The 112436-nt window shown below is 72.2% G+C and carries 100 protein-coding genes (1 of these 100 running past the window's edge); 56 read left to right on the top strand and 44 right to left on the bottom strand.

What is annotated here, in order from left to right:
• The 3 genes from KAK03_RS24870 to KAK03_RS06295 form a co-directional block, all read right to left on the bottom strand.
• Positions 1 to 1664, bottom strand: partial view of an SEC-C metal-binding domain-containing protein gene (locus KAK03_RS24870; protein ID WP_247660967.1) — the 5' portion only. The gene continues 487 nt to the left of window position 1, outside the view; the window shows 1664 of its 2151 coding nt (coding positions 1–1664); it begins with the start codon at positions 1662 to 1664; its stop codon lies beyond the left edge, outside the window.
• A 197-nt stretch (positions 1665 to 1861) separates the two neighbouring features.
• A complete protein-coding gene (locus KAK03_RS25265; protein WP_256441060.1) occupies positions 1862 to 1993 on the bottom strand; it encodes a hypothetical protein in 132 nt (43 codons plus the stop codon).
• A gap of 189 nt (positions 1994 to 2182) precedes the next feature.
• Positions 2183 to 3070 carry a serine hydrolase domain-containing protein gene (locus tag KAK03_RS06295; RefSeq protein ID WP_210852503.1) on the bottom strand — a complete coding sequence of 296 codons (888 nt, stop codon included), beginning with the start codon at positions 3068 to 3070 and terminating at the stop codon, positions 2183 to 2185.
• A gap of 355 nt (positions 3071 to 3425) precedes the next feature.
• Between KAK03_RS06295 and KAK03_RS06290 the strand changes: the two genes are divergently transcribed.
• The 10 genes from KAK03_RS06290 to KAK03_RS06245 all read left to right on the top strand — a co-directional run bounded on the left by KAK03_RS06290 (position 3426) and on the right by KAK03_RS06245 (position 12729).
• Positions 3426 to 3749 carry a hypothetical protein gene (locus KAK03_RS06290; protein ID WP_210852501.1) on the top strand — a complete coding sequence of 108 codons (324 nt, stop codon included), beginning with the start codon at positions 3426 to 3428 and terminating at the stop codon, positions 3747 to 3749.
• On the top strand, positions 3746 to 4900 hold the full coding sequence (locus KAK03_RS06285) for a GGDEF domain-containing protein (protein WP_210852499.1): 1155 nt from the start codon (positions 3746 to 3748) through the stop codon (positions 4898 to 4900). The genes KAK03_RS06290 and KAK03_RS06285 overlap by 4 nt, the downstream gene beginning before the upstream one ends.
• 22 nt (positions 4901 to 4922) lie before the next feature.
• Complete coding sequence (locus tag KAK03_RS06280) at positions 4923 to 5897, top strand: ABC transporter permease (RefSeq protein WP_210852497.1); 975 nt, start codon at positions 4923 to 4925, stop codon at positions 5895 to 5897.
• Positions 5898 to 6797 carry an ABC transporter permease gene (locus tag KAK03_RS06275; protein ID WP_210852495.1) on the top strand — a complete coding sequence of 300 codons (900 nt, stop codon included), beginning with the start codon at positions 5898 to 5900 and terminating at the stop codon, positions 6795 to 6797.
• Positions 6797 to 7768, top strand: a complete 972-nt coding sequence (locus tag KAK03_RS06270) for an ABC transporter ATP-binding protein (protein WP_210852493.1) — start codon at positions 6797 to 6799, stop codon at positions 7766 to 7768. Before KAK03_RS06275 ends, KAK03_RS06270 begins: the two co-directional genes overlap by 1 nt.
• Positions 7765 to 8763, top strand: a complete 999-nt coding sequence (locus KAK03_RS06265; RefSeq protein ID WP_210852491.1) for an ABC transporter ATP-binding protein — start codon at positions 7765 to 7767, stop codon at positions 8761 to 8763. The genes KAK03_RS06270 and KAK03_RS06265 overlap by 4 nt, the downstream gene beginning before the upstream one ends.
• Positions 8760 to 9878 (top strand): septal ring lytic transglycosylase RlpA family protein, encoded by a 1119-nt coding sequence (locus KAK03_RS06260; protein WP_210852483.1) that lies wholly within the window; start codon positions 8760 to 8762, stop codon positions 9876 to 9878. Before KAK03_RS06265 ends, KAK03_RS06260 begins: the two co-directional genes overlap by 4 nt.
• Positions 9879 to 10010: 132 nt before the next feature.
• Entirely contained in the window at positions 10011 to 11456 is a 1446-nt protein-coding gene (locus KAK03_RS06255; RefSeq protein WP_210852480.1) for a sensor histidine kinase, read from the top strand.
• On the top strand, positions 11453 to 11899 hold the full coding sequence (locus tag KAK03_RS06250; RefSeq protein WP_210852478.1) for a hypothetical protein: 447 nt from the start codon (positions 11453 to 11455) through the stop codon (positions 11897 to 11899). Before KAK03_RS06255 ends, KAK03_RS06250 begins: the two co-directional genes overlap by 4 nt.
• Positions 11896 to 12729: a LytR/AlgR family response regulator transcription factor gene (locus tag KAK03_RS06245; protein WP_210852477.1), complete on the top strand. Its 834-nt coding sequence runs from the start codon at positions 11896 to 11898 to the stop codon at positions 12727 to 12729. The genes KAK03_RS06250 and KAK03_RS06245 overlap by 4 nt, the downstream gene beginning before the upstream one ends.
• Positions 12730 to 12753: 24 nt before the next feature.
• On the opposite strand, the gene KAK03_RS06240 is transcribed toward KAK03_RS06245, so the two are convergent.
• A complete protein-coding gene (locus tag KAK03_RS06240; protein WP_247660966.1) occupies positions 12754 to 14583 on the bottom strand; it encodes a S8 family peptidase in 1830 nt (609 codons plus the stop codon).
• Between the two features lie 143 nt (positions 14584 to 14726).
• Here KAK03_RS06240 and KAK03_RS06235 point away from each other — a divergent pair, with 143 nt between their 5' ends.
• The 10 genes from KAK03_RS06235 (at position 14727) to KAK03_RS06190 (ending at position 23297) form a co-directional block, all read left to right on the top strand.
• Positions 14727 to 15629, top strand: coding sequence for an SMP-30/gluconolactonase/LRE family protein (locus tag KAK03_RS06235; protein WP_210852475.1), 903 nt, complete (start codon positions 14727 to 14729; stop codon positions 15627 to 15629).
• A gap of 235 nt (positions 15630 to 15864) precedes the next feature.
• On the top strand, positions 15865 to 16353 hold the full coding sequence (locus KAK03_RS06230; protein ID WP_210852474.1) for an ATP synthase subunit I: 489 nt from the start codon (positions 15865 to 15867) through the stop codon (positions 16351 to 16353).
• Positions 16354 to 16373: 20 nt separating this feature from the next.
• On the top strand, positions 16374 to 17240 hold the full coding sequence (gene atpB, locus KAK03_RS06225) for a F0F1 ATP synthase subunit A (RefSeq protein ID WP_210852472.1): 867 nt from the start codon (positions 16374 to 16376) through the stop codon (positions 17238 to 17240).
• A gap of 68 nt (positions 17241 to 17308) precedes the next feature.
• On the top strand, positions 17309 to 17572 hold the full coding sequence (gene atpE, locus KAK03_RS06220) for a F0F1 ATP synthase subunit C (protein ID WP_022979952.1): 264 nt from the start codon (positions 17309 to 17311) through the stop codon (positions 17570 to 17572).
• 88 nt (positions 17573 to 17660) lie between these two features.
• On the top strand, positions 17661 to 18131 hold the full coding sequence (locus KAK03_RS06215; RefSeq protein ID WP_210852470.1) for a F0F1 ATP synthase subunit B: 471 nt from the start codon (positions 17661 to 17663) through the stop codon (positions 18129 to 18131).
• Between the two features lie 27 nt (positions 18132 to 18158).
• Positions 18159 to 18692 (top strand): F0F1 ATP synthase subunit delta, encoded by a 534-nt coding sequence (locus tag KAK03_RS06210; protein ID WP_210852468.1) that lies wholly within the window; start codon positions 18159 to 18161, stop codon positions 18690 to 18692.
• 82 nt (positions 18693 to 18774) lie between these two features.
• Positions 18775 to 20328, top strand: coding sequence for a F0F1 ATP synthase subunit alpha (gene atpA / locus KAK03_RS06205; protein WP_210852467.1), 1554 nt, complete (start codon positions 18775 to 18777; stop codon positions 20326 to 20328).
• A 79-nt stretch (positions 20329 to 20407) separates the two neighbouring features.
• On the top strand, positions 20408 to 21292 hold the full coding sequence (gene atpG, locus KAK03_RS06200; protein WP_210852465.1) for a F0F1 ATP synthase subunit gamma: 885 nt from the start codon (positions 20408 to 20410) through the stop codon (positions 21290 to 21292).
• Between the two features lie 53 nt (positions 21293 to 21345).
• Positions 21346 to 22752, top strand: a complete 1407-nt coding sequence (gene atpD / locus KAK03_RS06195) for a F0F1 ATP synthase subunit beta (protein WP_210852463.1) — start codon at positions 21346 to 21348, stop codon at positions 22750 to 22752.
• Positions 22753 to 22877: 125 nt separating this feature from the next.
• Positions 22878 to 23297 (top strand): F0F1 ATP synthase subunit epsilon, encoded by a 420-nt coding sequence (locus KAK03_RS06190; protein ID WP_210852461.1) that lies wholly within the window; start codon positions 22878 to 22880, stop codon positions 23295 to 23297.
• Positions 23298 to 23354: 57 nt separating this feature from the next.
• Here the strand turns inward: KAK03_RS06190 and KAK03_RS06185 are convergent, their stop codons facing one another.
• The 21 genes from KAK03_RS06185 to KAK03_RS06085 form a co-directional block, all read right to left on the bottom strand.
• Positions 23355 to 23774: a hypothetical protein gene (locus KAK03_RS06185; protein WP_210852459.1), complete on the bottom strand. Its 420-nt coding sequence runs from the start codon at positions 23772 to 23774 to the stop codon at positions 23355 to 23357.
• Positions 23771 to 26905: an eCIS core domain-containing protein gene (locus KAK03_RS06180; RefSeq protein ID WP_210852457.1), complete on the bottom strand. Its 3135-nt coding sequence runs from the start codon at positions 26903 to 26905 to the stop codon at positions 23771 to 23773. Before KAK03_RS06180 ends, KAK03_RS06185 begins: the two co-directional genes overlap by 4 nt.
• Positions 26902 to 28224 carry an ATP-binding protein gene (locus KAK03_RS06175; RefSeq protein ID WP_210852455.1) on the bottom strand — a complete coding sequence of 441 codons (1323 nt, stop codon included), beginning with the start codon at positions 28222 to 28224 and terminating at the stop codon, positions 26902 to 26904. The genes KAK03_RS06180 and KAK03_RS06175 overlap by 4 nt, the downstream gene beginning before the upstream one ends.
• On the bottom strand, positions 28221 to 29708 hold the full coding sequence (locus tag KAK03_RS06170) for a contractile injection system tape measure protein (protein ID WP_210852453.1): 1488 nt from the start codon (positions 29706 to 29708) through the stop codon (positions 28221 to 28223). Before KAK03_RS06170 ends, KAK03_RS06175 begins: the two co-directional genes overlap by 4 nt.
• A 6-nt stretch (positions 29709 to 29714) precedes the next feature.
• A complete protein-coding gene (locus KAK03_RS06165; RefSeq protein ID WP_210852451.1) occupies positions 29715 to 32438 on the bottom strand; it encodes a hypothetical protein in 2724 nt (907 codons plus the stop codon).
• Between the two features lie 11 nt (positions 32439 to 32449).
• On the bottom strand, positions 32450 to 35086 hold the full coding sequence (locus tag KAK03_RS06160) for a contractile injection system baseplate wedge protein (protein ID WP_210852449.1): 2637 nt from the start codon (positions 35084 to 35086) through the stop codon (positions 32450 to 32452).
• Positions 35079 to 38138, bottom strand: a complete 3060-nt coding sequence (locus KAK03_RS06155) for a baseplate J/gp47 family protein (RefSeq protein ID WP_210852447.1) — start codon at positions 38136 to 38138, stop codon at positions 35079 to 35081. The genes KAK03_RS06160 and KAK03_RS06155 overlap by 8 nt, the downstream gene beginning before the upstream one ends.
• A gap of 4 nt (positions 38139 to 38142) precedes the next feature.
• A complete protein-coding gene (locus KAK03_RS06150) occupies positions 38143 to 38583 on the bottom strand; it encodes a gp25 family contractile injection system sheath assembly initiator (RefSeq protein WP_210852440.1) in 441 nt (146 codons plus the stop codon).
• A 10-nt stretch (positions 38584 to 38593) separates the two neighbouring features.
• Entirely contained in the window at positions 38594 to 38872 is a 279-nt protein-coding gene (locus KAK03_RS06145; protein WP_210852438.1) for a PAAR domain-containing contractile injection system baseplate protein, read from the bottom strand.
• Between the two features lie 11 nt (positions 38873 to 38883).
• A complete protein-coding gene (vgrG, locus tag KAK03_RS06140) occupies positions 38884 to 40632 on the bottom strand; it encodes a type VI secretion system tip protein VgrG (protein ID WP_210852436.1) in 1749 nt (582 codons plus the stop codon).
• Positions 40633 to 40647: 15 nt separating this feature from the next.
• On the bottom strand, positions 40648 to 41316 hold the full coding sequence (locus tag KAK03_RS06135) for a CIS tube protein (protein WP_210852434.1): 669 nt from the start codon (positions 41314 to 41316) through the stop codon (positions 40648 to 40650).
• Between the two features lie 24 nt (positions 41317 to 41340).
• Entirely contained in the window at positions 41341 to 41505 is a 165-nt protein-coding gene (locus KAK03_RS06130) for a DUF5908 family protein (protein WP_210852432.1), read from the bottom strand.
• Positions 41506 to 41521: 16 nt separating this feature from the next.
• On the bottom strand, positions 41522 to 41959 hold the full coding sequence (locus KAK03_RS06125; protein ID WP_210852430.1) for a phage tail protein: 438 nt from the start codon (positions 41957 to 41959) through the stop codon (positions 41522 to 41524).
• Positions 41960 to 41966: 7 nt separating this feature from the next.
• Positions 41967 to 42401: a phage tail protein gene (locus tag KAK03_RS06120; RefSeq protein ID WP_210852428.1), complete on the bottom strand. Its 435-nt coding sequence runs from the start codon at positions 42399 to 42401 to the stop codon at positions 41967 to 41969.
• Positions 42402 to 42448: 47 nt separating this feature from the next.
• Positions 42449 to 44401, bottom strand: coding sequence for a phage tail sheath family protein (locus KAK03_RS06115; RefSeq protein ID WP_210852426.1), 1953 nt, complete (start codon positions 44399 to 44401; stop codon positions 42449 to 42451).
• 19 nt (positions 44402 to 44420) lie between these two features.
• Positions 44421 to 45470, bottom strand: a complete 1050-nt coding sequence (locus KAK03_RS06110; RefSeq protein ID WP_210852424.1) for a hypothetical protein — start codon at positions 45468 to 45470, stop codon at positions 44421 to 44423.
• Entirely contained in the window at positions 45467 to 46039 is a 573-nt protein-coding gene (locus KAK03_RS06105; protein ID WP_210852417.1) for a contractile injection system cap protein, read from the bottom strand. The genes KAK03_RS06110 and KAK03_RS06105 overlap by 4 nt, the downstream gene beginning before the upstream one ends.
• Before the next feature lie 74 nt (positions 46040 to 46113).
• Entirely contained in the window at positions 46114 to 46623 is a 510-nt protein-coding gene (locus KAK03_RS06100) for a TPM domain-containing protein (RefSeq protein WP_210852416.1), read from the bottom strand.
• Between the two features lie 13 nt (positions 46624 to 46636).
• Positions 46637 to 47503: a TPM domain-containing protein gene (locus tag KAK03_RS06095; protein WP_210852414.1), complete on the bottom strand. Its 867-nt coding sequence runs from the start codon at positions 47501 to 47503 to the stop codon at positions 46637 to 46639.
• Between the two features lie 3 nt (positions 47504 to 47506).
• The gene (locus KAK03_RS06090) at positions 47507 to 48139 is read right to left on the bottom strand and encodes a LemA family protein (protein ID WP_210852412.1); all 633 of its coding nucleotides are present in this window, start codon (positions 48137 to 48139) and stop codon (positions 47507 to 47509) included.
• Between the two features lie 49 nt (positions 48140 to 48188).
• Complete coding sequence (locus tag KAK03_RS06085; protein WP_210852410.1) at positions 48189 to 49985, bottom strand: DUF885 domain-containing protein; 1797 nt, start codon at positions 49983 to 49985, stop codon at positions 48189 to 48191.
• 31 nt (positions 49986 to 50016) lie between these two features.
• Here KAK03_RS06085 and hemE point away from each other — a divergent pair, with 31 nt between their 5' ends.
• Positions 50017 to 51102, top strand: a complete 1086-nt coding sequence (gene hemE, locus KAK03_RS06080; protein WP_210852408.1) for a uroporphyrinogen decarboxylase — start codon at positions 50017 to 50019, stop codon at positions 51100 to 51102.
• 355 nt (positions 51103 to 51457) lie between these two features.
• A complete protein-coding gene (gene priA, locus KAK03_RS06075; protein ID WP_375140969.1) occupies positions 51458 to 53578 on the top strand; it encodes a replication restart helicase PriA in 2121 nt (706 codons plus the stop codon).
• Positions 53579 to 53845: 267 nt separating this feature from the next.
• On the opposite strand, the gene KAK03_RS06070 is transcribed toward priA, so the two are convergent.
• On the bottom strand, positions 53846 to 54772 hold the full coding sequence (locus tag KAK03_RS06070; RefSeq protein ID WP_210852405.1) for a carbohydrate kinase family protein: 927 nt from the start codon (positions 54770 to 54772) through the stop codon (positions 53846 to 53848).
• A 200-nt stretch (positions 54773 to 54972) separates the two neighbouring features.
• Between KAK03_RS06070 and KAK03_RS06065 the strand changes: the two genes are divergently transcribed.
• From KAK03_RS06065 to KAK03_RS06045, 5 genes are all read left to right on the top strand, one after another.
• Positions 54973 to 55974: a sugar ABC transporter substrate-binding protein gene (locus tag KAK03_RS06065; RefSeq protein WP_210852403.1), complete on the top strand. Its 1002-nt coding sequence runs from the start codon at positions 54973 to 54975 to the stop codon at positions 55972 to 55974.
• An 83-nt stretch (positions 55975 to 56057) separates the two neighbouring features.
• Positions 56058 to 57017, top strand: coding sequence for an ABC transporter permease (locus KAK03_RS06060; RefSeq protein WP_210852401.1), 960 nt, complete (start codon positions 56058 to 56060; stop codon positions 57015 to 57017).
• Between the two features lies 1 nt (position 57018).
• The gene (locus tag KAK03_RS06055; protein ID WP_210852399.1) at positions 57019 to 57804 is read left to right on the top strand and encodes an ATP-binding cassette domain-containing protein; all 786 of its coding nucleotides are present in this window, start codon (positions 57019 to 57021) and stop codon (positions 57802 to 57804) included.
• A gap of 13 nt (positions 57805 to 57817) precedes the next feature.
• The gene (locus KAK03_RS06050; protein WP_210852397.1) at positions 57818 to 58273 is read left to right on the top strand and encodes an RbsD/FucU family protein; all 456 of its coding nucleotides are present in this window, start codon (positions 57818 to 57820) and stop codon (positions 58271 to 58273) included.
• Entirely contained in the window at positions 58263 to 59507 is a 1245-nt protein-coding gene (locus KAK03_RS06045) for an ROK family transcriptional regulator (protein WP_247660965.1), read from the top strand. Before KAK03_RS06050 ends, KAK03_RS06045 begins: the two co-directional genes overlap by 11 nt.
• Before the next feature lie 9 nt (positions 59508 to 59516).
• Here KAK03_RS06045 and KAK03_RS06040 read toward each other — a convergent pair whose 3' ends face one another.
• A complete protein-coding gene (locus KAK03_RS06040; protein ID WP_210852395.1) occupies positions 59517 to 60422 on the bottom strand; it encodes a hypothetical protein in 906 nt (301 codons plus the stop codon).
• Positions 60423 to 60901: 479 nt separating this feature from the next.
• On the opposite strand from KAK03_RS06040, the gene KAK03_RS25365 reads away from it, so the two are divergent.
• The 3 genes from KAK03_RS25365 to KAK03_RS06025 are packed head-to-tail and all read left to right on the top strand — an operon-like array spanning position 60902 to position 65714.
• On the top strand, positions 60902 to 62179 hold the full coding sequence (locus tag KAK03_RS25365; RefSeq protein WP_210852393.1) for an HlyD family secretion protein: 1278 nt from the start codon (positions 60902 to 60904) through the stop codon (positions 62177 to 62179).
• Positions 62176 to 64347, top strand: a complete 2172-nt coding sequence (locus KAK03_RS06030; protein WP_210852391.1) for a peptidase domain-containing ABC transporter — start codon at positions 62176 to 62178, stop codon at positions 64345 to 64347. Before KAK03_RS25365 ends, KAK03_RS06030 begins: the two co-directional genes overlap by 4 nt.
• The gene (locus KAK03_RS06025; RefSeq protein ID WP_210852390.1) at positions 64344 to 65714 is read left to right on the top strand and encodes a TolC family protein; all 1371 of its coding nucleotides are present in this window, start codon (positions 64344 to 64346) and stop codon (positions 65712 to 65714) included. Before KAK03_RS06030 ends, KAK03_RS06025 begins: the two co-directional genes overlap by 4 nt.
• A gap of 50 nt (positions 65715 to 65764) precedes the next feature.
• Here the strand turns inward: KAK03_RS06025 and KAK03_RS06020 are convergent, their stop codons facing one another.
• Both KAK03_RS06020 and KAK03_RS06015 read right to left on the bottom strand, forming a co-directional pair.
• Positions 65765 to 66733 carry an alkaline phosphatase D family protein gene (locus KAK03_RS06020; RefSeq protein ID WP_210852388.1) on the bottom strand — a complete coding sequence of 323 codons (969 nt, stop codon included), beginning with the start codon at positions 66731 to 66733 and terminating at the stop codon, positions 65765 to 65767.
• Positions 66734 to 66764: 31 nt separating this feature from the next.
• Positions 66765 to 67976, bottom strand: coding sequence for an FAD-dependent monooxygenase (locus KAK03_RS06015; RefSeq protein WP_210852386.1), 1212 nt, complete (start codon positions 67974 to 67976; stop codon positions 66765 to 66767).
• 61 nt (positions 67977 to 68037) lie between these two features.
• Between KAK03_RS06015 and KAK03_RS06010 the strand changes: the two genes are divergently transcribed.
• From KAK03_RS06010 to KAK03_RS05985, 6 genes are all read left to right on the top strand, one after another.
• Positions 68038 to 69075 carry an SPFH domain-containing protein gene (locus tag KAK03_RS06010; protein WP_210852384.1) on the top strand — a complete coding sequence of 346 codons (1038 nt, stop codon included), beginning with the start codon at positions 68038 to 68040 and terminating at the stop codon, positions 69073 to 69075.
• 103 nt (positions 69076 to 69178) lie between these two features.
• Positions 69179 to 70789 (top strand): DUF4178 domain-containing protein, encoded by a 1611-nt coding sequence (locus tag KAK03_RS06005; protein ID WP_210852382.1) that lies wholly within the window; start codon positions 69179 to 69181, stop codon positions 70787 to 70789.
• A gap of 12 nt (positions 70790 to 70801) precedes the next feature.
• A complete protein-coding gene (locus tag KAK03_RS06000; protein ID WP_210852380.1) occupies positions 70802 to 71023 on the top strand; it encodes a DUF350 domain-containing protein in 222 nt (73 codons plus the stop codon).
• Positions 71023 to 72582, top strand: coding sequence for a polyamine aminopropyltransferase (locus KAK03_RS05995; RefSeq protein WP_210852378.1), 1560 nt, complete (start codon positions 71023 to 71025; stop codon positions 72580 to 72582). The genes KAK03_RS06000 and KAK03_RS05995 overlap by 1 nt, the downstream gene beginning before the upstream one ends.
• Positions 72579 to 74180, top strand: coding sequence for a flavin monoamine oxidase family protein (locus KAK03_RS05990; protein WP_210852376.1), 1602 nt, complete (start codon positions 72579 to 72581; stop codon positions 74178 to 74180). The genes KAK03_RS05995 and KAK03_RS05990 overlap by 4 nt, the downstream gene beginning before the upstream one ends.
• A gap of 22 nt (positions 74181 to 74202) precedes the next feature.
• Positions 74203 to 74529: a hypothetical protein gene (locus KAK03_RS05985; protein WP_210852367.1), complete on the top strand. Its 327-nt coding sequence runs from the start codon at positions 74203 to 74205 to the stop codon at positions 74527 to 74529.
• On the opposite strand, the gene murU is transcribed toward KAK03_RS05985, so the two are convergent.
• Both murU and KAK03_RS05975 read right to left on the bottom strand, forming a co-directional pair.
• Complete coding sequence (gene murU, locus KAK03_RS05980; protein WP_210852365.1) at positions 74507 to 75232, bottom strand: N-acetylmuramate alpha-1-phosphate uridylyltransferase MurU; 726 nt, start codon at positions 75230 to 75232, stop codon at positions 74507 to 74509. The genes KAK03_RS05985 and murU overlap by 23 nt on opposite strands.
• Before the next feature lie 31 nt (positions 75233 to 75263).
• The gene (locus tag KAK03_RS05975) at positions 75264 to 76244 is read right to left on the bottom strand and encodes a lipase family protein (protein ID WP_210852363.1); all 981 of its coding nucleotides are present in this window, start codon (positions 76242 to 76244) and stop codon (positions 75264 to 75266) included.
• Between the two features lie 101 nt (positions 76245 to 76345).
• Between KAK03_RS05975 and KAK03_RS05970 the strand changes: the two genes are divergently transcribed.
• Positions 76346 to 76663, top strand: coding sequence for a DUF2322 family protein (locus KAK03_RS05970; RefSeq protein ID WP_210852361.1), 318 nt, complete (start codon positions 76346 to 76348; stop codon positions 76661 to 76663).
• On the opposite strand, the gene KAK03_RS05965 is transcribed toward KAK03_RS05970, so the two are convergent.
• On the bottom strand, positions 76664 to 77932 hold the full coding sequence (locus tag KAK03_RS05965; RefSeq protein WP_310738491.1) for a M16 family metallopeptidase: 1269 nt from the start codon (positions 77930 to 77932) through the stop codon (positions 76664 to 76666).
• A 166-nt stretch (positions 77933 to 78098) separates the two neighbouring features.
• Here KAK03_RS05965 and KAK03_RS05960 point away from each other — a divergent pair, with 166 nt between their 5' ends.
• The 6 genes from KAK03_RS05960 to KAK03_RS05935 all read left to right on the top strand — a co-directional run bounded on the left by KAK03_RS05960 (position 78099) and on the right by KAK03_RS05935 (position 86431).
• Entirely contained in the window at positions 78099 to 80402 is a 2304-nt protein-coding gene (locus KAK03_RS05960) for an NADP-dependent malic enzyme (protein WP_210852357.1), read from the top strand.
• An 88-nt stretch (positions 80403 to 80490) separates the two neighbouring features.
• Positions 80491 to 81591, top strand: coding sequence for a ComEC/Rec2 family competence protein (locus tag KAK03_RS05955; RefSeq protein WP_210852356.1), 1101 nt, complete (start codon positions 80491 to 80493; stop codon positions 81589 to 81591).
• Positions 81592 to 81679: 88 nt separating this feature from the next.
• The gene (gene pyk / locus KAK03_RS05950; protein ID WP_210852354.1) at positions 81680 to 83110 is read left to right on the top strand and encodes a pyruvate kinase; all 1431 of its coding nucleotides are present in this window, start codon (positions 81680 to 81682) and stop codon (positions 83108 to 83110) included.
• 122 nt (positions 83111 to 83232) lie between these two features.
• Positions 83233 to 84297, top strand: a complete 1065-nt coding sequence (gene fba / locus KAK03_RS05945) for a class II fructose-bisphosphate aldolase (protein WP_210852352.1) — start codon at positions 83233 to 83235, stop codon at positions 84295 to 84297.
• Positions 84298 to 84401: 104 nt separating this feature from the next.
• A complete protein-coding gene (locus KAK03_RS05940; RefSeq protein ID WP_210852350.1) occupies positions 84402 to 85298 on the top strand; it encodes a phosphoribosylaminoimidazolesuccinocarboxamide synthase in 897 nt (298 codons plus the stop codon).
• A gap of 32 nt (positions 85299 to 85330) precedes the next feature.
• Positions 85331 to 86431, top strand: coding sequence for a hypothetical protein (locus KAK03_RS05935; protein WP_210852348.1), 1101 nt, complete (start codon positions 85331 to 85333; stop codon positions 86429 to 86431).
• Between the two features lie 29 nt (positions 86432 to 86460).
• Here KAK03_RS05935 and KAK03_RS05930 read toward each other — a convergent pair whose 3' ends face one another.
• Positions 86461 to 87423, bottom strand: a complete 963-nt coding sequence (locus KAK03_RS05930) for a tetratricopeptide repeat protein (protein ID WP_210852346.1) — start codon at positions 87421 to 87423, stop codon at positions 86461 to 86463.
• Between the two features lie 139 nt (positions 87424 to 87562).
• On the opposite strand from KAK03_RS05930, the gene purE reads away from it, so the two are divergent.
• The 6 genes from purE (at position 87563) to KAK03_RS05900 (ending at position 93356) form a co-directional block, all read left to right on the top strand.
• On the top strand, positions 87563 to 88027 hold the full coding sequence (purE, locus tag KAK03_RS05925; protein ID WP_210852997.1) for a 5-(carboxyamino)imidazole ribonucleotide mutase: 465 nt from the start codon (positions 87563 to 87565) through the stop codon (positions 88025 to 88027).
• Positions 88028 to 88108: 81 nt separating this feature from the next.
• A complete protein-coding gene (locus tag KAK03_RS05920; protein ID WP_210852344.1) occupies positions 88109 to 89281 on the top strand; it encodes a 5-(carboxyamino)imidazole ribonucleotide synthase in 1173 nt (390 codons plus the stop codon).
• Between the two features lie 5 nt (positions 89282 to 89286).
• The gene (locus KAK03_RS05915; RefSeq protein ID WP_210852342.1) at positions 89287 to 90279 is read left to right on the top strand and encodes an L-threonylcarbamoyladenylate synthase; all 993 of its coding nucleotides are present in this window, start codon (positions 89287 to 89289) and stop codon (positions 90277 to 90279) included.
• A gap of 30 nt (positions 90280 to 90309) precedes the next feature.
• The gene (locus KAK03_RS05910; RefSeq protein WP_210852328.1) at positions 90310 to 91281 is read left to right on the top strand and encodes an SGNH/GDSL hydrolase family protein; all 972 of its coding nucleotides are present in this window, start codon (positions 90310 to 90312) and stop codon (positions 91279 to 91281) included.
• Between the two features lie 225 nt (positions 91282 to 91506).
• Complete coding sequence (locus KAK03_RS05905; protein WP_210852325.1) at positions 91507 to 92658, top strand: SGNH/GDSL hydrolase family protein; 1152 nt, start codon at positions 91507 to 91509, stop codon at positions 92656 to 92658.
• A 26-nt stretch (positions 92659 to 92684) separates the two neighbouring features.
• Positions 92685 to 93356 carry an OmpW/AlkL family protein gene (locus KAK03_RS05900; RefSeq protein WP_210852323.1) on the top strand — a complete coding sequence of 224 codons (672 nt, stop codon included), beginning with the start codon at positions 92685 to 92687 and terminating at the stop codon, positions 93354 to 93356.
• A gap of 73 nt (positions 93357 to 93429) precedes the next feature.
• Here KAK03_RS05900 and dacB read toward each other — a convergent pair whose 3' ends face one another.
• Positions 93430 to 94860, bottom strand: a complete 1431-nt coding sequence (gene dacB / locus KAK03_RS05895) for a D-alanyl-D-alanine carboxypeptidase/D-alanyl-D-alanine endopeptidase (RefSeq protein WP_210852321.1) — start codon at positions 94858 to 94860, stop codon at positions 93430 to 93432.
• A 61-nt stretch (positions 94861 to 94921) separates the two neighbouring features.
• Here dacB and tsaB point away from each other — a divergent pair, with 61 nt between their 5' ends.
• Genes tsaB through KAK03_RS05880 form a run of 3 tightly spaced genes read left to right on the top strand, consistent with a single transcriptional unit; the run spans position 94922 to position 97001 of the window.
• Positions 94922 to 95635, top strand: coding sequence for a tRNA (adenosine(37)-N6)-threonylcarbamoyltransferase complex dimerization subunit type 1 TsaB (tsaB, locus tag KAK03_RS05890; protein ID WP_210852319.1), 714 nt, complete (start codon positions 94922 to 94924; stop codon positions 95633 to 95635).
• Positions 95632 to 96099, top strand: coding sequence for a ribosomal protein S18-alanine N-acetyltransferase (rimI, locus tag KAK03_RS05885; protein ID WP_210852317.1), 468 nt, complete (start codon positions 95632 to 95634; stop codon positions 96097 to 96099). The genes tsaB and rimI overlap by 4 nt, the downstream gene beginning before the upstream one ends.
• On the top strand, positions 96099 to 97001 hold the full coding sequence (locus KAK03_RS05880) for a uracil-DNA glycosylase (RefSeq protein ID WP_210852315.1): 903 nt from the start codon (positions 96099 to 96101) through the stop codon (positions 96999 to 97001). The genes rimI and KAK03_RS05880 overlap by 1 nt, the downstream gene beginning before the upstream one ends.
• On the opposite strand, the gene glmU is transcribed toward KAK03_RS05880, so the two are convergent.
• A complete protein-coding gene (glmU, locus tag KAK03_RS05875) occupies positions 96982 to 98358 on the bottom strand; it encodes a bifunctional UDP-N-acetylglucosamine diphosphorylase/glucosamine-1-phosphate N-acetyltransferase GlmU (protein WP_210852313.1) in 1377 nt (458 codons plus the stop codon). The two genes, KAK03_RS05880 and glmU, sit on opposite strands and share 20 nt — an antisense overlap.
• On the opposite strand from glmU, the gene KAK03_RS05870 reads away from it, so the two are divergent.
• Positions 98336 to 99253, top strand: a complete 918-nt coding sequence (locus tag KAK03_RS05870; RefSeq protein ID WP_210852311.1) for a DUF6279 family lipoprotein — start codon at positions 98336 to 98338, stop codon at positions 99251 to 99253. The genes glmU and KAK03_RS05870 overlap by 23 nt on opposite strands.
• Before the next feature lie 52 nt (positions 99254 to 99305).
• Here KAK03_RS05870 and KAK03_RS05865 read toward each other — a convergent pair whose 3' ends face one another.
• From KAK03_RS05865 to KAK03_RS05850, 4 genes are read right to left on the bottom strand one after another with little or no spacing between them, the layout of a single operon-like run.
• Positions 99306 to 99920, bottom strand: a complete 615-nt coding sequence (locus tag KAK03_RS05865; RefSeq protein ID WP_210852309.1) for a DUF4136 domain-containing protein — start codon at positions 99918 to 99920, stop codon at positions 99306 to 99308.
• Between the two features lie 22 nt (positions 99921 to 99942).
• Positions 99943 to 100881 (bottom strand): tRNA 2-thiocytidine(32) synthetase TtcA, encoded by a 939-nt coding sequence (gene ttcA, locus KAK03_RS05860; protein ID WP_210852307.1) that lies wholly within the window; start codon positions 100879 to 100881, stop codon positions 99943 to 99945.
• A 4-nt stretch (positions 100882 to 100885) separates the two neighbouring features.
• Positions 100886 to 101278, bottom strand: a complete 393-nt coding sequence (locus tag KAK03_RS05855) for a dihydroneopterin aldolase (RefSeq protein ID WP_210852306.1) — start codon at positions 101276 to 101278, stop codon at positions 100886 to 100888.
• A complete protein-coding gene (locus KAK03_RS05850; RefSeq protein WP_210852304.1) occupies positions 101275 to 102069 on the bottom strand; it encodes an SDR family oxidoreductase in 795 nt (264 codons plus the stop codon). The genes KAK03_RS05855 and KAK03_RS05850 overlap by 4 nt, the downstream gene beginning before the upstream one ends.
• Positions 102070 to 102089: 20 nt before the next feature.
• Between KAK03_RS05850 and KAK03_RS05845 the strand changes: the two genes are divergently transcribed.
• Both KAK03_RS05845 and KAK03_RS05840 read left to right on the top strand, forming a co-directional pair.
• A complete protein-coding gene (locus KAK03_RS05845) occupies positions 102090 to 103196 on the top strand; it encodes a class I SAM-dependent methyltransferase (RefSeq protein WP_210852302.1) in 1107 nt (368 codons plus the stop codon).
• Positions 103197 to 103261: 65 nt separating this feature from the next.
• Complete coding sequence (locus tag KAK03_RS05840) at positions 103262 to 103639, top strand: hypothetical protein (RefSeq protein ID WP_210852300.1); 378 nt, start codon at positions 103262 to 103264, stop codon at positions 103637 to 103639.
• Here KAK03_RS05840 and KAK03_RS05835 read toward each other — a convergent pair whose 3' ends face one another.
• The 4 genes from KAK03_RS05835 to KAK03_RS05820 form a co-directional block, all read right to left on the bottom strand.
• Positions 103640 to 105205 carry a methyl-accepting chemotaxis protein gene (locus tag KAK03_RS05835; protein WP_210852298.1) on the bottom strand — a complete coding sequence of 522 codons (1566 nt, stop codon included), beginning with the start codon at positions 105203 to 105205 and terminating at the stop codon, positions 103640 to 103642.
• A 156-nt stretch (positions 105206 to 105361) separates the two neighbouring features.
• Positions 105362 to 106582, bottom strand: coding sequence for a multifunctional CCA addition/repair protein (locus KAK03_RS05830; RefSeq protein ID WP_210852296.1), 1221 nt, complete (start codon positions 106580 to 106582; stop codon positions 105362 to 105364).
• Positions 106579 to 107541: a complex I NDUFA9 subunit family protein gene (locus tag KAK03_RS05825; protein ID WP_210852294.1), complete on the bottom strand. Its 963-nt coding sequence runs from the start codon at positions 107539 to 107541 to the stop codon at positions 106579 to 106581. Before KAK03_RS05825 ends, KAK03_RS05830 begins: the two co-directional genes overlap by 4 nt.
• Entirely contained in the window at positions 107541 to 109568 is a 2028-nt protein-coding gene (locus KAK03_RS05820; RefSeq protein WP_210852292.1) for a lytic transglycosylase domain-containing protein, read from the bottom strand. The genes KAK03_RS05825 and KAK03_RS05820 overlap by 1 nt, the downstream gene beginning before the upstream one ends.
• A gap of 142 nt (positions 109569 to 109710) precedes the next feature.
• Here KAK03_RS05820 and KAK03_RS05815 point away from each other — a divergent pair, with 142 nt between their 5' ends.
• A complete protein-coding gene (locus KAK03_RS05815) occupies positions 109711 to 111489 on the top strand; it encodes a S8 family peptidase (protein WP_210852290.1) in 1779 nt (592 codons plus the stop codon).
• Positions 111490 to 111499: 10 nt separating this feature from the next.
• Here the strand turns inward: KAK03_RS05815 and KAK03_RS05810 are convergent, their stop codons facing one another.
• Complete coding sequence (locus KAK03_RS05810; protein ID WP_210852288.1) at positions 111500 to 112180, bottom strand: glutathione S-transferase family protein; 681 nt, start codon at positions 112178 to 112180, stop codon at positions 111500 to 111502.
• Positions 112181 to 112436 lie beyond the last annotated feature (256 nt).

Below are 112436 nucleotides of genomic sequence, written 5' to 3'. Positions count from 1 at the left end.
GCCCGAGCTTCAATCTGGCTGATGAGGCCCTCATAGAGGGTTCCGCGCATCTGCGTAAGGATACCGGTCGGGGTGTCGAAGCCCGGCTGGTTGTCCCGTCGAACCATCATTGCTGCGTCCAAATCACGAGCAATCGAGTCATCGAGCATAACGAGGTCGTGCTCCTCATCGAGCCATAGGTTCTGCTGCAGGTGGTAGCCAAGTACGGTCAACTCGTGCCCACTCATCAGCTTGTCGGTGACGTCGACGCGCAACTTGATATAGCTAAGCAATCTCAGCGGGCTCGCCAACATCTCCGTCAGCGTGTCCAGTAGGAACACATCCATCACAAAGGGTGGTCGGATGACATCGGTAGTCGCGAACTTCAGCGACTGCTTGACCTGAAACGCCAACGCTGGGTAATGGTCCGACACGAGGCTAACCAGGAATACCTCCTTGACGCTCTCCGGCAATGCGACCTCATTTCCTCCGTCATTGACCAACCGACATCCGCCCGACAGCATCTCGTTCGCGCACAACCATCCCTGGTCGTACGAGTCTTGGATAGCCGCGGCGAAGTCGGCTTTTAGTTGCTTATCGTTCCCCTTGCGGGCGGCGACCGTGAGCTTCTTCGCTTTCGCCTGCACGATGATGAGCCGGTCTCCATAGATGACCAGAACATCCGCCTCTCCCACGACATCCTTGCCACGAAACAGATTTACATTCGTGTGGACATGATGGCGCCCAAAGACTCCAGACAAACGTCGCGCCGCGAACTGCTCAGTAAAGGCCCCACGATGCTTAGCGGCTATCGATCGGTAGGCCTTGTCTTCCCACATCCAGAAGAACGGGGATTCATACAGAGCTTCTAGTACGGCGTAGTGCGAGAACAAGAGCACAGTTCCGCGACCGGTTGGAAGCAGCGGCCAAGCGGCAACCTCATTGAAGTCACCGGCCTCTTTGAACCCGGCGTTGTCCCCTGAGTAAGTGAACGCGCGGAAGAAGGCATCCACCACCTCCTTGGCGACGCCACTATGGAAAGTCACTTCTTCTTGGGAGAACTCAAACGCGGGTAGCCACGTTGCTGGGGGTACCTTGGCTGCCCGTGACTCCACGAGCAGCCTTGTCAACTTCAGGTCCATCAGGATGCAAAAGGTCTTTGCGACGGTTCGGGCCTGACCGCTGGTAAAGCCCTTGTTCTTTAGCATCCATTCGTCATCGGCACCGTACTTTTCAGGCACCAAGTCGCGGTATTGAAACGCGTAGGCCGATTCGGTGCCATAGAAGATGGGTTCACGCATTCCGGGGCCGAGCCAAGGGTTCGGCATGGCATCGCCAGACGTGGCTGCATCAAACAGCGCCGAGAACGTGGGGTACGACATGGCGTTATGCAGCTCTTTCATCAAGGCATCGGTGCGCTTGACGTAGCCCTGTATCACCTCGGGCCGCTGTAGAGCGACGTCAAGTGGCTTCTTTGCCATCAAACCGATGACCGTCGACAGCTCCGTGCGAATGAGGCGCTCTCTGCTGAAGAGCAAATCCATGTCCGACGGCTTCAGCTCTCCCTGGATGTGAATGACGTTGTCACGGAAACAGAGTTTTGCGACCGCGTGAGCAAATCCTGGTGATGCAGCTAACGCTTCAAGTTCTTCAAGAATCTGGATCTCTTCCCTAGGCTTATTCATGACTTCCTCTGGTTTGGTCCGCTGAAGTTCTCAAGGCCCATCACGGTGAGCTTCTATTGTCTGCTCCACGGCTGCACAAACTTGCGGTTTGAATTACCGCTCTAGGACAAAGCGGTCAATCGATGGAGCCACGGCGAGGGCCAGCAACCAGTCTGAAGCCGCCAACCAAAAGCAATTGATCACCCCCCCCCCGGCCCTCACCGCCCCGCCGCCCAGAACACCATCTCCCCATACTCCCACGCCCACGGCAACCCGGTGTCGCCCAGGACGGCCTGGACGAGCGCCGGAAACGCCGGTTCGGCCCGCACGTCGTTGGCCAGGATGACCACACAGCGCCGGCCCGTCTCCAGACACACCCAGATGTTGGCGGTGCTGTCGTTGTGCCCGCCCTTGAAGAAGCCGGGCCCCTGCGGGCCGTTGAAGGTGATGACGCCCAGGCCGGCGGCCAGGTGGCGGAATGGGGGTGGATCCAGTGTGGGTTGCAGTGACGGAAACTGGCTGCGGGTGGTGATGGGCAGTTATGGCCGGACCAGTTCGGCACGCGCTGCCGGGCTCAGGCCGTCGCCGCGGATGTAGCTGGCGACCAGACGCCCCATGTCGGCGATGCTGGTGTCCATCGAGCCTGAGGCGCGCACGCGGCTGCGTTCGTCGTGGGCTTGGGACTGGCCGTCCTGCGTGAACCCGTCGGCCAGGTTGGGTCGGAAGTCGGGGCGCCAGGTCATGCTGGTGCGGGTCAGGCCGTGGGGTGCGAACAGGCGGCGCTGCATCTCGGCGCCCACGTCCAGCCCCAGGCCGCGCTCCAGCACGAACTGCAGCAGGATCAGCCCGTCGCCCGAGTAGGCGTAGCGGCTGCCGGGGTCGAAGTGGATGCGCAGTTGCTGGTCGGGCTCCAGAAAATAGAAGTTGGCAAAGCCGCCGCTGTGGGTGAGCAGCATGCGGGCGGTGAGCCGGCGCCAGCGCTCGTCCTGGGCCAGCCCGGCGAACGCGGAGTAGCGCCGCACCACGTCGGGCGAGGCATAGCTGGGCAAGGGCTGGGGCAGGTAGCGCGCCAGCGGCACGTCCAGGTCCAGCCGGCCTTCGTCGACCAGCTGCATCACCAGGTGGCCGAAGACGGCCTTGGTCAGCGACGCGCCGTACATCACCGTGTCGGTCTGCAGCGGCGCGCCGTGGGCGTTGCGCACGCCATAGGCCTGGGTGAACACCACCTGGCCGCGGTCCACCACCGCCAGCGCCAGGCCGCGGGCGCCGGTGGCGGCCATGGCCTGGCGCACTGTGTCGTCGATGTGCCGCAGGTCCACTTCTGCCGTGGGCGGCGTGGGGGGCCGGTGGCCGCAGCCCAGCAGGGCGCTGCCCAGCAGCAGGGCGGCCGCCCGGCGCATCCAGGTCCATCGGGTCGGGGCGGTCATGGCGTGGGCAGGCCCGGTGTGGCACTGGCAGAGGCGACACGCTTGATCGTAGCCCGCGTTGGCGTCTGGCGGGGGCGGTCGTCGCGGTGGGCTGTGGCCGGGGGAACCCTGGGGTGGCCGGCGCGGAGCGGGCGGCCGGACTGTGAACTCCTGCGCACTCCGCGTGCCCCCGCCGCATCACCCCAGTGCAGCTTCCCCGTCGGTCCCGGTAACATCATGTTTCATCCATGGAGGGGTTGGCATGTCCTGGGAGTCGTTGTCCGGCCCAGGTGCCGGCGACGCAGAGGGACACCCCGCAGGGCCGGGCCGCTATACGCGTGCCTTGCGCCGGGCGGGCTGGGACCCGGGGCCGGGCTTGTCCGAACGAGAGGCACTGCTGGATGCGCTGTTGAAAGACGTCGCGCAGGCCTTCGATCGCCTGCAGGAACGCCACGCCCAGGATGCCCACCACATTGAAGGCCTGCTGATCGGCGACGAGGACAGCCCGGTGCCCGGCCAGCTGGCCGACCTGGCCGGGGCCACGCGGCGCATTGCGCAGCTGCTGCGCACCCAGGCGCGCGAGACGGCGCAGCTGCTGGTCACGCTGCGCCGCGGGGCCGGCGCGGCCGATGAGCTGGCGGCGCTGGCCGAAGGCCTGCGGGCCGGTCACGGCGCGCTGCCGGAGGCGGGGCGCGAATGAGCGGCGCCCAGGTCGTGTGGCTGGTCACGGCGCTGCAGCTGCTGCTGTTCGCGGCGGTGTGGCAGGTGGCCGCGGGCAATGCCACGGGCCGGCGCCTGGCGCTGCGTGAGCTGGCCCGTTTCGACGCCGTGCTGGCGCTGGCGTTGCTGCTGATCGCCGGGCGCGGGCCACTGCCCTACTGGCTGACCCACGCGCTGGCCGACATGCTGGTGCTGGGGGCGATGCTGCTGCTGTGGCGCGGCACCCAGCAGGCGCTGCGCCTGCCACCGATGGCCTCGCCGCTGCCGCTGGTGGCCATGGCGCTGGGCGCCATCGCGGTGCTGGGGCTGGACGCCGAGTCCGCCCCCTGGCGCGGCGCGGTGCTGCTGCTGGTGATGGCCTGGATGGTGGGGCGCTTGTCGCTGGCCTGCCTGCGGCCGGTGTCGACCAGCCTGGGCCCGGCGGCCGGCCGGGCCATCTGGGCCCTGGCCAGCGGTCTGGCGGCCCTGATGCTGGCGCGGGCGGTGGGCGGCCTGTGGCTGGACTGGCCGATGGAGGCCCACCTGGGCGACGCGTCCACGCTGGCGCTGGGCCTGCTGAGCACGGCGGTGCTGACGCTGCTGAACGCGCTGCTGGCCTCGCTGCTGCTGCGGGGCACGCTGGGCCGGCTGCGCAGCCAGGCGCAGATCGACGGCCTGACCGGCCTGGTCAACGACCAGGGCCTGGCGCGCGCGCTGGCCCAGGCCTGGAGCCGCTGGTCGCGTGAGCACCGGCGCTTTGCGGTGCTGACGCTGGTGATCGAGCCGCTGCCGGCGCTGCGCGCGCAAAGCGGCCCCGCGGTGGCCGACGATGTGCTGCGCCGCGCCGCCGCGGTGGTCTCCCATGAGTTGCGCCAGACCGATGTGCTGGCGCGTGGCGCCGATGGGGCGCTGGTGGCGGTGCTGGACGGCCAGCTCAGCACGACCGATCTGGACGTGGTGGTGCGGCGGCTGCAGGAATCGGTGGAAGCCATGCGCCTGCTGCCGCTGCTGCCGGCGCTGCGCCTGCACCTGCGGGTGGGCAGTGCCCTGGTGGCGCCGGGCGACAGCCAGGCCCAGACCGTCACCGAGCGGGCACTCGAGGCCCTGCGCGGCAGCCCGGCCGGGGCTGTGGTTCAATCGGTCGCATGTTGATCGCCACTGCCATCGCCTGCTGATGCTGGCCTTCCTGCTGCGCCGCCTGGGGCAGTCGGTCGCGGTGCTGCTCACCGTGGCCGCCTTGGCCTTTGCGCTGTTCCAGTACGTGGGCGACCCGGTGGCCTTTCTGGTGGGCCAGGACGCCAGCCCCGAGAAGGTGGCCCAGGTGCGCGCCGAGCTGGGCCTGGACCAGCCGATGCCGGTGCAGTTCCAGCGCTTCGTGGCCAATGCGGTGCAGGGCGAGTTCGGCATGAGCCTGCGCCTGGGGCGCCAGGTCAAGGACGTCATCGCCCAGGCCTTTCCGGCCACGATGGAGCTGGCCGTGCTGGCCGCGCTGATCGCGCTGGTGGTGGGCATTCCGCTGGGCGTGTACACCGCGCTGCGGCGCGACGGCTGGCTGTCGCAGGGGCTGATGGCGGTGTCGCTGGTGGGTGTGTCGCTGCCCAACTTCCTGATCGGCATCGTGCTGATCCTGGTGTTCGCGGTGCTGCTGGGCTGGCTGCCCAGCTTCGGCCGCGGCGACGTGGTGATGATCGGCCGCTGGTCCACCGGCCTGGCCACGGCCGATGGCTGGCGCCACATCCTGCTGCCCGCCATCACCCTGGCCACCTACCCGCTGACCCTGGTGATGCGCCTGGTGCGCGCCGAGATGCTGGAAGTGCTGCGCGCCGACTACATCCGCTTCGCCCGCGCCCGCGGCCTGACCGACCGCGCCATCCACTTCGGCCACGCGCTGAAGAACACGCTGGTGCCGGTGATCACCGTGGTGGGCCTGCAGCTGGGCAGCCTGATCGCCTTTGCGGTGATCACCGAAACCGTGTTCCAGTGGCCCGGCATGGGCCTGATGTTCCTGGACGCGGTGAACTTTGCCGACATCCCGGTGATGGCCGCCTACCTGTGCCTGGTGGCGCTGATCTTCGTGGTCATCAACCTGGTGGTCGACTTGCTGTACGTGGTGGTCGATCCGCGCCTGCGCGTGGGCCGGGAGCACTGAATGTTGGCCTGGTGGCAGTCTGACCTGATGCTGAGCCTGCGCCGCTCGCCGGTGGCGCTGGTGTCGGCGCTGGTGGCGCTGGCCTGCCTGGTGATGGCGGTGTTTGCCGAGTGGCTGGCGCCGACCAACCCGTTCGACCTGAACGCGCTGGAGCTGGCCAATGCGCGGCTGCCGCCATCCTGGTCCGAGGGCGGGCAGCCCGGCTTCCTGCTGGGCACCGATGAACAAGGGCGCGACATCCTCTCGGCGCTGATGTACGGCGCGCGCATCTCGCTGGTGGTGGCGGGCGTGTCGGTGCTGGCGTCGGCGCTGATCGGCATCGCGCTGGGCCTGCTGGCGGGCTACCGCGGCGGCTGGGTGGATGCGCTGCTGATGCGCCTGTGCGACGTGATGCTGAGCTTCCCGGCCTTCCTGCTGGCGCTGATGCTGGCGGGTGTGGCGCATGCGCTGTTCCCGCAGGCCTCGCTGCTGGTGACCTTTGGCGTGCTGATCGTGTCGATCACGCTGGCCGGCTGGGTGCCGTATGCACGCACGGTGCGCGGCCAGGCCATGGTCGAGCGCCACAAGGAATACGTGCTGGCCGCGCGCGTCACCGGCGTGCCGGGCCACCGCATCATGTGGCGGCATGTGCTGCCCAACGTGATGCAGCCGGTCTTCGTGCTGGCCACGCTGCAGGTGGCGCAGGCCATCATCATCGAGGCCACGCTGTCCTTCCTGGGCGTGGGCGTGCCGCCCACCTCGCCCTCGCTGGGCACGCTGGTGCGCATCGGCAACAACTACCTGCTGTCGGGCGAGTGGTGGATCACGCTGTTCCCGGGCCTGATGCTGGTGGCGATCTCGCTGAGCATCAACCTGCTGGGCGACTGGCTGCGCGACGCGCTGAACCCGAGGCTGCACTGATGGCGCTGCTCGAGGTTCATGATCTGGTGGTGGAGTTCCCGCAGCGGCGCGGCGGCGTGCTGCGCGCGCTCGATGGTGTGAGCTTCCACATCGACCCCGGCGAGGTGCTGGGCGTGGTGGGCGAATCGGGCGCTGGCAAGTCGCTCACCGGCGCGGCCATCATCGGCCTGCTGGAGCCGCCGGGGCGCATCGCCAGCGGCGAGATCCGGCTGGGCGGCGAGCGCATCGACACCCTGCGCGGCGAGGCCCAGCGCCGCCTGCGCGGCCGCCACATCGGCGCGATCTTCCAGGACCCGCTGACCTCGCTGAACCCGCTCTACACCGTGGGCCGGCAGCTGACCGAGACCATCCGCACCCACCTGCCACTCGACGCCGCGGCGGCGCGCGAGCGCGCCATCCAGCTGCTGCGCGACACCGGCATCCCGGCGCCCGAGCAGCGCATTGACCATTACCCGCACCAGTTCAGTGGCGGCATGCGCCAGCGGGTGGTGATCGCGCTGGCGCTGGCGGCCGAGCCGCGGCTGATCGTGGCCGACGAGCCCACCACCGCGCTGGATGTGTCGATCCAGGCGCAGATCATCGGCCTGCTCAAGCGCGTCTGCCGCGAGCATGGCGCGGCGGTGATGCTGGTCACCCACGACATGGGCGTGATCGCCGAGACCTGCGACCGTGTGGCCGTGATGTACGCCGGCCGCGTGGCCGAGATCGGCCCGGTGGCCGACGTGATCCACCGCGGCGCGCACCCGTACACGCAGGGCCTGGTGGCGTCGATCCCGGCCCTGGACGGCGAGCGCGAGCGCCTGGCGCAGATCGACGGCAGCATGCCGCGGCTGGGCGCCATTCCCAGCGGTTGCGCCTTCCACCCGCGCTGCCCGCGCGCGGTGGACCGCTGCCGCGCCGAGCGGCCGGGGCTGATGCCGGCCGGCGCCACGCAGGCCGCCTGCTGGCTGGCGGTGGAGGGCCGGACATGAGCGACGCGCTGGTGCAGGTGCAGGATCTGTCGCGGCGCTTTGATGTCTCGGCGCCCTGGCTGACGCGCGTGATCGAGCGCCGGCCGCGCCAGTGGCTGCAGGCGGTGGACGGCGTCAGCTTCGAGATCGAACGCGGCCGCACGCTGGCCCTGGTGGGCGAGTCGGGCTGTGGCAAGAGCACCGTGGCGCGGGTGCTGGTGGGCCTGTACGAACCCAGCGGCGGACAGGTGCTGTTCGACGGCCGCGATGCCCATGCGGTGTACGCCTCGGCCGACGCGCTGGCGCTGCGCCGGCGCGTGCAGATGATCTTCCAGGACCCGTACGCCAGCCTGAACCCGCGCTGGCGCGTGGGCGACATCGTCGGCGAGCCGCTGCGCGAGCATGGCCTGGCGCCCGATGCCGCAGCGCGCGAGGGCCGGGTGGCCGAGCTGCTGCAGTCGGTGGGCCTGTCGGCGGCCGATGGCGCCAAGTTCCCGCACCAGTTCTCGGGCGGGCAGCGCCAGCGGGTGTCGATCGCGCGGGCGCTGGCCACCGCGCCCGAGTTCCTGGTCTGCGACGAGCCCACCTCGGCGCTGGATGTGAGCGTGCAGGCCCAGGTGCTGAACCTGATGAAGGACCTGCAGCGCGAGCGCGGCCTGACCTACCTGTTCATCTCGCACAACCTGGCGGTGGTGCGCCACGTCAGCGACGAGGTGGGCGTGATGTACCTGGGCCGGCTGGTCGAGCGCGCGCCCACGCGGCGGCTGTTTGCCATGCCACGCCACCCGTACACGCGCATGCTGCTCGATGCGATCCCCTCGCTGGCGGCGCCGGGTCGCGCGCGCACGCCGGTGCAGGGCGATGTGCCCAACCCGCTGCAACCGCCCACCGGCTGCGGTTTCCACCCGCGCTGTCCGCTGGCCAATGCCCGCTGCCGCGCCGAGCGGCCGGCGCTGCGCGCGCTGGACGAGGGCGGCGTGGTGGCCTGCCACGCGGTCGAGGAGGGCCGCGCGTGAGCCGCACCGCCGGCCTGCGCCAGGTGGCCTGGCCGCTGGCCCTGGCGGTGCTGGCGGGCTGCTCGTCGCCGCCCAAGTCGCCCTCGGGCGGCGCCGCGCCGCCGCGGCCGGTGCCCCAGGGACCGCCCGGCCGCGATGGGCCGCCGCCGCCGGGCTCGCCCGACCCGATGGCCCTGCCGGATGCCGAGCCGCGCGTCGAGCCGATCCGCCAGGGCGGCCCGAACAAGCCCTACGAGGTGGCCGGCACCACCTACGTGCCGCAGACCGGCGACGCGCCGATGGTGGAAACCGGCCTGGCCAGCTGGTACGGCCGCGCCTTCCATGGCCGACGCACCGCCAGCGGCGAGACCTACAACATGCACGCGATGACCGCGGCGCACAAGACCATGCCCATCCCCAGCTATGCCCGGGTGCGCAACCCGGCCAATGGCCGGGAGGTGATCGTGCGCATCAACGACCGCGGGCCCTTTGCCAAGGGCCGCATCATCGACCTGTCCTGGGCCGCGGCGGTCAAGCTGGACGTGCAGCACGGCGTGCGGCCGGTCGAGGTGGAGCGCATCACCTTCGAGGAGATCCGCGCCGGCCTGGTGCGTCCGCGCGGCGCACCTGCCGAGACCGCGCTGGCCGCGGCGCCGCCGCCGCCCCCGCCGCCCCCGCGGCCGGCCCCCCCGCCCTCGGCCACGCCGGCGCCCAAGCCCCCGCTGGTGGCGGTGGCCAGCGCCACCGCCGCGGTGCCGGCCGTGGCCACGCCGGTCGTCACGGCCCCGGTGGTGGCCACGCCGGTGGCGGCCGCGCCGGCGGCCCCGGCCCCCGCCGACCCGGTCACCGACCTGGCCGCCGAGAAGCCGCCGGAATCGGCCCGCGCCTTCACCACCGCCGGTGTCGGCTGGTGGCTGCAACTGGGCGCCTTCAGCCGGCCCGACGGTGCCCAGGCCTTCCAGCAGAAAGTGGCCGAGCAGGCCGACTGGCTGGCGCCGCTGCTGGCGGTGTTCCGTGAGGGCACGCTGCACCGCCTGCAGGCCGGCCCCTACCCCAGCCGCGAGGACGCCCGCAGCGCCGCCGAGCGGGTGCGCGAGGCGCTGCAGCTGGTGCCGGTGCTGGTCGAGCGGCGCTGAGCCGCCCCGGCCCGGTCCGGCCCGTCGCCATCGCCTGCAGTTCATCCCGGCCAGCCCACGGCCTGTCACACGCCTGTCGCACCAGACTGGGGCTGCCCCTACAGTGAGCGTGCCGAAAGAGCCCACACGACCATGAACGCCACCACCCACCCCGACCTGCGGCCCTTCCCGCGCCGCTTTGCCGACGGCGCCGTGCGCGCCTTCCACACCTACGGCACCTGGCTGGCCAGCATCAGCTGGGGCCGCTTCTTCGTGCTGGCGCTGGCGCTGCTGGTGGGCATGGCCATTCTCAAGAGCCTGCCGCCCTTCAGCTGGCACTACACCGAGACGGTCGAGATCGATGCCCCCGACACGCCGCGCGCCCCCACCCCGCCCAAGCCGCCCAAGCCGTCCAAGCCGCTGATCCACATCGAGAAGGGCGCCACCGGCCCCGGCAGCGAGGACCGCGGCGTGGACATCGAGATCGGCGCCGGCGGCATCCGCATCCGCGCGGCCAAGCCGGCGGCCTCGGCGGCGTCCGGGGCGGCGTCGGCCGTGCCGGGCGCGGCGTCGGGCGCGGCCTCGGCCGCCGCGGTGACACCGGACGAGGTGCACATCACCGCCGGCGAGCGCGGCGTCAGCATCAAGCTGCCCCCGGGCGCCGATGCCGAGGACGTGCGCGACGCGGTGGAGGAAGCCCGCCAGGCCATCCTGGATGCGGTCGAGGCCGAGAAGGATGCGCGCCAGGCCGCCGAGGATGCCCGCCAGGCGGCGGTCGAGATGAGCGGCCAGCCGCGCATCGAGCGCCGCACCGTCAGCTACGGCGAATCGCTGCCCGAGCTGGCGCTGCTGTGGATCCTGGCCTCGGCGGTGCTGAAGATCACCTACAAGGGCCGGCTGCAGGCCGAGGTCAAGGCCGCCCAGGCCACTGAAACCGCCGAGGCCGAGTCGCTCAAGCGCCAGGTCGTGGAAGCCCGCATGGCGGCGATGCAGGCCCAGGTCGAGCCGCATTTCCTGTTCAACACGCTGGCGTCGATCGACCACCTGATCGAGACCGACCCGCCCCGCGCCAGCCAGATGCAGAAGAACCTGATCGCGCTGCTGCGCGCCAGCATGCCCACGATGCGCGAGACCGGCGACGGCGCCGCCCGCGACCTGGGCCGCGAGCTGGCGGTGGTGCGGCCCTACGTCGAGATCCTGAAGGTGCGCATGGAAGAGCGCCTGGACGCCCAGATCGACGTGCCCGACGGCCTGCTGTCGGCCGAGTTCCCGGCGATGATGATCCAGACCCTGGTCGAGAACGCGATCCGCCACGGCCTGGAGCCCAAGCCCGAGGGCGGCCAGCTGCGCGTCAAGGCCGAGATCGTCCATGGCCAGCTGGCGGTCAGTGTCAGCGACACCGGCGTGGGCTTCGGCAACGCCGCCACCGCCGGCACCGGCGTGGGGCTGGACAACATCCGCGAGCGGCTGAAGCTGCTGCACGGCCACAAGGCCTCGCTCACCGTGGCGGCCAACCCGGTGGGCGGCACCATCGTCACCATCACCGTGCCCTACCGCAGCGTTGGCCACGCGGCCCAGGGCGAAGGAGCCAAGGCATGAACACCGTCGAGTCTTCCCGGCGCACGCAGCGTGGTGCGGTGCGCATCGGCTGGTGGCTGCTGGCGCTGATGATGCTGGCGGTGGTGGGCATCTTCGCCGCCGCCTGGGTGACGATGCTGGAGGGGCCGCAGTCGCTGATCCAGGTGGTGGTCAACGGCGAGGAACTGCACTTCAAGCCCACCGGCCCGCTGCCGCCGGCGCACCAGGTGGTGCTGGCCGGCATCGGCGGCCTGCTGGCGCTGGGCACGGTGGCGGTGGTGCTGGTGGCGCTGCCGCTGGCCCTGCTGGCCGCCGCCGCGGTGCTGGTGGTGGTGCTGCTGGCCGGCGTGGGTCTGCCGCTGGCGGCGGTGGCGGTGGTGCTGGGCCTGCTGCTGTCGCCGCTGTGGCTGCTGGGTTGGGCCCTGTGGCGCGCGCTGCGGCCGCCACGTAGCATCGCGGCATGAACTCCTCGCAAGCCCCGACGGCCGTGCTGGCCGACGACGAACGCCTGATGCGCGACCAGCTGCGCGCCCGCCTGGCCGAGGCCTGGCCCGCGCTGCAGCTGGTGGCCGAAGCCAAGAACGGCGCCGAGGCGGTGGAGCTGGTGGCCCAGCACCGCCCTGACGTGGTCTTCCTGGACATCCGCATGCCGGGCATGACGGGGGTCGAGGCGGCCCGGCAGATCGCCCAGATGGAGATCGACGACGACGAGCTGCTGCCCGAGATCGTCTTTATCACCGCCTACGACCAGTACGCGGTCGAGGCCTTCGAGCAGGGCGCCGCCGACTACGTGCTCAAACCCGCCGAGCGCGAGCGCCTGAAGGTCACGGTGGAGCGTCTGCAACGCCGCCTGGCCGCCCGCGAGAGCGACGCCGACGCCGGCACCGACACCCCCGCCCAGCCGCTGCAGCAACTGCTGCACCGCCTCAGCGCCCAGGGCGCCGGTGGCCTGCCGGCCAAGCCGCCCGCCTACCTCAAGTGGATCCAGGCCAGCGTCGGCCAGGCGATCCAGATGATCCCGGTCGACGAGGTGCTGTTCTTCATCAGCGACGAGAAGTACACCCGGGTCCAGACCGCCTCGGTGGAGGCGCTGATCCGCAAGCCGATCAAGGAGCTGATCGACGAGCTCGACCCCGAGCGCTTCTGGCAGATCCACCGCTCCACGCTGGTGGCGGTTTCGGCGATCGCCTCGGTCACGCGGGACTTCCGCGGCCGCCAGATCGTGGCCGTCAAGGGCCACACGCAAAAGCTCGAGGTCAGCCGCAGCTACACCCACCTGTTCAAGGGGATGTAGCCGCGGGCCGCGGCCGCCGGCCGCTCACTGCACGTCGACTTCCAGCGTGTAGGTGCCGTTGACGCCGGTGCTGCCGCTGACACGCAGCACCCGCAGGTAGAAGTTGGTGGTGGTGGCGTTGAGATTGCGCCAGGTGAACTGGTCGGGCAGGCCCACGCCGCGCGTGCTGTTGAGCCGCACCACCCCCGCCGGATTGCGCAGCGCCAGGTCGTAGTTCGACGAGGCGTTCGGGATCAGGCGGGCGGTCAGCGTGGCGCCGGGGGCCATGGCCACGCGGTAGTGGTCGACGTCGGTGGTGCTGCCCACCGTGCCCAGTACCCTGGCCGGGAAACTGCTGATCGCCTGGGCCGTGGCCAGCGTCTGGTTGGGTTCCACCTCGACGACGTCACTGGCCTGGGCGGCGCCAACGAAGACCGCCTTCACGGCGCGCTCGGCGTTGACGATGCCGGTGCCGCAGCCGCTGCAGGCCTGCGGGAAGCCGCGCGCGGTGCCCTTGATCAGGGCCTCCACCTCGTCCGGTGTCAGGCTGGCATTGCGCGACAGCATCAGCGCCGCCACGCCCGCCACGTGCGGCGTGGCCATCGAGGTGCCCTGGTAGGACTGGTAGATGTCGTTGCCGGGCGTGGCGCCGCCGTCGTTGAGCGTCGACAGGATGCCCGCCGCCGCGCCGCGGGCGAGATTGCCGCCCGGCGCGGCCACGTCCACCACGCCGCCATAGTTGGAGTAGGGCGCCTTGGCGCCGCCCGGGCCGGTGGCGGCCACGGTGATCGTGCCGCGGCAGTTGGCCGGGTTGAAGCCCCCGGCCGGCGCGTTGGAGTTGCCAGCGGCCACCACCACCACGCTGCCGCGGCTGCGGGCGCCATCGATCGCGCTTTGCAGCGTGGTCGAGCAGGCGCCGGAGCCGCCCAGCGACAGGTTCAGCACCCGCGCCGGCGTGGTGTTGTCAGGCACGCCCGAGACGCTGCCGCCCGAGGCCCAGGCGATGGCGTCGGCGATGTCCGAGTTGTAGCCGCCGCCGCAGCCCAGCGCGCGCACCGGCAGGATCTTGGCGCCATAGGCCACCCCGGCCACGCCCACGCCGTTGTTGGTCAGCGCGGCGATGGTGCCCGCCACATGCGTGCCGTGCCAGCTGCTGTGGCCGCTGCTGCAGCCGTCACCCGGGTCCAGCGCGTCGGCGTCGCGGCCGTCGCCGTCGTGGCCCATGCTGGCGCTGGTGACGAAGTCGTAGCCGGACAGCAGGTTGTCGGCCAGGTCGGCGTGCGGGCGCACGCCGGTGTCGATCACCGCCACCACCACCCCGGCCCCCGTGGCCAGGTCCCAGGCCGCCGGCAGGCGGATGCCGCCGACCGTGTCGAAGTAGTGCCACTGCTGGCTGTACATCGGGTCGTCGGGGGTCATGGCGACGAAGACCCGGCGGTCGGGCTCGGCGTAGAGGACGCTGGGGTCGTCGGCCATCAGCCGCTGGGCGACGGCGCGCAGCTCGCTGACCGGGCGCAGGCCGTCGAGCGTCATCACCTGGGCGCCCAGGCCGCCGCGGTGCACCCGGCGCACCGTCAGGCCCTGGCGGTGCAGCGCGTCATGGGTGGGCTGCGAGGCGCTGAGCACGCTGCGCCGGTTGCCGGGGCTGCCGTTGCGGTAGCGCACGATCAGGCGGTCGGTGAACTGGCCCGCGTCGGGGTCGACCACGCCATCGGCCGCCTCGGCCAGGTCCTGCTGGCGGCTGGACAGGTCCTCGCGCACCGGCCCCCGGGTGTCGGCGCGGGCGCTCTCGTGGACCAGGGCACCCAGCAGGATCAGGCCGGCCAGCGCGGTGATCAGCGCGGGGCGGGGCAGGGGGGCGGTGCGTGAAGGCATGGTGGGGCTCGCTGCAAAACGCGGATCTGGGCCGCTCAAGGCCTGTTCATCGGCCGATCCTGCGCCCCAGTTGAGCCGAGCCCCCCCGCCGTTCCGCGCACTTTGACGCACCCAGGTAACCCGCTGCGCCGACAATCCAGCCCATGAACCCGCCGAGCTTCCAGCCGCTGCCCGTGCCGCCTGCGCGTCTGGGCGAGTCGCCGCTGTGGCACCCGCAGGAGCACGCCCTGTATTGGTGCGACATCCCGGGCCGGGCGCTGCACCGCTGGCAACCGGCGCTGGCGCAGCACCAACGCTGGGACCTGCCCACCGAGCCCGGCTGCTGCGCCCCGATCGACGGCGGCGGCCTGCTGCTGGCGATGCGCGACGGCCTGTGGCGCTTCGACACCGCCACCGGCCAGCGCCAGTGGCTGGCCGATCCGCCCTACGACCCGGCCACCGAGCGCTTCAACGACGGCAAGGCCGCGCCGGACGGCAGCTTCTGGGTGGGCACGATCTACGAGCCGCGCGACCCGCCGCTGGCCGCGCTGTACCGCTGGGCCCACGGGCGGCTGCAGCGCATGGCCGACGGCATCACCACCAGCAACGGCCTGGCCTGGAGCCCCGACGGCGACACGATGTACTGGACCGACACCAAGGCCCACTGCATCCGCGCCTTCGATGGCGTGCGGGGCGCCGAGCAACTGCCCCCGCCGCGGGTGCTGGCGCAGTTCACGCCGCGCCAGCCCGGCCAGGCGCTGGACAGCTACGGGGGCCGCCCGGACGGCGCCGCGGTGGATGTGGAAGGCGCCTACTGGTGCGCGATGTACGAGGGCCAGCGACTGCTGCGCCTGGCACCCGACGGCCGGGTGCTGGCCGACTGGCCGCTGCCGGTGCGCTGCGCCACCATGCCCTGCCTGGGCGGCGAGGACGGCCGCACGCTGTTCGTCACCACCGCCCGCGAGGGGCGGCCGGCCGAGGAGCTCGCTGTCCAGCCCTGGGCGGGTCAGGTGCTGTGCGCGCGGGTCGAGGTGCCGGGCCTGCCGGCCAACCTGGTGCGGCTCTGATCCCGTCCACCGCGGCAAGATTTCATGATGCGGAATTGACCGGGGTTCAGTGCCCAGTTCTGACGCCGGGACTGCGGCTTTGGCGCCACACCTGAGCCCCCCGACAGGCTGCCCGCCGGGGCACGCCCCAGGCGGGGGATATCCGAGCGCACCGTCCGGGGGATCTGGGCCGCATGAGGGTTTGCCCATATAATCCCGAGGCTTTGCCGCCCGGATCCCAGGAATTTTTGACCCAATGTCGACTCGGCGTGATGAACGCCCCGACCCGTGGGCAGACCCTGAAGATGAGGACGCGAAGCGGCCGTTCAAGCCACTGACCCGTGAAGAGGCTCAGGCGCTTGCAGCGGCCGACCCGTCCGTTTCGCCGTGGCGGGTGATCGTGGTGCAAGCCGCGGTCGGGCTGGTGATGGGCGCGCTCGCGTGGCTCATCTTCGGCCAGCAGGGGATTGTGTGGTCGGTGCTGTATGGCGCGGCCACGGTGGTGGTGCCGGGGGCCTTGATGGCGCGCGGCATGACCAGTCGGCTCAGCAGCCTGGCGCCCGGCGTTTCCGCCGTCAGCTTCATGTTGTGGGAGTTCGGCAAGATCGCGGTCTCGCTCGCCATGCTCGCGCTGGCGCCGAGACTGGTACCCGGTCTGAGCTGGCCAGCGCTGCTGGTGGCCCTGATCGTGTGCATCAAGGTGTACTGGGTCGCGCTGTCATGGCGAGGCCGTCGGAAAAATTGACTGAACTACAACGCACGCCAATGTCTGCAGAAGCCCACGACGCCGCAGCGCAAGCGCCCACCGCTGGCGAGTACATCAACCACCACCTGACTTTCTGGGCCAACAAGCACAGTACGTCGCCGTTCGATCTGAGCGTGTTCCACTGGGACACCATCATCTTCGCGGTCACGCTGGGGGTGCTGGGCTGCTTCATCCTGTGGCGCGCCGCCAGGTCGGCCACCTCGGGGGTGCCGGGCCGCTTCCAGGCCGCGGTCGAGCTGCTGGTCGAGATGGTCGACAGCCAGGCCAAGGGCATCGTCCACAACGCCAACAGCCGCAAGCTGGTGTCGCCGCTGGCCCTGACCGTGTTCGTCTGGATCTTCCTGATGAACGCGATGGACCTGCTGCCGGTGGATCTGCTGCCGCTGCTGTGGCAGCTGATCTCGGGTGACCACCACGCCTACCTGCGCGTCGTGCCCACCGCCGACCTGTCGGCCACGATGGGCCTGTCGCTGGGCGTGCTGATCGTCTGCCTGGTCTACAACGTCAAGATCAAGGGCGTCGGCGGCTGGGCCCACGAGCTGATCTCGGCCCCGTTCGGCGACCACCCGGTGCTGTACCCGTTCAACTTCGCGATGCAGATCATCGAGTTCGTCGCCAAGACCGTCTCGCACGGCATGCGACTGTTCGGCAACATGTACGCCGGCGAGCTGATCTTCCTGCTGATCGCCTTGATGGGCGGCGCCTTCGCCTCGGTCGGCCTGGGCACCGGCATCGGCCTGGCCATCGGTCACATCATCGCCGGCTCGGCCTGGGCGATCTTCCACATCCTGATCATCACGCTGCAGGCCTTCGTGTTCATGATGCTGACGCTGGTGTACATCGGCCAGGCCCACGACGCGCACTGATCGGCGCACCGATCCGGATTCTTCCCTTTCCCTTCCTTTCCAACCCAACCTCTCAACTAGGAGTCATCATGGAAGTCATCAGCTTTGTTGCCCTCGCCGCCGGCCTGATCATCGGTCTGGGCGCTGTCGGTGCCTGTATCGGTATCGGCATCATGGGCAGCAAGTACCTCGAGTCCGCCGCCCGCCAGCCCGAACTGATGGGCGAGCTGCAGACCAAGATGTTCCTGCTGGCCGGCCTGATCGACGCGGCCTTCATCATCGGTACCGGTATCGCCCTGTGGTTTGCCACGGCCAACCCGTTCCTGGGCCAGCTCGCCGCCATCGCCAAGTAATTCGGCGTCTGTCGAGTTGAGAGGCCAAGGGCGCGCTGTTCGCGGCGCGCCCTTCGCTGAAGTCCCCGTCACCGTTTGAGGCAAACAAGTGAGCATCACCGGTACCCTCATCGTCCAGATGATCGTGTTCCTGATCCTGGTCTGGTTCACGATGAAATTCGTCTGGCCGCCGATCACCGCTGCCCTCGACGAGCGCGCGAAGAAGATCGCCGAAGGCCTGTCGGCCGCCGACAAGGCGAAGGTCGCGCTGGCTGACTCCGAGAAGAAGGTCGCCGCCGCGCTGACGTCCGCCAAGGACGACGCCGCCAAGCGCCTGGCCGACGCCGAGCGTCTGGCCCAGCAGCTGGTCGAAGAAGCCAAGGCCCGTGCCAACGAGGAAGGCGCCAAGATCGTCGCCGCCGCCAAGGCCGAAGCCGAACAGGAATCCATCAAGGCCCGCGAAGCCCTGCGCGAGCAGGTCGCCGTGCTGGCCGTCAAGGGCGCCGAAGCCATCCTGAAGCGCGAAGTCAACGCCGGCGTCCACGCCGAGCTGCTGACCCGCCTGAAGACCGAGCTCTGATCCGGCACCCCCACCCGAGCTGAAAAAATGGCCGAAGTAGCAACCATCGCACGTCCCTACGCCGAGGCCCTGTTCAAGGCCGCGGCCGGCAGCGACGCCCGCGCCCTGGCTGAACAGGTCGAGGCGATCGGCGCGGTCGCCAGCGACGCGCAACTGCGCCAGTTCGCCGACAACCCGAAGGTCACCGACACCCAGGTGATCGAGCTCGTCTCCGGCGTTGCCGGCGTCGCGCTCGACCCCAAGGTGCGCAACCTGCTGGCGGTCGCCCTGGAAAACGGCAAGCTGCCGGCGCTGCCGGAAATTGCCGCGCAGTTCCGCGCGCTGGTCAACGCCAGCACCGGCGTGTCGGATGCCCTGATCCAGAGCGCCTTCCCGCTCGACGCCAACCAGCTGGGCGACACCGTCGCCACGCTGGAGAAGCGCTTCGGCCGCAAGCTCAATGCCACCGTGCAGGTCGATGAGTCGCTCATCGGCGGCATCCGCGTGGTCGTGGGCGACGAGGTGCTCGACACCTCGGTCAAGGCCCGCCTCGAGCAGATGAAGGTCGCGCTGACCAGCTGAAGGCCTGTCGCCGCCCACCACCCACCGCATATCCACCGGCAGATGAAGCCCCGCTGAGGCTGCCGCGCTTTCGGAGAAGGCAATGCAACTCAATCCTGCAGAAATTTCGGAACTGATCAAGAGCCGCATCGAGGGCCTCGCCGCCCAGGCGGACATCCGCAACCAGGGCACCGTCGTCTCGGTGACCGACGGCATCGTCCGCGTCCACGGCCTGTCCGATGCGATGCAGGGCGAAATGCTGGAATTCCCCGCCGGCAAGGACGGCCAGCCCTCGTTCGGCCTGGCGCTGAACCTCGAGCGTGACTCGGTGGGCGCGGTGATCCTGGGCGAGTACGAGCACATCTCCGAAGGCGACACCGTCAAGTGCACGGGCCGCATCCTGGAAGTGCCGGTCGGCCCCGAGCTGATCGGCCGCGTGGTCAACGCGCTGGGTCAGCCGATCGACGGCAAGGGCCCGATCAACGCCAAGATGACCGACGTCATCGAAAAGGTCGCCCCGGGCGTGATCGCCCGCAAGTCGGTTGACCAGCCGGTGCAGTCGGGCCTGAAGTGCATCGACTCGATGGTGCCCGTCGGCCGTGGCCAGCGCGAGCTGATCATCGGCGACCGCCAGACCGGCAAGACCGCGGTGGCGATCGACGCGATCATCAACCAGAAGGGTCAGAACATGACCTGCATCTACGTCGCGATCGGTCAGAAGGCTTCGTCGATCAAGAACGTGGTGCGCTCGCTGGAGCAGGCCGGTGCGATGGACTACACCATCGTCGTGGCCGCCTCGGCCTCTGAATCGGCGGCGATGCAGTACGTGTCGGCCTACTCCGGCTGCACGATGGGCGAGTACTTCCGCGACCGCGGCCAGGACGCCCTGATCATCTATGACGACCTGTCCAAGCAGGCCGTTGCCTACCGCCAGGTTTCGCTGCTGCTGCGCCGCCCGCCGGGCCGCGAAGCCTTCCCTGGCGACGTGTTCTATCTCCACAGCCGCCTGCTCGAGCGCGCCGCCCGCGTGAACGCCGACTACGTCGAAGCCTTCACCAAGGGCGAGGTCAAGGGCAAGACCGGTTCGCTGACCGCGCTGCCGATCATCGAGACGCAAGCCGGTGACGTGTCCGCCTTCGTGCCGACCAACGTGATCTCGATCACCGACGGCCAGATCTTCCTGGAAACCAACCTGTTCAACGCCGGTGTCCGTCCCGCGATCAACGCCGGTATCTCGGTGTCGCGCGTCGGTGGCGCTGCCCAGACCAAGCTGATCAAGAGCCTGTCCGGCGGTATCCGTACCGACCTGGCCCAGTACCGTGAGCTGGCCGCGTTCGCGCAGTTCGCCTCGGACCTGGACGCCTCGACCAAGAAGCAGCTGGACCGCGGTGCCCGCGTGACCGAGCTGCTCAAGCAGGCCCAGTACCAGCCGCTGTCGATCTCGCTGATGGCCGCCTCGCTGTATGCCGTCAACAAGGGCTACCTGGACGACATCGAGGTCAAGAAGGTGCTGTCGTTTGAAAGCGGCCTGCACCAGTTCCTGAAGTCCAGCCACGCGGCCCTGCTGGCCAAGATGGAAGCCGACAAGGCCATGGACAAGGCGGCCGAGGAAGAGCTGAACGGCGCGATTGCCGCCTTCAAGAAGTCCTTCGCCTGAAGCCACTGACTGACGGGACAGCCCGCCACCGCCTCAACACCGTGCGCGAGCCGTCCCTCACCCACTAGGAGAAACAGTCATGGCAGTCGGAAAGGAAATCCGCGGCAAGATCAAATCGGTGGAGAACACCAAGAAGATCACCAAGGCCATGGAAATGGTCGCCGCGTCGAAGATGCGCAAGGCGCAGGAACGCATGCGTTCCGCGCGCCCCTACAGCGACAAGATCCGCAACATCACCGCCAACCTGTCGCAGGCCAACCCGGAATACCACTCGGCGTACATGCGCCAGGGCGGCCAATCGGGCGTCAGCGGTTTCGTCGTCGTCACCACCGACAAGGGTCTGTGCGGCGGCCTGAACACCAACATCCTGCGCGCCGTCACGGCCAAGATGAAGGACGTTCAGGGCGCTGGCGCCAAGGTCGAGGCGGTGGCGATCGGCTCCAAGGGCTACGGCTTCCTGAACCGCATCGGCGCCAAGGTGGTCTCGCAGGTCACCGGCCTGGGCGACGCCCCTCAGATCGAGAAGCTGATTGGCCCGGTCAAGGTCATGCTCGATGCCTTCGTTGAGGGCAAGGTGGACGCCGTCTACCTGTGCTACACGAAGTTCATCAACACGATGAAGCAGGAGCCGGTCGTCGAGCAGCTGCTGCCGCTGTCGGCCGACGCGCTGGCCCAGACCGAAGCCGAGAAGTCGGCCCACAGCTGGGACTACCTGTACGAGCCGGACGCGGCCACCGTCATCGACGAGCTGCTGACCCGCTACATCGAGGCGCTGGTCTACCAGGCCGTGGCCGAGAACATGGCCTCCGAGCAGTCGGCACGCATGGTGGCGATGAAGGCCGCGACCGACAACGCCGGCACGCTGATCGGTGAGCTCAAGCTCATCTACAACAAGACCCGCCAGGCGGCGATCACGAAGGAACTCTCCGAGATCGTCAGCGGCGCGGCCGCGATCAGCGGTTGACGGCACACGCTCGACCCAGCGTTCGAAACGAATCAAGATTGAAGGAACTGGAAATGACTCAAGCCCAAGGCAAGATCGTTCAGTGCATCGGCGCCGTCGTGGACGTGGAATTCCCGCGCGACCAGATGCCCCGCGTCTATGACGCCCTGAAGATGGAAGGCTCCGCGCTGACCCTCGAAGTCCAGCAGCAGCTGGGTGACGGCATCGTCCGCACCATCGCGCTGGGCTCGTCCGACGGCCTGCGCCGCGGCGTCACCGTGACCAACACCGGCAACCCCATCACCGTCCCGGTTGGCAAGGCCACCCTGGGCCGCATCATGGACGTGCTGGGCAACCCGATCGATGAGCGCGGCGATGTCTCGCAAGAGCTGACCGCCTCGATCCACCGCAAGGCCCCGTCCTACGACGAGCTGAGCCCCTCGCAGGAACTGCTGGAAACCGGCATCAAGGTGATCGACCTGATCTGCCCGTTCGCCAAGGGCGGCAAGGTGGGTCTGTTCGGTGGCGCCGGCGTGGGCAAGACCGTGAACATGATGGAGCTGATCAACAACATCGCCAAGGCCCACTCGGGTCTGTCGGTGTTCGCCGGTGTGGGTGAGCGCACCCGCGAGGGCAACGACTTCTATCACGAGATGGCCGACTCCGGCGTCGTGAACCTGGAGAACCTGGGCGAGTCCAAGGTGTCCATGGTCTACGGCCAGATGAACGAGCCCCCGGGCAACCGTCTGCGCGTGGCCCTGACCGGCCTGACCATCGCCGAGTCGTTCCGCGACGAAGGCCGTGACGTGCTGTTCTTCGTGGACAACATCTACCGCTACACCCTGGCCGGTACCGAAGTGTCCGCGCTGCTGGGCCGCATGCCGTCCGCCGTGGGCTACCAGCCGACGCTGGCCGAGGAAATGGGCCGCCTGCAGGAGCGCATCACCTCCACCAAGGTCGGCTCGATCACCTCGATCCAGGCCGTGTACGTGCCGGCGGATGACCTGACCGACCCGTCGCCCGCCACCACCTTCGCCCACCTGGACGCCACCGTGGTGCTGTCGCGTGACATCGCCTCGCTGGGTATCTACCCGGCCGTGGACCCGCTGGACTCGACCAGCCGCCAGATCGACCCGAACGTCATCGGCGAAGAGCACTACAGCACCACCCGTGCCGTGCAGGCCACGCTGCAGCGCTACAAGGAACTGCGCGACATCATCGCGATCCTGGGCATGGACGAGCTGTCGCCGGAAGACAAGCTGGCCGTGGCCCGCGCCCGCAAGATCCAGCGCTTCCTGTCGCAGCCCTTCCACGTGGCTGAAGTGTTCACCGGCTCGCCGGGCAAGTACGTGCCGCTGAAGGAAACCATCCGCGGCTTCAAGATGATCGTCGCCGGCGAGTGCGATCACCTGCCGGAGCAGGCCTTCTACATGGTCGGCACCATCGACGAAGCCTTCGAGAAAGCGAAGAAGATCCAGTAAGACTTCGCATACGGGCGCCTGGCGTCGTTGGCCTCCTCGCCGTACGGGTGTACGGCTCCGGGGGCCGCCTAGCCAGACACCCGTCTGCTCGCTTACTGAACCTTCTTCAACGCTAGGAAACCAACATGGCAACGATTCACGTCGACGTCGTCTCCGCCGAAGAGAACATCTTCTCGGGCGAGGCGAAATTCGTCGCGCTGCCGGGCGAGAACGGCGAGCTGGGCATCCTGCCCCGCCACACGCCGCTGATCACCCGCATCAAGCCGGGCGCGGTGCGCATCGAGCGCGCCGACAACGGCGAGGAAGAGTTCGTCTTCGTCGCCGGTGGCATCCTGGAAGTGCAGCCGCACTGCGTGACCGTGCTGGCCGACACCGCGATCCGCGGCCATGACCTCGACGAGGCCAAGGCGGCCGAGGCGAAGAAGGCCGCCGAGGAAGCGATGAAGAACGCCAAGAGCGACATCGACTTCGCCAGCGCGCAAAGCGAGTTCGCCACCATGGCCGCCCAGCTGGCCGCGATCCAGAAGCTGCGCAAGAGCCGCTGAGTTCTCAGCCGCCAGCAGCCCAGAAGCCCGCCCGGCAGCGATGCCCGGCGGGTTTTTTCATGCCGCCAGTGGCGCCAGCGCGGCGGCGGCGGCCTCCACGGCCGCCATGCCCTCGGCCAGGGCGCGGCGCAGGCGCGCGGCGGCCGGGCCGTCGTCGCCCGCCACCCAGCCACAGCGCACCTGCACCAGGCCGTGGGCCTCGTCCAGGTCCAGCGCCACCCAGGGGCTGAAGCCGGCCTGCACGCGGTGCAGCGCCAGGCTGGCCGCGGGGCACTGCGACGGCGTCAGGCGCCGCGCCAGCAGGAAGCGCAGCGACCAGCGCAGCCCGGGCTCGTCCTCGCACAGCAGCAGGCCCGCGACCGGCGCCTCGCCCGCGGCAAAGCCCACGTGCCAGCGCCCCGGGCCATCGGGCTCGGCCTGCCAGTCGCACTCGCGCAGCAGCGCGTCCACCAGCGGGTGCAGGGCAGAGCGGGTCATGTGGTGATCGCCACGCTGCCCTTGAGCGCCCAGCGGTTGTTGACGTCGCGCAGGTGCGCCTTGATCTGCGCATCGGTGAAGCCCGAGCCGGCGATCGGCTTGCCGTCGGCGCCCAGCTCCTGACCGCGGTCCAGCCGCCGGCCCAGCGAGCGGTTGATGCTGGCGCCGCCCAGGAACAGGTTCTTCAGGTCGTTGAAGAAGCGCAGATGTCGGGCGCGCGCCGCGGCCTCGATCGCCGCATTGGACAGCGGCTTGGCCACCGTTTCACCGCGCGCCAGCAGCAGCGCCTTGGCCTTGGCCCAGCGCGACTCGCCCTTCAGCGTGGTCTCGTAGTGCTGGGCCATGTCCTTGGACGAGACGATGTGCCGGCGATCCAGCTTGGCCGCCACCAGGTCCTGGCCGGTGGGGTTCATCGCGGTGGCGGTCTCCACGGTGAAGCTGGGCCGGGTGATCTTGATGTCGGCCACCGCGCCGTCCACCTCGCCGGCGCCCACCAGCGCGGCCAGTGCATCGGCCAGCTGGGTGAAGGCCTGGTCGAGCTGGCCGTCCAGCGTGGTCAGCCGCGCCTCGTCCTGCGGCGACGCGGCCTCGGCCGCCACCAGGTCGGCCTGCACCTTGGCGATGTTGGCGCACAGGCCGGTGATCGTGGCGCGCTGCTGGGCGGTGCCGGGCCCCAGGTCGAAGCGGGCGACGAAGGCCTCGGGCGTCATCGGCGTCGAGCGCACCTGCAGCCGCGCGGCGCGGCCCTGGCCGCTGAACAGCAGCGTGTGCGACTCGCTGCCGCCGCCGAAGCTGCGCTTCTTCTTCCACCAGTTCAGCACCCGCTTCGCACCGGCCTTGAGCGCGCCCATCAGCCGCTTGGCCAGGCCGACGATCCAGGCCACCAGACGGTCCAGCGCGGCGTCGATCGGCGCGCGCACGCGCTGGATGATCTGCATCACCCGGTCGGCCACCTTGCCCAGCCCGGCGAAGCCGGCCAGGAAGCTGATCGCCAGGCTCAGCAGCCCGGCCAGCACCGACTCGACCCGGTTGGCCGCGGCGCCGATCGCGCCCGAGGCGATCGCCGCGATCGAGTTCAGGAAGCCGGTGACCACCTGGATGATGCGCGAGAGCCGGTTGATGAACACCATGATGGTGTCGTAGATCGCCACGATCGCGCTGATGAAGCCGGCGCCGGGAATGAACATCGCCACCAGCTTGGGAATCGCCTTCTGGGTGATCAGGCCCACCACCATGTCGATGATGCCGTCGACCACCATCTGCTTGAGGTTGCCCAGCGAGGTCTTGAGCTGGTCCCAGGCGGCCACCGGGCCCTCGGTGACCAGGGTCTTGACCACCGCCACGCCCATCTCGATGGCCTTCACCGCCGGCTCGCCCACCGCGCGTACCAGCTTGCCGCGCAGGTGGGCGTAGCTCAGGCCCAGCACGCTCAGCGCCAGCTTCAGGATCTCGGGCAGCGCGAAGCTGCGCGGGATGTAGACCCCCGGCAGCGAGCCGGTGAGCCAGTCGATCAGCCCGGCCTTCAGGTGCGCGCCGAAGCGGCCGGCAAACTGCAGGAAGCCGGCCTTGGCCGCACGCACCAGGTTGCCGACGAAGCCGATCGGGTTGCGGAAGATGCTGGCCAGCGCGCCGGCCGCGCGGCGGATATAGGGCATGGCCCCGGGCGCCACCACCGAGAACAGGATCTCCAGCAGACTCAGGACCGTGCCGCCAGCCCAGGACATGAAGCGGCCAAAGAAGCTGCCGAACACCCGCGCCAGCTTGGCGAAGGCGCGCGGCACCAGCACGATGTCCACCAGCTCCAGCGAGGTGAACGCGGCCACGAAGGTGGACGGGATCTCGCGCACGAAGCCCATCAGCCCGCCCAGCGCGCCCTGGAACCAGGCCCAGGCGCGCGCCACTGCGTTGCCCTTCTTCAGGTTCTGCCAGACCTCATCCTGGCCAATCAGCTTCATGAAGCCGCCGATCAACGTATCGGCGGTGCGCGGCACGGCGTCGCCGGTGACCGGATCGAAGCCCAGCACCGCCTTCAGCAGGTCGTAGCCCGCGGTGCCCTCGGCCAGGCGGCCCAGCGGCCGCAGGATGGCCTCCTTGATGAAGCCGATGATGCCGCCGATCAGGCTGGCGCCGAAGTCGATCAGCTGGTTGATCGGTTCGGTGACGATGCGCTTGGCGCGGTCCCACAGCCCGCCCAGGTCGAAGATGTCGGTCCAGCTCAGCGAGTCCAGGAACTCGTCGATCGAGGCACGCACCGACGCGCCGATGCCGGCCAGCGCATTGAACTGCTGCGACATCCAGGCCGCCACGCGGTCGACGATGCCGTGGTTGTCCAGCGCCTGCGTGACCAGCGCGCCGCCGGGGACCAGCTCGATCACCGCGCGCAGCAGGTTGGCCGGGCTGCGCTCGACCGTGCTCATGTTGACCGGGTTGACACCGATCACCAGCGTGAACATCCGGAAGCCCGGGATGTAGTGCGCCTTCTCGGCGAAGTAGTCCAGCGCGTCCGAGATGCCCAGCCGCTGCACCTGCGGCGCGGTGCGCTGCTGCACCGGCGGCGCGCTGGCCGCCAGGCGCGGCAAGGCCACCGGGCGGGGCGCCGCCAGCGCCGCCCGCCGTGGCGCCGGCCCCTGGCGCACCGCGCCTTGCTGGATGGTGTGGGTCAGCTCGTGCGCCACCAGCGCGCGCCCCGCCGCGCTGTCGGGCTGGAAGGCGCCGCGGCCCATGAAGATGTCGGCGCCCAGCGTGAAGGCGCGCGCCTGCTGGCCGCGCGCCAGGCGTGCCGAGCGCTCGCTGTCGTGCAGGCGCACGGCGTCCAGACGCGCATCCAGGCGCGCCTCCATGAAGTGCTTCAGCGCCGCCGGCAACGGCTGGCCGCCGCCGCCACCCAGCGCGCGACCGGCCTGCAGGGCTGCAGCCGAGGGCGGCGCACCGGCGGGTCCGCTGCGCCGCGGCGCACCCGCGGGCAGGGCCATCACCTGGGCCGCGACGCGGTCGGCCTCGCGCTCGGCGGCCGAGTGGCGGCTGTCACGCGCCGAGCGCAGCGGCGCAGCCGCGGGCCGCGCCTGGCGCGCCGGCACCGGCGGCGTGCGCTGCTCGACGCGGGCCACGAAGCGCGGCGCGGTGGTGCTCACAGGCTGCGCCCTTCCTTGACCAGCTCGCGGCGCACGCCCTCGTCCAGGTCCGCCGCGCGCAGCAGGCCGTCAGCGCGCTGGGCGGCGCGCAGGCAGGCCACGCGCACCGCGTTCATGATCGTGCCGCCGGCGATCTCGTGGCGCTGGGCCAGCGCCGGCAGGTCCACGTCGGGCGCCGGTGTCAGCGCCGCCGGCAGCGCCTCGCGCCACAGGCGCAGGCGCTCGGCCGGGCGCGGCAGCGCGAAGGCCACCACGCTCTGGAAGCGGCGCTGGAAGGCGTCGTCGATGTTGCCCTTGAGGTTGCTGGCCAGCAGCACCACGCCGGGAAACTCCTCGACGCGCTGCAGCAGGTAGCTGATCTCCTGGTTGGCATAGCGGTCGTGGGCGTCGCTGACCTGGCTGCGCTTGCCGAACAGCGCGTCGGCCTCGTCGAAGAACAGGATCCAGTCCTGCCGCTCGGCCTCGTCGAACAGCTGCGCCAGGTTCTTCTCGGTCTCGCCGATGTACTTGGACACCAGCGCCGCCAGGTCCACCCGCATCACCGGCCGTGCGCAGCGCTGGCCCAGCAGCGCCGCCGACAGCGTCTTGCCCGTGCCCGGCGGGCCGTGGAACAGCGCCGCGTAGCCGGGCTTCAGGCGCCGCCCCAGGCCCCAGTCGACCAGCAGCTGCTGGCGGTGGGTGCGCCACAGCACGATCTCCTCCAGCTGCGCCAGGGTCATCGGCGGCAGCACCAGGTCGGACCAGCCCAGGCCGGTGCGCAGCGGGTGCGCCAGGCTGGCGCTGGGCGCGGCCTGCACCGGCTCGGCCAGCGGACCCAGCAGCTGCCGCAGCAACTGCGGCCCCGGCCGCCAGGCGCCGCACAGCGCGGCCTGGCCCTCGGGCGCTGCGCCCAGCTGCAGCCAGGCCCCCTGGTCCAGCGCGGTCAGCGTGTGCAGCAGCCGCCAGGCCTGCAGCCGCTGTTCGCCCTCCATGCCGCCCAGCAGGAAGCAGGCGGTCTCGCCGGTGGGCGCGAAGGCGCCGTGCTCGCCGTGCGCCAGGCCGCCGAACTCGGTGAAGCCGCGGCCGGTGTCGCTGCGCCGCGCGAACAGCATGTCCAGCAAGGCCGGCTGCAGCCACGGCGCCATCGCCAGCCACAGCAGCGCACGGGCGTCGCGGCCGTGCAGCGGCGCGGGCAGTGCGGCCAGCAGCGCCGGCAGGGGCTCGGGCGGCGGCGCGTCGGTGGGCTCGGCCGACGGGGCGGCTTCGAAGTGCTCGGCCAGCCGCCATTGCCACAGGCGGCCCAGCCAGGCCAGCTCGCGGTCGATCTGGTCGCTGCTCATGGCGCGCTCCAGTCCACCTGCAGCGGCTGGGCCATCCAGGGCAGGCGGATCCATGCCAGGCCCCAGGGCAGGCGCGACAGCAGCAGGTCGAAGGCCTCGGGCAGCGGCCGCAGCAGCCAGCCCTCGCCCTGGCGCGAGAGCAGGCCGGGCCGCTGCAGAAAGCTGGTGCGCAGGCTGTCGACGCCGGTGCGGCCCAGCGCGCCCCAGTGGTCGATCGCCGCCGCCAGCAGCGCCTGCACCTCGGCCTGCTCCTGCGGGGTGGGTGGGCACAGCGGCAGCGGCCAGCCCAGATCGGGCGGGCAGCCCAGCAACAGCTTGACCACCGGCAACGCCCACTCGCCGTCCTCGGCCGGTGCCTCCGGGGCCTGGGCCAGCGCGCGCAGCAGGCCGCCGGCCCGCGCCAACGCCAGTGGGTCCCAGGCCTGGTCCGGGCGCGCCGGTGTGGGCACGTCACAGGCCCGCAACAGCGCCGGCACCCACGGGTGCAGCAGCACCAGGCCGGCCAGCGGCACCATCCAGCCCGGCTCGGCGCGGGGCTGCACGGCGCGGGCCAGCGGCCGGGCGGTGGGGGCGGTGTCGACCCCGGGCGGCGGGGCGGCGGGTGGGGGTGCGTTGCGGGGACGGTCCGGTGGGGTCGGCGTGCCGGCGAAGCCCTCCGGCCACAGGGCCTGGGCCAGCGCCGCGATGGACGGCGTCGTCGGGGCCACTGCGGACGGCCCTGCCGCGACGCCGCCGCCCGGCCCGGCGCTGTGCCAGGCCAGCCACAGCGCCTGCAGCGGGCCGCGCCGCGCCTGCGGCACCGAGGGCTGGGCCAGCCAACGGGCCAGGGCCGCGGGGGAGGGCGTCGATCCTTCGTGCACCGCGGCCGTGGCGGCGGTGACCGCCTGCTGGGCCTGCCACCAGGCCTCGCGCGCGGGCCCGGGCCACAGCGCCCACCAGCGCTGCCACCAGCCCAGCAGCAGGGTGGGATCGGTGGGCGGCGGCGCTGCGCGCCAGACGAGGCCGTCCTGCGCCAGCGCCTCGGCGGCGGCCTGCAGGCGCGGGCGCAGCGCCTCGGGCGCCAGGCCGCCCAGGGCCCAGGGCAGGTGGCCGGTGGCCAGGTAGTCCAGCAGCGCCCGGGCCGGCAACAGGGCGACGGTGTCGGCGGCCGCCTCGCCTGCGGGCGCAGCGCCACCCGGCCCGGCGGCCGCGGCGCTGCGCCGCAGGCCGTGCAGCTGCGGCGCCAGCTGGGCGCGCAGATGCTGCACCAGCGCGTCGGCCGGCGCCTCCAGCCAGGACGGATCCAGTTGCAGCTCGACCCTGGCCAGTTGCAGCCAGCCACCGTCGTCCAGGCCGTCCAGCGCCTCACCCAGCGCCTGCTGCAGCCGCTCCTGACCGCTGACCAGGCGCTGGCGCAGCGCCAGCGCCTCGGCCGCGCCGGCCGCGCGGGCCTGCCAGCGCAGGCGGCGCACGCGGTGCGGCAGGGGCGCGAGCGGCGGGCTCACCGGTGATCAGCGCTGCAGGCCCAGCGAGAACTGCTGCAGGCGCTGCACCATGCCGCCCTTGGTGTCCGTGCCGCCCTGCAGCTTGCCCAGTCGGCCCTGCAGCTCCTTGCCGACCGTGCCGCCACCGACCTGGGCGATCGCCCCGGTGAGCAGCGTCGGCACGGCGGCACCGCGGCCGCCGACACCCACATCCACCTCGGTCACCAGCAGCTGCTGGGTGGTCTGCACCACCGCCTCGGCCAGCTGGCCGCGCAGGTCCTGCAGCAGGGTGTCGGCGCGCTCGCGCTCGGCGCTCGACAGCTGGCTCGACGCGGCCAGCGTCTGCGCCTTGCGCACGTCTTCCTGCAGCCGGCCGACGCGCTCGGCCATCATGTCGACCAGGCCGTTGCCGGTGTCGAAGGTGAAGCCCTCGAGCTTGCCCGGCAGCAGGGTGTACTTGAAGACGCCGTCGAGGTAGCTCTTCTGTGCATCGAACTGCGCCAGCCAGTCCTTCTGTACCTCGGCGCGCACCACGCTGACGCGGTCGTTCAGCACCATATCCAGCGGGCGGATGATGCGCACCGCGCGTTCGCGCAGCAGGTCGGGCCGCCACGGCAGCACCTGCAGCGGCGGCAGGTCGGGCTCGTCCTCGTCCTCTTCGGGCTCCCAGTGGTCCAGCGCCAGGTCGGTGATGACGCGGCCCTGGTCGTCGTAGACCAGCACCAGGGTGCCGCCGCGCGGCACGCCGCCGGCATGCACGGCGCCCGGGTTCTCGGCCAGGAAGTTGGGCATCAGCAGGCGGTCGTCCTGCTGCGCGTCGCGGTGGTCGATCAGCTGGTCCAGCCACTGCAGCCAGTGCGGCCGGTTGCTCAGCAGCAGGCCGTCGTGCGCGGCGCTGAAATCGGTGCGCGCCACCGTGCCCAGATCGGAGCGCGTCTGCGCCACCTGGCCCAGCGTCTGGCCCCACTGGAAGATCCAGTTCGGTGAGGTGCCGCCGCCGCCCAGCGCGCGGTAGTCACCGTAGCGGCGCGCCTGCAGCACCGGGGCGCTGTCCTTCTGCAGCGTGCCCAGCCGGTTGGTGGTGTTGGTGGCTGCATCGATGACCGACACGCCTTCGCCCACGGTGCGCGGCACCGTGGTGTCATCGACCGCCTGGCGCAGCTGCTCGCTCTGCCGCTGGTGCAGCGCCAGGCCGTCGGCCAGCTGCACCTGCAGGTCCTGGCGCAGCAGGTGGTGGAAGCGGTGCAGGTCGGTCACCCGCACCGATGGCCGCAGCACCAGGCGGGCGCGGTCGGTGTGCAGCAGCACCGCGCGCACCGTGAAGGGCAGCTGGAACTGGCGGATCTGGGCGCGCAGCGCGTCGCGCACGCTGCGCACCGGCTGGCCGAGGTGGCCCTCGACACGGAAGAAGTCGTGGCCCAGCAGCACGCGAGACAGCGGCGGCGGCACGCCGCGCCGGTCGGCCGGCACGCGGTAGCCCAGGTTGCTCTGCTGCTGGCCGCGCGCCGCGCGCAGGTAGTGCCAGCCGGTCTGCAAGGGGAACTCGCCGCTCAGCGTGTAGTACCAGGGGATGGCGCGCTCCTCCAGCGGCGCGGTGGCGGTGCGCGAGGGGGTCACCCGCAGCGTGGTGTCCTGCGGCCAGACGAAGGCGCCGACCAGCAGGTGCAGCTTCCAGATCAGGAAGCTGGCGTGCGCCGCGGCCTCGCGGGTGCCGGCGCTCGAGGGCGCCGGGTACAGACCGCTGCGGAACTGGCGCGGTGCGCCCAACTGGCCCAGCAGCAGGTGCTTCGGGAAGGCGCCCAGCTCGGGCAGCAGCACGCTGTCGTCCAGGAACAGCTGCTCGCGCAGCGCGCCCCAGGTGTCGACCAGGTCGCCCAGGTGCTCCAGCCACAGCGGGCCGCCACCGCTGCGCGACGCCGCCTCGGTGCGCCGCTGGCGCAGCCGGGCCACCCAGTCCAGCGGCGCGCTGGCGTTGCCGCACAGCGCGGCCACGCGCTCGCCGAAGGTCGAGGCCAGGGCGCTGAACGCGGTGGCCAGGGCCTCCAGCGTGGCGTCGCCGGCCGTCAGGCAGGCCTGGGCCAGACCCTGGGTGCTGTTCAGGCCCTGCAGCCGCGGGGCGGTGGCCTGCACCTCGGGCAGCGCGCGGGCGCGCTCGCAGGCGGGCAGCAGCGCCTGCTCGCCCTGCTGCAGCGCGGCGGCGTCCTCGGCCGAGCACAGCAGCCAGCGCAGGCGGTGCAGCGCGTCGCGGCCGAGGTTGTCGCAGTCGGTGCCGTTGCACAGGTCGGGGTCGTTCTCGACGCTCTCCATCAGCGCCACCACCACGCGCCCCGGCAGCGCGCCGGGCAGCTCCATCAGCGGCCGCGTGCGCGTGTCCTCGTCGCCCGGGGCCACCAGCTCGACCAGCTCGCGCATGGTCTCGGGGCCGGTGTAGAAGGGCTCGTAGCGCGGGGCCTCGCGGTCGTAGGGGCGCCAGGACGAGAACTGGGTGGTCTCGGCCAGCTCGATCAGGTCGCCGTCGGTGCTCAGGCCCAGGCCGCGGGTGATGCGCACGCCGGCATCGGTCAGGGCCACCTGCAGGCCATCGACCAGGCCCACGCCGATCAGGCGCACGCGGGTCAGCCGGCCCTGGTCATCGAACCAGTCGGACAGGCGGTTGAGCTGGCCATGGGTGAGCACCTGGTCGGGCTCGAACACCGGGCTGCCGTGCGACAGCGTGGCGAGGCTTCTCAGGACGGCGGATGTGGTGGCCATGGTGGCACTCCTCAGGCCAGGGGGGGCGGGGGTTCGGTGCCCAGCGCGCTGCGGCCGAGCACGAAGGCGGGCCGAGGCAGTTCGGCCACGCAGTCGGTCAGGCGCTGCGCCGGGTGGGTGTTGCGCACCTCGGTGACGGCGCGCAGGAAGCGCGTCAGCACCTGCGCGCGCGGCGGCGCCGCCGCGCCGGCGTGCAGTGCCAGCCAGTCGCGGTAGGCGCCCTCGAACTCGGCCATCGCCAGCGGGCTGGCCCAGCAGATGCGCGGCAGCAGGTGGGCGGGCACCTCGCGGCGGATCTGCTGTTCGGCGTGGGCGCGGAAGGCCGGGTGGGCGAAGCGGCCGGCGTAGGACGGCAGCACGATCAGCAGGCGCCAGGAATAGGGGTCGTCGCCGTCGCAGTCGCCGCAGCCCTCGTCCAGGCAGGGCTGCAGCAGCGGGTCGCCCGGCTGTTCAGGACGCAGCAGCGGCAGCTCGATCAGGTACAGGCCCTCGCCGCTGTAGTGCTCGCGCAGGTAGCGCTGCAGGTGGCTGATGGCCTGCTCCATCGCCTCGGGGCCGGCGAAGTACTCGATGCGCCGGGCGATCACCTCGCCGCCAGCGTCGACGATGTTGAAGTAGTGCCGCCCGTCCAGTGTCTGGCGGCGCTGGTAGCCGTCGGCGCCCTGGGCGCGTTCGACCGCGGCCATCATCTCGGCCTGCGCGGCCTCGGGGCTGGCGTAGTGGGTGCTGGACGACAGCAGGATCTTGCCGCTGACCGCGTCGCGCACGCGGAAGCGGAACTCGTCGCCGGGCGTGGCGTCGACCTCGGCATAGGTGTCGTGCGCCACCACCGACAGGCTGCGCCGCTGCGGGTTGGCAATGCCCAGCAGACGCGCCAGCCGGCGCTCCAGGCCGCTGATGTTGTCGCTGTTCCAGAGCATCTCGGGCTCGCGCCGGTGCTGCTGGTAGGCCAGGCCGCGCTCGGCGCCCAGGCGCGGCAGCTCGGCCAGGAAGCGCGCCCGCTCGATCAGCGCATCCAGCCCGCCGCCGCTGCCGAAGGCCTGCTGCAGCGCCTCGACCTGGGCGCCCATGTCCTCGCCGGCGCGGGCCAGCAGGTGGTCGAGCAGCGCGGCCTGGCGCGGCCGGGGGTCGGGCTCGAGCAGGCGGGTCAGGCCGGCGTCGTCCAGCGGCTGCTCGGGCGTGTCCCGGTACAGCGCCTCGTGGCCGGGCAGCTCGCTCAGGCGGCGCGCCAGCAGCGTGGGCGGCGTGGCGCCTCCCATCCAGGCCTCGGTCAGCGCCTGCATCCGGGTGGGCGCCACCGAGTACAGCTGGGCCAGCTGCGCGGCCTGCGCCAGCTGGTTGGTCATCCACTGGTCGATGAACAGCAGGTAGCCCTGGAACTGGCGCACCCGCGCGTCCTGGTCCGGGCGCGCCAGGCCGTACAGCTCCGGGAAATCGTGCTGCAGCGGCCGGTGCGCGCTCAGGGGCCGCACGCGGCCGGCGGGTTGCGGCAGCTGCGGCTGGCGCAGCGTGTCGGTGATGGCATGGTCGGCGTCGAGCAGCGCCTGCAGCGCGCTGCGCACCTCCTCGGGCATCTCGGCGACATGCCAGCCGGCCACCACCAGGCCGCGCTGGCTCAGCACCAGCCGGCCGCTGTCCCAGGCCAGACGCGGGGCATGGCCGGGCCGCACCGGCAGCCGCCAGGGGTCGTCGGTGGGCAGCGCGAAGCCGTCCTCGCCCAGCGGCTGCAGGCGGATGTCACGCAGGCCCTCGACGCCGGGCACGTCCATCAGCGCATTGATCAGGTCCGACAGGCGCAGCATCGCGGGCAGCTCGCTGGCGTCGAGCTCGCCGTCGTCGAGGAAACCGTGGCTCAGCCACGGGCCTTCGAAGACCTCGTCGACACGGCGTGGCTGCCCGTCCGGGCCGGGCCGCGCCAGTGCCTCGTCCAGCGTCAGCGGGCGCAGCAGCGGCGCCAGCGTGCGGTGCGCGGTGTGCAGCAGCCGCGCCGCGGTGGTGCGGGCGTCGGCGCCGTCGGCCAGCGCCACCTCGGCGCACAGCGCGAAGCGCTGCACCGGCACGGTCTCGGGCGGCAGGAAGTCCAGGCACAGCGGCCGCCGCACCTGCAGCGCCGCCGCCGCCTCGGCCTGGCGCTCGGCGCGCTGTTCGGCGTTCAGACGCTCGTCGTACTCCAGCAGCGGCTGCCAGCGGCCCTGCAGGCTGACCGGGCGCTCGCCGGGCTCGCCCGAGGGCGTCTGCGCCAGCTCGCCAGTGCGCGGGTTCAGCCACAGCACCGGGCCGGGCACCTCGTGCAGCCAGGCGTTGCGGATGCCGTCGATGTCGATCAGGCATTTGCGCAGGTCGCGCAGCGTCCAGGGGGATTGCGGCAGCACGTCCTGCGCCTGCCAGAAGGTGGCGGCTGCGTCGCCCTGCGGCGCGCTGCTGGCCAGCCAGTCGGCCAGCGGCAGGCCGCCGCGGTAGGCCAGGTCGGCCAGCGCATGGCTGGCCAGCTCCAGCGTGGTGATGCCGGGGTCGTGCAGGTGGTGGTCGGTCCAGCGCGCACCGCACAGCGCGCGCAGCTGCGCCAGGCCGTCGGCGAACAGCGCGCGCCAGTCCAGCGCCGGTTCGGCGGCCAGGTCGGCACGGCGCAGCGGCACGGGCTCAGACATCGCCGGTCTCCTCGTCGATCAGGTGGCCGGGGGCCGAGACCAGGATGCTGTCGGGCGTGTCGGCCACCGCCTCGGCCAGGTCCTCGCCGCCATCCATGTGCAGCGAGAAGCGGCTGAGGTAGTCCACGCCGGGCAGCTCCTCGACCAGATCGAGCAGGGCCGAGCGCCACACCGCGCCGCCGAAGCCGGGCTGGCGCGCGGCATCGGCCAGCCAGGGCGACAGCGCGCGCTGCAGCGCCGCGTCGATCTGCGGCCGGTACAGGCTGAACACCACGCCGGGCCGCAGCTTCACGCGGCAGCGCACCTGCAGCACGCGGCAGCGCGGATTGACCACATGGGTCCGGGTGCCCGGTGCGCTGCGCGCCTCCAGGAAGGCCTGCACCGACTGCAGCGTGTCCAGGTCGGCGCGCGGCTGCAGCGGGTCGGCGGTGTGGCGCTGGCGCAGGTCGGGCACCACCACCACCAGGCGGTGGCCCGGCGCCTGCCAGTGGCCGCCGGGGCGCGCGTGCGGGATGCACTGCACCCGGTGCAGCCCGGGAAAGGCCTGCAGCACCAGGCGCTCGACGTCCCACGGCGTGATCGCCCGGCCACGGTGGCGCAGGCGCTCGGCCGCACGGCGGCGCAACGCCGCCGGGGTTTCGGGCGCCTGGCCGCCAAAGCTCTCGAAGGGCTGGGCCACGCCCTGGACCGCGGCCATCGGCGTCACCAGCTTGCCGATGCTGCCGGCGGGCAGGGGCAGCGCAAAGCGCGCCGGATCGTGGGGGGCGGCATCGGCGCGCACCTCGACGCCGTTGCTGGCCACCAGGCGCAGCCGGGCCGCGCTGCCGGCCGGGGTCAGCCAGCACGCGCGCAGCCAGACCAGGCCGCTGGCCTGGCGGGTGTGCTCGCGGCTGGTCTCGGGCGGCAGCGTGAGCTGCACCAGGCCGCTGCGGCGCAGGTGGGCCGTGGTGTCCAGCGCCAGCTCGGCCGCGCCCAGCGGCCGCCACTGGGTGTCGCACAGCACCGACCAGGCGATGCGCGGCGACGGGGCCTCGGGGTCGGCACTGCCGTCCTCGACCTGGCACAGCAGCGACACCGCATCGCCCGGCGCCAGCGCGTCCAGGCCGATGCACAGCTCCAGCGCATGCGGGTGAGCCGGCAGCAGGCCCGGCGCGCCTTGCGGCGCCCAGGGCAGGGTGGCACGCAGCCAGGCGTGCTCGCGCACCGGGCCGAAGGCATCCACCTGGTAGAAGGCCAGATCGGCGCCGCTGAGGCTGGCCTCGTCGGCCTGGTCCAGCGCGCAGCGCGCGCTGGCCGCGGTGTAGTCCAGCGACAGACCGCGCAGCTGCGGTGTGTAGGGCTCATTCAGCGGTTGCACCGGCGGCGCGTCGGGGTCGCGGATCTGGCTCAGCAGGTGCGCCACCGCCTGCTGACGGTGGGCGGTGTGCAGGAAGTCCTCGCCGTCCAGCTCCAGCGCGATCTGCCCGGCCGGCACCGCCGGCGACTGGCCGCGCAGGTGCAGCTGCAGACGGCGCACCGGTTGCGCCTGCATCGCCCGCTCGGCCTGCAGCCGGGCCTGCCCGCTGCCCGACTGCAGCAGGCGCTGCAGCGGCCAGTCCAGGCGCAGCGGGAACACCGGCACCGGCGGTTCGTTGTGCAGCACGCTGGGCAGCAGCGGGCTGGGGCGCAGGGTCACCGGGGCGTCGGTGGAATGGCCACGGCCGTCGGTGTAGCGCAGCCGCGCCGCCACACCGTCGGCGATGCGCGAGCGCTCCTGGTAGCCGGCGTACCAGCTCGACAGGCTGGCCGGCGCGCCATGCCAGTCCAGCGTCAGCGACAGCGACTGCAGCGGCTTGGCCAGTGCCTCCGGGCAGCCGATGCGCAGCCGCGAGCCCGGCACCGGCTGGGCACCGAAGGGCATGAAGACCTTCTTCGGGTCGAGTGCGCCGTGGTCGTTCTCCAGCGCCAGGCCGCGCAGGCCCTGCACCTCGACCTGCAGCGTGGCCGCCTGCAGGCGCAGGCCTTCCAGCGCGGCCCAGGGGGACAGGCCAGGGCGCAGCTCGACCCCCGGGGCCAGCAGCAGCTGCAGCACCGGCGTGCCATCGGGGAAGGCCGACAGGTGCAGCGCCTGCTGGTGCGCCACCACCGCCGGCTGGTCCGGCGACAGCACCAGCACCAGGCGCCAGCCGCTGCCGTGGGCCGAGACCTGCGGCTGCAGCGGCCCGATCCAGCCCTTCGGCCCGCTGAGCCAGGCCTGCAGGCCGGCCGCGACCTCGGCCGGCGTGGCGGCGCTGCTGCCGATCAGTTCCAGGTCCAGCCGGATCTCGCGCCGGCCCTCGGCCAGCGCCAGCAGCGGCGAGGTGATCGCGAAGCCGACCGGGGCCTCCGGCGCCGCCGGCCCGCCGCCCGGGGCCCAGCCGGGTGCGCCTGCGGCCAGTGGCGCGCCCAGGCCATCGGCCGAGTCGGCCCGCGGCGCGAAGCGCAGCCGGCCACCGTCGCGCTGCAGGCCCTGCAGCGAGCGCACCTGGGCCGGACCGATCGGCGTGTCGCGCAGCGGGCGGTAGAGGCGCTCCACGCCCTGCGCGTCGGGCCCGGCACTGAAGACGCGGGTGGTGTCGCACAGCTGCGCCAGCGCGCCCTTCTTCAGCGTCAGGCGCAGGTGGGCGTGGTCGGGATGGGCCGGCTCGGGAGCGAAGCCCAGCGCGGTGCGCAGCTGCCAGTCGAGGTGGGCGGCGCCCAGCGCGTTGAAGCGCTCGCGCGAGGCCTGCTGCAGCCGCGCCAGGGCCAGCCACAGCGCCAGGTGCGGCGGCACCTGGCCGTCGCGCGCGTCGGCCAGCTGCTGCCAGGCGGCGCGGTCGAGGTCGGGGAACAGCGCCGACCAGCGGCCCTCGTCGCCGCCATCGAGCGCCGGCAGCGCGATGTGCGCGGCCAGCGTGCGGGCCTGCTGCATCAGCGTGGCGGCGTCGCGCGGGTCCAGCGGCGCGTGGGCCGGGTCGGCCGCCGGCCGGTCGCGGTCGGCCTGGCTCTGGCCGCCCTGGGCGGCACTGCGGCGCAGCAGGTCGTCGAGGGCCATGGCGTCAGCCCCGGTCCACCGGCCCCAGCACCGGGCGGTGCTCGCTGGCGTCGAGGTCGTAGAAGGGATAGACCAGGTTGAAGCGCGAGTTGGTGCTGCGCACCCGGTAGTCGAGCTGCACCTGCAGGCGGCCGGGCTCGGTCTCGCGCACGTCCAGCGCCAGCAGCTCGATGCGCGGCTCGTGCACCAGCAGCTGCACCTTGATCTGCTCGGCCAGCTCGGTGCGGCGTGTGGTGTCCAGCGGCTCGAAGAGCATCGGCCGCAGGCTCAGGCCCCAGCCGGGGCGCAGGAAGCGCTCGCCGGCCACGGTGCCGAACAGGATGCGCAGCGCCTCGTGGATGTCGTCCTCGCCCTCGCGCATCTGCACGCCGCCGGCGCCGAAGGCCGGCGGGAAGCTCCAGCCGCGGCCGAGGAAGGCCAGATCGTCGTCGCCCGGTGTGCTCATCGCCAGGTCCTCAGCCGATGATGACCGTGGGCGCGCCCACCACCACCGCGGCGCCGCAGACGCAGGTGTCGCCCACGCGCAGGGCCGGCTTGCCGCCGATGAACACCGTGGCGCTGCCGGCCACGAAGGGGCTGACGGTGGGCTGGTGGCTGTTGGGCGGCAGGCTGCAGACATGCTGGTCGCCCAGCACGGCCGCCGGCATGCCGCCGATCAGCACGGTGGGCACGCCGGGGCCGACCACGGTGCCGCCGTGGCTGCTGAGATCGGCGATGCGGGCGGCGGGGGGCATGATCGGGCCTTTCAGTTGAGCTGCAGCAGGCTGCCGGCCAGCACGGTGAGGGCGCTGCTGCGCAGCTCGGCGCCCGCCGTGCCTTCCAGCTTGAGCTGGCCGCTGACCTTCAGCGTGAAGTCGCCGTTGACCTGCTGGGTCAGCGAGGTGGTGGTCTCCAGCGTGGTGGCCGCGGCGCTCTTGAGGGTGATGCCGTCATCGTCCAGGCGCAGCTCGTTGCCGGCCTGGTCCTTCAGGCTGATCGCGCCCTCGTCGTCGCTCAGCACCAGCTGGCGGCCACCGGGTGTGGACAGCGTGATCGCCTGGTGCTCGTCGTCGAAGCGCATCTCCAGCCCCTCTCGGCTGCGGTAGACACGCGCCGGGTTGGCGTCGGCGGCGGGCTCGGGGGCGGCGCGCTGGCTGCTGTGCAGCGCCCCCAGCAGCACCGGGTGGCGCGGGTCGTTGTCGAGAAAGCCCAGCACCACCTCGTCGTCCAGTTCGGGGCGGAAGACGAAGCCGCGCTGCGGGCCGGCCTCGGGGCGCGCCACGCGGGCCCAGACGCCCTCGCCGTCGGGTTCGATCAGCGGCAGGCGCACGCGCACCCGGTCTTCGCCCAGCGGGTCCTCCAGCGAGGTGACCACGCCCAGCTGCAGGCCCTGCACCGGCGCCAGCAGGGCCGGCCGCGGCGGGGTCTGCAGGCGCTGGTCCAGCGCCTGGTCCTCGCCCAGGCCGCCGAACTGCAGGTGGGTGCGCCAGCCGCTGGTGCTGTCCATGTCGTGGCGCACGCCGCTGACCTGCAGCCGCCCGCCAAAGCGCGCGCCGGTGCCGCTGAGCGTGACCACGTCGCCCGGGTGCACCTGGCCCAGGCCTTCGCACAGCGCGCGGCCGCAGAGCTTGTCGGCGCGCGCCCGCGCCCACAGGCCGTCGCCCAGCGCCTGCGCCTCGTCCGCCGACAGCGTGCTGTGCGGCAGCGGCCGCGCCGGGTTGCCGTGCACGCGCGCCAGCGACGCCGGGTCATGGCTGCCGCCGCCGGTCTCGGTGGGGGCCTGCGCGGCGGCGGTCTGCAGCGCCTGGTCCGGCGCCGACCAGTGCGGCACCGCGATGCCCGCGGGCTGCACTCGCGCGTCGACCTCCAGGTCCAGCTCCAGCAGCGTGGCGCCGTACTGCAGCTGCAGCACCGGCTCACCCTGGGTGCCGGGCCGCGCCAGCTTCAGCGCCCCCGGACGCGGCAGCACCACCAGGCCGTTGGCACGGGCACGCGCCAGGGCGAAATCCCAGTCGCTGCAGCCGGTCTGCACCAGCTGTTCATGGCGGGCGGCGGTGTCCTCGACCTCGACCGTGTCGCCGCAGGCGCCCAGCAGGCTGCGCAGCAGCTCGGCATCGGTCTGGTCGCGCCAGACCGCCTGGCGGGCCTGCTGCGCCAGCGTCATCGGCGCGGCGCGGCATTCGACGATCAGCTGCGCCGGGCTGTCGCCGCGCACGCGGATCTGCTGGCGCACCACCACGCCCTTGAAGAGCAGCTGGCGGTCATCCTGCGCGCCGGCCGAGACCTCGATCGCCTGGCCGGGGGCGAAGCGGTCGCCGTCGGTCAGCGCGAACTGGCCGGCCGAGGCCGAGCCGTCCAGCCACACCAGCCGCGCCCAGGCGATGTGGTTGGCCTGCAGTGTGATGCTGCAGGCCATCAGCTGCTCGGTGCGCGGCAGATCCTGGCCGCCGGCGCGCACCGTGAACTCGCGGTGGCCGCTGCTGATCGGCAGGCTGCGCTCGGTGGTCTCGGGCATGGCGGGGTGTCCGTGTCAGCGCTGCAGCGGCGGGAAGCGCAGACGCTGGCCCGGGCTGAGCAGGCGCGGGCTGTCCAGGTCGTTGGCGCGCGCCACCAGCGGCGCCAGCGCCGGGTCGCCGTAGATCTGCTGGCACAGCGCCGGCAGCGTGTCGCCGGCGCGCACGGTGCGCAGGTGGGTCAGGTCGGGCGACTCGTCCTGGGCAATGGCCACGCGGGTCTGGTCGTCGCTGGCGTCGGCGAAGCTGGCGGTGACCACCGCGCGCAGCGGCACGCCATCGGGCTTGAAGAGCTTGTAGGCGATCGAGGCGCTCTTGAGCACGCAGCGCCGCACCGCCAGCGTGCCCCAGGTGAGCTTCAGATGGTTGGGGCGGTGGATGTGGCCGTTGTAGCCGGTGACGGTCTGGAACAGCGCCACCTGCTCCTGCACGTCCACCTTGTGGCCGTTGGCGCCGGTGCCGTCGATGAAGAAGGCCAGCGACAGATCGCCCGGCTTGCTCTTCTTGAAGTTCATCCGGCTGCCGGTGGTGCCCGCGCCCTGCGCGGCGTCCCACTCGAACTCATAGCCCAGCGTGATCTCGGCCGGGTTGACGTAGGCGGTGAACACCGCCACCGGCTCGCCCGCGCAATCCGGCGCCTCGAAGGCCTTGATCAGCAGCTTCTCGAGTTGTCCGCTGTCGCTCACCAGTGTCTCCCCGGGGGTGGCCGCTCAGGGTTCCTGGCGCTGGCGCAGCACCTCGAGCACGCGCTCGACGCACTCGGCCACCAGCGACTGGCGCTGGGCGCCGCTGTCGCCCGCGGCCGGGCTGCCGCCTTCGGCCGATGGGGACGTGGCCTCCACCGCGATCACCACCTCGTCGATCATGATCGGCATCGCTGCTCTCCCGGGTTCAGGCTTCCAGGCGGAAGCGCTGGTAATACAACTGCATCGACTCGACAGCCACGGTGTTGCTGCTGGCGTTGAGGTCGGCCACCGACCAGCGGGTGGGGTAGGCCTGGACCAGGTGCCAGGTCATCAGCGCCTGGTGCTCGGGGCCCAGCAGCTGCACCTGCACGTCCATCGGCTCGACATCGAGGTCCTCGATCGCCCGCCGCGCCCAGTTCCAGATCGCCGAGCGCAGCAGCAGGCCGCGCTTGAGCGTCAGCTCGGGGTACTTGCTGCGGCCGGGATACTTCTGCACGAAGCGGTTCTCGCCGCCTTCGGGCACCTCCTCGGTCGACAGCTCCACGGCCAGCCCGCCCACCTCGGTGAAGCGCACCTCGTCGGCCGGTCCCTGCAGCGCAGGCACCTCGACGCGGAAGTGGAAGCCGACCGGCGGCGTGTACATCGGCGCCTCAGGCGTTCTCGACGTCCAGGCCCTCGTGGGCCAGCTCGATGGTCTCGATCGCCACCTCGTTGCCGGCGGCCTTGAGCTGCGGCCCCTCGACCTTGACCGGGAAGGCGTTGTGCAGCTTCCAGGTCATCACCGGCTCGTGGTTCTCGTTGAGCAGGCTGATCACCACGTCGCGGCGCTCGGCGGTGTTGAGCTTGATCGTCTGCAGCCACTTGAAGAAGTCGTTGTCGCTCTTGATCACGCCGCGCTTGAGCGTGACGTTGCTGAACTTGCGCAGACCGGGCATCTTGATCGACGAGTACTCGGGGAACGAGCCGTCGCGGTACTCGATGGCCTGGTTCTCCTGGGTCAGGCCGGTGACCTCGGAGAAGCCGATCCGCGTGCCGCCCCACTGGACGGTGAAGTGGAAGACCGGCAAGGGGTACTGTGCGGGCATGGCGTGCTCTCCTGATGGGGATGAGGGGTGTCAGGGCGCGGAGGGGCTCAGGACGTCTGCAGCTTGTGCGAGAAGCGCAGGATGATGAATTCGGCGGGCCGCACCACGGCCATGCCGATCTCGACGATCATCCGGCCCTCCAGCACGTCCTGCGCGTTCATCGTCTGGCCCAGGCCGCAGCGCACGAAGAAGGCGTCCCTGGTGGTGGCACCGGCCAGCGCGCCCTCGCGCCACTTCTGCGTCAGGTAGTTGTCGATCATGCCGCGCACCTTGACCCAGGTGTTGGCGTCGTTGGGCTCGAAGACCGCCCAGTAGGTGCTCTTCTTGACCGACTCTTCCACCATGTTGAAGAAGCGCCGGACCGACACGTAGCGCCACTCGTTGTCGTTGCCCGCCAGCGTGCGCGCGCCCCAGACCAGCGTGCCCTTGCCGACGAAGGCGCGGATCGCGTTGACCGACTTGCCGGCCACCGCGTCGACGTTGAGGCGGTCGGTGTCGTCGCTGTCCAGCGCGTAGGCCGGCGCCACCACGCCGTTGAGGCTGACGTTGGCGGGCGCCTTCCAGACGCCGCGCTGGTTGTCGACCAGGGCGCAGATGCCGGCGATCGCGCCCGAGGGCGGGCAGGGCGTCAGCGAGGCCGACACGGCGCGCACCAGATCGCGGTAGGCGGCGAAGTTGTCGAGCAGCTGGCGCTCGGTGTTGGCGCGCAGCGCCGGCACGGCGGCATCCAGCGCGTCCAGCGCCGTCAGCAGGCTGCTCATCGGTGCCTGCAGCAGGGCCAGCAGCGCGGCGCGACGGCCGTCGGCCGCCGCGGCGGTCAGCGCGGTGTTGCTGGCCGGCGTGGCCAGGGCGGCGTCGAAGGCGGCTTCGGTCGGGTTGGGCACCGCTGCGTTGGCCGGGTCATAGACGACGCCGGGCAGCGCGTCGAACTCCTTGTCCAGCGCCACCAGGGTGCTCAGGGCCGGCGCGATGGTCGCGGCCACCGCGGCCTGTACCTGGGTGCGCAGCGCGGCGTGGGTGAAGGCGTTGCCGCCGTTGAGCATCGCGTCGACCATGCTGAGGCAGCGCAGCAGCGCGGCGAAGACCGGCGCCGGGCTGCCGTCGGCCGGGCCGCCCTGGTAGGCGGTCAGCGCGGTGGTGACGGCGTCGCGCACCGCCAGACCGGGCGCGCCGGCGCCGATCGCGTGCAGCGCCGCCAGCCGGCCCTGGTCGACCAGCAGCGCATCCATCGCCGCGACCAGCGCCACCACCGCCGGGTCGCCGGTCAGCGAGGACAGCGCCACCGCCACCGGCGGCGCGCCGCGGCGCAGCTTGCCGACGATGTCGCTGTAGCCCACCGGTTTGGCATAGGCCAGCTTCAGCCAGGGCGAGTAGGCGGCGCCGTACTTCAGGTGGTTGATGCCGATGCCGTCGCGCAGCGCCTGCACCGCCGTGTCGTGCCTCGCCTTGGTGGTGGCCAGGGCGGTGTCGAGCAGCGCGATGCGGTCGCCCAGGCGACCGCACTGCGCCAGCGCAGCGATCTGCACCTGGGCCCGCTGGTCGTCGGCCAGACTGGCAGCGTCGGGCGTCAGCAGCAACGTGGGCTCGTCCACCGCGGCGATGGCGGCCAGACCGGCGATCAGGTCGGCCGCCGCCAAGGTCTCGCCATGCCGGCCGACCGAGACGATCCAGGCCGGCCCGCCGCCGTTGTCGAAGAACAGGCGCAGCGCGTCGTACAGGTAGCGGGTGTTGTTGGCGCCCAGCGTGACCGACTGGAAACGCCCGCCGGCATCGATCTGGATGGTCTGCACGTCCAGCGCCGGGGCGCCGCCGAAGAGCGACTCGTACTCGAGCAGCGAGGTGACCCGGGTCGGCACGCCGTCCAGGTCGTTGTCGATCATGCGCCTGGCATGCGCGGTGTAGCCGATGAAGGCGGGAATCGCGGTCTCGACCTCTGCCACCGAAGGCGGAAAGACCGAGATCTCCTCGACATAGACGTCCGGCGTGCGGTAGGTGGCCATGGTGCGTGCCTTTCGGGGTTCAAGGGGCGAGGTGGACGACGAACTGGGCGTCGCTGCGCGCGGCGCCGGGCTGGGGCAGGTGTTCGATCAGCAGGCGCTGGTCGCTCTGCAGTTGCAGGCGGTGCTCGGGACGCGAGCGGCGGGTCTGGCGGCGCTGGGCCTCGAAGAGGACGACCTGGGCGCCGTTCGGGGCGCTGCCCAGCAGCATCGCCGCCGGCAGCCGGGCGCTGTCGGGCGGCTCGCCGCTCCAGTCGTCGATGCGGTCGAAGGACAGGCGTTCCGCTGGTTTCAGGCCGGGCGTGGCATCGCTGACCTGCAGGCTGGCCATCTCGGGCGCGGCCCAGCCGCGGCCGACCACGTAGTAGCGCAGCACATCCTCGCGCGGCTGCAGCGTCAGCTGCCAGTGCGCCGACTGCTGGGCGAAGGCGTCGTCCAGGCGCAGCGCCACCAGGCCCCAGGGCGCGGCGGCGGCCAGCGCGGGCTCGACGCACAGCCAGCGCTCGGCCAGCAGCGCGGCGCTGGCCGGGTGGCGCTCCTGCCAGCGCAGCAGGCCGATCGGCAGGTCGGCGCTGAACACGGGCGCGGCCTGCGTGGCCGACAGCTGGCCGCTGAGCAGCGGCTGGCCGGCCGCATCCAGCAGACGCCAGTCCAGCGGCCGTTGCGCGCTCACCGGCTGCAGCCGCGGGCGGCGGGCACACAGCTCGACGGCCAGTGGCGCCGCGTCTAGGGCCGCCGGATCGAGGCTGTTGCGCCAGCAGGGACGCAGCACCGGGCTGCCGGCGGGCGCCGCGGGCAGCGGCGGGCGGGTGTAGCGGTCCAGGCCGGGGTCCAGCGGCTGCAGGCCCAGCAGCAGCGTGCGGCCGTGCAGCGGGCCGGGCGGCGGGTCGTCGTCGTGCTGCTCGGCCAGCAGCGCCCACAGGCCGCGCAGCTCGCGCGACAGCGCCTGGCCGCCGCGCAACAGGGCCGCGCCGCTGGGCGGCAGCACAAAGCGCATCAGCCCGCCCGGCGGCTCGGCGAAGAAGGCGTGGCCCACGTCCAGCGTGCCCAGCACATGCAGCGACTGTTTCATCGGCCCTCCACCCGCGTCTCGATGTGCAGGATCGGGCTGCCGCTGCCGATCGGGTCGTCCTCGCGCAGCTCCAGCAGCCGCACGCGGTACACCGCCGAGGGCAGCTGCCGGGTGCCGATGCAGGACCACAGCTGGTTCATCTGCTCCAGGCTCAGCGGCATCATCTCGATCGTCAGCCGCTCCAGCCCCGGCGGCAGCCCCGGCGAATCGGCCGGCGTGTGGATCGGCTTGGCGTGGAAGCAGCGCACCGCCAGCGCCAGCCGCGCCAGCGCCACGTCGTAGGCCAGGATGCGTGCGGCCACCACCACCACCAGGTTCAGGCGCAGCGGCGGGGGGCGCTGCAGTTCGCGGCCCTGCACCACCACGCGCTCGGGCAGCGGCTCGCGCAGCGCACGCTCTTCCTCGACCTGGAACAGGCTGATTGCCAGGTTGCCGTCGGCGATGACCGGGTTGCCGGTGTCGCTGACCAGGCGCGACGGCACCATGCGCACCAACTCGCCGTCGCCGGTGCGGCGCAGCATGAAGGTGTTGACTTCGTCAGCGAGGAAACGCAGGACGGCATCGAACATGCCGCGGTTGTAGGCCGGTCCGGCCCCGGCCGCCCTCCCCTGCCTGTGGGGGGCGGTGTGGCCGACAGCTTGCGTCAGCGCAGCAGCGGCGCGTCGGGCAGCTCGTTCGGGTTGGCCTGTTCAGCGCGCAGCGGGAAGTGCTCGCGCAGCAGCGCGTCCAGCGCGTCAATGATGGCCAGCAGGCCGGCCTCGCGCCGGCCCTCGCGCAGCGCGCTGCCCAGGCTGTCGACCAGGGCCTGCCACTGCGCCGGTGGCACGCGCCGGGTGATGCCGCGGTCGGCCACCAGCTCGATCGCCTGCTCGGCCAGCAGCAGGTAGACCAGCACGCCGCAGCGCTCGGCGGTGTCCCACACGCCCAGCTCGCCAAAGCAGGCCTGTGCCCGTGCGCGGGCGCTCACCCCCTGGCGCAGCGCCGCGGCCGGCAGGGCGCGTTCGATGCAGACGCGGATCTCGCCGCCGTGGCCGGCCTCGCTGGCGGCGATGCGCTCGGCAATGCGCTGTCGCGCGGCGCGGTCCAGCCAGCGGCCATCGCTGCCCAGCGCATGCCAGGCATGGCGTCCCCAGCGCATCAACGGGCTGCCCATCGCCATCTCCTGCTCACCAGCGCCCGGAGGCGCCACCGCCGCCGAACGAGCCCCCGCCGCCGGACGAGAAGCCGCCGCCACCGCCACCGCCGCCCCCGAAGCCGCCGCGCGCCGCGCCGCTGAGCACCAGGCGCAGCGCCTCGCCCACGCCCAGCGCGGTGACCAGCGCCAGCACCAGACCGGCCACCAGGCCCACGCCCAGGCCGGCCAGCCACCAGCCGCCGGCCACGCCGGCGCCGCCCATCAGCAGTGCGCCGGCCCCAGGGCCGAACATCGCCCGCACCGCCGAGATCGCCACCGGCACCGCCAGCAGCGCCCACCAGAGCCAGGACGGCAGCGCCGGCAGGCCAGTCAGGCCCTGCACACGCGGCGCGGCCGAAGGCGCGGGCAGGCCCTCGCCCGAGATCCGGCCGATCAGCTGGTCCACCGCCAGGTTCAGGCCGCCGGCGTAGTCGCCCTGGCGGAAGGCCGGCACCATCGCGCGGTCGATGACCTGCCGTGCGGCCAGGTCGGGCACCGCACCCTCCAGCGCGCGGGCCACCTCGATGCGCGCCACCCGGTCGTCCTTGGCCACCAGCACCAGCAGGCCGTCACCGATGCCGCGGCGGCCGATCTTCCACTGGTCGGCCACGCGGAAGGCATAGGCGGCGATGTCCTCGGGGGCGGTGCTGCGCACCATCAGGATGACGATCTGCGGCCCCGACTGCGCCTCGAAGGCGGCCAGCTTGGCCTCCAGCGCCTGCTGCTGGGCGGGGCTGAGCGTGGCGGTCTGGTCGATCACCCGCGCGCTCAGCGCCGGCACCGGCTGCGGCGCCTGGGCGAAGGCGCCGCTGACCAGCAGCCAGCCGGCCAGCAGCAGCCAGCGCAGCAGCGGGGCCATCGATTACTTTGCCGAGGCCGGCTTGTCGAAGCTGACCGCCGGTGGCTGGCTGATCGCCGCCTCGTTCTCGACCGTGAAGCTGGGCTTGGGCTGGTAGCTGAAGACCATGGCCGTGAGGTTGCTGGGGAAGCTGCGCGCCAGCACGTTGTAGGTCTTCACCGAATCGATGTAGCGGTTGCGCGCCACGGTGATGCGGTTCTCAGTGCCTTCCAGCTGCACGCGCAGGTCCTGGAAGCCCTGGTTCGCTTTCAGGTTGGGGTAGTTCTCGCTGACCACCATCAGGCGCGACAGCGCGCTGCTGAGCTGACCCTGCGCGGCCTGGAACTGCTGGAAGGCCTGCGGGTTGTTGATCAGCTCGGGCGTGGCCTGGATGCTGGTGGCGCGCGAGCGCGCCTCGACCACCTTGGTCAGCGTGTCTTGCTCGAAGCTGGCCTCGCCCTTGACGGTGGCGACGATGTTGGGGATCAGGTCGGCACGGCGCTGGTACTGGTTCAGCACCTCGGACCAGTCGGCCTTGACCTGCTCGTCCAGGCGCTGGAAATCGTTGTAGCCGCAGCCGCCCAGGCCCAGCGTGGCGACCACCAGCGTGGCGCTGGCCAGCAGGCGCCGGGAGGAGCGGGAGGGGATGGAGCTCATGGGTGTCCTTTCAGGCAACGGCCGATAGTTGAGGGTACCGCGGTGCGGATCAAGGGCGCTGGCTGCGGATCCAGTCGGCGACGATGCGCTCGAGCACCGGCAGCGGCACCGAGCCATGGTCCAGCACCGCCTGGTGGAAGCGGCGGATGTCGAAGCGCTCGCCCAGCGCCTGGCGGGCCTGCTCGCGCAGCGCCAGGATGCGCATCTGGCCCAGCTTGTAGCCCAGCGCCTGGGCTGGCCAGGCGATGTAGCGGTCGACCTCGGCCGCCATCTCCTCGCGCCCCATGCCGCAGCAGCCACTGATGTAGTCGATCGCCTGCTCGCGGCTCCAGCCCAGCGCGTGGATGCCGGTGTCGACCACCAGGCGGGCGGCGCGCCAGGCCTCGTAGCTCAGGCGGCCGAAGCGGCTGTAGGGGTCCTGGTACAGGCCCAGCGATTCGCCCAGGCCTTCGGCGTACAGCGCCCAGCCTTCGCCGTAGGCCACATGCCAGGCATGGCGGCGCCATTCGGGCAGCTGCGTCAGCTCCTGGGCGCGGGCGCCTTGCAGGTGGTGGCCGGGCACGGTCTCGTGCAGGAACAGCGCCTCCATCTGCCAGATCGGCCGCTGGTCCAGCGCCACGACATTGGTGTTGAACCATCCAGGCCGGCTGTTGTCGGGGCTGCCGCCGCTGTAGTTGTCGGCCATGCCGGCGCCCTGGTCGGGTGGGATCGCGCGGATGCCATAGGGCTGGCGCGGCAGCGTGGCGAACAAGCGCGGCAGCGCTGGATCGACCCGCTTGGCCAGGCTCCGGTAGCCGTCCAGCAGCGCCTCGGCGCTGCGGTGGAAGAAGCGCGGGTCGGTGTAGAGAAAGCGCACGAAGGCGTCGAAGTCGCCGGCGAAGCCGGTGCTGGCGCGCAGCGCGTCCATCTCGGCACGCAGGCGCTGGACCTCGCCCAGGCCGATCGCGTGGATCTGCGTGGGGTTCAGGTCGGTGGTGGTCTGCTCGCGCACCAGCAGGCGGTAGACCTCGGCGCCGCCGGGGCGCAACGACAGGCTGCCGTTGGCCGGCGCGGCCGGCAGCAGCTCCTCGGCCACCGCGCGGCGCAGGGTGCGCAGCGCGGGCGCGATGCGTTGCACGATCAGCGCCTCGGCCTCGGCCGCCAGGGCTTCGCGGCGCGCGGGCGTCACCATCACCTCGGGGCCGGCGGCCAGCAGGCGCGCCATCGGCTCGAAGGCCGGCTGCTGCCGCGGCGGCAGCGCCAGCTGGCCGTCGAGCTGGTCCAGCAGGCGCTGCAGCGAGGCCCGGTGGCTGACCCACCCCCGCTTCAGCCCGTCGCGCGCCAGCGCCAGGTCCTGGTCCACGCGCGCCGGCCAGGCCGCCAGTCGGGCCAGCACGCGGCGGGCGTCGGCCTCGCTGGTCATCGGCATGTCCTGCAGCACGCCCGACAGCGCCAGGTGCGGCCCCGCCACCCCGGACAGCACCAGGGTGCGCAGCACCGGGTGGCGCTGTTGCTCGATGGCCAGTGCCAGGTCGTGGTGGAAGATCTCCCAGGACAGGCGCTCCTCACCACGCAACTGCTGGGGCTTGATGCGCTGCAGGCGCTGCATCAGCTGGCGCTCGTGGGCGTCGGCCGCGTCCAGCGCGGCGGGGGAATGGTCGTCCCAGCGCTCGCCGGCCTCGACCACGCCCAGCGACGAGGCCCACTCGGGCTGGTGGCGCATCTGCCAGCGCCAGTGCTCGTCGAACAGGCGCTGCAGCTCGCGCGAGGCGCTGGCGGCCTGGGCCAGCGTGGCGGCCAGTCCCAGCAGGGCGGCGCACAGCCAGCCGCGCCAGTGCAGGCGGTGGGGGCGGGTGATCATCAGCATCGGCCAAGTATCGCCCGGCGATAATCGCCCCATGTTTGCCCCCCTCGTCAACGACTGCTTCCTGCGCGCCTGCCTGCGCCAACCCACGCCGCACACCCCGATGTGGCTGATGCGTCAGGCCGGCCGCTACCTGCCCGAGTACTGCGCCACGCGCGCCAAGGCGGGCAGCTTCATGGGCCTGGCCACCAACGTGGACTACGCCACCGAGGTGACGCTGCAGCCGCTGGAGCGCTACCCGCTGGACGCCGCCATCCTGTTCTCGGACATCCTGACCGTGCCCGACGCGATGGGCCTGGGCCTGAGCTTCCAGCAGGGCGAGGGCCCGAAGTTCGCCAGGATCGTGCGCGACGAGGCGGCCGTGGCCGAACTGGCCGTGCCCGACATGGCCAAGCTGCGCTATGTGTTTGATGCGGTCACCTCGATCCGCAGGGCCCTGAACGGCCGGGTGCCGCTGATCGGCTTCTCCGGCAGCCCCTGGACGCTGGCCTGCTACATGGTGGAGGGCGGCGGCTCGGACGACTACCGCCAGGTCAAGAGCCTGATGTACAGCCGGCCCGACCTGATGCACCGCATCCTCGAGATCAACGCCGATGCGGTGGCCGCCTACCTGAACGCCCAGATCGATGCGGGCGCCCAGGCGGTGATGGTCTTCGACAGCTGGGGCGGGGTGCTGGCCGATGGCGCCTTCCAGACCTTCTCGCTGGCCTACACGCGCCGCGTGGTGGCGCAATTGCAGCGCGAGAAGGACGGCCAGCGCATCCCGGTGATCGTCTTCACCAAGGGCGGCGGGCTGTGGCTGCAAGAGATCGCCGACTGTGGCGCCGACGTGGTGGGCCTGGACTGGACCGTCAACCTGGGCCGCGCCCGCGCCGCGGTGGGCGACCGGGTGGCGCTGCAGGGCAACCTCGACCCCAACGTGCTGTTCGCCCCGCCGGCCGCGGTGCAGGCCGAGGCCATCCAGGTGCTCGACAGCTTCGGCCGCCCGCAGCGCGCCGATGGCGGCTGGGACGGCCACATCTTCAACCTGGGCCACGGCATCAGCCAGTTCACCCCGCCCGACCATGTGGCGGCGCTGGTGGAGGCGGTGCACCGGCACTCGCGCACGCTGCGGGCCTGACCCACATCACGGGCCTCTGCGCTGACGCAAGGCGCAGCGCATGCGGCGACGCGAAGGAGGGGGTAAGTGAGTGCTCAGGGCTTGACTTATCCCCAAAGCTGCGGCAGCGAGCGTGACCAGACCCTGGGGCTGTCACGGATCCGTCAAACGCTAGGCGTTTCGTGGTAAGTGGTTGATTTGCAATGGTTAATTCGCCGTGCTGCGAAACGGGGCAATCCAGGCCGGACCACGGTGGATCAAGCACTTGCCGGGGTCCGGGACAGCTTTCCCACAAAGTTATCCACAGAAAAAGTGGGCAACTTGGAAAACGCTTCACAATCAGAGACTTAGACGCATCAGCTGATGTGGATTTCAGGTGTCGCCGCCAAGTCGAGGCTGTGCGGTGATACGCGTGTCTGTGGCGGTCGAGACACCGCAATACGCCGGATTGGCGCCCTGCCTGGATTACCTGAGTGAGCAACCACTGTCACCAGGAACCCTGGTGCGCGTGCCCTTGGGTCAGCGCGAGGTGCCCGGGCTGGTCTGGGACGCCGACCCGGAGGCGCCGCCGTGCGACGACCACCTGCTCAAACCCGTGGCCCAGGTGCTGCAGGCCCTGCCGCCGCTGGGGCCGGCCTGGCGACAGCTGGTGGACTTCAGCGCCCGCTACTACCAGCGCGCGGTCGGCGAGATCGCGCTGGCGGTGCTGCCGCCCGAACTGCGCCGGCTGGAATCCGACGGCCTGGACCGCCGCCTGGCCAAGCTCGCCCGCCGTGCGCCGCCGGATGCGCAGGCCCCCACGCCCGAGCGCCCGGCACTGAGCCCGGGCCAGCAGGCGGTGCTGACCACGCTGCTGCCCGCCTGCCGCGGCGAGGCCCCGCCCGCCACCCACCTGCTGCACGGCGTCACCGGCAGCGGCAAAACCGAGGTCTACCTGCGCTGCGCCGAGGCGGCGCTGGACGCCGGCCGCCAGGCCCTGGTGCTGGTGCCCGAGATCAACCTGACGCCGCAGCTGGAAGCCCGCTTCGCCCAGCGCTTCCCGGGCCGCCGCCTGGTCACGCTGCACAGCGGGCTGACGCCGGCGCAGCGACTGCAGCACTGGCTGATGGCCCACCTGGGCCAGGCCGACCTGGTGCTGGGCACCCGCCTGGCGGTGTTCTGCCCGCTGCCGCGCCTGGGCCTGGTGGTGGTCGACGAGGAACACGACCCCAGCTACAAGCAGCAGGACGGCGCGCGCTACTCGGCGCGCGACCTGGCCGTCTACCGCGGCCACGCCGAGCGGGTGCCGGTGCTGCTGGGCTCGGCCACCCCTTCGCTGGAGAGCTGGCTGCATGCGCAGAGCGGCCGCTACACGCTGCTGTCGCTGCCCGAGCGCATCGGCCAGGGCGAACTGCCCCGCGTCACCCTGCTGGACATGACCCAGCAGCCCAAGCCGCCGGCCGGCCGCGAAGCGCCGCCGCTGGCCGCGCCGCTGCTGCAGGCGATGCGCCAGCGCGTCGAGCGCGGCGAGCAGACGCTGCTGTTCCTGAACCGCCGTGGCTTTGCGCCGGTGCTGGGCTGCAGCGCCTGCGGCTGGAAAAGCGGCTGTCCGCACTGCAGCGCCTGGCGCGTGTTCCACAAGCGCGACCGCAGCCTGCGCTGCCACCACTGCGGCTTTGCCGACCGCGTGCCGCGCGCCTGCCCGGACTGCGGCAACCTCGACATCGAGCCGATCGGCCGCGGCACCGAGCGGCTCGAGGAGCAGGTGGCCGAGCTGCTGCACGACATCGAGCGCCCGGGCGGCGGCGCGGTGCGGGTGGCCCGCATCGACGCCGACAGCACGCGTCTCAAGGGCAGCCTGGAGGCGCAGCTGGCGGCGGTGCATGCCGGCGAGGTGGACGTGCTGGTCGGCACCCAGATGGTGACCAAGGGCCACGACTTCCGCCGCGTCACGCTGGTGGCCGCGGTCAACCCGGACGGGGCGCTGTTCACCTCGGATTTCCGCGCCCCCGAGCGCCTGTTCGCCACGCTGATGCAGGCCGCCGGCCGCGCCGGCCGCGACGCCGAGGCCGCCTCGCGCAGCGAGATGTGGATCCAGACCTGGAACCCCGGCCACGCGCTGTTCGCAGCGCTGCGCGCGCACGACTTTGCCGCCTTCGCCAGCAGCCAGCTGGCCGAGCGCGAGATGGCCGGTCTGCCGCCCTACAGCCACCTGGCGCTGCTGCGCTGCGAGGCGCGCGACCCGGCGGTGGCCGAGGCCTTCCTGCGCGCCGCGCGCGACGCCGCCCGCGCGCTGATGCCGCCCGAGCTGGCCGATGAGCTGGTGGTGTATTCGCCGGTGGCGCCGCATGTGGCCAAGGTGGCCGGTTTCGAGCGGCGGCAGATGCTGCTCGAGGCGCGTTCGCGCGCCCGGCTGCAGTGGCTGCTGGCGCAGTGGTCGCCACAGCTGGGGCCGTTGCGCGCGGCGCACAAGGGTCTGGCGCGCTGGGCAGTCGACGTCGACCCCCTCGACATATGAGGCCCCCAGGCTAGGCGCTGCGCGCCGTCGCCACCCCCCAAGGGGGCTCCGCGGGCCTTGGGGCGGCCCGGCGGCCCGCGGTGTCGGCCCCCAGGCCAGGCGCTGCGCGCCGTCGCGCCTGCCGGCCGCGCCCGGCCAGAGGCCGGGCTGTTCGCCAGGCTGGGGCCGTCCTCAGGACGGCCCCTGTCCGGGCTCACCCCCCCCAAGGGGGCTCCGCGGGCCTTGGGGCGGCCCGGCGGCCCGCGGTGTCGGCCCCCGGGCTGCGGCTCAGCCGAGTTCGGCGCGGCGCGGCAGGTCGGCGCCGCGGCGGCTGCAGGTGATGGCGGCGGCGCGCGCGGCGAAGTCCAGCGTGGCCTGCCAGCCGCTGGTATCCAGGCTGCGCAGGCCCTCGGGGCTCAGCACGCCGCGTTCGGCCAGTGCGGTGAGCATGGCGGCCTGGAAGGTGTCGCCGGCGCCCACGGTGTCGACCACGGCCACCCGCACCGGGGCGGCCTGCAGCTCGCCCGCGCCGGTCCAGGCCAGCGCGCCTTCGCCGCCGCGCGTGACCACCACCGCCGCGGCGCCGCTGGCGCGCCAGCGCTGGGCCAGCTCGGCCAGCGGCACGCCGGGGTAGAGCAGGCCCAGGTCCTCGTCGCTGACCTTCAGCAGGTGGGTGCGTGCGGCCATCCAGTCCAACGTGGTGCGCCAGACCTCCAGCGCAGGTTCCACGTTCAGCCGCACGTTCGGGTCGTAGGCGATGACGCGCCGGGTGTGCTCGCGCTCGACCAGCGCACGCTGGGTCTCGGCGGTCTCGCCCACCACCATCGCGTAGGAGCCGAAGTGGATCGCGCGGGTCTCGGCGGGCAGGGTGTCAAGCACGCTGGCGGGCAGGCGCCGGTCGGCGCAGCGATCGCCATAGAAGCTGTACGAGGGCACGCCGCGCGCGTCCACGCCCACCAGGCTCAGCGTGGTGGGCGCGTCCAGCCGGGCCAGGCAGCGCTCGTCCACGCCTTCATCGCGGAAGGCGCGCAGCAGCCGCTCGCCCAGGAAGCCGGTGGACAGGCCGCCCATGAAGGCGGTGGGCTGGCCCAGGCGCACCAGGCCCACGGCCACGTTGAACGGCGAGCCGCCAATGCGGGCGTCCAGGCCCAGGCCGGTGGGGGTGTCGCCGGTGGCGAACACGTCGAACAGCGCTTCGCCGCAGACCACGAACATCGTTTTCTCCTTGTGCTGAGGGTCGGCAGACGGTTGCAACCCGCCCGGCATGGTGCCGCCCGGCCTGGCGGCCAGCATCGGGGTTTTCCATTAATCAATCTACTTGATTTATTTAAACAAGGCGCCCACACTTCGCTCCGCGTTCCCCGCTGCGGCCCCGACCGGCGCCGCCCACACCGAACCTGACCGGAGACACCACCATGACCCAGACCCTGAAGATGCTGACCGTGGCCGCCGCCCTGAGCCTGGGCGGCGCCGCCTTCGCGCAATCGCAGCCGGTGATCGGCCTGATCACCAAGACCGAGACCAACCCCTTCTTCGTGAAGATGAAGGAAGGCGCCGCGGAAGAGGCCAAGAAGCTGGGCGCCAAGCTGCTGACCGGCGCCGGCAAGACCGACGGCGACAACGCCGGCCAGGTCACCGCGATGGAGAACATGATCGCCGCCGGCGCCAAGACCATCCTGATCACGCCCAGCGACTCCAAGGCCATCATCCCCGCCATCAAGAAGGCGCGCGACAAGGGCGTGCTGGTGATCGCGCTGGACAGCCCGACCGACCCGGTGGACGGCACCGACGCGCTGTTCGCCACCGACAACTACAAGGCCGGCGTGCTGATCGGCCAGTACGCCAAGGCCTCGCTGGCGGGCAAGCCGGCGAAGATCGTCACGCTGGACCTGTTCCCCGGCCACCCGGTGGGCGCGCAGCGCCACAACGGCTTCCTGCAGGGCCTGGGCCTGCAGAGCTTCGACGCCAAGAACAACGAACTCGCCAAGCCCGCCGAAGTGGCCTGCATGGCCGACAGCTTCGGCGACCAGGCCAAGGGCCAGACCGCGATGGAGAACTGCCTGCAGAAGGCGCCCGACGTCAACGTGGTCTACACGATCAACGAGCCCGCCGCGGCCGGCGCCTACAACGCGCTGAAGAAGGCGGGCAAGGACAAGAACGTGCTGATCGTCAGCGTCGACGGCGGCTGCCAGGGCATCAAGGACGTGGGCGCCGGCAAGATCGCCGCGACCAGCCAGCAGTACCCGCTGAAGATGGCCTCGATGGGCGTGGCCGCGGGCGTGGAGTACGCCAAGAGCGGCAAGAAGCCCAGCGGCTACACCGACACCGGCGTCACCCTGATCGCCGCCAAGGCGGTGGCCGGCGTCGACAGCAAGGACGTCAAGACCGGCACCGACCTCTGCTGGGGCAACAAGTAAAAGCCTGAGACCAGAACCCGCCTCGGGGCCCGCAGAAGGCCCCCGGCGGGGCTGCCGCATCCCTCGTCGCATCGGAATCCGCCATGGACACCCTGAAGAGCAAACTGCCGCCGATCGGCCAGCTCGGGCCCTTCATCGCCCTGCTGTTCGCCTGCGTCTTCTTCGCCAGCACCACCGACAACTTCCTCAGCGGCCAGAACCTGTCGCTGATCCTGCAGCAGGTGATGGTGGTGGGCGTGATCGCCATCGGCCAGACGCTGATCATCCTGACCGCTGGCATCGACCTGTCCTGCGGCATGGTGATGGCGCTGGGCTCGATCGTCATGACCAAGTTCGCGGTGGATCTGGGCTGGCCCTGGCCGCTGGCGATCGCCGCCGGCGTGGCCGCGACCGCGCTGTTCGGTCTGGTCAACGGCCTGCTGGTCACGCGCATCAAGCTGCCGCCCTTCATCGTCACCCTGGGCACCTTCAACATCGCCTTCGCGATCACCCAGCTGTACTCGAAGAGCCAGACCGTCACCGGCCTGCCCGACGAGATGACTGCGCTGGGCAATACCTTCGCACTGGGCGGCGCCCAGGTGGCCTGGGGCTCGCTGCTGATGGTGCTGCTGTACCTGGGCTTCTGGTGGTGGCTGCGTGACACCGGCGCGGGGCGCCACGTCTACGCGGTGGGCAACAGCCCCGAGGCCACGCGCCTGGTGGGCATCCCCACCGAGAAGGTGCTGCTGCAGGTCTACGTGATTGCCGGCGTGCTGTATGGCGTGGCCGCGCTGCTGGCCGTCAGCCGCACCGGCGTGGGCGACCCCAACGCCGGCAAGACCGAAAACCTGGACGCGATCACCGCGGTGGTGCTGGGCGGCACCAGCCTGTTCGGCGGCCGCGGCCTGATCCTGGGTTCGCTGGTCGGGGCCATCGTCATCGGCGTGCTGAACAACGGCCTGACGCTGATGGGCGTGGACTCGGTCTACCAGGTGCTGATCACCGGCATCCTGGTGATCCTGGCCGTGACCGTGGACCAACTGTCTCGCAAGGGAGGGCGTTGAAATGAGCCAGCCACTCGTTCTGCAGGCCAAGGGCCTGGTCAAGCGCTACGGTCAGGTCACCGCGCTGGACGGCGCCGACTTCGAACTGCGCGCCGGTGAGATCCTGGCGGTGATCGGCGACAACGGCGCCGGCAAGTCCAGCCTGATCAAGGCACTCTCCGGCGCCACCATCCCCGACGAGGGCGAGATCCTGCTGGATGGCCAGCCGGTGCGCTTTCGCAACCCGATGGACGCCCGCCGCGAAGGCATCGAATGCTGCTACCAGGACCTGGCGGTGGCGCCGGCGATGACGATTGCCGAGAACCTGTTCCTGGGCCGCGAGCTGCGCCGCGAAGGCTTCCTGGGCAATGTGCTGCGCATGCTCGACAAGAAGAAGATGCTGGAGACGGCGGTGGAGCGCATGGCCGACCTGAAGGTGGGCATCCGCTCGATGACGCAGGCGGTGGAGACGCTCTCGGGCGGCCAGCGCCAGTGCGTGGCGGTGGCCCGCGCCGCGGCCTTTGCGCGGCATGTGGTGATCCTCGATGAGCCCACCGCCGCGCTGGGCGTGAAGGAGGGCAACATGGTGCTGGAGCTGATCCGCCGGGTGCGCGACAAGGGCCTGCCGGTGATCCTGATCTCGCACAACATGCCGCATGTCTTCGAGATCGCCGACCGCATCCACGTCGCCCGGCTGGGCAAGCGGGCGGCGGTGCTGAACCCGAAGAAGATCAGCATGAGCGACACCGTGGCGGTGATGACCGGCGCGATGAAGCCCGAGGACATCCCTGCCGACTGCCTGGCCTGAACAAGAGGCCAACATGCTCAAAGGCATCGACCCGCTGCTCACCCCCGAGCTGCTGAAGACGCTGGCCGAGATGGGCCACGGCGACGAGATCGTCATCGCCGATGCCAACTTCACCGCGGTCACGCTGGCCCAGGGCAAGCCGGTGATCCGGCTGCCGGGCGCCGACGTGGAGCGTGCCGCCCGCGCCGTGCTGAGCCTGCTGCCGCTGGACGCGATGGTGGACCAGCCGGTGGCCTACATGCAGGTGGGCGGCACCGAGCCGCCCTACCGCAGCGCCCAGCAGCGCCGGGTGATCGGCATGCTGGCCGACCAGGGCCATGCGCAGCCGGAACAGTGTCAGCCGACCGAACGCTTCGCGTTCTACGATCGGGTCCGCCACGCCCATGCCATCGTGCTGACCGGGGACCTGCAGCCCTGGGGCAATTTCCTGTTCAAGAAGGGCGTGCTCGGAGAAGAACTTGTCCCCTGACGCCCGCACCGCCGCCAAGGAAGGCGCCGAGGTCCGCCGCCTGCGGCCCCGCGGCTCCAGCCAGGGCGGCCTGCGCCAGTACAACGAGCGCGTGGTGCTGCAGGCCATCCGCCTGCACGGCGCGCTGCCCGGCGCCGAGATCGCCCGCGTCACCCATCTGACCGCGCAGACGGTGTCGCTGATCACCAAGCGCCTGCTGGAGGACGGCCTGCTGCTCAAGGGCACGCCGCAGCGCGGCAAGGTGGGCCAGCCCTCGGTGCCGCTGGCGCTGGACCCCGATGGCGCGTTTGCCGTGGGCGTGAAGATCGGCCGGCGCAGCATCGACGTGCTGCTGGTCGATTTCGTCGGCACCGTGCGCCAGCGCTGGTCGCGCTCCTACCGGTACCCCGAGGCCGGCGCGCTGCTGGCCTTCATCGACGAATGCCTGGCCGAGCTGCGTAGCACGTTGCCCGAGGCCTGGTTGCCGCGGGTGCAGGGCCTGGGCATCGCCATCCCGTTCTCGCTGGGTGGCTGGCGCACCCTGCTGGACATGCCGCCCGAGGTGGGCGAGGCCTGGCAGGCGATCGACTTTGCCGCCGAGGTGCAGCGCCTGAGCGACTGGCCGGTGACGCTGATGAAGGACACCGCGGCCGCCTGCGTGGCCGAGCTGGTGGCCGGCCGCGGCCGCAGCATCAGCAGCTTCCTGTACGTGTTCCTGGCTACCTTCGTGGGCGGCGGGCTGGTGCTGGACAGCCACCTGCGCAGCGGCCTGCATGGCAACGCCGGGGCGATCGGCTCGATGCCGCTGGGCCTGCCGGCGGCCGGCCAGGCCTCGCCCGCCCAGTTGCTCAGCGAGGCCTCGCTGCTGCAGCTGGAACAGCGCTTCGCCCAGGCCGGGCTGGCGCTGGAAGCGGCCGGCGACGAGCGCGCGCTGCAGGCTCCCTGGTGGCCGATCACCAGCGCCTGGCTGGCGTCCACCGGCGCGGCCATTGCGCTGGCGATCAACAGCGCGGCCTGCCTGCTGGACATCGAGAACGTCATCATCGACGGCTCGATCCCCGCCGCGCTGCGCGACGCGCTGCGCCAGGCCACCGAGCAGGCGCTGGACCGCTACGACTGGCAGGGCGTGACCCGGCCGCAACTGCTGCCGGGCACGATCGGCTCCGACGCGCGCGCGCTGGGTGGCGCGCTGCTGCCGCTGCACGCCAACTTCGCACCCGACCGGGCGCTGTTCCTCAAGGCGGAAGGCGGCTGAGCGCGGCGCTCAGATCGCCACCATCTTGCTTTCCCACTCGAAGGTGACCTTCAGTTCGCGCCGCATCGGCGGCGTGCGCACGGCCAGCGTCAGCGCGGGGTCGGCAAAGTCCGCCAGCAGCGGCGGGCGGGGCGACTCGAAGTAGGGGTGGTAGGCGTCGCGCGCGGCGCGCGGCGCGACCTCGTCGAATTCCTCGCGGCTGCCACAGACCTGGATCAGCGCCGGCACATGGCTCACGCCCGCCGCCAGCAGCGCATGCAGCCGGTGGTGGCCGTTGTTGACCAGCAGGCGCCGGCGGTGCAGCAGCACGTTCACCAGGTTGGTGCTCTGGCCCAGGAACAGGCCCACCATCGCCTCGGGGTGGCCGCGCACCGGCAGCTCGGGCCGCTCAGCGCCCATGAAGCAGCGGGTGTCCAGCATCCGGGTGTCGTGGGTGTCGCTGACGAAGACCATCTCGCGCGGACCACGGTGCACCAGGCGCAGGCCGGCGTCGGCGTCACCACCTTGCAGCGGCAGGCACAGCGCCGCCAGCGCCGCGGGGTCGGGTGGCGCGCCGGCGCTCAGCGCGTCCACCGTGGCGCCGGTGAGCGAGTACTGCGAGGCCATCAGCTGCGCCAGCGGCACCATGCCGAAGGCCACCGGCACCGCGTCGAAGGTGCGCTGCACCGCTGGCGTGGCGATCACCGCCTCCACATGCGCCTGCACTTCGGGGGGCAGGGGGCGGACCACGGGCTCGTCGGCGCGGCCGGCCTCCTCCCGCGACAGCCGCTCCCAGCGCGGGCCGGCGGCGCGCCAGGCGTCGGCCAGGTCCATCGGGCGCAGGTGCGGGCTGGCCGGCAGCTGCTCCATCCAGCGCAGCAGCCGCGAGAGCTGGCCAGGCGCCAGCAGGCACAAGGTGCTGTGGCGCGCATCCATCGGTTCAGGGCAAACAGCGGTAACGTTCATGTGTGCAGAATGTCACAATGACAGCGCAGTAACACAATTGGGGATTGTCAACGAGTAACACCCTCGTGATGATCCGCACCTCGATAACCCTCCCACGAAAGGAAGCTCTGATGCGCGTCCTGACTCTTGAAGAGATGGAAAAGGTCTCCGGCGGCTGGGGCTGCTGGGGCGGTTGGGGTGGCTGGAACCGCGGTCACGGCGGTTGCAGCCACGGTGGCAGCAGCCATCACGGCTGCAGCGGTCATGGCAGCAGCAGCAGCAACCACTGCACGCCGCCGTCGCCGCCGCCTCCTCCGCCGGCTCCCCCGCCGGTGCCCTGAGGTCCCGCGACCTGATCCGCGGCGGACCGGCCGGGTGCCGTCCGCTGTCCAAGGGCCCTCTGGGGCCCTTTTTCATGGGCTGCCCCGGCGCTTGCCCCCACAATCGGGCGCCGTGCCAGACCTCGAACCATGTCCTCGACCCCGCCTGATTCCTCCCTGTTCCGTGCCGAGGCCGTGGCCGCCCGCGCGCCGCGTCAGGTCGGCGACGTGGTGCTGTGGCCCGGCGCTTCGTCGCGCTGGCTGGCGCTGCTGGCCTGGGCCCTGCTGCTGAGCCTGGCGGCGCTGCTGGTCTTCGGCCAGTACGCGCGGCGCTCCACCGTCAACGGGGTGCTGCTGCCCGCCGCCGGCCTGATCCGCCTGGCCGCGCCGCAGGCGGGCACCGTCATCGAGTCGCAGGTGCGCGAGGGGCAGGTGGTGCAGGCCGGCCAGCTGCTGTTCGTGCTGTCCGATGACCGCGGCGGGCCGGGCGACGAGGCCTGGCAGCGCCAGGTGGCCGAGCGCATCGCCACCCGCAAGGCCTCGCTGGAAGCCGACCTGCGCCGGGTGGAGCTGGCCGAGCGCCTGGAATCCGGCCAGCTGGCGCGCCGCATCGACACGCTCAAGGCCGAACAGGCCCAGGCCCAGCGCCAGCTGATGCTGCTGCGCCAGCGTGCCCAGGGCGCCGATGAGGCCACCCAGCGCTACCAGTCGCTGTTCCGCCAGGGCTTTGTCTCGCGCGACGAACTGCTGGCCCGCGAGACCCAGCAGTCCGAGCTGCAGGGCCAGGTCCAGGCGCTGCAGCGCGACCTGCTGGCGCTGGAGCGCCAGCTGCTCGAGGCCCGGCGCGAGGCCGACACGCAGAAGACCCGCAGCGCGATCCAGCGCGGCGAGCTCGACCGCGAGGCCCAGCAGGCCGGCCGCGAATACACCGAGATCGAGGCGCGCCGGCGCGTGCAGGTCAGCGCCCCGGCGGCGGGCCGCATCTCGCAGCTGCGCGCCGAGGTGGGCCAGAGCGTCGAGGCCGGCCGCCAGCTCGCCCAGCTGGTGCCCGGCGACAGCGCGCTGGTGGCGCGCTTGTATGTGCCCAGCAGTGCCGCCGGTTTCGTGCGGCCCGGCATGCCGGTGCTGCTGCGCTACGACGCCTTCCCGTACCAGAAGTACGGCCAGCACCGCGGCGAGGTGCTGTCGGTGTCCGGCGCCGCCGCCACACCGGCCGAGCTGGGCGAGGCCGCCTGGCGTCCCGAGTGGGCTGCCGAGCCGCTGTTCGCGGTCACCGTGAAGCTGCCGGCCCAGACCGTGGAAGGCGCGGCGCTGCCGCTGCAGGCCGGCATGCGCGTCGAGGCCGATCTGCTGCACGAGTCGCGCCGCCTGTACGAATGGATGCTCGAGCCGCTGCTGGGCGTCAAGGAACGCATGCGCACCGAATGAACGCCGCCCCCACCACCCCGCCGTCCTGGCTCGACCGCCTGCAGATGGGCTGGACGCAGCGCCTGGTGCCGGTGCTGCAGACCGAGGCCGCCGAGTGCGGTCTGGCCTGCGTGGCCATGCTGCTGGGCCACCATGGCACGCTGACCGACCTGGCCACGCTGCGCAGCCGCCACGGCGCGTCACCGCAGGGCATGACGCTGGCTGATCTGTCGCGCGTCGCCCAGGCCGAGCACCTGGCCACCCGTGCGGTGCGGCTGGAGACCGACGAGTTGTCGCAGCTGCGCCTGCCCTGCGTGCTGCACTGGGACCTGGCGCATTTCGTGGTGCTGGTGGCGGTCGAGGGCACGCGCTGCCGCATCGTCGACCCGGCCAGCGGCGAGCGGCGGATCGGCATGGACGAGCTGTCGCGCCGCTTCACCGGCGTCGCGCTGGAAGCCTGGCCCGACAGCAGCTTCGTGCCGCGCGAGGAGGCGCAGCCGGTCTCGGTGCGCCGCCTGATCGGCCGCGTCGAGGGGCTGACGGCCACGCTGTGGCGCGTCTTCAGCGTGTCGCTGCTGCTGGAGGCGCTGGCGCTGGCCAGCCCGCTGTTCATGCAGTGGGTGGTCGACCACGTGGTGGTCTCGCGCGACACCAGCCTGCTGGGCACGCTGGCCATCGGTTTCGTGCTGCTGCTGCTGGTGCAGCAGGTCTTCACCGTGGCCCGCGCCTGGCTGGTGCTGCGCGTGGGCACGCAGCTGCGCGTGCAGTGGCGCAGCAATGTGCTGCAGCACCTGCTGAAGCTGCCGCTGGACTGGTTCGCGCGGCGCCACCTGGGCGACGTGATGTCGCGCTTCGGCTCGGTGTCCAACATCCAGCAGGTGCTGACCACCACCTTCGTCGAGACCGCGCTGGACGGCCTGATGGTGCTGTTCACGCTGGGCCTGATGCTGCTCTACAGCCCCTGGCTGACGCTGTTCGCGGCCCTGGCCGTGCTGGCCTATGCGCTGCTGCGCGCGCTGCGCTACCGGCCGCTGCGCGAGGCCAGCGCCGAGCGCCTGGTGCGCGGTGCGCTGGAGTCCAGCCACCTGCTGGAGACCGTGCGCGGCATCCGCACGCTGCGCCTGTTTGACCGCACGCCCGAGCGCATGGCGGCCTGGCAGACGCTGATGGTGGCCGAGGTCAACGCCGGCCTGAAGGTGCAGCGCCTGGACATCGTCTACCGCACCGCGCGCCGCCTGCTGACCGGCCTGGCCGGCCTGGGCCTGCTGTGGCTGGGCGCCCGCGAGGTGATGGCCGGCACGCTCAGCGTGGGCATGCTGCTGGCCTTCCTGGCCTACCGCAGCCAGTTCGACAGTCGCTTCGGCGAGCTCATCAACAAGTACTTCGACCTGCGCATGCTGCAGCTCGATGCGCAGCGCCTGTCCGACATCGTGCTCACCGCGCCCGAGGCCGAGGGCCCGGCGGTGGCGGCGCCGACGTCCGCACAGCCGCCGGCGATCGAGATCGACGGCCTGGCCTTCCGCTACGCCGAGGGCACGCCCGAGGTGCTGCGCGGCCTGTCGCTGCGCATCGCGCCGGGCGAGTCGGTGGCGATCACCGGGCCATCGGGCTGCGGCAAGACCACGCTGCTGAACCTGCTGCTGGGCGTGCATGCGCCGCAGCGCGGCGAGATCCGCATCGACGGCCAGCCGCTGCCCACGCTGGGCCTGGCGCGCTGGCGCGCCCAGGTGGGCACGGTGCTGCAGGACGACACCCTGTTCGCCGGCTCGATCGCCGACAACATCAGCTGCTTCGACCCGCGCCCCGACCCGGCCTGGATCGAGCAGTGCGCCCGCCTGGCGGCGGTGCACGAGGACATCGCCCGCATGCCCATGGGCTACCACAGCCTGGTGGGCGACATGGGCAGCACGCTCTCGGGCGGCCAGCGCCAGCGCGTGGTGCTGGCGCGTGCGCTGTACCGCCGGCCGCGCGTGCTGATCCTGGATGAGGCGACCAGCCACCTGGACCTGGCGCGCGAGGCCGAGGTCGGCTCGGCCATCGCCCGCCAGCCGATGACGCGCATCCTGGTGGCCCACCGGCCGCAGACGCTGGCGCTGGCCGACCGGGTGATCGAGATCGGCGAGGGCGGCGTGCTGCGCGACGAGCCCGCCGCCGACTACGCGGCCCGCCAGGGACTGGCGCGCGGATGAGGCGCCCGCTCGGTCTGCTGCTGCTGGGCCTGTGGGCGGCTGCCGCCCCCGCCCAGGGCCTGCGGCTTGACCCGCAGGCGGTCGAGCCGCCAGCCGCCGCGGCCCCGGCCACGGCGCCGGGGCTGGACAGCCTGCAGCTGGGCGCCGGCTGCGCCGCCGAGGCACCGCGCCCCACCGCCTGGAGCCTGCCGGCGGCGATCGAGGGGGTGGTCTGTCACGCGCTGGGCGTGCGCCGCGGGGCCGGGCTGGTTCAGCAGGCGCGTGCCGCCGACCGGGTGGCCGGCCAGGCCTGGTGGCCGGCGCTCAACGCCGCCGGCGGCGTGGACGCCCGCAACGGCTACGGCCAGTCGGCCTTTGCCGAGTTGCGCGCCGACATCGTGCTGTTCGACTTCGGCCAGCGCAGTGCGGCGGCGCGCGAGAGCGGCGCCGCGCTGGCGGCCGCCTTGGATGCCCAGCGCGCCGAGGTGCTGACCGCGATCGGCCAGGCGGCGCTGCTCTACACCACCGCCCAGGCGGCGCAGGACAAGGTCGATGCGCTGGCCGGCGTGCTGCGCCAGGCCGAGGCCAACAGCCAGCTGGTCGAGGCCCGGCGCAGCGCCGGCGCGGCCAGCCTGGCCGAACGCTACCGCGCTGACACCGCCACCGCCCAGGCGCGCGCCGAACACGCGCGCGCGCTGGGCGCCTGGCTGGTGGCGCGTGGCACGCTGGCGGTGGCGTTGGGCCTGCCCGCCAGCGAGGTCATCGAGCTGGAAGCCGGCCCCGTCACCGACGAAGGCGACGCGCCCGACCTGGACGCGCTGATCGCCGAGGCGCGCGAGCGCCACCCGCAGGTGCTGGCCGCGCGCGCCCGCCTGGCCGAGGTCCAGGCCCGCATCGACGGCGCCCGCGCCGGGCGCTGGGGCAGCATCGGCGCCAGTGCGCAGACCGGCCGCACCCGCTCCAGCAACGACCTGCAGGTGCGCAGCGTCACCACCGGCTCGCTGAGCTGGTCGCTGCCGCTGTACGACCGCGGCGTGACCAGCGGCCGGGTGGCCGACGCCCAGGCCCAGCAGCAGGTGCGCCAGGCCGAGCTGGCCGACGCCCTGGCGCAGACCGAGGCGCTGGTCTGGGAGCAGGGCCGGCTGCTGCAGTCCGAGCGCCACGCCTGGCGCGAGATGCGCCGCGCCCGTGACAGCGCCGAGGCCGCGCTGCAGGCGGTGGCCGAGCGCTACCGCCTGGGCGTGGGCGGCTTCGGCGACGTGCTGCAGGCCCAGGACGCGCTGGCCCAGGCCAGCCTGCAGTGGGCCGACAGCCGCGCCGCCTGGCTGCGCGCCCGCTGGCGTCTGGCGGCCGCGGTGGGCCGGCTGGGGCCGCTGGCCTTCGAGTGAGGCTCAGGCGCTCGGCACGCCCCGGACAGCAGGGCCTGCCAAGCCAGGCCTCAGCGCAGCGGCAGCCAGCTGGCGCGGTCGATCACCCGCTCGAACTGCAGACCCTGGCGGCCGAACAGGCGGATGTGCAGCTGCTGCGCGTCGACATCGACCAGGCCATAGTTCTCACGCGGTGAACCCAGCACCACCGCCAGCTTCACCGCGGCGCCGGAAGACGTGGCCTCGTGCAGCGGGAAGCCGCCGGTGTGGAAGGCGTCCAGCTCGTTGCGGTGGATGTCGCCGCTGAGCATCAGCGTGCGGTGCGCCGCGGCCTCGCCCAGCAGCCAGGCGCTGTCCTCCTCGTAGCGCTTGTAGCCGGCGAAGGTGGAGCCGCTGGCGAACAGGTGCACCGCGTCGGCCGGCGCAGCGGCAAAGGCCTTGGACAGGCGCTGGCGCTGGGCGCTGCCGAACAGCGCGCGCCGGGGCGGGCCGAAGATGCTGTCGTCGGTGCGCCAGGTGCGGCCATCGCTCAGGTGCAGCCACAGGTCTGGCGCCAGCGCCAGGCTGGGCGTGGCCAGCGGCTGCGCCGGCTGGGGCCACAGCCGCGCATCCTGGCTGTCCTGCGGGAAGGCCGGGCCGGCCAGGCGGGCCGAGAGCACCTCGCGCCACAGCGTCTGCGCCGCGGTGCTGAGCGCGATCTTCTCGACCTGCTCGGGGCGCTGCGCCAGTGGCGCGCCGCAGGCGTCGTTCCACAGGAAGTCGTGGTCGTCCCAGAGGCTGTGCACGCGGCCGTCGGCGGGCATGCCGCGCACCAGTGCCGCGAAGCTCTTCACCGCCAGCTGGGCGCGGTAGCGGTCGACCAGCCAGTCGGCGAAGGCCAGCGTGTCCATCTGCTGCGGCGCTTGCGGCGCGCCGATGTCCAGGTAGACCGAGTCGCCCAGCAGCACCAGGTGGTCAGGCTGCTCGGCGGCGATCCGCGACCACACCGGCTGGGTGGTCGTGACGGTGGTGCAGAAGCAGGAGGCGAAGGCGATGCGCATCAAGCGTCCTTCCAGAGGGGTGAGTGACCGATCAGCGCCGCCCGAACATCATCTGCCGCGCCAGCGCCGCCTTCAGCGGCGGCAGCGCCTGCACCGCGGCCAGGCCCAGGCCGCGCAGCGTGGCCAGGCCCGGGGCCTGCCAGGTGAAGCTGCGGGCGAGGAAATCGGTGCTGGCGATCGTCGCCCAGCGGTCGGGGGCGCGGGCCCATTCGGTGCGGCGCAGCGCCTGGTCCAGGTCGGGCGCGTGGCGCAGCGCATCGACCAGGCTGTAGGCGTCGCGCAGGCCCAGGTTCAGGCCCTGGCCGGCCACCGGGTGCAGGGTCTGTGCCGCGTTGCCGATGCGCACGCAGCGGCCCTGCACCAGCGTGGTCTCGGCGTTCAGGCCCAGCGCGAAGCGCTTGAGCGGTGACAGCGCCAGCGCGCGGCCGGCGCCGTCGGGCAGGCGGTGCTGCAGCACGGCCAGGCGCTGGGCATCGTCCAGCGGCGCCAGCGGGTCGTCGTCGGTGGCCACGCACCACACCAGCGCCGCCTGGCGGGTGCCGGCGCCATCGCCGGGCGCGGCGGGCAGCGGCAGCAGCGCCAGCGGGCCTTCGCGGGTGAAGTGCTCGAAGGCGGTGCCCGGCGCGAAGCCGGCGTCCAGCGTGACCTGACCGACCCAGGCCTGCTGGCGGTAGTCGTGGCTCAGCGCCTTGCGGGACTGGTCGGCGAACACGCCGCCCTCGGCGATCACCGCCAGGTCGGCGGTCTCGGCGATGCCGGCGTCGATCTCCACGCCGCCCGCCACCGGCTTGACCGCGGCCACCGGCCGGCCCAGGTGCAGCGCGGCGCGCTGCGGCGCGGCCGCGCAGGCAGCCTGCCAGGCCTGCTGCAGCGGCGCCACCAGCGCGCCGTAGCGGATCACCGCGCCCAGCTGCGGCACGGCCTGCTCCTGCGCGCTGATGCGCACGGCGGCCTGCAGCGGACCGCGCGACAGCGTGGGCGGCGCCTGGCTGACCCGCACCTCGGTGATCGGCTGCGCGGCCGCGGCGGGCCAGGCCCCCAGGCGCTCCAGCAGTTGCACGCTGCCCAGCGACAGCGCCAGCGTGCGCGGGTCGGCCGCGACATCGCGCTCGGCGGGCCGGGCGTCATACACCGCCACCTGCGCGCGTGGCAGCAGTTGATGGGCCAGCAGGGCCAGGGTCAGACCGGCGGGGCCGGCGCCGACGATGGCCAGCCGCAACGGTCGGTCGGCAGGGGCGTTCATGGCGCGTATTATTTGCCCGGCCGGCGCGTTGGCCGGTGTTGCCACGGAGGGCACAGACACCATGGGTCTGATGGATTTCATCAAGAAACAGTTCATCGACATCCTCGAGTGGACCGAGTCCGGCGACGGCGTGCTGGCCTGGCGCTATCCGATGGCCGACAACGAGATCCAGTACGGCGGCTCGCTGACGGTGCGCGAGAGCCAGATGGCGGTCTTCGTCAACGAGGGTCAGGTCGCCGACGTCTTCGGCCCCGGCATGCACAAGCTGACCACGCAGACGCTGCCGGTGCTGACCTACCTGAAGAACTGGGACAAGCTGTTCGAGAGCCCGTTCAAGAGCGACGTCTACTTCTTCAGCACCCGCCAGCAGGTCGACCAGCGCTGGGGCACGGCGCAGCCGGTGACGATCCGCGACAAGGACTTCGGCGCGGTGCGCCTGCGTGCCTTCGGCAACTACGCCTACCGCATCGCCGACCCGAAGAAGTTCCACACCGAGATCTCCGGCACCCGCGACCGCTACACCGTCGAGGACCTGGACGGCCAGTTGCGCGGCCTGATGCTGCAGCACATCTCGGACGCGGTGGCCGCCTCCGGCATCGCCTTCCTGGACCTGGCGGCCAACCAGATCGAGTTCGCGAAGCAGCTGCTGGCCGCCACCGCGCCCTCGTTCGAAGCGATCGGCCTGAAGCTCGAGTCGGTGACGCTGCAAAGCGTGTCGCTGCCCGAGGAGCTGCAGAAGATCCTCGACCAGAAGATCGGCATGGGCATGGTCGGCAAGGACATGGGCGCCTTCATGCAGTACCAGACCGCCCAGGCCATCCCCAAGCTGGCCGAGGGCGTGGGCCAGGGTGGCGGCATCGCTGGCGACGCGATGGGCCTGGGCGCCGGCGTGGCGCTGGGCCAGGTGCTGGCGCAGCAGCTGAGCCAGGGCCTGCAGGCGCAGCCGGCCGCCGCTGCGGCGGCTGCGGCGGCCCCGGCGGCCATGGGCGCCGACGAGGTGATGGCCACGATCGAGAAACTGGCCGAGCTCAAGGCCAAGGGCATCCTCACCGAGGACGAGTTCGCCACCAAGAAGGCCGAGCTGCTGAAGAAACTGTAGACCCTTGAGGCCCCCAGGCTTGACGCTGCGCGCCATCGCCACCGCCCAAGGGGGCTCGCCCTGGCGTGGCGCTGCCCGGCGCCTGGGTGGGTCGCCCCCGTAGATGTCCACGACCCCTGCTCCCCAGCGCCGCTGGCAGGCGCTGTGCCCCGGCTGCGGCGCGCCGGTCGAGTTCGCCTCGGCCGCGTCGGCCAGCGCCGTCTGCAGCTTCTGCCGCAGCACCCTGGTGCGCGACGGCGAGGCGCTGCGCCGCATCGGCGTGGTCTCGGAGCTGTTCAACGACCACAGCCCGCTGCAACTGGGCGTCAGCGGCCGCTACCACGGCGAGCCCTTCACGCTGGTCGGGCGGCTGCAGTACCGCTACGCCGACGGCACCTGGAACGAGTGGCATGCGCTGTTCGAGGGCGAGTCCGGCAAATCGGCCTGGCTCAGCGAGGACAACGGCGCCTATGTGATGGCCTTCGACCAGCCGGCGCTGCAGCCCCCGCCGGCCTGGACCGATCTGGAGGTGGGCCGGCGCGTGCTGATCGGCGGCGATGCCTGGCGCGTGGCGTCACGCATCCAGGCCTCGCTGATCGCCGCCGAGGGCGAACTGCCGCGGCCGCCGCGCCTGGACGGCAGCTTCCCGGTGGCCGACCTGCGGATGGAGAACGGCGCGGTCGGCACGCTCGACGGCCAGGTCTCGGGCCAGCCGCAGTGGTCCATCGGCCAGCGCGTCGGCCTGGCCGACCTGGCGCTGCGCGGCCTGAAGGAGGGCGCCTCGCAGGCCTCCCTGCAGGGCCGCACGCTGGCCTGCCCGAGCTGCGGCGCCACCGTCGTGCTCAACCTGGGCACCACGCAGTCGGTGACCTGCGGCCAGTGCAAGTCGGTGATCGACGTCTCGGCCGGCATCGGCGCCGACCTGGCGCATTACCAGCAGGCCAACAGCGGCGCCAGCGGCCGCGGGCCCAGCATCCCGCTGGGCGCCAGCGGCCGCCTGGCGGTGGACAGCGCCACGCCGATCGACTGGCAGGTGGTGGGCTTCCAGGAGCGCTGCAGCCTGCCCGAGGACGACGAGGACGACCGCGAGTTCTGGCGCGAGTACCTGCTCTACAACCGGCAGGAGGGCTTTGCCTTCCTGTCCGACACCTACAGCGGCTGGAGCGTGGTGCGCCCGATCACCGGCGTGCCCGAGACGCGGCTGGGCGAGGTGGCCTGGCAGGGCCATACCTACTGGCGTGTCGAGGCGCCCTACCGCGCCACCACCACCTGGGTGCTGGGCGAGTTCTACTGGCAGGTGCGCCAGGGCGAGTCGCTCGAGGTCACCGACTACCGCGAGCGCGATGGCGAGGGCGTGCTGGCCAGCGAGCAGTCCGACACCGAGCTGGTCTGGTCGGCCGGCCGGCGCCTGCCGGGCGCCGAGGTCCACAGCGCCTTCGGCCTGGTGGGCGCGTCGCCCAGCGCCGCCGCGGCCGGTGCCAGCCCGCCGGTGGCCGCGCAGAGCCTGGGCAGCCGCATCAGCCATGGCCTGATCGTGATGGTGGTGGTGATCGTCGTGATGCTGCTGCTGGCCCGCTGCGACGGCAGCGACAGCGCCTGCGACGCCCAGCGCCAGACCTTCGGCGAATCCAGCGCCGAGTACCAGCAATGCCTGCGCAGCCAGCGCAGCGGCGGCGGCTTTTCCAGCGGAGGCAGCTCGTTCGGCGGCTACTCCAGCGGGGGCGGCCACAAATGAAGGAGAAGCCCGATGGAAATTGATGCCCTGAAACCCGCGGTGATGCTGGCCTCGGTGGTCTATGCCGTGATCGGCGTGGTCGTGCTGTGGCTGGCCTTCGTCGTCATCGACAAGCTCACGCCCTACCAGCTGTGGGAGGAGATCGTCGAGAAGAAGAACCTGGCGCTGGCGCTGGTGGTGGCGGCGATGTTCATCGCCATCGGCCTGATCGTCGCGGCCGCGATCCACGGCTAGTGACTGCGGATCGCGCCGCAGCGCGCGTCCATCCGGCCGAGCTGCTGCTGCTGGCCTCGGTCTTCGTCGTCGCCGCCTGCGGGCTGGTGTACGAGCTGGCCGCGGGCGCGCTGGCCAGCTACCTGCTGGGCGACTCGGTGCTGCAGTTCAGCACCGTGATCGGCGCCTACCTGTTCGCGATGGGGCTGGGCAGCTGGCTGAGCCGCTACGTCGAGCGTGAGCTGGTGGCGGTGTTCCTGCGCGTGGAGCTGCTGGTGGGGGCGATCGGCGGGGGCATGCCGGCGGCGCTGTTCGTCGCGCACTCCAGCCTGCCGGCCAGCGCCAGCGCCGAATTCCGGGTGCTGCTGTACGGCCTGGTGGGCGTGATCGGCGTGCTGGTGGGGCTGGAGATCCCGCTGGTGATGCGCCTGCTCAAGCGCCAGTTCAGCGAGCGCTACGTGCTGCGGGACCTGGTCTCGCAGGTGCTGACCTTCGACTACCTGGGCGCGCTGGTGGTGGCGGTGGCCTTTCCGCTGCTGCTGGTGCCGCACCTGGGCCTGATCCGCACGGGCCTGTTCTTCGGCCTGCTCAATGCGGCGGTGGCGGTGTGGGCGCTGTGGCTGTTCCGCGCCGAGCTGCCGCACTGGCGCCGCACCGCGCTGGCCTGCGCGGTGGTGGTGGCGCTGCTGCTGGCCGGCTTCGCCGGCGCGAACCGCCTGACCACCTGGGCCGAGGACCGCTTCTACGGCGAGCAGACGATCTACCGCGAGACCAGCCCCTACCAGCGCGTGGTGGTCACGCAAGGACCGGCGGGCACGCGGCTGTTCCTCAACGGCAACCTGCAGTTCCACTCGCGCGACGAGTACCGCTACCACGAGGCCCTGGTGCACCCCGCGCTGGCCGCGCAGGGGGCGCCGCGGCGGGTGCTGATCCTGGGCGGCGGCGACGGCATGGCGCTGCGCGAGGTGCTCAAGCACCCGTCGGTGGAGCAGGTCACGCTGGTCGAGCTGGACCCGCGCATGACCCAGCTGTTCCGCGACGAGCCTCGGCTGGCGGCGCTCAATGCCCATGCGCTGTCCTCGCCCAAGCTGCGCCTGGTGAATGCCGACGCCTTCACCTGGCTGGAGAGCCACGACGAGGTGTTCGACGCGATCGTCATCGACTTCCCCGACCCCACCAACTTCGCGATCGGCAAGCTCTACAGCACCAGCTTCTACACCCTGGTCGACCAGCACCTGGCGGCCGGCGGCTATGCGGTGGTGCAGACCACCTCGCCGCTGATCGCGCGCCAGAGCTTCTGGACCGTGGTGGCCACGATCGAGGCGGTGGGCCTGGGCGCCACGCCTTACCACGCCCATGTGCCCAGCTTCGGCGAGTGGGGCTTCGTGCTGGCCAGCCGCCGGCCCTGGCGGGCACCGACCGCGCTGCCGCCGGGCCTGCGCTTCCTGAGCCTGGACGGCCTGCCGGCGCTGTTCCACTTCCCGCCCGACATGGCGCGGGTGGACGCCGAGCCCAACCGCCTGTCCACCCAGGGCCTGGTCCACACCTTCGAGGCCGAGTGGGGACGGGTGCACCAGTGAGACGCCGCGCGCTGCTGTCCGCCGGCGCCGCCGCCGCGCTGGCCGGCTGCCTGCCCGCGCCCGAGGTGCTGCTCGCCAGCCGCTGGGTGGGCGTGGCGCCCGAGCGTGGCCACCGGCTGCGCGCGCCGCGGCCCGCCCGCGCCGACGGGCCGCTGCGCCGCGTGGGCGCGCTGGTGCTGGGCGGTGGTGTGTCGGGTCTGGCGGCGCTGCGGGCGCTGGTGGAAGGCGGCGTCGACGACGCCCAGCTGCTGGAACTGGATGACGCGGTGGGCGGCAACAGCCGCGGCCACACGCTGGCCGGCAGCGGCTGCCCGATGGGCGCGCATTACCTGCCGGTGCCTGGCGCCGCGGCGCCCGAGGTGCGCGAGTGGCTGCAGCAGATCGGCCTGTTGCGCATGACGCCCCGCGGCCTGCAGCCGGACGAGCGCCACCTGTGCCACGCGCCGCAGGAGCGCCTGTTCATCGACGGCGCCTGGCAGGACGGCCTGCTGCCCTCGGCCGAGGGCCGGCCGGCCACGCGGGCGCAGTACCGGCGCTTCGCCCAGGCCGTGGCCGAGGCGCAGCGCGCACTGCCGTTCGCGATGCCCACCACCGGCCTGGCCTGGCAGCCCGGACATGCGGCGCTCGACGCACAGCGCTTCGACCAGTGGCTGCAGGCGCAGGGCCTGGACGACAGCCGCCTGCTGGGCCACCTCGACTACTGCTGCCGCGACGACTACGGCGCCGGCATCGCCAGCGTCTCGGCCTGGGCCGGGCTGCACTACTTCGCCAGCCGCCACGGCTTTGCGGCGCCGGGCGAGGAGGCGGCCGAGCGCGACGCGGTCTTCACCTGGCCCGAGGGCAACGCGGCCCTGGTGCGCGCGCTGGCCACGCCGCTGGCGCCGCGCCTGCACCTGGGCCGCACCGTGCTGGCGGTCGAGGTGGGCCGCCACGCGGTGCAGGTGCAGGCCTGGAACGAGGCGCAGGACGCGCCCGAGCGCTGGCAGGCCGAGCGGGTGGTGGTGGCGCTGCCGCTGCACGTGGCCCAGCACCTGGTGCAGGGCCTGGACGCGCCGCGCCAGCGCGCGCTGCGTGAGACCGCGCTGGCCACGCGCCACGCGCCCTGGCTGGTGGCCAACCTGCAGCTGGACGCCTGGCCGCTGGCGCGCACCGGCGCACCGCTGGCCTGGGACAACGTGCCCTTCCTGCCGGCCGGGCGCTCACCGATGCTGGGCTATGTGCATGCGCGCCATCAGTCGCTGCGCACGGACGCCGCCGCCGAGCCTCCGGTGATCACGGCCTACCTGGCGCTGCCCGAGACCGAGCGCGGCCGGTTGCTGAGCGGCTCGGCCGCCGACTGGACCGCCGAGGTGCTGGCCCACCTGGCGCCGCTGCACCCCGACCTGGCCCAGCGCCTGCGCCAGGCCGACCTCACGCGCTGGGGCCATGCGATGGCCATCCCGGCGCCCGGCGTGGCGGGCCAGCCGGCCCGGCGCGCGCTGCGCGAGCCGGAGGGCCGCGTGGCCTTCGTCCACACCGATCTGGCGGGCTATTCGGTGTTCGAGGAGGCCTTCACCTTGGGGGCCCGGGCCGGTCGGACGCTGGCGCGCCTTGGGTAGACTGGTGCGCAGGGAGTCTCGAATGAATATCTTCAAATGGGGTCTGGGCGGACTGCTCGTGGCCTTCTTGCTGCTCAGCGCCTGGCGCTGGCGCGATGCGGCCTGGCTGGCCCCGCTGATCGGCCGCAGCGCGCCGCCGCCCAAGGCCATCGTCTTCGACAACGGCACGGTGCGGGCGCAGCCGGCCTCCGAGGCGGCGTCGGCCGAGGTGATCGCCCTGCCGGTGCCCGGCGGCATGCGCAAGTGCGTGAAGCGCGGCGAGGTGATCTACACCGACCGCCCCTGCCCGCACGGCATGAAGGAAGCCGACATCGACAGCAGCCGCTTCAACCCGGTGCCGGGTCGCTGAGCGCCTGCAGCGCCGCCAGCTGCGCGGGCGTGCCCACGTTCTCCCACGCGCCGCTCAGCACCCGGCCGCCCAGGCGGCCGCGCGCGGCGCTGGCGAACAGCAGCGGCCCCAGCGCCGCGCGGGTGCCGGCCGCCACGCCGTCCACCAGCCGGGGCCGGCACAGCGCCAGGTTGGCATAGGTCCAGGGGCGGGGTTCGTCGCGGGTCAGGCGCTCGCCGGCCAGCGCGAAGTCGCCGCGGGTGTTGAAGCCGGGATTGGGCACCACCCACAGCCAGGCGTCGTCGTCGCTGGCCGCGAAGCCCTCGGCCTGTGCGGCGTCGAAGCGGAAGTCCGGGCACCAGATGTCGCCCGAAACCACCCAGAAGGGCTCGTCGCCGCGCGGCGCCAGCCAGGGCAGGGCGGTGGCGATGCCGCCCGCGGTTTCCAGCGCGCCGCCCCAGGCCTGGCCCTCCATCGAGTAGTGGATGCGCAGACCCCAGCGGCTGCCATCGCCCAGCGTGGCCGGGAATTGGTCCTCCAGCCAGGCGGTGTTGATCACCACCTCGCGCACACCGGCCTGGGCCAGCGCCTGCAGGTGGTGGGCGATCAGCGGCTGGCCGCGCACGGGCAGCAGCGGCTTGGGGCAGGTGTCGGTCAGCGGGCGCATGCGCTCGCCGCGGCCGGCGGCGAGGATCAGCGCGCGCGGCGGCGCGGCAGGGCTCATGCGGCCAGTGTAGGGGCCGCGGCGGCGCGCTTCAGCCGCGCAGCGCGCTGAGGTAGTTGTCCGGCGTGTGGTCGCTCAGCAGCCGGGTGGCGATCTGGCCGGTGAAGAGCCAGCTGAGCTTGCGCAGCGGGCCGTCCTGGGTCAACGCGTCGAACTGGTCCTGGCGCACCTGGGCGTCGGTGGCGCCAGGGCAGGGCCGCCCCAGGCGGTCGATGTAGAGCCGCTGGCCGGCGTGCTGGTAGCCCTGCGGCGCGCGCGCCAGCACCTCGGCCGGGTCCCAGCCGGCGTGGCCGCCCCAGCCGTCGGCCATGGCCATCGCGGCGCGTGCTGCGGTGGTCGACCACAGCGCCTGCCAGCCGCTGCTGGGCGGCAGCGTGCCCTCGTGGCCCGGCGGCACCATCGGCACCAGGTCGATCGCCTGCACGATGCGGGTGTGGCGCTCGCCTAGGCGAGCGTCCAGCGTGCGCGCGAAGACGGCGTCGCCCACCCGCGGGCAGCCGATCGTGACCAGGCGGTCGGCGCCCCAGGCCGAAGCCAGCAGCACCGCCAGCGCGCCACCCAGGCTGTGGCCGCAGATCAGCAGGCGCCGCTCGGGCCGCAGCGCCGCCAGCGCCGGACCGACCTTGGCATGCGTCAGCACCTTGTGCGCGGCCAGCGCGAAGCCGCTGTGCACCTGCGCCCCGGGCACCGCGGCCCACTGGCGGGTCCAGGCCATGGCGTCGATCAGCACGTCGCGCCGCCAGGGCTGGGTGCCGCGCAGCGCGGCGATCAGCCAGCCGTCGGCGTGGGTGGCCAGCAGGCCCTGGGTGTCGGTGGCGGGGTCGTCGAAGAACAGCGCCTCCTGGGCGCCGATCGCCGCCAGGGCACGCGCGCGTGCGCCGGCATCGCCCAGGTAGGCGATGCGCGCCGCCGCGGCGCCCAGCAGCTCGACCGAGGGCCGGGCAGGCAGCGTCGGCATCGGGCGGCGTTCGGGGTGGAACAGGGCGCCAGGGTCGCGGGTGTAGTCGGGCATGGGCATCTCCTGGGTGCGATCTTGCCGCGTCCGCGCTGCCTTGGCACTCCAGCGGGTGCGGGGGATACAGTGCCGGCTGTGTCCCTTGACGTTCGCGCACCATGGCCTTTGCCGACACCTTGAAGACCCTGCCCAGCGTTGCCCACCTGGCGGCGCTGCACCTGATCGACGCTGAGGGCCACACCGTGGCCGTGATCGAAAACCGCCCCGGCCAGGCCGGCTCGGTGGCGGTCTACCACGCGCTGTCGCAGCGCCATGGCGGGTGCATCGACGCCGCCGCCGCGGCAGAAGGCCTGCTGCTGTACGGCGAGCACACCGAGGACGCGCGCCAGCGCCCCGGCGCCCACCCCAACATCGACCGCCTGCTGGCGCTGCTGGGCAGCACGCAGGTGCTGCAGGTGCGTCTGATCAGCGCCTGATCAGACGCCGAACCAGGGCGCTGCCTGCTCGCGCAGCCGCTGCGGCACGCTGCCGGCCACACCCACCGCGGCGCGCCCGGCCTGCTGCTGGCGGAACACCGCCTGCACCTGGGCGGGCGTCACCGCGTCCAGGCGTTCCAGCCACTCGCCGTCGGCACGCAGCCGGCCCAGCGTGAACAGCTCCTGCACCGCCTGCTCCAGGCGGCGCGCCGGCTGTTCCTGCTGGCGCAGCGCGCGCAGCCGCAGCTGCTGGCGGGCGCGCGCCAGCTCGGGCGCCTTCGGGCGCGTTTCGGCGTGGCGGCGCAGCAGCGTGGCCACCGCGTCCAGGTATTCCAGCGACTGCGACGGGCTGGTGGCCGCCTCGACGATGAACTGGCCACCAAAGGGCAGCAGGTCGGCCGAGCAGGCCACGTGGTAGGCCAGGCCGCGGCGTTCGCGCACTTCATCCAGCAGCGGCGAGCTCATGCCCTCGCCCAGCAGCGCGGCGGCCAGCACATGGGCCAGGTGGCGGTCGTCGTCGGGCGTGGGGGCCGGGTAGCCCAGGACCAGCTGCGTCTGCGAACTGCCGCCCAGCCGGTACTGGCGCCAGCCGCCCTGCCAGGGTGCGCGCGGCAGCGGCTGCGGCGTGCCGGCGGGCATGGCCCCGAAATGCCGCTCGACCAGCGGCACCAGCGTGTCCAGATCCACCGGCCCGGCCGCGGCCACCACCACCTCGCTGGCCACATACTGGGTCTGCAGGTAGGCCAGCAGGTCGGCGCGCGTCAGGCGCTCGATCGTCGCGCGCTGGCCGATCACCGGGCGCGCCGCCGGGTGCATCGCGCCGTAGCAGGCGCGGTCGAAGGCCAGGAAGGCCATCGTCACCGGGTCTTCCTCGACCTCGGTCAGCTCGTGCAGGATCACCTGGCGCTCGCGTTCCAGCTCGTCCTCGGGCACGCTGGGGTGCAGGATGATGTCGGCCAGCAGTTCCACGAACAGCGGCAGGTCGGCCGCCAGGCCGTCCAGGTGGTAGGCGGTGTGGTCCTTGTCGGTGTGGGCGTTGAGCTCGGCCCCCAGCGCCTCGGCGGCCAGGTTGATCGCCTGGCAGCTGCGTGTGGGCGTGCCCTTGAAGGCCATGTGCTCGACCACATGGCTGATGCCGGCCCAGCGGCGCGGCTCGTGCAGGCTGCCGCTGCGGATGAAGACCGACAGCGACAGCGTCTGGCGCCAGGACATGGGCAGGGCCAGCACCCGCAGGCCATTGGCCAGGGTGCTGTGCTGGGTGGGGGACACGGCAGGGCTCGTCACCCGCCGCACTGTGCCAGATGAGGCCCGCTGGGGCCGAACGCAGGGGCATCGTTCCATGCGAATTCCGCATAGATGGGGCGATTTTCTTGCGCCTGGTGGAATGCAACCGCACCATACGCAAGATTCAACCCATTCAATCGAGGAGACTGCGATGCCCCCCCACGACCTCTCGCCCGCCGAACAGGCGCTGCGTGACGCCGCCCTGGAATACCACCGTGCGCCGACGCGGGGCAAGATCGCCGTCACCCCCACCAAGCCGCTGTCCAACCAGCGCGACCTGAGCCTGGCCTACTCGCCCGGCGTGGCCTATGCCTGCCTGGCGATCGAGGAAGACCCGTCGCTGGCGGCCGACTACACCTCGCGCGCCAACCTGGTGGGCGTGGTCACCAACGGCACCGCGGTGCTGGGCCTGGGCAACATCGGGCCGCTGGCCGGCAAGCCGGTGATGGAAGGCAAGGGCTGCCTGTTCAAGAAGTTCGCCGGCATCGATGTGTTCGACATCGAGCTGGCCGAGCACGACCCCGACAAGCTCGTCGAGATCATCGCCGCGATGGAGCCCACGCTGGGCGGCATCAACCTCGAGGACATCAAGGCGCCCGAGTGCTTCTACATCGAGAAGAAGCTGCGCGAGCGCCTCTCCATCCCGGTCTTCCACGACGACCAGCACGGCACCGCGATCATCTCGGCGGCGGCGCTGCTCAACGGCCTGGAACTGGTGGGCAAGCAGATCGACCAGGTCAAGCTGGCGGTCTCGGGCGCCGGTGCAGCGGCCATCGCCTGCCTGGACCTGATGGTGCAGCTGGGCGTGCAGCCCGCCAACATCTTCGTCTGTGATTCGAAAGGCGTGATCCGCGAGGGCCGCGGCGACAGGCTGGATGAATCCAAGCAGCGCTACTGCCAGAAGACCAGCGCCACCACGCTGGCCGAGGTGGTGGCCGGCGCCGACGTCTTCCTGGGCTGCTCCACCGCCGGCGTGCTGACGCCCGAGATGGTCACGACCATGGCGTCGCAGCCGCTGATCCTGGCGTTGGCCAACCCCGAGCCCGAGATCCGCCCCGAGCTGGCCAAGGCCGCGCGGCCGGATTGCATCATCGCCACCGGCCGCTCGGACTACCCCAACCAGGTCAACAACGTCCTGTGCTTCCCCTACATCTTCCGCGGCGCGCTGGACTGCGGCGCCAGCCGCATCACCGAGGCGATGAAGCTGGCCTGCGTGCGCGAGATCGCCGCGCTGGCCAAGGCCGAGGCGAGTGACGAGGTGGCCGCCGCCTACGCCGGCAAGACGCTGCGCTTCGGCCCCGAGTACCTGATCCCCACGCCTTTCGACGCCCGGCTGATCCTGCGCATCGCGCCGGCCGTGGCCAAGGCCGCGCAGGAGTCCGGCGTGGCCACGCGGCCGATCACTGATCTGGACGCCTACCGCCAGTCGCTCAGCCGCTTCGTCTCGCAGACCGGCATGCTGATGCGGCCGGTGTTCATGGCCGCCAAGGCCGCGCCGGCGCGCGTGATCTACGCCGAGGGCGAGGACGAGCGCGTGCTGCGCGCGGTGCAGGTGGTGCTGGACGAAGGCCTGGCCAAGCCCATCCTGGTGGGCCGTCCGGCGGTGATCGCGATGCGCATCGAGCGCGCCGGCCTGCGCCTGCAGCCCGGCGTCGACTTCGAGGTGGTCAACCCCGAGGACGACCCGCGCTACCGCGCCTGCTGGGAGGACTACCACCGGCTGATGGCGCGCGAGGGCGTGTCGGCCGAGGCCGCCAAGGCCGCGCTGCGCCGCTCCAACACGCTGATCGCCGCGATGCTGCTGCGCCGCGGCGACGCCGACGCGATGCTGTGCGGCCTGGTCGGGCGCTTCGACGCCCATTTCGAGCATGTGCAGGCGGTGATCGGTGCACGCCCCGGCGCCCAGGTGCTGGCGACGATGAACGCCATCATGCTGGACCAGCACACGCTGTTCATCGCCGACACCTTCGTCAACGAGCAGCCCTCGGCCGAGGCCCTGGCCGAGATCGCCCAGATGGCCGCCGACGAGGTGCAGCGCTTCGGCCTGCCGCCCAAGGTGGCCTTCCTGAGCCATTCCATGTATGGCAGCTCCAAGCGCGAGAGTGCCCGGCGCATGCGTGCGGCGCGCGACCTGTTCGTGCAGCGCGCACCGCAGATCGAGTGCGACGGCGAGATGCATGGCGACGCCGCGCTGTCCGAGACCATCCGCCAGGCGGTGCTGCCCGACTCGACGCTGCATGGCTCGGCCAATGTGCTGGTGCTGCCCAACATCGATGCCGCCAACATCCTGTTCAACGTGCTGAAGGTCACCGGCGGCCACGGCGTCACCGTGGGCCCGATCCTGCTGGGCGCAGCCGCCCCGGCGCACATCCTGACGCCCTCGGCGACGATGCGCCGCGTGGTCAACATGACGGCGCTGGCCGTGGCCGACGTGGCGGCGGCGCGCACGCGCTGAGCGAGGCCTCCTCCAGCCGGGGGATGGCGGCCGCCAGGCGGGTGGCGCACAGTGCAGCCCGGCCCCCGGCGGGTCTGGGAGAGACCGCATGAAGCGCTCGATGGGACTGGAGATGCTGCCCGCGCTGCACGGCGATGCGCTGCTGCTGCGCTGGCATGACGGCCGCCGCCCACGCCAACTGCTGGTCGACGGTGGCCCGATCGGCGCCTATGGCGCGCTGCGCGCCGCGATCGATGCGCTGCCCGGGCAGCGGCTCGAACTGGTGGTGCTCAGCCATGTCGACACCGACCATGTCGACGGCCTGCTGCGCCTGTTCGCCGAGCCCACGCCCTGGCCGTTCAGCGTGGCCGATGTCTGGTTCAACGGCTGGACCCACCTGATCGAGGCGGGCGCCCAGGAGCGGCTGGGCGGCAAGCAGGGCGAGTTCTTCGCCGCGCTGATCCAGCAGCGCCTGCCGCCTGACACTTGGAATCGGGCCTTTGGCGGCCATGCCGTGCGGGTGCCCGCCACCGGTGCGCTGCCCGAGGTGACACTGCCCGGCGGCCTGAAACTGACCCTGCTGTCGCCCACCGATGAGGGTCTGGTGGCGCTGCACCGCGCCTGGCGCACCGACCTGAAGGGCCAGGTCGTGCCCGGCGACTTCGACAGCGCCTGGGCGGCGCTGGCCACCCAATCACGCTACCTGCCCGAGGCCGGGCTGCTCGGCGGCGGCGCGACCACCCGCCCGGCGGGGTCGACCCGGCTGGACGCCGCGCCCGCCAATGGCTCCAGCATCGCCTTCCTCGCCGAGTTCGGCCGGCGCAGCGCCCTGCTGCTGGCCGATGCCCATGCGCCGGTGGTCTGCGCCTCGATCCGCCGCCTGCTGGCAACGCGTGGCCAGTCGCGGCTGCGCGTTGACGCGATGAAGCTGGCGCACCACGGCAGCCGCGGCAACACCACCGCCGAGCTGATGGCCCTGGTCGAGTGCCCGCGCTACCTGGTCAGCACCAACGGCGACCTCTTCGGCCACCCGGACGAGGAGGCGCTGGCCTGCATCCTGGCGTCCTCGCAGCCGGCGCGGGTGCAGCTGTGCTTCAACCACCTCAGCGACACCACCCGCGCCTGGGCCGATCCGGCGCGCCAGCAGCGCCTGGGCTACGACGCGCTCTTTCCGGCCCCGGGCACCGAAGGGCTGGCCGTGCACTGGTAACTGCGTCGTACCTGTCTCTGCGGATAATGGCCGCATCACACCACACACGGCGCGGCACAACGCCCTCGCGCCACAGGAGACCTGCCCCATGCCCCGCGCCACCAAGATCGTCGCCACCCTCGGCCCTGCGTCCAGTGACCGCGAGGTGCTGGAGCGGCTGCTGCGCGCCGGCGTCGACGTGGTGCGGCTGAACTTCAGCCACGGCAAGGCCCAGGACCACATCGACCGCGCGACGCTGGTGCGCGAGGTGGCCGCGCAGGTGGGCAAGCCGGTGGCGCTGATGGCCGACCTGCAGGGCCCGAAGATCCGCGTCGGCAAGTTCGCCGAGGGCAAGGTGATGCTGGTCAACGGCCAGTCCTTCGTGCTGGACGCCGCGCGCACCGAGCCCGGCGACCTGGGCGGCGTGGGCCTGGACTACAAGGAACTGCCGCGCGATGTGAAGCCCGGCGACACGCTGCTGCTCAACGACGGCCTGATCGTGCTGACGGTCGAGGCGGTCAAGGGCGAGCAGGTCCACACCATCGTCAAAATCGGCGGCGAGCTCAGCAACAACAAGGGCATCAACAAGCAGGGCGGCGGCCTGACCGCGCCGGCCCTGACCGCCAAGGACATGGAAGACATCAAGACCGCGATGTCCTTCCAGTGCGACTACCTGGCGGTGAGCTTCCCGAAGAACGCCACCGACATGGAGATGGCGCGCCAGCTGGCCAACGTGGCCGGCGAGCCCTACCGCCACAAGCCGGCGATGATCGCCAAGATCGAGCGCTACGAGGCCATCCCCCACCTCGAGTCCATCCTCAAGGCCTCGGACGGCATCATGGTGGCGCGCGGCGACCTGGCGGTCGAGGTGGGCAACGCCGCGGTGCCGGCGCTGCAGAAGAAGATGATCCGCATGGCGCGCGAGATGGACAAGATCACCATCACCGCCACGCAGATGATGGAGTCGATGATCCAGAACCCGGTGCCCACCCGCGCCGAGGTCTCGGACGTGGCCAATGCGGTGCTCGACGGCACCGACGCGGTGATGCTCAGCGCCGAGACCGCGGCCGGCAAGTACCCGGTCGAGACGGTCGAGCAGATGCACCTGATCGCGCTGGAGGCCGAACGCGCCGAGGACGTGCGCCTGGACGCCAACTTCAGCGACCGCACCTTCGCCCGCATCGACCAGTCGATCGCGATGGGCGCGCTGTTCACCGCCCATCACCTGGGCTGCAAGGCCATCGTCGCGCTGACCGAATCGGGCTCCACCGCGCTGTGGATGAGCCGGCACAACATCCACGTGCCGATCTTCGGCCTGACCACGCAGCCGCGCTCGGTGGCGCGCATGGCGCTCTACCGCAATGTGCGGCCGCTGCAGATGGAGAGCTTCACCGACCGCGACGCCGCGCTGGTGGCGGCCGAGCGCATCCTGGTGGGGCGCGGCATCCTGCGCCCGGGCGACACCTATGCCATCACCTGCGGTGAGCCGATGGGCTACCCCGGCGGTACCAACATGCTGAAGGTGTGTCGCGTCGGTTGATGCGCCACCAGGGTCGGGGACAGTCCGGCGACAGGGTGCGGGTCTAGAATTCGGCGAGTTACGGCGCGGTTACATCGACAGCGCGCCGCAGAGTTTTTCCACTTCCCCCTGAGGACGCTCCCATGGCTCTCGTCTCGATGCGCCAACTGCTGGACCACGCTGCCGAAAACGGCTACGGGATTCCGGCCTTCAACGTCAACAACCTGGAGCAGGTGCAGGCCGTGATGGCCGCCGCCGACGAGGTCGGTGCGCCGGTCATCCTGCAGGCCAGCGCCGGTGCGCGCAAGTACGCGGGCGAGCCCTTCATCAAGCACCTGATCCAGGCCGCGGCCGAGATGTACCCGCACATCCCGCTGGTGATGCACCAGGACCATGGCACCAGCCCCAAGGTGTGTGCCGGCGCGATCGACCTGGGCTTCGGCTCGGTGATGATGGATGGCTCGCTGCGCGAGGATGGCAAGACCCCGGCCGACTTCGCTTACAACGTCGAGGTCACCCGCCAGGTGGTCGCGATGTCGCACAAGGTGGGCGTCACCGTCGAGGGTGAGCTGGGCTGCCTGGGCTCGCTGGAAACCGGCGAGGCCGGCGAGGAAGACGGCATCGGCGCGGTCGGCAAGCTCGACCACAGCCAGATGCTGACCGACCCGGAAGAGGCCGCCCGCTTCGTCCAGGAAACCCAGCTGGATGCGCTGGCCATCGCCATCGGCACCAGCCACGGCGCCTACAAGTTCACCCGCCCGCCCACCGGCGACGTGCTGGCGATCAGCCGCGTCAAGGAAATCCACGCGCGCATCCCCAACACCCACCTGGTGATGCACGGCTCCTCGTCGGTGCCGCAGGACCTGCTGGCCATCATCAACCAGTACGGCGGCAAGATGAAGGAAACCTACGGCGTGCCCATCGCCGAGATCCAGGAAGCCATCAAGCACGGCGTGCGCAAGATCAACATCGACACCGACATCCGCCTGGCGATGACCGGTGCGGTGCGCAAGTTCCTGGCCGAGAACCCCGACAAGTTCGACGCCCGCGAGTGGCTCAAGCCCGCCCGTGAAGCCGCCAAGGCAATCTGCAAGCAGCGCTACCTGGAATTCGGCTGCGAGGGCCAGGCCGGCAAGATCCAGGGCCTCACGCTGGTCGACATGGCGGCCCGCTACGCCAGCGGCGCGCTGGCCCAGCAGGTGCGCTGACACCCCCACGTTCTAGGGGCGTTATTCGGTGGGTCCACCCCCCTGTCCAAGGGGGGTAACGGGCTCGCCGCCTACAATCCAGGGCATCAGCCCACTGGATTGACATGGTCTCAGCGCTCCTCGAAAGCTCCCTGCATTCACTGCCCTTGCTCGCCCGCGGCAAGGTGCGTGACAACTATGCGGTCGGTGACGACCGCATCCTGATGATCGCCTCCGACCGCCTGTCGGCCTTCGACGTGGTGATGGGCGAACCCATCCCCGGCAAGGGGGCGCTGCTCACGCGCATGGCGCTGTTCTGGTTCGACCGCCTGGGCCATGTGGTGCCCCACCACCTGACCGGCGAGGACCCGCTGTCGGTGGTGGCGCCCGATGAGGTCGAGCAGGTGCGCGACCGCGCGATGCTGGTCAAGCGCCTGAAGCCGCTGCCGGTCGAGGCCGTGGTGCGCGGCTACCTGGCCGGCTCGGGCTGGAAGGAGTACCAGCAGAGCCAGTCGGTGTGTGGCGAGGCGCTGCCGGCCGGCCTGAAGAACGCGTCCAAGTTGCCGCAGCCCATCTTCACCCCGGCCACCAAGGCCGAGATGGGCGACCACGACGAGAACATCAGCTTCGAGGAGATGGTGGCCATCATCGGCCGCGACCTGGCCGAGCGCGTGCGCGCGGTGTCGATCCGCCTGTACCAGGAGGCCGCGGCCTTCGCGCTGACCAAGGGCATCATCATCGCCGACACCAAGTTCGAGTTCGGCCTCGATGCCGACGGCACGCTGACGCTGATGGACGAGGTGCTGACCCCCGATTCCTCGCGCTACTGGCCCGTCGAGGGCTACCAGGAAGGCGCGAACCCGCCCAGCTACGACAAGCAGTTCGTGCGTGACTGGCTGGAGCAGGCCACGGTGGATGGCCAGCCCTGGAACAAGACCGCCCCGGCGCCTGCGCTGCCGGCCGATGTGATCCAGCGTACCGCAGCGAAGTATCGCGAAGCGCTCGAACGCCTGACCGGCTGAAGACCGGCTCCAGGCAGGGAGGAGAGCGCCCTGTGTCCCGACTGATCGACGGTCTGGACGCGGCGATAGCCGCGTGCCGAGACCCCGCGCAGGCCGACTGCCTGCGTGCCGAGCGGGCCGCCGCCCAGGCCCGCTCGGGCCACCTGGCCGAGGCCCGCTTTGCCCTCAAGGGCCTGCGCGTGCTGACCCAGCGCCGCGGCCGCGAGGCGCTGGGCGCCTGGGTGCCCTTCCTGGCCGGCATGATCGAGCACTTCGAGGCCCTGTCCCCGCAGGCCTTCACGCATTTCGACGACGCCCGCCAGCGCGCTGCCGCCGTCGGCCTGCCGCGCCTGCAGGCCTTGTCGCTGGCCTGGATGGCGCTGTGCCACTTCAATGCCCGGCGCTTCGCGCCGATGGTCGACGCGATGGTGGCGGCCGGCCGGCTGGACACCGAGCGCGACCCGGGCGTGCAGGCCCGGCTGTGCCTGGTGCGTGCCGATGCCTCGCGCCTGGCCGGTCTGCACGAGCGGGCGCAGCGCCTGTACCTGAACGTGCGCCACTGGGCGATGTCGCAGGGCGACACCGCGATGCTCTCGGCCATGGCCCACAACCGCAACTCCGGCCAGGTCGACCGCCTGGGCCTGCTCGATGCACTGGGCGAGCGCCGCGAGGACGAGGCCCGCCGCGCGCTGCTGGAGGCCGACTCCTGCAGCCAGCTCGACCTGGGCCTGGGCAACGAGGGCCTGGGGGCCATGCCGCCGGTGATGAAGGCACGCCTGTACACCGTGCTGCAACGCTGGGGCGAGGCGGTGGCGCTCTACGACGCGGCGCTGGACGAAGCCGCCGGCTCCGGCATGGCCGGTCTGGTGCCGCACATGGGCCTGAACCGGGCCTGGTGCCGCTGGCACCTGGGTGAGCGGCAGCGGGCCGAGCAGGAAGCGCGGGCACTGGCGCCACTGGTGGACCAGCAGCCCGACGCCGACGACCGCGCCGCCGGCCACGCCCGGCTGGCGGCCTTGCTGGCGCGCTGTGGCGACAGCGCGGCCTCGGCGCATCACCAGGCGCTGGCGCAGGCGGCGCTGGAGGAATTCCAGGCCTTCCAGGCGGCGCTGGCGGCCCAGCTGGCCCAGGTGGACGCCGTGCTGGGCGACTGAGCCGCCGGTGGGCCGAGCCCGGCCCGGCCTCAGAACAAGGCCATGCTCAGCTTGCGGCGGTACTGCTCCAGCACCGGATCCACCGGCGCCACGGCGGCCTTGCCGGTCACCTCCAGCGCGCCCTTGGGGGCCTCGCCGGCGGCCGGCTTGGCGGCCGGCTTGGTCATCAGCTCGAGGATGGCCACATAGGTCTTGCGCGCGGCCTCGTCGTTCCAGGCCTTGTCGCGCATGATGATTTCCAGCAGCTCGTCCATCGCCTGGGTGAAGGCGCCCACGGCGAACAGCACCTGCGCGGCCTCGAAGCGGGCCGCGAAGTCGCGCTTGTTGGCCGCCACCGCGGCCGCCAGGGCCTCGGGCGGGCGGGCCTGCTGCGCCGCCTCGCAGGCCTTGAGCCAGTGCTCGACGGCGGCGAAGCGGCTGTCGGACAGGACCTTGGCCGCCACCGGGTCGAAGGCGGCGCGCGCCTGGGCGATGCGCGACGGGTCCTGGCGCGCCACGCCCAGCAGCACCTTCAGGTAGTCCAGCCGGGCCACGTCGTTGGACGGGTCGATGGCCACCGCCTCCTGCAGCTTGGCGATCACGCTGTCGATGTCGCCGCCCTCGGCCAGCATCGCCTCGGCCTCTTCCACCTCGGCCTCGGCCTCCAGCGCATCCTCGGTGGGCACATGCTTGCCCAGGAACTCGCGGATCTGCGGCTCGGGGATGGCGCCAACGAAGCCGTCCACCGGCTGGCCGCCGACGAACATCACGCAAAACGGGATCGAGCGCACGCCGAAGGCCTGGCTCAGCTGACCGGCGATCTCAGGCTGCTCGTCGCTGTTGAGCTTGGCCAGCGTGAAGCGGCCGGCATATTCGGTCTCGAGCTTTTCCAGGGTGGGACCCAGCGACTTGCACGGGCCGCACCAGGGCGCCCAGATGTCGAGCAGCACGGGCTGCCGGGTCGAGGCGGTGATCAGCTCGGCTTCGAAGTTCTGCAGGGTGATGTCGATCATGTCAGGGCAGGCGAAGGGGAAAACAGGGCAGACACGGTGCGGACGCACCCCGGCAACGGGCGCCAGCCTAAAATCACGGCTTTTGCCCGACGGGAGCCTTGCAGCCTTGAACAGCGCCACGCCCGTGGTCGGCATCGTCATGGGGTCGTCCAGCGACTGGGACACCATGAAGGCCGCCGCCCAGATTCTCGCCGAGTTCGGCGTGCCCCACGAGGCCCGGGTTGTCTCGGCGCACCGCATGCCCGACGACATGTTCGCCTACGCCGAGCAGGCCCGCGAGCGTGGCCTGCAGGCCATCATCGCCGGCGCCGGCGGTGCCGCCCACCTGCCCGGCATGCTGGCTGCCAAGACGCCGGTGCCGGTGCTGGGCGTGCCGGTGGCCAGCCGCCACCTGCAGGGCGTGGATTCGCTGCACTCGATCGTCCAGATGCCCAAGGGCATCCCGGTGGCCACCTTTGCCATCGGCACCGCCGGTGCGGCCAACGCGGCACTGTTCGCCGTGGCCATGCTGGCCAACCGCGACGAGGCGCTGCAGGCGAAGCTGCTGGCCTTCCGGGCCGCCCAGACCGAAGCGGCCCGGGCGATGACCCAGGATCTGACATGACGAAGCCCCCACGCTCACTGTGTTCGCTGCCCCCCGAGGGGGCGCAGGCCTCCCTTGGGGCGGCCCGGCGGGAGGCCTGACATGCGCACCACCTTGCTGCCCGGCGCGACGCTGGGCGTGATGGGCGGCGGCCAGCTGGGCCGCATGTTCGTCCACGCCGCGCAGGCGATGGGCTACCGCACCGCGGTGCTCGACCCGGACGCGGCCAGCCCGGCCGGCCTGGTGTCGCACCAGCACATCGCCACCGGCTACCTGGACGAGGCCGGCCTGGCCACGCTGGCCGATGTGGCCGATGCCATCACCACCGAATTCGAGAACGTGCCCGCCGACGCGCTGCGCGCGCTGGCCGCGCGCCGCCCGGTGGCGCCGGCCGGCGATGCGGTGGCCGTGTGCCAGGACCGTGCCGCCGAGAAGGCGCATTTCGGCGCCTCCGGCGTGCCCTGCGCGCCCTACGCCGTGATCGAGACCCCTGAGCAGCTCGCCACGGTGGCCGACGATCTGCTGCCCGGCATCCTGAAAACCGCCCGCCTGGGCTACGACGGCAAGGGCCAGGTCCGCGTGGCCGACCGCGCTGCGCTGGCGGCGGCGTGGCAGGAACTGGGCCGCGTCGCCTGCGTGCTGGAGAAGCGCCTGGCGCTGCGGCTGGAGCTCAGCGTCATCGTCGCCCGCGGCGCCGACGGCCAGGTGGTGCACTTTCCGGTGCAGCAGAACCTGCACCGCGACGGCATCCTGGCGGTGACCGAGGTGCCGGCGCCGGGGGTGTCACCCGCCCTGGCCGCGCAGGCGGTGCAGCGCGCCGGCGCCATCGCCGCCGAGATGGGCTATGTCGGCGTGCTGTGCGTCGAGTTCTTCGTGGTGGACGACGGCGCTGGCGGTCTGGCCCTGGTGGCTAACGAGATGGCGCCGCGGCCGCACAACTCCGGCCACTACACCATCGACGCCTGCGACTGCTCGCAGTTCGAGGCCCAGGTGCGCTGCATGGCCGGCCTGCCGCTGGTGGCGCCGCGCCTGCACTCGCCGGCGATCATGCTGAACCTGCTGGGCGACCTGTGGTTCGACGCCGCGGGCACCGAGCGCGAACCGGCCTGGGACGCGGTGCTGGCGCTGCCCGGCACCCACCTGCACCTGTACGGCAAGACCAGTGCCCGGCGCGGCCGCAAGATGGGTCATCTGACCATCACTGCGGCGGATGCGGCGGCGGCGCGCGCCACGGCCGAGCGCGCGGCGCAACTGCTCGGCCTGCCGCCGCTCTGACCGGCATGTCGATCCGCGACGGCAGCGATCCCGCGGTGCTGGCCGAGGCGGCCGCCCGCCTGGCCGCGGGCGAGCTGGTGGCCCTGCCCACCGAGACCGTCTACGGCCTGGGCGCCCGCGCCGATGATGACGCCGCGGTGGCCCGCATCTTCGCCGCCAAGGGCCGCCCGGCCGACCACCCGCTGATCGTGCACGTGGCCGATGCGGCGCAGGCCGGCCGCTTCGCCGCCGCCTGGCCCGCGCGTGCGGCGCGCCTGACCCAGGCCTTCTGGCCCGGGCCGCTGACGGTGATCGTGCCGCGCGCCAGCGGCCAGGCCGCCGCCGCCGCGGGGGGACAGGACAGCATCGGCCTGCGCTGCCCTTCGCACCCGGTGGCCCAGGCGCTGCTGCGCGAGGCGGCCCGGCAGGGCGTGCCGGGCGTTGCGGCGCCCAGCGCCAACCGCTTCGGCCGCGTCAGCCCCACCACCGCCGCCCATGTGGCCGGCGAGTTCGACGACACGCTGCTGATCCTCGACGGCGGTGACTGCGAGGTGGGCATTGAATCCGCCATCGTCGATTGCACCCGCGATGACCGCGCCGTGCTGCTGCGCCCGGGCGTGCTGGGTCGCGCCGCGCTGGAAGCGGTGCTGGGTGAGCCGCTGGCCGCCCCGGACGCTGCCGTGCCGCGCGCCTCGGGCACGCTGGCCTCGCACTACGCGCCGCGCGCCCGCGTGCGCCTGATGGACACCGCCCCGCTGCGTGCGGCCCTGCAGGTGCTGGGCGCCCCGGCGCGCGGGGCGCCGCCGCCCGTGGCGGTATATTCCCGCATGGTGCAGGGCCTGCCCGCCGGCCTGCCCTGGCGCCGCATGCCCGACGATGCCGTATCGGCGGCGCACGACCTGTTCGCGGCCCTGCGCGCGCTGGATGACAGCGGCGCACCGCTGATCTGGGTCGAGACGCCGCCATCCACCCCCGATTGGGAAGGCGTGCGCGACCGCTTGCAGCGGGCCGCCGCCTGACCCCTTGTTCCCTTGCACACCGGAGACCTCATGACTGCATCCTCCCTGGCGGCCCGTCTGGCCCGCGCCGCTGGCGTGGCCCTGATCGGCGCGACGCTGCTGGCCGCCTGTGGCGGCGGCACCTCCCAGGTCGATCGGTTCGTCCCGGCGCGGGTGCTGAGCTTTGGCGACGAACTCAGCCGCCTCGAGGACAACGGCACCAAGTACAGCGTCAACGCGCTGACCACCACCACGCCCAAGACGATCGACTGCGGCACCAGCCCGATCTGGACCCAGTACATGGCGTCGACCGCCTACGCCAAGGTCTTCACCCAGTGCAAGGGCACCGCGACCTCGCCGGACGTCACCGCGATCCGCCTGGGCACCGTCGGCGCCCGCGTCGATGACGTGGTGGCGCTGATGAAGGCCCGCATCGATGCCGGTGACGTGCAGAACACCGACCTGGTCACCGTGATGGTCGGCATGCACGACATCATCGACCAGTACGCCCTGTACGACGGCACCAACGAGGCCGACCTGATCGCCACGCTGACCGCCCAGGGCAAGAAGCTGGCGGCCCAGATCAACACCGTCACCGGCACCGGCGCGCGCGTGCTGGTCAGCACCATCCACGACCTGGGCCTGAGCCCCTGGGCGCTGAAGGAGAAGGCCGACGTGGGCGATGACCGCCCGGCGCTGCTGACCCGTCTGGTCAACGCCTTCAACAAGGCGATGCGCCTGGACCTGATCAATGACGGCAGCAAGATCGGCCTGATGCTGGGCGATGACCTCAGCCGGGCGATGGTCCGCGTGCCCAGCGCCTACGGCCTGGGCGACGTGATCACGCCGGCCTGCCTGGAGGCCAACTGGAACAGCGCGAGCTGCACCACCGACACCCTGATCACCGCCGCCAAGGACAAGTCCGCCAGCTACCTGTGGGCCGACCAGGTGCGTCCGTCCTCGACCTTCCACCTGTACCTGGGCCAGCAGGCGGTGTCGCGCCTGGGCAACCTGCCGTTCTGAGCGCCCTGGGCCGGGCGGAGCCCGACCCGCTGCCAGGGGGGCCTCGCGCTGCCTGGGTCTCAATGGCTTCGTTGTGCATGAGTTGGCGCCGCCGCCTCGCCTAGAGCGGGCGCCCCAGCCCGACTCAGGGTTTTCTGCCTGACCTCGGTTTGCGAGGCGGGGATAGAGTGTCCGCTGGATTTTCGAACGACCGTTCGATTTTCGCGATACTGCACAGGAGACACCATGCCCCGTTCCCGTCTTGGCGCCTTGGCGCCGGCCAGCCTGGCGCTGGCATTCCTGCTGGCTGCCTGCGGCGGCGGCGGTTCCGACACCAGCACCCGTGCCGAGATCACTGCCGTCAAGGTCATGGGCGACAGCCTGGCCGACGTCGGGACCTTCGGCATCAAGTTCACGATCCAGGGCAACCCCACCTACCCGGACCTGGTCGCGCGCCAGTTCGGCGTGGACGACGGCTGCCCCTTCTTCGTCTTCACCGGCACCACCTTCGCGCCCAACCCGAAGACCGGCTGCACGAACTTCGCGATCGGCGGCGGCGTGATCAATGGCGCCGGCTCCGGCTACAGTGCGGCCGACCCGCGTGGCGTCGGCGTGCAACTGGCCACCGCGGCGACGGTGGGCTACGCGGCCGGTGATCTGCTGCTGATCGACGGTGGCGGCAACGACGCGGCCGCCCTGGTCAGCGCCTACCTGAAGGCCAGCAGCGACGGCGGCGCCGCCTACGTGGGCGTGCTGTCCACCGTGCTGACGCCCGAGCAGGTGGCCGCGGCCGTGGCCGGCGGCCAGACCGGCCTGGCCACCGCCGGAGGCAGCTACATGGTCGGCCTGGCCGACATGTTCTACAACATGGTCAAGGCGCAGGCGCTGGACAAGGGCGCCAAGCGCGTGGCGCTGATCAACATCCCCGGCATCACCAACACGCCGCGCTTCCAGATGGTGCTCGACGGCATCGCCGCCGCCTTCGGTGGCGGTGAGACCGGGGCCGCTGCACGCGCCCAGAGCGAGGCGCTGTTCAAGAGCTGGATCGAGGCCTTCAATGCCCGCCTGGCCAGCAAGGTGGCGGGTGACGAGCGCATCGCCCTGGTCGACATCTACACCTCGTTCAACGACGAGATCGCCAACCCGGCGCAGTACCAGCTGAGCAACGTCAAGGACACCGCCTGCCCGATCACCGGCATGGGCTCGGACGGCTTGCCCACCTACACCTTCGCCACCTGCACCGACGCCAACCTGGCGGCCAACCCGCCTGATGGCCTCACCGGTGCCGACTGGTACAAGAAGTACCTGTTCTCCGACGGCTTCCACCCGACGCCCTACGGCCACCAGCTGGCCTCGCAACTGATCGCGCGCACCCTGGCCCAGGCGGGCTGGCTGTGATCACCTCATCCGCAGGAGTCGTCCCCATGTTCCGCACCCCTCGCATCGCCCTCCTGGCCGCCGCCCTGCTGCTGGCCGGCACGGCCCAGGCCCAGTCCGCGGGCGCGCTGATCGGCCGCATCGGCGCCACCAGCATCCAGCCCAACACCAAGAGCGGCGACCTGACCGCGCCGTCCTTTCCGGGCACCCAGGCCGACATCGGCAATGACACCCAGCTCACCGCCGGCCTGACCTGGATGTGGACCGACAACATCTCGCTCGACCTGCCGCTGGCCGCCGGCTTCAAGCACGAGCTGACCGGGGCCGGCGCGATCGCCGGCGTGGGCAAGATCGGCGAGGTCAAGGCGCTGCCGATCACGCTGCTGGCGCAGTACCGCTTCTTCGAGCCCTCGGCCAAGCTGCGGCCCTATGTCGGCATCGGCCCCACCTATGCGCGCTTCTACAAGGCGCGCGGCACCGCCACACTGACCGGCCTGACCGGCGGCACGCCGACCAACCCGACCACGCTGGAGATGGACTCCAAGCTGACCTTCACCGCCCAGCTGGGCCTGTCGGCGGTGCTGACCGATCAGCTCGGTCTGGATGTGGCGGTGATGACCACGCCGCTGAAGACGCGCGCCACGCTGTCCACCGGCCAGACGCTGGACGCCAAGGTCAACCCGACCAGCTTCAGCGTCGGGCTGACGATGCGCTTCTGATCCGGCGGGGCGCCCGCCCCGCTCGGTGGGCCAGCCCGCTCAGCGGGCCAGACCGTCCGATGAGCCAGCCCGATCAGCGGGCTGGCGTGTCCCGGATCGCCCACTGCACCAGCGCGTCCAGCGCCGGCCGGCCGGCGCTGGCGTTGGGGTGGTTGAGCACCGCGACCAGCACATAGCGCCGGCCGCTGTTCGACAGCACATAGCCGGCCACCGCCGCGACATCGCGCAGCGAACCGGTCTTCAGGTGCGCCCGGCCGGCGGTGGCGGTGGAGCGGCGCAGCGTGCCGTCGGTGCCACTGATCGGCAGCGAGCCCATCAGCTCCGACATCACCGGCGAGCTCCAGGCCTGCTGCAGCAGCCGCGCCAGCAGCGCGGCGCTGACCCGCGTCTCGCGCGACAGGCCCGAGCCGTTGTCGATCACGACCTCCTTCGTCGCTTCCTCGCCCAGGCGCTCGCGCAGCCAGCGCCGCAGGTGCTCGCGCGCGTCCTCGGGGCGCACGCTGGCGCCCGCCGGCAGGCTGCGCGCGGCCAGCGGCAGCGTCAGGAACAGCTGCTCGGCCATCACGTTGTTGCTGAACTTGTTGATCTCGCGCACCACCTCCAGCAGCGGCGGCGAGGCCTGCTCGAACAGCAGCCGCGCGCCGGCCGGCACGCTGCCGTCGCGCACGCTGCCCGCCAGCTTGCCGCCCAGCTCGCGCCACAGCTGCTCGACCAGCCGGGCGTTGAAGCCCTTCGGGTCGGGGTGGGCCAGCGGCCAGCTCTTCTCGCCGCAGCTGCCGGGGAAGGCGCCGGCAAAGCGCAGCCGGGCCGGATCGCCCACGCTGGCCTTCAGCGCACCGCGCCAGTCGTCGCAGGGGCCCGCTGACAACGGCACCGTGGCGTCCACGCTGTAGCCGGCCAGGGGCGGATCGACCGTGACCAGCGCCTGGCCGTGGGCGGTATCGGGCACGAAGCCCAGCACCACCGCCTTGTAGTTCAGCATCAGCGCGTCGGGGCGCACGTTGTAGGGCCGGCTGGGGTCGCCGTCGAACTCGGCGGGCGAGGTCTCGGGCACCATGAAGGCGCCGCGGTCGAGCAGGATGTCGCCGCGGATCTCGCGCACGCCCAGCTGCTGCACCCGGCGCAGCATCAGCCACAGGCGCTCCTGCACCAGTTTCGGGTCGCCGCTGCCGCGGATCGCCAGCGAGCCGTCCAGCACGCCGCCCTGCAGCGTGCCGCTGACGAACACCGGCGTGCTCCAGGTCCAGGCCGGGCCCAGCTGATCCAGCGCCGCGTAGGTGGGCAGCAGCTTGAACACCGAGGCCGGGTTGATCGGCAGCTGCTCGCCCACCGCCAGCCGGCGCTGGCCACCTTCGGCCTCCAGCACCACGGCCGACAGCGCCGACTCGGGCAGCTTGGCGCGCTGCAGCGCCTGGTGGACTTCCGGAGGCAGCGGCGATTGCGCGCGTGCGGCCGGCGCCAGCAGGGCCAGCAGCAGCGCGCCGAGGGCAGGCAGGCGGTGCATCGCGGCATGATCGCACGGCTACACTGACGGCCATGCCCGCCCCGCCGCCCCGCCACCGCCGATGAGACTGCTGGCCCTCGACACCGCCACCGAGGCGCTGGCGGTGGCGCTGGCCGACGGCGCGTGGGGCCGCAGCGTCAACGCCAGCGGCGGCGCCCAGGCCTCGGCCACGCTGCTGCCCCAACTGCTGGACCTGCTGGCCCAGCGCGGCCTGGCGCCGGCCGACCTGCAGGGCATCGCCTGCGGCCAGGGGCCGGGAGCCTTCACCGGTCTGCGCACCGCGGTGTCGGTGGCCCAGGGGCTGGCGCTGGGCATCGGCTGCCCGGTCTGGCTGCTCGACAGCCTGCTGATCGTGGCCGAGGACGCGCGCCGGCAGGCGGACCAGGACGACGGCTTCGCGCTCTGGGTGGCGATGGACGCCCGCATGGACGAGGTCTACGCCGGCCACTACCGCCGCCAGGGCGGCCGCTGGCAGGTGCTGCGCGCGCCGGCACTGTACGACCTGCCCACGCTGGCCACGCTGTGGACCGCCGAGCCGCCGCCGGCCTGCGCCGGCTCGGCCCTCGACGCCTTCGGCGAGCGCCTGGCGCTGGGCGCGGCACGGCGCTGGCCGCAACAGGCCGACCGGGCGGCCGCGCTGCTGGCGCTGGCCCGCGAGACCGCGCAACAGTCCCCCGGCGTCGCGCCCGATCAGGCGCTGCCGCTGTACCTGCGCGACAAGGTGGCGCTGACCACCGCCGAACGCGAGGCGCTGAAGGCCGGGAGCGCCGCATGACGCTGCTGCTGCGCCGCTTGCGTGACACCGACCTGGACCGCGTCGCCGCGCTGGAAGCGCGCTGCCATGAATCGCCCTGGACGCGTGGCCAGTTCGCCGACTCGCTGGCCGCCGGCCACCTGGCCTGGGTGCTGGAGGAGCGCCGCACGCTGCGCGGCTACCTGGTGGCGATGCTGGGTGTCGACGAGATGCACCTGCTCGACATCACGATCGACCCTGTCTGCCGCGGCCAGGGCCATGCCCGCCGCCTGCTGACCGAACTGGCAGACGCCTGCCGCGCCGCCCGTGCGCCGCTGCTGTGGCTGGAGGTGCGCGAGAGCAACGCCGCCGCGCGCCGGCTCTACACCGCCTGGGGTTTCGAGTCGGTGGGCCGGCGCAAGGGCTACTACGCACGCGCCGACGGCAGTCGCGAGGACGCGCTGGTGATGCGCTGGGCCGTCCGCGCCGACGAGGAGGCCGCCTGATGGGCGCCGACACCCCCGCCCGCTGGGACGCGCGCCAGCGCGCGCTGCTCGAGGCCATGGGCGTGGTGCTCTGGACGCCCTCGGCAGCGCCTGGCGCCGCCGCGGCCGACACACCTGCGGCGCCGCCGGCCGAGGCCGTCCGGCCCGCCGCACCGCCGGTCGCGTCGGTCACGCCGGTGCGGCCGCCGGTCCGTCCGCCTCAGGCGTCGGTCGTCGCCGAGCCCAGCGCGCCAGATCCCGAACCCACCGCTGCGCCACGCGCCGACGCGGTGGCCGTGGCCCCGCCCGTCCGCGGCGAGCGCGCCGAGCGCATCGCCGCACTGGACTGGCCGGCGCTGCGCGCGGCCGTGGCCGCCTGCCAGGCCTGTGGCCTGCACGGCGGGCGCACCCAGACGGTGTTCGGCGTCGGCGAGGTGCCGGCGCACTGGATGGTGGTGGGCGAGGCCCCGGGCGAGCAGGAGGACCGGCAGGGCGAGCCCTTCGTCGGCCCGGCGGGCCAGTTGCTGGACGCGATGCTGCGCGCCATCGGCCTGGGCCGCGGCGCCAGCGACCCGGCGCACCAGGCCTACATCGCCAACACGCTGAAGTGCCGGCCGCCGCGCAACCGCAACCCGGCGCCCGACGAGCTGCAGCACTGCGAGCCCTTCCTGCAGCGCCAGATCGCGCTGGTGCAGCCGCGCATCATCCTGGCGATGGGCAAGTTCGCGATCCAGCAGCTCACCGGCAGCGACGAGCCGGTGGGCCGGCTGCGCGGCCGCGTGCACCGCTACCAGGGCGTGCCGGTGGTGGTCACCTACCACCCGGCCTACCTGCTGCGCCAGCCCAGCGAGAAGGCCAAGGCCTGGGACGATCTGCGGCTGGCGCGGCGGGTGTACGCGCAGGCTACTTCTTCGGCGCCTTGACCGGGCGGCTCCAGCCGCCCAGCGACACCTGCTTGGCCCGCGCCACGGTCAGCTGACCGGGCGGCGTGTCCTTGCTGACGGTGGAGCCGCCGCCGATCGTGCCGCCCGCGCCCAGCGTCACCGGCGCGATCAGCACGCAGTTGCTGCCCACGTGCACATCGGCCTCGATCACCGTGCGGTGCTTGTTCGCGCCGTCGTAGTTGGCGGTGATGCTGCCGGCGCCGTAGTTGACGCGCTCGCCCACCGTGGCGTCGCCCAGATAGGCCAGGTGGTTGGCCTTGGCGCCGTCGGCCAGCGTGGAGTTCTTGACCTCGACGAAGTTGCCGATGTGCACCTCGCGGCCCAGCCGCGCACCCGGGCGCAGGCGGGCGAAGGGGCCGATCAGCGAGCCGGCGCCCACCACCGCGCCGTCCTGGTCGCCGTCGATGTGGGTGAAGGGGTGGATCACCGCGCCGTCGCCGATCTGCGCGTTGCGGACCACGCAGTGCGCGCCGATGCGCACGTTGTCGCCCAGCACCACCGCGCCCTCGAAGATGCAGCCCACATCGACCTCGCAGTCCATGCCGTGGCTCAGCGTACCGCGCAGATCAAACCGCGCCGGATCCGCCAGGCGCAGGCCAGCCTCCATCAGACGGGTGGCCTCGGCGCGCTGGAAGCGGCGCTCCAGGTCGGCCAGCTGCGCCGGGCTGTTGACGCCCAGCACCTCGGTCTCATTCGGCGCGGTGGCGGCCACCACCGGCACGCCCTCGGCCACCGCCATCGCGACGATGTCGGTCAGGTAGTACTCCTGCTGGGCGTTGGCGTTGGTCAGCGCCATCACCCAGCGCTTGAGCGCCGCGGTGGGCGCGGCCATCATGCCGGTGTAGACCTCGCGGATCTGGCGCTGCGCGTCGCTGGCGTCCTTGTGCTCGACGATGGCCTGCACCTGCTCGCCCTGGCGCACGATGCGGCCATAGCCGGTGGCGTCGTCCAGCACCACGGTCAGCAGCGCCAGGCGCTCGCCGCCGCAGGCCTGCGCCAGCGCGCGCGCGGTGGCGGGCGAGATCAGCGGTACGTCGCCATTGAGGATCAGCGTGGTGCCGGTGTCGCCCAGGTGCGGCACCACCTGCTGGATCGCGTGGCCGGTGCCCAGCTGCGGCTCCTGGCGCACGCACAGCGCGGCATCGCCCACCGCGGCCTCGACCTGCGCCGCGCCATGACCCGTGATCACCAGGGTGCGTTCCGGGGCCAGCGCAGCAGCCCGGTCCAGGACATGCTGCAATAGGCTGCGGTCGGCCAGTCGGTGCAGCACCTTGGGTTTGGCCGAGCGCATGCGGGTGCCTTTGCCGGCGGCCATGATCACGATGTCAAGCGTCATTCGAAAACCGTGGTTCAGTCGCCCCGCCGACGTGGCCGGGCGAGGCTGGATTATCGCGACCCGGCGCGCCCTGCTGGCGCTGTCGCTGGTCGCGCTGGCCGGCTGCAGCGTGGTGCGCCTGGCCTACAACCAGGCCGACACCCTGCTGGCCACCTGGCTGGACCGCCAGTTCGACTTCGACCGCACGCAATCCGCGCTGGTGCGCGACGCCGCCACGCGCTGGCTGGCCTGGCAGCGCCGGGCCCAGCTGCCCGAGATGGCCGCCACCCTGGCCCAGGTGCGCCGCGACTGGGAGCGCCCGCTGGGCGCCGCCGACGTCTGCCGCTGGGCCGACCGGCTGCCCGGCTGGCTGGACGCCACCTGGCAGCAGATCCGCCCCGATGCGCTGGCCGTGGCCCGCCAGCTGGGCCCGGCGCAATGGACCCACCTGGAAGCCCACTTCGCCCGCGAGCGCCGCGAACAGGCCGAGGAGGCCGCCGACCAGTCGCCGGCCGAGCGCCGTCAGGCGCAGATCGACCGCCTGGCGGAGCGCTACGAGCGCCTGCTGGGCCCGCTGGATGCCGCCCAGCGCACCCGCGTGGGCCAGCTGGTCGACCGCCTGGGTGACGGCAGCGGCTGGGCCAGCGAGCGCGAGCGCCAGCAGCAGGAGCTGCTGGCCACGCTGCGCCAGCTGCCGGCGCTGCCGGCGGCCGATGCGGCGGTGCAGCTGGACGCGCTGTGGGCGCGCTGGCGCACCGGCACACCGGCCCAGCGCGCGCTGCGCGAACAGACCCAGCAGGCGCATTGCCAGCTGCTGGCCGAGCTGCAGGCCAGCGCCAGCCCGCGTCAGCGTGAACATGCCCGACGCCAATGGGCCACCTGGGAGGCCGATCTGCGGGCGCTGGCGGCCGACTGAGGCCGATGACCGAGCCCGACGACCGAGCCCGATGAGGGAGGCCGCCGAGGCCTCAGGGCCGCACGACCGAGGCCGAGTGCGGCTCGCCGCGGGCGGCCGGGAAGTCGTTCATCGACAGCAGGAACAGGGCTTCGAGCAGTTTGTCGTTGCCCGGCGTGGCGCCGGCGTTGCTGGCGCGGGCCTCGTACAGCGGCGTTCCGCTGGGGCCATCGCGCAGCAGCAGCGCCACCTCGCGGCCGTATTCGGGGTCGAGCGCGTTGCTCCAGCGCCAGCTGCTCCAGCCCGACCACGGGCCGTACCAGCGCACGCCGGGACCGAAGCGCCACCACAGCGGATCATCCCAGGGGGAGCGGGTCTGACGGCTGATGCGAGCGCCCACTTGTACCACCACATCCGGCTTGGCGCCCGGCGCGGCCGGCTGGAAGCCCTTGGCCTGCAGCGCCACCGTGGCCAGGCGCTCCAGACGGCCCTGCTCCTCGGGGTCCTGCTGCTGCGAGGGCAGGCGCTCGAAGGCGAAGCTGCCCGGCGCGCGGCCGGCCGGCCAGTCGCCGAAGCTGCTGACCTCGCCGCTGAAGGTGTTCAGGCTGGCACAGCCGCTCAGCGCGGCGGCGCCCAGAACAGCGATCAGCAGGTGGCGGCGGAGGGTGTTCGGTATGGCGTTCGGCATGGCGGTACTCCGATGCGTCAGATCACTCCCAACCCAGTCGAACGACCTGTTCGGCCGGGGCGTTGACCGGCTTTACACAGTCCTCGTCCTCGTCGAAGGCCTTGTCGCCCTGCGGATCAGGGCGGCCGGTGGCCTGCAGCGTCTGGAAGGGGTAGAGCTGGCGGTCCATCATGTGCGAGAGCGTGATGTTGCCCATCGCGGTCAGCATGTTGTCGATGCGGCCGGGGTACTGTTTTTCCCACTCGCGGATCATCTTCTTGGTCTGCACCCGCTGCAAGTTCTCCTGGCTGCCACACAGGCTGCAGGGAATGATCGGGAACTGTCGGTGTGCTGCCCAACGTTCGAGGTCGGTCTCGTCCACATAGGCCAGCGGGCGGATGACGACGAACTCGCCGTTGTCGCTGACCAGCTTGGGCGGCATGCCCTTGATGCGGCTGCCGAAGAACATGTTCATCAGCATCGTCACCACGATGTCGTCGCGGTGGTGGCCCAGCGCGATCTTGGTCGCGCCCAGCTCGCGCGCCACCCGGTACAGGATGCCCCGGCGCAGGCGCGAGCACAGGCTGCACATCGTCTGGCCTTCCGGGATGTGCTTCTTGACGATCGAGTAGGTGTCCTGGGTCTCGATGTGGAAGGGCACGCCCAGGCCGCTCAGGTAGTTGGGCAGCACCTCGGCCGGGAAGCCCGGCTGCTTCTGGTCCAGGTTGACGGCGACGATCTCGAACTTGATCGGCGCGCGTTTCTGCAGGTTCAGCAGGATGTCCAGCAGCGAGTAGCTGTCCTTGCCGCCGGAGACACAGACCATCACCTTGTCGCCGTCGGCGATCATGCCGAAGTCGGTGATGGCCTGGCCGACCTGGCGGTGCAGGCGCTTGCTGAGCTTGTTCATCTCGAAGGCGTGCTTCTTGGCCTTCTTCGCCTCATCCGAGGCGGTGTCGAGCGCGGGCGCGTCGGTGTTCATCGGTTCATTCCTTCAGGCCGAAGACCTCGACGCCCACGGCGTCGCAGTCCGGGTAGACATCGGGCTTGGCGGTCGACACGCGGGCGGCGCGCACCTTGGGGTGCGCCAGCATCATCGCCAGCAGGTCGTCGCACAGGGTTTCCTGCAGCTGGATGTGGCCGCGCGCCACGCGCTCGGTCACCCGGCTGCGGATGAAGTCGTAGTCAACCACCTCGTCCAGCTCATCGGCGCGCGGCGTCGACAGCGCCAGCGGCACGAACAGCTCGACGTTGATCAGCACGCGCTGGGCGCCCTGCTTCTCGAAGTCGTGCACGCCGATGTCGATCATCACCGCGTAGTCGCGCAGAAACAGGCGCCGGCAGCCGCGCAGGGCGGGGTGAAGCAGCAGGGAACTCATCGAGCGGGGTCCTGGGCCAGGAAGAGCACGTCGCGCGACTGGCCGGCCAGGTGCTGGCCGCCGTCGACCAGCAGCGTGCTGCCGGTGATCGCGGGGGAGTCGATCGCGAAGCGCACGGCGCGCGCGATGTCCTCGGGGGTGGAGGAGCGGCCCAGCGGCGTCATGCGCTGGGCGCGTTCATGTTCGGCCTGGGTCATCGGGCCCGAGGGCAGGGTCACGCCCGGCGCCACGCCCACCACCCGCACCGCGGGCGCCAGGGCCTGGGCCTGCAGCACCGTGGCCTCCTTCAGCGCCGCCTTGCTGAGCGTGTAGCTGAAGTAGTCGGGGTTGGGGTTCCAGAGCTTCTGGTCGAGCAGGTTGACCACGCAGCCGCTGCCGCCGCGCGCGCCCACATGCGCGGCCAGCGCCTGGGCCAGCCGCACCGGGGCGCCCACGTTGACCCGCCAGTGGGCGTCCAGCAGGGCCGGGCCGGCATCGCGGGCGTCGTCATACTGGAACAGGCTGGCGTTGTTGACCAGCGCATCCACCCGGCCGCGCGCTGCCACCGCGGCGGGCAGCAGCGCGTCGACCTGTGCAGCGTCGGCCAGGTCGGCCACCAGCACGGTGGTGGCCGCACCCAGCGCCTGGCAGTCGGCGGCGGTGGCGTCGGCCTCGTCGTGCGAGCGCCGGCAGTGCAGCACCAGGTCGTGGCCGGCCGCGGCCAGCTCCAGCGCGATCGCGCGGCCGATGCGGGCAGCGGCGCCGGTGACCAGGGTCACCGGACGGTGGGCGGGGGCAGGGGCAGCGGGCATGAAACCTAGAATCGCGGCCCATGACGAGCCAACCCGACAGTGTAGCCAGCGCCCTGGCGGCGCGCATCCGTGCGGCCATCGCCGAGGCGGGCGGCTGGCTGCCGTTTGACCGCTTCATGGCGCTGGCCTTGTACGAGCCCGGCCTGGGCTACTACACCAGCGCCCGGCGCAAGTTCGGGCTGATGCCGGACAGCGGCAGCGACTTCGTCACCGCGCCCGAGCTGTCGCCGCTGTTCGGCCGCGCGCTGGCGGCCCAGGTGGCGCAGGCCCTGGAGGTCAGCGGCACGCGCCAGGTGGTCGAGTTCGGCGCCGGCTCGGGCGCGCTGGCCGAGCAGCTGCTGGACGCGCTGGACGCGCGCGGCCTGCCGGTGGACTACGCGATCATCGACCTCTCCGGCAGCCTGCAGGCGCGCCAGGCCGAGCGGCTGGCGCGCTTCGCGCCGCGGGTGCAGTGGCTGTCGCGCTGGCCCGAGGCGATCCAGGGCGTGGTGGTGGCCAACGAGCTGCTCGACGCCATCCCGGTGCAGCTGCTGCACTTTGACGGCCAGACCTGGCATGAGCGCGGCGTGGTGGCCCAGGGCGAGGCCCTGGCTTTCGCCGACCGCCCCACCGCGCTGCGCCCGCCGCTGGACGCGCCCTTCGTGCCCGGCACCGTCACCGAGATCCACCCCCAGGCCGAAGGCTTCATGCGCACGCTGGCGCAGCACCTGCAGCGCGGCGCGGCCTTCTTCATCGACTACGGCTTTCCCGAGGCCGAGTACTACCTGCCGCAGCGCCACGGCGGCACGCTGATGTGCCACCACCTGCACCAGGCCGACCCGGACCCGCTGCAGCGCGTGGGCGAGAAGGACATCACCGCCCACGTCAACTTCACCGGCATCGCCCTGGCCGCGCAGGACGCCGGCCTGGCGGTGGTGGGCTACACCAGCCAGGCCCGCTTCCTGCTGAACTGCGGCTTGGCGCCGATGATCGAGGCCGCCGACCTGCGTGAACGGGCGATGGCCCAGAAGCTGATCACCGAGCACGAGATGGGCGAGTTGTTCAAGGTGCTGGCCCTGGCCAGCGCCGACCTGGCCGACTGGGTGCCGCTGGGCTTCACCGAAGGCGACCGGATGCACCGCCTCTAGTGCGGCGCCGGTCAACCCAGGACACGCCTCGGCCGTTGGCCCTGGATCCACCACAGGGAGAATGCATGACGAGCTGGATGCGCCACGGCGCCTGGGTGCTGGCCGCGCTGGCCACCACCGCCACCGCCGCGACGACCGCGGACGAGGTCCGCGAATGGCCCGCCAACACGCCGATCGAGGCCGAGTTCCACCTCTGGCCCGCCCAGGGCAAGACCGGCCGCGACACGCCGGCCTGGGACAATTACCGGCCGCAGGTGCACACCGGCGTCGGTGGCGACGTCACCTGTGCCATGAAGTTTCCCGGCGAGAAGATCGAGCCCGGCAGCACCCAGCGCGCCACGCTGCGCTGCCTGGATCCGCTGAAGGTGCGCGTGAAGCAGCCGCAGATCCGGGTCACCGAGGGCGGCCGCGTCGTTGGCGACGGCCGCCTGCTGCTGAACTGATCAGAGCTTGAACACGCCCACCGCCTGCACCAGCTGACGCGCCTGGGCGCGCAGGCTTTCGGCGGCGGCGGCGCTCTGCTCGACCAGCGCGGCGTTCTGCTGCGTGGCCTCGTCCATCTGGCTGACCGCCTGGCCGACGGTGGCCACGCCGGCGCTCTGTTCCTGGCTGGCGTGGCTGATTTCGGCGACGATGTCGGTGACGCGGCGGATCGACTGCACCACCTCGGCCATGGTCTGGCCGGCCTCGTCGGCCTGGCGGGTGCCGGTGTCCACGCGCTCCACGCTGGCCTGGATCAGGCCCTTGATCTCGCGCGCCGCGTCGGCGCTGCGCTGGGCCAGGTTGCGCACCTCGCCGGCCACCACCGCGAAGCCGCGGCCGCTTTCGCCGGCCCGCGCGGCTTCCACCGCGGCGTTCAGCGCCAGGATGTTGGTCTGGAAGGCGATGCCGTCGATGACGCCGATGATGTCGGCAATGCGGCGCGAGCTGCCTTCGATCTCGCGCATCGTGCCCACCACCTGCGAGACCACGTCACCGCCGCGGCCGGCCACCGCCGAGGCGCTCTGGGCCAGCTGGTTGGCCTGCTGGGCGTTGTCGGCGTTCTGGCGCACCGTCACGCCCAGCTGCTCGGCCGAACTGGCGGTCTGCTGCAGGTTGGAGGCGGTCTGCTCGGTGCGGTGGCTGAGGTCGGTGTTGCCGGCGGCCACCTCGGTGGCGGCCACCTCGATCGAGTCGGCGGCCTGGCGCACCTGGGTGATCAGGGCCTGCAGCCGCGACTGCATCATCTGCATGTGCTGCAGCAGCTCGCCGATCTCGTCGTGGCCATCGGTGGCGATCGGCCGGCCCAGCTGGCCCTCGGCGATGGCGGTGGCGGTGGCGTCGGCCTCGGCAAAGCCGCGGCGCAGGCGTGAGATCAGGTGCACGCTGGCCAGGGTGCCGGGGATGCCCAGCAGCAGCGCCAGCGCGATCATCAGCAGCGTGCCGCGGGTGTGCAGCACTTCCGCCTGCTGCACCGCGCTGCCGGCGGCGTCCACCTGGTACTGGCGCAGCGTTTCCAGGGCCTTCAGGTAGGCCTCGTTCTCCTGGCGGCCGGCCTGCAGGTAGGCGGCCATGATCTCGGGCGTGTACTGCCCGGCCTTGAGGGCATCGATGGCCTTGTTGACCTGGACCTGCCAGGCCTTGCGCCGGCTGACCACCTCGGTCATCAGCGCCTGCTCGGCCGGCTCGTGTTCACCGGCCTCGACCGCCGCCCAGGCCTGGTTGATCGCTTCGCGGCGCTGGCCGAAGTTGTCCAGGTGGACGCTGGCCGCATGGTCGTGCACGCCCTGCAGCGCGCCGGCCGGGTCGTGCTGGAACATCAGCAGGACTTCCATGCGGTTGCTGATCGTGGCCTGGGTGATCTTGGCCAGGTGTTCGGAGCGGGTCATGCGCAGGTCGTGCACGGTGTGCAGGTCGCTGCGGGCATTGCTCAGCGCCAGCCAGGCCAGGCCGGCCAGGCCGATGAAGCTGAGCCAGAACAGGACGATCAGGCCCTGGACAACGTGGACGATGCGCAATCTCTGGAACATGCAGGCACCAGGCAGGAACCGCCGACGGGCGGTGGACCCCAGGCTTATCGGCAGCGCGGCTGCGGAATGAAGGCCAGGGACCTGGGCGCGGTGTCCTTGAGGCCCATCTCGGCCTGGGCGCAGGCTCCGGTGGCGGCCAGCGGTCAGGCCGCGCTGTCAGAGCGCGGCGGCGACGGCGTCGGTGCGGGCGATGCGGATCGCGTCGGCGATGGCTGCGCCCTGGGCGCCGCGGGCCTGGGCCTGGGCGGCCACGGCGGCGGCATCGATCGAGCAGGCCTCTTCCAGCGCCAGCAGCAGCATCGGGCGGGCCGGGTAGGGCCGCTCGGCCAGGCCGGCGCGCCCGCGGGCGTCGGCCTCGCAGGCCAGCAGGGCGTCGGCAAAGCGCTGCGGGCGGCGGAAGGCGTCGCAGCGTTCCAGCAGGCGCACCACCGCGGCGGCGCCGAACTCGGGGCTGCGGTGGATGTTGGTGTGCTCGCGCGCCACCAGCATGGCCAGCTCGGTGGCCTCGCCGGTGGCCTTCAGGCGGCCGGACACCTGGCGCGCCAGGCGTTCGCTGCGTGCCTCGTGGGCAATGTGGCGCGGCCAGTCGGCGGGCGGGGTCTCGCCCTTGCCCAGGTCGTGGCACAGGCAGGCCCAGCGGGCCGGCAGCGAGGCACCCAGCGCCGCCGCGGCGTCGAGCACCAGCAGCAGGTGGGCGCCGGTGTCGACCTCGGGGTGGTGCTCGGCGGGCTGCGGCACGCCCCACAGCCGGTCGGCCTCGGGCAGCAGGCGCTGCAGGGCGCCGCAGTCGCGCAGCACCGTGATCATGCGCGACGGATGGTCTTCCATCAGCCCGCGCGAGAGCTCCTGCCACACCCGCTCGGGCACCAGCGCGTCGACCTCGCCGGCCGCCACCATCTGCTGCATCAGCGCCATCGTCTGCGGTGCCACGCTGAAGTCGGGAAAGCGCGCCGCAAAGCGCGCCAGGCGCAGGATGCGCACCGGGTCCTCGACAAAGGCCGGGCCGACGTGGCGCAGCACGCGCGCGGCCAGATCGGCCCGGCCGCCGTGCGGGTCGACCAGCGTGCCGTCGGGCGCCTGGGCGATGGCGTTGATCGTCAGATCGCGCCGCGCCAGGTCGTCCTCCAGCGTCACGTCGGGCGCGGCATGGACGACGAAGCCGTGGTAGCCGGGGCCGGTCTTGCGCTCGGTGCGGGCCAGCGCGTATTCCTCGTGGCTGTCGGGGTGCAGGAAGACCGGGAAGTCCTTGCCCACCGCCCGGAAACCGGCCGCCAGCATCTGCTCGGGTGTGGCGCCCACCACCACCCAGTCGCGGTCGTGCACCGGACGGCCCAGCAGGGCATCCCGCACGGCGCCGCCGACGACCCAGGTCTTCATCGGTGCCGGGCGCGCCAGGCGTCCAGTCGCGCGCACTGCTGGCCGGGCGACAGGTAGCCCGGCACCACCGCCGCCAGCGAGACCGGCTGGATGCCCAGCGCCTCCAGGCCCGGCAGCTGGCCGCTGGCGACATTGGGCACCTGCATCGAGGCCAGGTTGTCGCGCGTCATCAGTGGCTCACCGGGCAGCCATTCCATGACCAGCGCCTGCAGCCAGGCCAGCGGGCCGGGCAGCGGCACGATGGTGCGCGGGTGGCCGGACAGCTGGCCGGCCAGGCGCACCAGCGCGGCCAGCGGCACGCGCTGAGGACCGGCGCATTCGATCGTCTGGCCGATGCTGTCGGGCCGGGCCAGCGCCGCGGCGATGGCCGCGGCCACGTCGCCCACCCAGACCGGCTGGAACAGGGCCTGCGCGCCGGCCAGTGGCACCACCGGCGCCACCGCCTGCAGCGCCGCGAACAGGTTGAGAAAGCGGTCCTGCGCGCCAAAGATCACCGAGGGCCGCAGCACCGTCAGATCCAGCCCCGCCTGGCGCAGCACGGCTTCGCCGCGTGCCTTGCTGCGCAGGTAGCGCGAGGGCGCGTCCTCGGCCACGCCCAGCGCACTGACGTGCACCAGCCGGCGCACGCCGCCGGCCTGGCAGGCGGCGACCAGGCGGCGCGGCAGTTCGACATGCACGCGCTCGAAGCGCGCTTCGTCGCCATGCAGCACCGCGACCAGGTTCACCACCGCGTCGCAGCCGGCCAGCAGGCGGCCCAGCGCGGCCGGGTCGTGCACATCGGCGGCCACCAGCTCGACCATCGGCAGCGACCGCAGAGTCACCGCGGCGGCCGGCCGGCGCGTGGGCACGACCACCCGGCAGCCCGGCGCCACGCGGGCCAGGTGTTCGCACAGGGCCCGGCCGACGAAGCCGGTGCCGCCCAGCAGCAGCAGGCGACGGGGAAGGGGGAGGGTGCTCATCAGGGCAGTTCGGAGTCGGCGGCGGGTGCGCCGGCGGCGCGCGGCCCGATGCTGGTGCCCAGGCGGGCCTTCAGCGCGGCCGGCTTGCCGGCCAGCAGGCCCGCATAGTAGGTGGCGTTGGAGAGGACTTTCTTGACGTAATCCCGGGTCTCGTGGATCGGCACGTTCTCGGCCCAGATCGCCGGCTCCAGCGTGGGGCCCTCGCGCCAGCGCCGCGGCCGCCCGGGCCCGGCGTTGTAGGCGGCGGCGGCCATGGCCTGCGAGCCGCCCAGGTCGTCGAGCACCAGCTTCAGGTAGGCGCTGCCGATGCGCAGGTTGGTGTCGCGCTCGGTGATCATCTCGGGGCGGAAGTCGCCCATGCCGATCTTCTTGGCGGTCCACTTGGCGGTGGCCGGCATCACCTGCATCAGGCCCGAGGCGCCCACCGCCGAGCGCGCATCCATGATGAAGCGCGATTCCTGGCGGATCAGGCCATAGACATAGGCCGGGTCCAGGCCGATCTCGCGCGTCCGGGCCAGCACATCCGCGCGCATCGGCATCGGGAAGCGCTGTTCCATGTCGATCTCGGCCTTGCTGCGGTCGCTGGTGTTGATGCAGCGGTCCCAGACCTCGCGCTCGCAGGCCCATTGCGCGGCGGCCAGCAGTTCGCGGTCGCCCATGCCCAGCAGCGAGAAATTCCATTCGCGCACGCCTTCGCTGCGCAGGCCGATGGCGATGGCCAGCAGCGCGCGTTGCAGGCCGGCGTGGGCGCGGGCGGCCTCACGCTCGGGCGCGGTCAGCGCGGCGGGGCGTGGCGGCAGCGGCTGCGGCGCGCCCAGGTCCTCGGCGGCCAGCTGGCCATAGAAGCTCAGCTGGGTGGACAGGCGGGCCAGCAACTGCTGCGCCTCGGCACGCTGGGCGTCGCCGTCGGTGCCGGCCTTGGCCAGGCCCTGCAGCGCGCGGGCGCGCCAGTAGACCCAGGTGGCATCCTCACGGAACCCGGGCTCCATCGCGTCGACCGAGCGCAGCACCAGCTGCCAGCGCTCGGGGGCCGGCGCCAGGCGCAGCGACGCGCGCGCCAGCCAGGCCAGGGTTTCGGGGCTCCAGTCGGGGTGATCGCCGTGGCGCTTGCCCAGGCTCTGCCAGGCCTTGCGGGTCCAGTCCAGGGCTTCGGGGCGCAGCGCCAGCGCGCCTTGCTTGGCCACCATCGCCCAGGCCCAGGCGCCGTGCTCGGGGCCCAGCACCTCGCCCCAGCGATCGGCCAGCAGCTGCGCGGCGCGGTCGGGGTCGTTGGCGGCGATGCGGGCCAGCGCGATCGAGCTGATCTCGGCGCGCAGGTGGCCCAGGGCGCTGGCCTTGAGCGCCAGGTAGCGCGCCGGGTTGTCCAGCGCTTCGCCCAGCGGCCGGCTGGCCGCGTCGCCCAGGATGGCCGCGGCGGCGCGGGCCGACTTCACCCGGCCGTATTCGGTGGCGTGGCGCACCTGGCGCCAGATGTCGTTGGCATCGAAGAGCCTGGCATCCAGGAAGGTCTGCGCCATCAGCAGGCAGCCGTCGCCGGGGTCGCGCTGGGCCAGCCAGGCGCGGCGCGCGGCGTCGACATCGACCTTGCCCGACTGCTGCTGCAGCACCAGGGCGTAGCAGCTGACCTCGCGGTCGTCGTTCATCCGGAAGCGCGGCAGGTCGCGCGCGAAGGCGGCCCAGTCGCGGCGCTTGCCGGTCTCGAGCAGCCAGTCGTTGCGCAGCCGGTCTTCCACGTAGCTGCCCGGCCAGCGGCCGTAGAAGGCCTCGACCTCCTCGGCGCGGGCGTCGGTCAGACGCGCCGTCAGCTCCCAGTAGTCGACCCAGGGCGCCAGCGGGTCGCGCTGCTCCAGTGCGCTGGCGCGCAGCGCGGCCAGGCGGTTCTTGTCCTTGCGGCCAAAGGCCTCGCGGGCCTGGCGCAGCAGGTCTTCATTGGGACGGGCCTGGGCGGCGGCCAGCGTGGGCAGCAACGCGCAGACGGCCAGGCCCAGCAGGGCGAGGCGGCGGAGGGACTTCGGGCAACGGAGCATCTGTTCTAGGGGATCCGGGGACGGCTGGATTTCAGTTTGACACGATTCGACCCCTTGCCAGGGATTGGTTCCTCTCGCGATCATCGGCGCGGGGCCGGCATGCCGGCCCCGACCATTCCTATCAACGTCGAAGGAGCCTTGCATGATCCACCTGTCTTCACGCCGTGCGCTGATGACCGCCGTCGCCATCGTCTGCTCGGCGGCTGGCCTGCCGGCCTGGGCCGGCCAGTCGGCCGAGTCGCTGGCCCTGGGGGCGCCGGGTGGCGCGCCGGTCACCGACCGCCTGATCGTCAAGTACCGTGAGGGCGCGCTCGCCACGGCCGCGATGGACCGCACCCAGGAGCTGGCCAACCGCTCCGGGGTGCAGCTGCGCGTGCTGCGCGACACCGCGCTGGGCGCCAAGGTGATCAAGATGGACCAGCGGCTGGCGCTGAAGGACGCGCGCCGCCTGGCGCGTGCGCTGGCGGCCGATCCGGACGTCGAGTACGCCGAGCCCGACCAGATCCTGCAGGCCCAGCTGACCCCCAATGACACCAGCTACGCCAGCCAGTGGCATTACTACGAGGCCACCGGCGGCCTGAACCTGCCGCCGGCCTGGGACAAGAGCACCGGCGCCGGTGTGGTGGTGGCGGTGGTGGACACCGGCTACCGTCCGCACGCCGACCTGGCCGCCAACCTGGTGGCCGGCTACGACATGATCGCCGACACCGCCACCGCCAACGACGGTGGCGGCCGCGACGCCGACCCCAGCGATCCGGGCGACTGGATCGCCGCTAACGAATGCGGCTACACGCACGCGGCGCAGAACAGCAGCTGGCACGGCACCCACGTGGCAGGCACGATCGCCGCCGTCACCAATAACGCCAGCGGCGTGGCCGGTGTGGCCTTTGGCGCCAAGGTGCAGCCGGTGCGCGTGCTGGGCAAGTGCGGCGGCTACACCTCGGACATTGCCGACGGCATCATCTGGGCCTCGGGTGGCACGGTCAGCGGCGTGCCCGCGAACGCCACCCCGGCGCGCGTGATCAACATGTCGCTGGGCGGCTCGGGCGCCTGCTCGACCACCACCCAGAACGCGATCAACGGCGCGCGCAGCCGCGGCACCGTGGTGGTGGTGGCGGCCGGCAACAGCAACGCCAACGCGTCCAACTTCAACCCGGCCAACTGCGCCGGCGTGATCACCGTGGCCGCGGTGGGCCGCACCGGTGCGCGCGCCTACTACTCGAACTACGGTGCGGTGGTGGACGTGGCGGCGCCCGGCGGCGACATGAGCACCGGCACCGCCAATGGCGTGTATTCCACGCTCAATGCCGGCACTTCCACACCGGGCGCCGACAGCTACGCCTACTACCAGGGCACCTCGATGGCCACGCCGCACGTGGCCGGCGCGGTGGCGCTGATGCTGGCGGCCAACCCGGCACTGACCCCCGATGAGGTGGAAACCCGCCTGAAGGGCAGCACCCGCGCCTTCCCCGGCACCTGCAGCCAGTGCGGCACCGGCATCGTCGATGCCAGTGCCGCGGTCGATGCCGCCACCGCGGTGACACCGCCGCCCACCTGGACCGACGTCAACGAGGTGGAGTCGAACAACACGCGCGCCGCGGCGCAGACGATCACGCCTGACCCGGCGCGCGTGCTGGGCACGGTGGGCAGCACCAGCGACACCGACTACTACAAGATCTCGGTGGCCTCGGGCGCCACGGTGGTGGGCTCGCTGACGCCCAACGCCAGCTCGGACTACGACCTGTACCTGTACAACAGCAGCGGCACCCAGCTGGCCAGCAGCACGCTGGGCACCGGCGCGGTGGACACCATCACCCGCACCAACACCGGCGCGGCGACCACCTGGTACCTGCGGGTGCGCTACTACTCGGGCGGCACCGGCGCCACCAACGGCGCCTACACGCTGACGATCGACCGCTGAGCGGCGTGGCTCAGCGCTGGCGGCGGTAGGGCTCCTCGAAGTCGAGGAAGTCCTGCTCCGCCAGCGCGTCGGCCACCCAGGCGGCCACGCCCGGGCTGGCCCAGACGCGGTCCATGTAGGCCCGCACCGCGGCCGGCACCGGCAGCGCGTAGGTGCGCAGCCGGGCCACCACCGGTGCGAAGTAGGCGTCGGCGTTGCTGAATTCGCCGAACAGGAAGGGGCCGTGGCTGGCCTGCAGCGCCTCGGTCCACAGCGCGGTGATGCGGGCGAGGTCGGCCGCCACCGCAGGGTGCTCGGCCAGCACCTGGGCGCCCACCTCGGGCAGCGCGGCCTCGATGTTCATCGGGCAGTGCGAGCGCAGCGCGCCAAAGCCGCTGTGCATCTCGGCGCACAGGCTGCGCGCGCGGGCGCGCTGGCGGGCGTCGCGCGGCCACAGCGCGTGCTGCGGGAAGCGCTCGGCGAGGTACTCGGCAATCGCCAGCGTGTCCCACACCGCGAAGCCCTCGTCCACCAGCAGCGGCACCTTGCCGGTGGGCGACTTGCCGGCCAGCGTCTGCTTGAACTGGCTGCCGGGGTCGAAGCTGTCGAAGCGCACCATCACCTCGTCGAACGGAATGCCGAAGTGGCGCGCCAGCACCCAGGGGCGCATGGACCAGGACGAGTAGTTCTTGTTGCCGATGTAGAGCTGCATGGGGCCTCCGTGGGTGACGCGTGATCGTAGGCCAGAGGCCGCCGGGCGTGGGTGAGCATTGCGCATCGCAGTGATGTCTCCAGCGCATGACCGCCCGCCGCCGGGCCGCCCCAAGGCGGGCGAGCCCCCCTGGGGGGTGGCGACGCCGCGCAGCGGCTAGCCTGGGGGCGCCATCCGAGCGCCCGCCGCCGGGCCGCCCCAAGGCGGGCGAGCCCCCCTGGGGGGTGGCGACGCCGCGCAGCGGCTAGCCTGGGGG

The sequence above is a fragment of the Ideonella alba genome (assembly GCF_018069845.1).
Lineage (GTDB): Bacteria > Pseudomonadota > Gammaproteobacteria > Burkholderiales > Burkholderiaceae_C > Ideonella > Ideonella alba.
This window is presented reverse-complemented; position numbering and strand designations above follow the sequence as displayed.

Excerpts from the sequence above, each read along its gene's own strand:
- atpA (WP_210852467.1), top strand. The coding sequence starts at position 18,775 with ATGCAACTCAATCCTGCAGAAATTTCGGAACTGATCAAGAGCCGCATC.
- KAK03_RS06085 (WP_210852410.1), bottom strand. The coding sequence starts at position 49,985 with ATGCTGATGATCACCCGCCCCCACCGCCTGCACTGGCGCGGCTGGCTG.
- KAK03_RS06020 (WP_210852388.1), bottom strand. The coding sequence starts at position 66,733 with ATGCGCATCGCCTTCGCCTCCTGCTTCTGCACCACCGTCACGACCACC.
- KAK03_RS06025 (WP_210852390.1), top strand. The coding sequence starts at position 64,344 with ATGAGGCGCCCGCTCGGTCTGCTGCTGCTGGGCCTGTGGGCGGCTGCC.
- KAK03_RS05975 (WP_210852363.1), bottom strand. The coding sequence starts at position 76,244 with ATGCCCGACTACACCCGCGACCCTGGCGCCCTGTTCCACCCCGAACGC.
- KAK03_RS06230 (WP_210852474.1), top strand. The coding sequence starts at position 15,865 with ATGTCGACTCGGCGTGATGAACGCCCCGACCCGTGGGCAGACCCTGAA.
- KAK03_RS06250 (WP_210852478.1), top strand. The coding sequence starts at position 11,453 with ATGAACACCGTCGAGTCTTCCCGGCGCACGCAGCGTGGTGCGGTGCGC.
- KAK03_RS06280 (WP_210852497.1), top strand. The coding sequence starts at position 4,923 with ATGCTGGCCTTCCTGCTGCGCCGCCTGGGGCAGTCGGTCGCGGTGCTG.
- KAK03_RS06015 (WP_210852386.1), bottom strand. The coding sequence starts at position 67,976 with ATGAACGCCCCTGCCGACCGACCGTTGCGGCTGGCCATCGTCGGCGCC.
- KAK03_RS06040 (WP_210852395.1), bottom strand. The coding sequence starts at position 60,422 with ATGGATGCGCGCCACAGCACCTTGTGCCTGCTGGCGCCTGGCCAGCTC.
- KAK03_RS05870 (WP_210852311.1), top strand. The coding sequence starts at position 98,336 with ATGATCACGATGTCAAGCGTCATTCGAAAACCGTGGTTCAGTCGCCCC.
- KAK03_RS06255 (WP_210852480.1), top strand. The coding sequence starts at position 10,011 with ATGAACGCCACCACCCACCCCGACCTGCGGCCCTTCCCGCGCCGCTTT.
- KAK03_RS06240 (WP_247660966.1), bottom strand. The coding sequence starts at position 14,583 with ATGCCTTCACGCACCGCCCCCCTGCCCCGCCCCGCGCTGATCACCGCG.
- atpG (WP_210852465.1), top strand. The coding sequence starts at position 20,408 with ATGGCAGTCGGAAAGGAAATCCGCGGCAAGATCAAATCGGTGGAGAAC.
- KAK03_RS25365 (WP_210852393.1), top strand. The coding sequence starts at position 60,902 with ATGTCCTCGACCCCGCCTGATTCCTCCCTGTTCCGTGCCGAGGCCGTG.
- KAK03_RS06100 (WP_210852416.1), bottom strand. The coding sequence starts at position 46,623 with ATGGGCAGCCCGTTGATGCGCTGGGGACGCCATGCCTGGCATGCGCTG.
- KAK03_RS06150 (WP_210852440.1), bottom strand. The coding sequence starts at position 38,583 with ATGAGCACACCGGGCGACGACGATCTGGCCTTCCTCGGCCGCGGCTGG.
- atpE (WP_022979952.1), top strand. The coding sequence starts at position 17,309 with ATGGAAGTCATCAGCTTTGTTGCCCTCGCCGCCGGCCTGATCATCGGT.
- KAK03_RS06210 (WP_210852468.1), top strand. The coding sequence starts at position 18,159 with ATGGCCGAAGTAGCAACCATCGCACGTCCCTACGCCGAGGCCCTGTTC.
- KAK03_RS06155 (WP_210852447.1), bottom strand. The coding sequence starts at position 38,138 with ATGGCCCTCGACGACCTGCTGCGCCGCAGTGCCGCCCAGGGCGGCCAG.
- KAK03_RS05815 (WP_210852290.1), top strand. The coding sequence starts at position 109,711 with ATGATCCACCTGTCTTCACGCCGTGCGCTGATGACCGCCGTCGCCATC.
- KAK03_RS05910 (WP_210852328.1), top strand. The coding sequence starts at position 90,310 with ATGACTGCATCCTCCCTGGCGGCCCGTCTGGCCCGCGCCGCTGGCGTG.
- KAK03_RS06030 (WP_210852391.1), top strand. The coding sequence starts at position 62,176 with ATGAACGCCGCCCCCACCACCCCGCCGTCCTGGCTCGACCGCCTGCAG.
- KAK03_RS06160 (WP_210852449.1), bottom strand. The coding sequence starts at position 35,086 with ATGTCTGAGCCCGTGCCGCTGCGCCGTGCCGACCTGGCCGCCGAACCG.
- KAK03_RS05970 (WP_210852361.1), top strand. The coding sequence starts at position 76,346 with ATGGCCTTTGCCGACACCTTGAAGACCCTGCCCAGCGTTGCCCACCTG.
- KAK03_RS05850 (WP_210852304.1), bottom strand. The coding sequence starts at position 102,069 with ATGCCCGCTGCCCCTGCCCCCGCCCACCGTCCGGTGACCCTGGTCACC.
- KAK03_RS05865 (WP_210852309.1), bottom strand. The coding sequence starts at position 99,920 with ATGCCGAACGCCATACCGAACACCCTCCGCCGCCACCTGCTGATCGCT.
- KAK03_RS06115 (WP_210852426.1), bottom strand. The coding sequence starts at position 44,401 with ATGGCCACCTACCGCACGCCGGACGTCTATGTCGAGGAGATCTCGGTC.
- KAK03_RS06285 (WP_210852499.1), top strand. The coding sequence starts at position 3,746 with ATGAGCGGCGCCCAGGTCGTGTGGCTGGTCACGGCGCTGCAGCTGCTG.
- atpD (WP_210852463.1), top strand. The coding sequence starts at position 21,346 with ATGACTCAAGCCCAAGGCAAGATCGTTCAGTGCATCGGCGCCGTCGTG.
- KAK03_RS06010 (WP_210852384.1), top strand. The coding sequence starts at position 68,038 with ATGGGTCTGATGGATTTCATCAAGAAACAGTTCATCGACATCCTCGAG.
- dacB (WP_210852321.1), bottom strand. The coding sequence starts at position 94,860 with ATGCACCGCCTGCCTGCCCTCGGCGCGCTGCTGCTGGCCCTGCTGGCG.
- purE (WP_210852997.1), top strand. The coding sequence starts at position 87,563 with ATGGGGTCGTCCAGCGACTGGGACACCATGAAGGCCGCCGCCCAGATT.
- KAK03_RS05930 (WP_210852346.1), bottom strand. The coding sequence starts at position 87,423 with ATGATCGACATCACCCTGCAGAACTTCGAAGCCGAGCTGATCACCGCC.
- rimI (WP_210852317.1), top strand. The coding sequence starts at position 95,632 with ATGACGCTGCTGCTGCGCCGCTTGCGTGACACCGACCTGGACCGCGTC.
- KAK03_RS05905 (WP_210852325.1), top strand. The coding sequence starts at position 91,507 with ATGCCCCGTTCCCGTCTTGGCGCCTTGGCGCCGGCCAGCCTGGCGCTG.
- KAK03_RS06090 (WP_210852412.1), bottom strand. The coding sequence starts at position 48,139 with ATGAGCTCCATCCCCTCCCGCTCCTCCCGGCGCCTGCTGGCCAGCGCC.
- KAK03_RS06295 (WP_210852503.1), bottom strand. The coding sequence starts at position 3,070 with ATGACCGCCCCGACCCGATGGACCTGGATGCGCCGGGCGGCCGCCCTG.
- KAK03_RS06050 (WP_210852397.1), top strand. The coding sequence starts at position 57,818 with ATGCTCAAAGGCATCGACCCGCTGCTCACCCCCGAGCTGCTGAAGACG.
- KAK03_RS06185 (WP_210852459.1), bottom strand. The coding sequence starts at position 23,774 with ATGACCCGCTCTGCCCTGCACCCGCTGGTGGACGCGCTGCTGCGCGAG.
- KAK03_RS05955 (WP_210852356.1), top strand. The coding sequence starts at position 80,491 with ATGAAGCGCTCGATGGGACTGGAGATGCTGCCCGCGCTGCACGGCGAT.
- KAK03_RS05985 (WP_210852367.1), top strand. The coding sequence starts at position 74,203 with ATGAATATCTTCAAATGGGGTCTGGGCGGACTGCTCGTGGCCTTCTTG.
- glmU (WP_210852313.1), bottom strand. The coding sequence starts at position 98,358 with ATGACGCTTGACATCGTGATCATGGCCGCCGGCAAAGGCACCCGCATG.
- KAK03_RS05920 (WP_210852344.1), top strand. The coding sequence starts at position 88,109 with ATGCGCACCACCTTGCTGCCCGGCGCGACGCTGGGCGTGATGGGCGGC.
- KAK03_RS05820 (WP_210852292.1), bottom strand. The coding sequence starts at position 109,568 with ATGCTCCGTTGCCCGAAGTCCCTCCGCCGCCTCGCCCTGCTGGGCCTG.
- KAK03_RS06145 (WP_210852438.1), bottom strand. The coding sequence starts at position 38,872 with ATGCCCCCCGCCGCCCGCATCGCCGATCTCAGCAGCCACGGCGGCACC.
- KAK03_RS05830 (WP_210852296.1), bottom strand. The coding sequence starts at position 106,582 with ATGAAGACCTGGGTCGTCGGCGGCGCCGTGCGGGATGCCCTGCTGGGC.
- ttcA (WP_210852307.1), bottom strand. The coding sequence starts at position 100,881 with ATGAACACCGACGCGCCCGCGCTCGACACCGCCTCGGATGAGGCGAAG.
- KAK03_RS06000 (WP_210852380.1), top strand. The coding sequence starts at position 70,802 with ATGGAAATTGATGCCCTGAAACCCGCGGTGATGCTGGCCTCGGTGGTC.
- KAK03_RS05940 (WP_210852350.1), top strand. The coding sequence starts at position 84,402 with ATGGTCTCAGCGCTCCTCGAAAGCTCCCTGCATTCACTGCCCTTGCTC.
- KAK03_RS05880 (WP_210852315.1), top strand. The coding sequence starts at position 96,099 with ATGGGCGCCGACACCCCCGCCCGCTGGGACGCGCGCCAGCGCGCGCTG.
- tsaB (WP_210852319.1), top strand. The coding sequence starts at position 94,922 with ATGAGACTGCTGGCCCTCGACACCGCCACCGAGGCGCTGGCGGTGGCG.
- KAK03_RS06275 (WP_210852495.1), top strand. The coding sequence starts at position 5,898 with ATGTTGGCCTGGTGGCAGTCTGACCTGATGCTGAGCCTGCGCCGCTCG.
- KAK03_RS06095 (WP_210852414.1), bottom strand. The coding sequence starts at position 47,503 with ATGGCCCCGCTGCTGCGCTGGCTGCTGCTGGCCGGCTGGCTGCTGGTC.
- KAK03_RS06120 (WP_210852428.1), bottom strand. The coding sequence starts at position 42,401 with ATGCCCGCACAGTACCCCTTGCCGGTCTTCCACTTCACCGTCCAGTGG.
- KAK03_RS06165 (WP_210852451.1), bottom strand. The coding sequence starts at position 32,438 with ATGGCCACCACATCCGCCGTCCTGAGAAGCCTCGCCACGCTGTCGCAC.
- KAK03_RS05900 (WP_210852323.1), top strand. The coding sequence starts at position 92,685 with ATGTTCCGCACCCCTCGCATCGCCCTCCTGGCCGCCGCCCTGCTGCTG.
- KAK03_RS06175 (WP_210852455.1), bottom strand. The coding sequence starts at position 28,224 with ATGAGCAGCGACCAGATCGACCGCGAGCTGGCCTGGCTGGGCCGCCTG.
- KAK03_RS06245 (WP_210852477.1), top strand. The coding sequence starts at position 11,896 with ATGAACTCCTCGCAAGCCCCGACGGCCGTGCTGGCCGACGACGAACGC.
- KAK03_RS06065 (WP_210852403.1), top strand. The coding sequence starts at position 54,973 with ATGACCCAGACCCTGAAGATGCTGACCGTGGCCGCCGCCCTGAGCCTG.
- KAK03_RS06125 (WP_210852430.1), bottom strand. The coding sequence starts at position 41,959 with ATGTACACGCCGCCGGTCGGCTTCCACTTCCGCGTCGAGGTGCCTGCG.
- KAK03_RS06055 (WP_210852399.1), top strand. The coding sequence starts at position 57,019 with ATGAGCCAGCCACTCGTTCTGCAGGCCAAGGGCCTGGTCAAGCGCTAC.
- KAK03_RS06270 (WP_210852493.1), top strand. The coding sequence starts at position 6,797 with ATGGCGCTGCTCGAGGTTCATGATCTGGTGGTGGAGTTCCCGCAGCGG.
- atpB (WP_210852472.1), top strand. The coding sequence starts at position 16,374 with ATGTCTGCAGAAGCCCACGACGCCGCAGCGCAAGCGCCCACCGCTGGC.
- hemE (WP_210852408.1), top strand. The coding sequence starts at position 50,017 with ATGTTTGCCCCCCTCGTCAACGACTGCTTCCTGCGCGCCTGCCTGCGC.
- KAK03_RS05855 (WP_210852306.1), bottom strand. The coding sequence starts at position 101,278 with ATGAGTTCCCTGCTGCTTCACCCCGCCCTGCGCGGCTGCCGGCGCCTG.
- KAK03_RS06070 (WP_210852405.1), bottom strand. The coding sequence starts at position 54,772 with ATGTTCGTGGTCTGCGGCGAAGCGCTGTTCGACGTGTTCGCCACCGGC.
- KAK03_RS06105 (WP_210852417.1), bottom strand. The coding sequence starts at position 46,039 with ATGTTCGATGCCGTCCTGCGTTTCCTCGCTGACGAAGTCAACACCTTC.
- KAK03_RS05915 (WP_210852342.1), top strand. The coding sequence starts at position 89,287 with ATGTCGATCCGCGACGGCAGCGATCCCGCGGTGCTGGCCGAGGCGGCC.
- pyk (WP_210852354.1), top strand. The coding sequence starts at position 81,680 with ATGCCCCGCGCCACCAAGATCGTCGCCACCCTCGGCCCTGCGTCCAGT.
- murU (WP_210852365.1), bottom strand. The coding sequence starts at position 75,232 with ATGAGCCCTGCCGCGCCGCCGCGCGCGCTGATCCTCGCCGCCGGCCGC.
- KAK03_RS05845 (WP_210852302.1), top strand. The coding sequence starts at position 102,090 with ATGACGAGCCAACCCGACAGTGTAGCCAGCGCCCTGGCGGCGCGCATC.
- KAK03_RS05825 (WP_210852294.1), bottom strand. The coding sequence starts at position 107,541 with ATGAGCACCCTCCCCCTTCCCCGTCGCCTGCTGCTGCTGGGCGGCACC.
- vgrG (WP_210852436.1), bottom strand. The coding sequence starts at position 40,632 with ATGCCCGAGACCACCGAGCGCAGCCTGCCGATCAGCAGCGGCCACCGC.
- KAK03_RS06235 (WP_210852475.1), top strand. The coding sequence starts at position 14,727 with ATGAACCCGCCGAGCTTCCAGCCGCTGCCCGTGCCGCCTGCGCGTCTG.
- KAK03_RS05960 (WP_210852357.1), top strand. The coding sequence starts at position 78,099 with ATGCCCCCCCACGACCTCTCGCCCGCCGAACAGGCGCTGCGTGACGCC.
- KAK03_RS06130 (WP_210852432.1), bottom strand. The coding sequence starts at position 41,505 with ATGCCGATCATGATCGACGAGGTGGTGATCGCGGTGGAGGCCACGTCC.
- KAK03_RS05840 (WP_210852300.1), top strand. The coding sequence starts at position 103,262 with ATGACGAGCTGGATGCGCCACGGCGCCTGGGTGCTGGCCGCGCTGGCC.
- KAK03_RS06265 (WP_210852491.1), top strand. The coding sequence starts at position 7,765 with ATGAGCGACGCGCTGGTGCAGGTGCAGGATCTGTCGCGGCGCTTTGAT.
- KAK03_RS06005 (WP_210852382.1), top strand. The coding sequence starts at position 69,179 with ATGTCCACGACCCCTGCTCCCCAGCGCCGCTGGCAGGCGCTGTGCCCC.
- KAK03_RS05835 (WP_210852298.1), bottom strand. The coding sequence starts at position 105,205 with ATGTTCCAGAGATTGCGCATCGTCCACGTTGTCCAGGGCCTGATCGTC.
- KAK03_RS06110 (WP_210852424.1), bottom strand. The coding sequence starts at position 45,470 with ATGAAACAGTCGCTGCATGTGCTGGGCACGCTGGACGTGGGCCACGCC.
- KAK03_RS06060 (WP_210852401.1), top strand. The coding sequence starts at position 56,058 with ATGGACACCCTGAAGAGCAAACTGCCGCCGATCGGCCAGCTCGGGCCC.
- KAK03_RS06190 (WP_210852461.1), top strand. The coding sequence starts at position 22,878 with ATGGCAACGATTCACGTCGACGTCGTCTCCGCCGAAGAGAACATCTTC.
- fba (WP_210852352.1), top strand. The coding sequence starts at position 83,233 with ATGGCTCTCGTCTCGATGCGCCAACTGCTGGACCACGCTGCCGAAAAC.
- KAK03_RS05810 (WP_210852288.1), bottom strand. The coding sequence starts at position 112,180 with ATGCAGCTCTACATCGGCAACAAGAACTACTCGTCCTGGTCCATGCGC.